The sequence below is a fragment of the Actinoallomurus sp. CA-142502 genome (genome assembly GCF_050936355.1).
In the GTDB taxonomy this organism is placed as follows: Bacteria; Actinomycetota; Actinomycetes; order Streptosporangiales; family Streptosporangiaceae; genus Actinoallomurus; species Actinoallomurus iriomotensis.
Genome location: NZ_JBNJMY010000001.1, coordinates 2,750,359 through 2,864,196, shown reverse-complemented (window position 1 = coordinate 2,864,196; position 113,838 = coordinate 2,750,359). Strand labels below are relative to the sequence as shown.

Genomic DNA, 113,838 nt, shown 5'->3' with positions numbered 1-113,838 from the left:
TCAGGTACGCGCTGCCGTCGTCGCTCCGCCCGGACACGACCGGCCCCTGGGGGGTGAGCGCGGCGCCGGTGAGCGTACGGCCGCCCGCCAGGTCGCCCACGTGCCGCCACGTCTTGGCGTCGCCGCTGGTCATGACGGCGGTCTTCCCGCCCTTGAGCGGCGTGAGGACGGTCAGGCCGTTGTCGGTGCCGCGCACCAGGCCGATCCGGGAGTACCCGGTGAACGCGAGAGTGCCGGCCGCCGCCCAGTTGGTGCCGTCCGCGGAGCTGAAGAAGGCGCCGTACGCGGTGGTCTTCCTCTTCCCTCTGCGGCCGGTCTTGCGCGAGGCCTCACGCACGGCGAAGAAACCGGTCTGGGTGGCCACGACGCCCACCGCGTCACCGGAGGAGCCCTGCCCCCGCGGGACGGCGAACCGCGCCCAGGTGCGCCCGCCGTCGGGCGACCGCCAGAACGCCTCGCTCTGCGCGGTGCTGTGGACCTTGCGCCGCTTGCCCCTGACCCGGCGGGTGACGGTCTTGGTGGTGCGCGCCCGGCCGCGCGCCACGACGACGTCGCCGTGCGCCGCGACGTCCGACAGGCTCACGACGGTGCCGCCGGACGGCGGCTGGAACCGGTCGCCGCCGAGCCGCGTCCACGTGACGCCGTCGGCGGAGGTCCAGATGACGCCCTGCGTCCCGTCCTTGACCGTGGCGGTGCCCACGGCGACGAACCCCGACGTCGTACGGGCCAGCCGCCTGACCTGGTCGCCGGGGCCGAAGGCGCCGGACGGCGGCCGGCGGGTCCAGGTGCCCGCGTCGGCGCTCGTCCACTCGACGACGCCATCATGGGTGGCGCCCAGCGCCGCCCACTTGCCGTTGCCGCCGGCGAGCAGCCCGGGGTACTCCCCCTGGGGCGGGTCGCCGCCGTCCGCCGCGCGCACCTTCGCCAGCTTCCACGTGCGTCCGGCGTCGCCCGAGGTCAGGAACTGCGCCCGCGAGTAGACACCGCCCTGCTCGGAGCCGAACGCGACGGTCGTGGTGCCGCCGGACGCCACGCCGTCGAGCGTGTGCACCCGGCCGCCCGTGGCCGCCGCGGGGTCGAGCGCGAACAGCCGGTCGGCCGCGACCGCGGGAGTGCCGGCGTCCTTCTTCTTCGCGTCGCCGCCCCGGCCGAACAGCAGGTACGCCCCGCCGCCGACGACCAGAACGGCCACGACGCCGACGGCGATCGCCCGCAGCGGAAGGCCCTCGACGGACGGAAGGCGCCGGGGCCGCTTGGAGGACGCCCACGGCTCCGCGTCGGCGGACGCGGCGTCGCCCGCACCCGGAGCGGCCGGCTCGGCCGGCGGGCGCGGCTGCGGTTGCGCCTGGGGTTGGGGCTGCGGCTGGGGCTGCGGCACCGGCGCCGGGTAGCGCGGCGGCGCGGGAGGCGCGGGAGGCGCGGCGGCGCTCGCCGCCGGGCGGGACGGCCGCGGCTTGGCCTCGACGCGGCTCCAGTCGATGCCCGCGCGGTGCCACACGGCGTTCGACCGCTGCCAGGGCGAGGTGTTCGGCATGCCGCGGAGGCGGGAGGTCTCAAGGGCGTCGGCGGCCTCGGCCAGCCGTTCGGTGAGCCGGCGGCGCTCGCTCCGGGCGCTCGGCGGCGGTCCCGCGGCCGGCCCGGATCGCTCCGAGGCGGCACCGCCGCCGAAGAAGTCCCCAGGGGAGGAAGCGCCGTTGCCGGTCGTGCTCACGCTGACCCTCTCGTTGAAACGTCTCATGCAGAGGACCATCAAACCCTGCTTCGGCACGCGATGCGGCCGGTAAGGGATCATGTCCGGCGCCCATTTCCGGCCGGTCCGTTCGGATGCGCGATCACCCGCGGAGCCGGGGCAGCACCTCCGCGCCCAGACGGCGAATGTTCTCCCTGGTCAAGGCCGGATCACCGGTGCCGTCGACCATGAGGACGAAGTGGTCGACGCCCGTACGCTCCGCGGTCGCCGTCAGCGTCGCGACACAGTCGTCGGCGGTGCCGACCGGATGGATCCGGCACAGCAGCGCGGCGTACTCCTCCGGATCGCGGGGCCGGCGCGGCCGGTCGTCGACCGGGACGTATCCGGCCAGGCCCGGCCCGAGCCAGCGCGGCATCGCCGTCCGCAGCACCCGCTGCGCCTCGGCCCGCGTGTCCGCGACATGGGCGACGCCGGCCGCCACGTGACCGGGGTTCGGCGGGCCGTACCGGGCGTAGTGCTCCACCATGGCGCGCTTGTCCTCGTCGCCGGCGTGCATGCCGAGCAGCATCGGCAACCCGCGCCGCGCGGCCACCTCCGCCGTCGCGGCGGAGGTGCAGGCCACGACGACGGGCGGCCCGGTGAGCGGGCGCGGCACGACGGGCACCTCACGGAACGGGAAGGTCGCGGTGCCCGTGACCCGCTCCTCGGTCAGCGCGGCGAGCAGCAGATCCAGGCTTTCCGCGAAGCCGGACTCGTACCGTGCCAGCCCTGTGCCGAACACCTCCAGGTCCACCCACGGACCGCCGCGCCCGACCCCGAGCCGGAACCGTCCCCGGCCCACCTGGTCGAGCAGCGCGGCCTGCTCGGCGAGCGCGACCGGGTGCTGGTTGGACAGCACGCTGACCGCGGTGCCGACCGCGATCCGGCTCGTACGGCCCAGGACGTACGCGGCGAGTGTCACCGCCGAAGGGCAGACGCCGTAGGACATGAAGTGGTGCTCGGCGAACCAGACGCCGTCGAACCCGGCCCGCTCGGCCTCGACGGCCGCCTCGACCGTACGGGCGAGCACCTCGGCGTGTGACTGGCCGGGGAACTGCGCGGCCGCCAGGAAGAGCCCGATCCGCATCGGCGGGTCAGCCGCGGACGTAGACGCGCGTGCCGATCGGCAGCAGCTTCGCCACGATCGTCGACGTGCTCATCGGCACCCGTACGCAGCCGTGGGACGCCGGCCGCAGCGGCACCGACGGCTCACCGTGGATGGCGTACCCGCCGTCGAAGTAGTCGGCCTTGTAGAGCGTGCCCAGCGGCGAGGTCTCCCAGCCGGAGGCCTTGCGGTACACCCGGAAGTTCCCGCGCGGCGTGTGCGCGTACCCGGTGTGCCCCTGCGAGGAGTAGTACTGCTCCGACCCGGACGAGATGTGGCTCGTCAGGACGAGACGGCCGTCCTTGTAGACGTAGAGGAGCTGGTGCTTGACGTCGACCTCGGCGCGGTCGGCGGCGCCGCGCGGCACGAGCGGCTTGGGCGTCCGCGGCGCCGCGAGCGCGCTCCAGAACCTCCTGCTCGTCCGCGACGTGGGCTTGATGTGGTTGACCTTCTGGAACGCCCAGACGGCGTAACTCGTCGCCGACCCCCACTCACCGTCGGCGGCGCCGGGGTCGTACCCGAGCTCCTCGAGACGCTGCTGGAGCGCCTTCACCTCGGCGCCGTGGGCGCCCGTGCGGAGCCTGGGGGCGGCTGGGGCGCTCCGCGCGGGCGTGTTCTGTACGGACGTGTTCTGCGCGGGGACGGCGGCCTTCGGGGCTGTCTCGGGGGCGGTCGAGCCGGGGGCGGCCTGACCGGTGAGCGCCGGGGCCAGCAGGAACGCCGAGCCGGCCCCGGTGAGGACGACCGCGCTCAAGCGGATGCGCATCGGCTTTCACTCCCAGGAGTCGAGAGGAATCGTCCTTTCCGGGGGTCCCCGCTCATGCGCGCTTTACTCATGCCCGCCCGTCCCTTGACGCGTGGGCGGTGTCAGCGGCGGGGCATCGTGCGGGTCTCGACGAGCCCCTTGTAGGCGACCGCGCGCACGTGCACGATCGGCGCGTCGGCGGGCAGGTCACCGGTCCAGTCCTCGTCGCGGGTGACGCCGAAGCCGTTCACCTCGACGCGGATGCCCGGCGGCACGACGATCTCGATGTCGGACTTGTAGGCGATCGCGTGAATCACCGTGACCGGCTCGGTGAGCTCGGCGGCCCGCAGGTCGATCACCCCGCTGCCCTTGTAGATGAGCGCCCGGAAGGTGCCCGGCACCCGCCACCGGCCGGCGTACCGCACGCTGTTCTTGTACGCGACCGCATGGCGGCCCGGCTTGGGCATCCGGCCGGGCACCGTCGCGGCCGGAGACGACACGGCCGGCACGGACGGCGCGGTGGCGGCCGGCAGGTCGGTGAGCAGCACGTCGAGGTCGCCGTGGGTGCGCGCGGCCAGCGCGGCACGCATGCGCTCGTCGAACTCCACGTCGGCCAGCCGGCCCTCGGCGAACGCGACCTGCAGCCGCTGCACGGTCGCGTCCCGCTCCTGGTCGGAGGCGCGCATGTTCGGCGAGCTGGCCTCGCGGTACGGCTCCATCGATGAATCCCCCTTCAGGCCGCAAAACGAGATGTATCTTAAACCACGTTTCTCTCTAAAGGCGAGACCTCGCCGGGGCGGGTGACTCTCTTGAACGGGCGACTCGCCGGGCGCGCGCGCCCGGCGAGGACCACGCGGGCGGTTAGGTTTGGCCGTGTGCTACTGCTACTCACGACGCTCGACGCCTGGCGCGCCGACCCGGATCAACCGTTCCGCGACGAGTCCGCCGCCTACTCCCCCGAGGAGGACGCGGTCGCCCTGGCCAACGACGCCTTCCCCGACGGCCAGGTGATCGCGCTGGCCGTCCCCTTCTCTCGCGTGCCGCTGCCCGGCGCGGTCAACCGGGCCACGGTCGAGGAGGTACGGTACGCCCGGCGCGACCCGAGCGGCCGGGTGACCGGCTTCCACGCCCGCCCCCCGGTGGCCGACGCGCTGGACCTGCTGCCACATCCGGAGGGCGGCTGGTTCCGTGAGACGTGGCGCACCTCGACCCGCCTCCAGGCGCACGGCGGTGAACGCAACACCGCGACCGGCATCTACTTCCTGCTCGGCGCCGGCGACGAGTCGATGTGGCACGTCGTACGCTCCGACGAGCTGTGGCTGTGGCACCGCGGCGGCCCACTGGAACTGACGACACGCGGCGACGCGCCGACCGAGGAGAACACCGTCCTGCTGGGCCCGGACCTGGAGAACGGCCAGGTACCACAGGCCCTGGTCCCGGCCGGCGTGTGGCAGTCCGCCCGCCCGGCGGCCGGCCAGGAGGTACTGGTGAGCTGCGTCGTCTCCCCCGGCTTCGACCCGGCCGACTTCAGCGTCTGAAAACCACCGTCGGAGCCGCCGACACCGCCTCGTTGAGACCTCCGTACCGCCGAGAACTTCGGGTCGTTCAGGCTGGGGCGGGTGGTTCAGCGGTTGCGGAAACGGGGTTCGCGTTTCTCCATCGTGGCGGCGAGTCCCTCGGCGAGGTCCTCGGTGAGGAAGGCCATGGTCTGGGTACGGTTCTCCACCGCGAGATGGCCGCGTAGGCCCGAGGCGTCGAGGGACAGGTTGAGCAGCTCCTTGGTGTGACGGAGCCCGAACGGCGAGCGTTTCAGCAGGTCAGTGGCGAGTTCCAGGGCGGCGTCGAGGTCCGCGCCCTCATCCGCCAGCGTGGCCAGCAGGCCGAGGTCGTGAGCCTCCGTGGCGGTGACCGCGCGGGCCCGGTAGAAGATCTCCGCGGCCCGTGAGGCCCCGATCAGCCGGGGCAGCAGCCAGGTGAGCCCGAGGTCGCCCGCGGAGAAGCCGAGTTTGAGGAACGGCGCGATGAACGTCGCCGTCGGGTCGGCGACCCGCAGGTCGCAGGCCAGGGCAACGGACATGCCCATGCCGGCGACCGGGCCGTGCAGCGCGGCGATCACCGGCTGCGGGATGTCGCGCAGCCGGAGGATGAGCTCGCCGCTGCGCGCCATGCCCCGGTAGACCCGCGCGACCCGGCCCTCCCCGCCGTCCTCGGCGGAGCCGAGACCGTCGCCCCGGACGTCCATGCCGGCGGTGAAGGCCCGTCCGGCGCCGGTGAGCACCACCACGCGCGTCTCGGCGTCGGTGGCCAGCCGGTCGAGGATCGCGAGGAGCTCCTCGACCATCGCCGGCGTGACGGCGTTGAGCCGCTCGGGGCGGGACAGGGTGATCAGCGCCAGCCCGTCCCGCCGCTCGAACGTGATCGGGCTCATTTGATCGCGTTGAAGACGGCCATGGTCTGCTCGCCGATGTCCTTGGCGAGCAGGTACGGCTCCACCTCGTTGATCTGCTGCCAGTTGTCGCGCACGTCCTCGACGCTGAGCCCGCCCTGCTTGGTGAAGCCCGGCCCCTCGGCCACGAAGACGCGGGCCACCCGGCCGCCGCCCACGCTGTACGTCTCGCCGGTCGCCTCGTTGGTCTCGTGCGCGAGCCAGGCCACGACCGGGGTGACGAGCTCGACGCTCAGCTTCTCCTTGTAGTCCGGCGGGACCAGCTCCTCGGTCATGCGGGTCCAGGCGATCGGGGCGATCGCGTTGACCTTGATGTTGTACTTGGCGCCCTCGGCCGCCAGCGTCTTGGTCAGCCCGACGAGGCCCATCTTGGCCGAGGAGTAGTTGGCCTGCCCGAAGTTGCCGAACAGCCCGGCGGGCGAGGTGGTCATGACCACGCGGCCGTACGCCTGCTCGCGCAGGTGCGGCCACGCGGCGTGCGTGACGAGGAACGACCCGCGCAGGTGCACGGCGATGACCTGGTCGAACTCCTCCGGCGCCATGTTCTTGAAGGACTTGTCCCGCAGGATGCCGGCGTTGTTGACGACGATGTCGATCTTGCCGAACGCGTCGAGCGCGGTCCGTACGATCGCCTCCGCGCCCTCGGGGGTGGCGACGTTGTCGGTGTTCGCGACCGCCTCGCCGCCGTTCTTCTTGATCTCCTCGACCACGGCGGCCGCCGGGCCGGCGGAGGAGCCGCTGCCGTGGAGCGAGCCGCCGAGGTCGTTGACGACGACCTTCGCGCCCCGCGCGGCCAGCTCGAGCGCGTGCTGCCGGCCGAGCCCCTGCCCGGCTCCGGTGACGATCGCCACCCGTCCGTCGAACCGCAGTTCCGCCATGTCCACATCCTCCTCGCGACGCGTTACCACTCCGTGTGTATCAAACCGAATCCCACTCGGGTGGTCCAGGCGGCAACCGCGCGGGTTCGCCGGTCGCGCTCGCCTCCTCACTCACTCCACGGACGGCTCGTCCCTCACCGGCCGCTCCGCTCGCTCGTCGGCTCGCCGCTCCGGGTCAGTCGTCGTGGTGGTGTTCGCGGAGGTCCTCGCGCAGGTCGGGGACGGACACCGGCTCCGGGGTGGTCTCCGTCTCCTCCGCCTCCTTCTTGTGGCGGCGGTACAGCCAGACGCCGACCGCGATCACGACGATCACCGCGACCACGACCGCGAGGACCCGGCCGGCCCACTGGGCGACCTGCTCGAACGCCGTTCCGGCCAGGTAGCCGCCGATCGTGAAGCCGATGCCCCAGGTGATGCCCCCCAGGGCGTTGAAGACCAGGAACCGGCCGTACGGCATCCGCGCGCTCCCCGCGAGCGCGGGCATGATCGCGCGCAGGAGGGCGGTGAAGCGGCCGATGAAGACGGCGAAGGCGCCGCGCCGGCGCAGGAGGTCCTGTGCGGTGCCGAGCCGGTCGCGGTGTTTTCGCAACGGGCGCGTGTCGAGCAGCCGGTCGCCGAACTTGCGCCCGATCTCGTACCCCACCGAGTCGCCCACGACGGCGGCGAGCACGATCACGACGAGCAGTATGGGCAGCGATACCCGGTGCTGGCTGGCGAGCACCCCGGCGATGACGATCGCGGTCTCCCCCGGGAAGACGAACCCGAAGAACAGGGCGGCCTCGGCGAACACGAGCGCGGCGACCACCCCGTAGATGACCGGGCCGTGCAGGTGCAGCAGAGCGTCAGTGATATGACCCACGGGCGATCAGTGTCCCGTTTCCGGCGTCTCCATGAGGATTATCGTATGAGCAGGTCGGCACCGGCGGATCGCTCTAAGGTCGCAGATCCCCGTCAACCGGAGGGATTACATGGCGAACATCATGAGCCCTGAGCTGAAGAACGGCCGGTTCGTGCGGCAGTCCAACCGGTTCACCGACCGCATCGGCAGCGATGAGTTTCCCGCCGAGACCGGCCGCTACCAACTCTACGCCTCGCTGGCCTGCCCCTGGGCGCACCGCGCCCTCATCGTCCGCAGGCTGCTCGGGCTGGAGGACGTGATCGGAGTCACCATCGTCGACCCGATCCGCGACGAACGCGGCTGGCGTTTCACGCTGTCGCCGGACGGCCGCGACCCCGTGACCGGCGCGCGGTTCCTGGCCGAGCTCTACACCGCCACCGACCCGTCGTACGACGGGCGGCACACCGTGCCGTGCGTCTGGGACACCGTGAGCGGGCGGCTCGTCACCAACGACTATCCCCAGATCACGCTGACGCTCGAGTCGGCGTTCGCGCCGTTCCACCGGCCCGGCGCGCCCGAGCTGTACCCGGAGGAGCTGCGCGCCGAGATCGACGAGGTGAACGACGACGTCTTCCACAACGTCAACAACGGCGTCTACAAGGCCGGCATGGCGCAGACCCAGGAGGCGTACGAAGAGGCGTTCGACGCGCTGTTCGCCGCTCTCGACCGCCTGGAGGCCCGCCTCGACGGCCACGACCACCTGGTCGGCGACCGGCTGACCGAGGCCGACGTGCGCCTGTACCCGACGCTGGCCCGCTTCGACGCGGTCTACCACACGCACTTCAAGTGCAACCTGCGGCGGATCGTCGACTATCCGCGCCTGTGGGCGTACGCCCGCCGGCTCCACGCCATTCCCGCGTTCGGAGAGACCACCGACTTCGACCACATCAAGCGGCACTACTACGAGACCCACCGGCACCTGAACCCGTACGGCATCGTGCCCAAGGGCCCGGCGATCTCATGGACCTGATCGTTGGACCTCGCCGGAGTACGGTCGAGGAATGGACGAGTTCGCACTCCGCCTGAACCGGCGGCTCGACTCCGCGGGCGGCCTGGTCTGGTCCCCCTACTCCGTCGCGTCGGCGCTGGCGCTCGCCGCCACCGGCGCGCACGGCCGGACCTACGACGAGCTGGCCGGCGCCCTGGGCGGGCCCCCGGACGGCCTGGGCCTCGCGGAGGCCGCGGCGCTCGGCGACGACGCCGAGATCGCGGTGGCCGACACGCTGTGGCTGCGCGAGGGCCTGCCCGTCGAGGAGGAGTACGAGCGCGCGACCGGCGCGGCACTGCACAGCGCCGACTTCGCCGGCGACCCCGAGGCCGCCCGCCGGGCCATCAACGCGGAGGTCGCCAAGACGACACGCGAGCTCATCCAGGACCTGCTGCCGGCCGGTGCCGTCGACCCCGGCACGAGCGCGGTGATCGTCAACGCGCTGTACCTCAAGGCCGTCTGGCGGATCCCGTTCTCACGCAGGGACACGGTCCCGGCGCCCTTCCACGGTCCCGGCGGACGGCGGCGGGTGCCGACGATGCGCCGCACCGGCCGCATGCCGTACGCCGAGGCCGGCGGCTGGCGGATGGTCACGCTCGCGGCCGGGGGCGGCGTGGTCGCGGACGTGCTGCTCGGGCCCGAGGACGGCCCGCCGGCGCCGGAGTCGCTCCGCTCGCTGTACGACGCGGCGCGGTCGGTCAAGGTCGAGCTGGCCCTGCCGAGGTTCCGGGTCGAGAGCCGGGCGAGCCTGAGCGAGCCGCTCGGCGCCCTGGGCGTACGGACCGCCTTCACCGACGACGCCGACTTCTCCGGCATGACACCCGCACCCGTACGGATCGACAGGATCGAGCACAAGGCCGTGCTGGAGGTGGACGAGCAGGGGCTGGAGGGCGCGGCGGCCACCGCGGCCGTGATGGTGCCGGCGGGCATGGACATCAGCCGTCCCGTGGAGTTCCGCGTCGACCGGCCGTTCCTCGTGGTCGTACGCCATCCGGCCACCGGAGCCGTCTACTTCCTCGCCCGCGTCACCGAACCCTGACCGGCCTCACCGGAACGCCCGGCGGTAGGCGTTCGGGCTGAGCCCCGCCACCCGCTTGAACCGGTCGCGGAAGGCGGTCGGCGAGCCGAACCCGACCTGCGCGGCGATGCGGTCCACCGGGTGCGTCGTGGTCTCCAGGAGGTGCTGCGCCCGCCGGATCCGGGCCCGGTGCAGCCACTGCAGCGGCGTCGTGCCGGTCTGCTCGCGGAAGCGCCGGTTGAGCGTACGGGTGCTCATCCCGGCGTGGGCGGCGATCTCGTCGAGGGTCAGGTCGCGGGCGGAGTTGTCCTCCATCCAGCGCAGCACCGGCTCCATCAGCGAGCCACGCGGCGTGGGCGGCTGCTCGTGCACGATGAACTGCGCCTGCCCGCCCTCCCGCTCCAGCGCCATCACCGACAGCCGCGCCGCGTCGGCCGCGACGGCCGAGCCGTGGTCACACCGGATCATGTACAGGCACAGGTCGAGACCTGCCGCGGCGCCCGCGGAGGTCAGGATCTGCCCGTCGTGCACGTACAGCACGTCCGGATCGACCTCCACGGCCGGGTACCGCGCGGCGAGGAACTCGGCGGCGACCCAGTGCGTGGTGGCGCGCCGCCCGTCCAGCAGCCCGGCCGCGGCGAGAACGAAGGCACCGGCACAGATCGACGCGATCCGCGTACCCGCCTCGGCCGCGCGGCGAAGCCCGGCGATCACCTCGGGAGGCGGCGGCGTACCCGGCGCGGCGACCCCCGGCACGATGATCGTGTCCGCCTCGTCCAGCGCCTCCAGACCGTACGGCGCGCGGATCGTGAACGCCCCGGCGTCGACCTCCTCGGAGAGCGCGCACACCCGCAGACGGTAGGGCGACCGCCCATCGGGCAACCGCGTACGCCCGAAGGCCTCCAGCGGCGTGGTGAGATCGAACCCGATCACCCCGTCGAGCGCGAGCACCGCGATCGTGTGCATGGCGACAACGTACGCCACCACCGGTTTCCCGCCAACCACGAGTCACCGGCGGGTATCGGCACCGTATCCACGGGCCGTGCGTTACCCGCGCCTGGTCACGAGGGGGCTCGCGCCGCACGGCGGCCGCGCCCACATGGCACCGTGGCGATACCCACACCCTCCCGCTCGGGGTCATGCCGCGGCGGCCCCGCCTGACAGCGCCCACGCCGACCAGGCGTGGCGCCCGCACCACCGCGCATCGGCGTCCGTGTGGCGAGAATCTGGTGGAGGCTGGCAATTACGCCACTGTCGATATCCGAGGCCGGTCCGTAGCGTCGTCCCCGCGCCGCCGTACGCCGGGGGCGATCGTCACCGTTTCCCCACGTGAGGGCACCTGATCCGTGAGCAAGATCCTTCTCATCGTCCATGTCCTGGCCGCCGTTCTCGCGGTCGGCCCGGTGGCCGTGGCCGCCAGCATGTTCCCCGCCGCGATCCGCCGCGCGGCCGCCGGCTCCTCTCTTGAGGCCGCCACCCAACCCGCCCTCCGGTCCGCCGCCGTCCCGGGCACCCGTGCCGAGTCCGCCCAAGGGGACGCGCGGTCCGCCGGCTACGACGGGTCGGCGATGGCCGGCGCGCGGCTCCTGCACCGGATCTGCCGCGTGTACGCGGTCGCGGGGGTGGCCGTGCCGGTGTTCGGGTTCGCCACCGCCAGCGCCATGCACGTCACGGGCGACGCCTGGGTGATCGTCTCCATCGTCCTCACGGCGCTCGCCGCCGCCGTGCTCGCGCTGCTCGTCCTGCCCCGCCAGCGGGCACTCCTCGGCGGCACGATCACCGGGAACGGCCCGGCGCGGCTCGCCATGTACACCGGGATGTTCAATCTCCTGTGGGCGGCGGTCACCATCCTGATGATCGTCAGGCCCGGGTCCAGCACCGGCACGTGATCTGCGTCACCACCGTACGGCCACGCGGGCGCCCTCCGGCGGAGGGCCCGCGGAGCCGCGGGCGGACGATCCGGGCCGCTGAACGGCGTTCGCCCAAAAGAACAGGGCCATCGAGCCCCTCAGCGAACACCTTTATCGCCGCCCGAATTAGCGCGGAATATCCCTATCCGCGGGAGCGCTGTGCATGGACGTGGCCTGTCCACATCGTGAGAACCTCGAGCCTTGCATCGCGGACGGTCACGGACGAGTAGCCTTGTCTCGATTACAGAACCACCTGCGAGCGCGGAAGAGGGCGATCTCCGCCGTGTCGACTCAGTCGTCGCGATCCTCCGCCGACCAGACCACTCCAGACTTCGGTCCCAACGAGTGGCTGGTCGACGAGCTTTATCAGAAGTACCTCGAAGACCCCAACTCGGTTGACCGAGCCTGGTGGAACTTCTTCGCCGACTACCAGCCGGACCGGCCGGCCAAGGCCACCGACGGCGCGGCCGCCTCCCCTCCGACACCCGCTCCCGCGACGCCCTCCGCCGCGACGCCCGTACCCAAGCAGAAGCCCGCCGCCGCTCCCGCCGCCAAGGCCGAGCCGAAGCCGGCCGCGAAGGCGCCTGAGAAGCCGGCCAAGAAGGCCGCCCCCGCTCCCCAGATCCCCGGTGGAGCCGAGGAGGTGCGGCTGCGCGGCGTCGCCGCCCGCACGGTCGCCAACATGGAGGCCAGCCTGGCCGTGCCGACCGCGACGAGCGTGCGCGCGGTCCCCGCCAAGCTGCTGATCGACAACCGCATCGTCATCAACAACCACCTCAAGCGCGGGCGGGGCGGCAAGGTCTCCTTCACGCACCTGATCGGGTACGCCCTGGTCAAGGCGTTGCAGACCATGCCGGCGATGAACGCCTCGTACGCCGAGGTGGACGGCAAGCCGACGCTGATCCAGCCCGAGCACGTCAACTTCGGCCTGGCGATCGACCTGAAGAAGGACGACGGCCAGCGGCAGCTCGTCGTGCCCAACATCAAGAACGCCGAGACCCTCGACTTCCGCCAGTTCTGGGCGGCGTACGAAGAGGTCGTGCGCAAGGCGCGCAACAACAAGCTGACGATCGACGACTACGCCGGCACCACGATCAGCCTCACCAACCCGGGCACGATCGGCACGGTGCACTCGGTGCCCCGCCTGATGCCCGGCCAGGGCACGATCATCGGCGTGGGCGCGATGGAGTACCCCGCCGAGTACGCCGGCACGTCCGAGGAGTCGCTGGCCCGCCTCGGCATCAGCAAGGTCATGACGCTGACCTCGACGTACGACCACCGCATCATCCAGGGCGCCCAGTCGGGCGACTTCCTGCGCGTCGTCCACCAGCTCCTGCTCGGCGAGGGCGAGTTCTACGACGAGATCTTCGAGGCCCTGCGCATCCCGTACGAGCCGGTCCGCTGGGTCCAGGACATCAGCGCCACCCACGAGGACGACGTCGCCAAGGTCGCCCGGGTGCACGAGCTGATCCACGCCTACCGCGTGCGCGGCCACCTCATGGCCGACACCGACCCGCTGGAGTACACCCAGCGCCGCCACCCCGACCTCGACGTCCTCAAGCACGGCCTCACCCTGTGGGACCTGGAGCGCGAGTTCGCCACCGGCGGGTTCGGCGGCAAGCCGACGATGAAGCTGCGCGACATCCTCGGCGTGCTGCGCAACTCCTACTGCCGTACGGTCGGCATCGAGTACATGCACATCCAGGAGCCCGACGAGCGGGCCTGGATCCAGGCGCGCGTCGAGGTCCCGCCGGAGAAGCCCGACCGCGAGGAGCAGAAGCACATCCTCGGCCGGCTCAACACCGCCGAGGCGTTCGAGACGTTCCTGCAGACCAAGTTCGTCGGCCAGAAGCGCTTCTCCCTCGAGGGCGGCGAGTCGCTCATCCCGCTGCTCGACTCGGTGATCACCGCGGCCGCGCAGGAGCACCTCGACGAGGTCGTCATCGGCATGGCCCACCGCGGCCGGCTCAACGTCCTGGCCAACATCGTGGGCAAGTCCTACGGCCAGATCTTCGGTGAGTTCGAGGGCAACCTCGACCCGCGCAGCGCGCAGGGCTCCGGCGACGTGAAGTACCACCTCGGCGCCGACGGCGACTTCGTGGCCCACGACGGCTCGAAGATCCGCACCTCGCTCGTGGCCAACCCGAGCCACCTGGAGACCGTCGACCCGGTCGCCGAGGGCGTCGTCCGCGCCAAGCAGGACGTCCTCGACCTCGGCGAGGGCAAGTTCACGGTGATGCCGATCCTCATCCACGGCGACGCGGCCTTCGCCGGCCAGGGCGTCGTGGCCGAGACGCTGAACCTCTCCCAGCTCCGCGGCTACCGCACCGGCGGCACCGTGCACATCGTCGTGAACAACCAGGTCGGCTTCACCACCGCCCCGGAGTACTCCCGGTCCAGCGTGTACGCCACGGACGTGGCGCGCATGATCCAGGCGCCGATCTTCCACGTGAACGGCGACGACCCCGAGCAGTGCGCGCGGGTCGCCCGGCTGGCGTTCGAATACCGCCAGGCGTTCAACAAGGACGTCGTGATCGACCTGATCTGCTACCGGCGGCGCGGCCACAACGAGTCCGACAACCCGTCGTTCACGCAGCCGCTCATGTACGACCTCATCGACGCCAAGCGTTCGGTGCGCAAGCTCTACACCGAGGCGCTGATCGGCCGCGGCGACATCACCGTCGAAGAGGCCGAGCAGGCGCTCCGCGACTACCAGGAGCAGCTGGAGCGGGCCTTCGCCGAGACGCGCGAGGCCATCAACCAGCCGCCGCAGGACAGCTTCACCAAGCCCGACACCGAGCGCATTCCGGTCGACCACAAGGGCGTGCCCACGGCCATCTCGGACGAGACGGTCAAGCGGATCGTCGACACGCAGCTCAACCTGCCGGAGGGCTTCACGCCGCACCCGCGGGTGCAGCCGCTGGTGCAAAAGCGCGCGCAGATGATCGAGGACAACGCGATCGACTGGGCGACCGGTGAGATGTTCGCGTTCGGCTCGCTGCTGATCGACGGCCGCCCGGTGCGCGTCGTCGGCCAGGACACCCGCCGCGGCACCTTCGGCCAGCGTCACGCGGTGCTGTTCGACCGCAAGACCGGCGAGGAGTACACCCCGCTGAAGCAGTTCGGTCAGGGCACCTCGAAGTTCTACGTGCACGACTCGCTGCTCAGCGAGTACGCCGCGATGGGTTTCGAGTACGGCTACTCGATGACCCGCCCCGACGCTCTGGTCTGCTGGGAGGCCCAGTTCGGCGACTTCGCCAACGGCGCCCAGTCGATCTTGGACGAGTACATCTCCTCCGGCGAGCAGAAGTGGGGCCAGCACTCCTCGGTCGTGCTGCTGCTGCCGCACGGCTACGAGGGCCAGGGCCCGGACCACTCCTCGGCCCGCATCGAGCGCTACCTCCAGCTGTGCGCGCAGGACAACATGACGGTGGCGCAGCCGAGCACGCCCGCCAACTACTTCCACCTGCTGCGCTGGCAGGCGCTGTCGCCGCGGGAGAAGCCGCTGATCGTGTTCACGCCGAAGCAGCTGCTGCGGCTCAAGGCGGCGACGTCGGCGACGTCGGAGTTCACCTCCGGGTCGTTCCGGCCGGTGATCGGCGAGACCGCGGAGCTCGGCCAGGTACGCCGCGTCGTGCTCACCACCGGACGTCTCTACTACGACCTGGTCGGCGCGCGGGACAAGGCCGGCGACACCTCGACCGCGATCGTCCGGGTCGAGCGGCTCTACCCGCTGCCGGTCGACGAGATCAAGGCGGAGCTGGCGAAGTACCCGGCTGACGCGGAGCTGATCTGGGTCCAGGACGAGCCCGCCAACATGGGCGCCTGGCCGTTCATGTCGCTGAAGCTGCCCGCGCACCTGGAGGGCCGCGAGCTCAAGCGGGTGTCCCGCCGGGCCAGCTCGTCGCCCGCCGTCGGATCGGCCAAGATGCACGCGGCCGAGCAGCAGGGCCTGCTCGCCGCCCTGTTCGGCGAACGCTGAGAGCACCCCTGGCCCGCCGCTCGCGGCGGGCCAGGATCGCACGCGAGCCGGCAGAGCACGGGGTACGGGCGGTCTCCAGGAGACCACCCGGCCCGCCGCGGCCGACAGGTCAGAGATGCTTCGCCGTCGGCCGCGCCGATGACCGTCCTGGTTCCGGGCCGCGACCGATGCCACCGCCGCGACGCGTTCCCTGCTCTCCGGCTTCTGTCCGAGGCGTTCACTCACCCCGTGCAGTGGGGCATCGGTCTCCCGGACCCTTGCGAGGGTGCCGTACGGTCTCGCCGCGGTACCGCGCCCGGCCGCGGCGCGTACCGGCTGCTACCTTGGGCGCCGTCCGGACCACCCACCTGACTGACGATTGCGAACTTGGACGCATGTACTTCACCGACCGAGGGATCGAGGAACTCGCCGAACGCCGCGGCGAGGAAGAGGTCTCGCTCGCGTGGATGGCCGACCGTCTCCGGGAGTTCGTCGACCTGAACCCCGAGTTCGAGACACCGGTCGAGCGCCTCGCGACCTGGCTGGCGAGACTCTCCGACGAAGACGACGACTGACCGGCGTCCGGCGGCGACATGCCTCGCCCGACGCGGGCCGGGCCGCCGCCTGAGAGTCCACCGCTTCACCTCCCCAGACGCGATACATCTTGAACTTTCCAGAAACGCGACATATCTTGTTGACGAAGCGTTCCGACGGAAGGGAAGTCGCATCATGGCGCGCTGGACGGTCGACGAGCCGACGAAGATCGACTTCGACGGAGTGGTCGCTCTCAAGGCGAACATCGTGGCGGGCACCGTCTCCGTGCTGCCGACCAGCGATCGCCCCGCCCTGCACGTGAGCGAGGTCTCCGGCCACCCGCTCGAGGTCGTGCACGAGGCGGGCATGCTGACCATCACCCACAAGCAGAGCGGCATCGAGGGCGTCTTCCGCTGGCTGCAGAACACCCGTGGGCGTGCCGCGATCACCATCACGGTGCCCGCGGACTGCCCGGTCACCCTCAACCTGGTCACCGCGAACGCCGTCGTCAACGGCATGTCGGGCCGCGTGTCGGTCAAGACCGCCTCGGGCGACGTGACCCTCGACGGTGTGACCGGCTCCATCGACGCCAACACCGCGACCGGCGCGGTGGAGGCGCACGGTGTCGGCGGCTCGCTGATGTTCAACTCCGTGGCCGGCGACCTGGCCCTCGCCCGCGGCGCGCTCGACCGGCTGAGCGCCCACTCCGTGAGCGGGCGGATCACCACCGACGTCGACCTTCGCGACGGCGCCGCCGCGCAGATCAGGACCGTCTCCGGCGAGGTGACCATGCGGCTGCCGACGTCGTCCTCGGCCAAGGTCTCGCTGCTGTCCATGAGCGGCCGGATCGACGCGGCGTTCGACGGCCTCGCCCGGCAGGATCCCCCTGTCGGCAAGAGCATCACCGGTACGCTCGGCGGCGGAGCGGCCTCCCTCAACGTCAACTCGGTCTCCGGTGCGATCACGCTGTTGAGCCGCCCCGAGCCCGACGCACTGAAGCGAGAAGGAGCGTACGACCGATGAGTCCCGTGTTCGGTCACGGCCGGCTGAGGCTGTACCTGCTGAAGCTGCTCGAAGAGAGCCCACGGCACGGCTATGAGGTCATCCGGCTGCTCCAGGATCGTTTCCTCGGTGTGTACTCCCCCTCGCCCGGCACCATCTACCCGCGGCTCGCCCGGCTGGAGGAGGAAGGGCTCGTCACCCACGAGGTCGTCAAGGGCAAGAAGGTCTACCGGCTGACCGACGCGGGCCGCGCCGAACTCGAGCGGCGCATGGATGAGCTCGCGGAGCTGGAGGAGGAGCTGACCGAGTCGGTCCGCGACATCGCCCGCGAGGTGCAGGAGGACGTCCGCGACACCGTACGCTCGCTGCGCGAGGAGCTGACGCAGGCCGCACGCGAGATGCGCAAGCAGGGCCCGGTGGGCACGACGCAGAACATCAAGGCCACCACGCAGCGCCAGAAGGACGAGTGGAAGCGCCAGAAGGAGCAGTGGAAGGACCACAAGCGCGCCCTGAAGGAGGAGTGGCGGCACACCTGGGAGGACGCCTGGACCACCGCCACCGGCACCCCGGACGACGCGGCCCGCGTGAAACTGGACCGCACGCTTCGCCGGTTCGTCGAGGACGTCCGCGCCGCCGCACGCGAGGGCGTGAGCGATGACCAGCTCGCCCGTGCCCGCGAGCTGCTCACCGAGACCTCCGAGCGCCTCCGCACCGAGATCTTCCCTCCGCAGCAGTAAGGCCCTGGTACGGCGGGCGGGGTGAGCGCACCGCACTGGGCGTAGGACGGCGTGTCATCGCGCCGGAACCGCCCGGCGGGTTTCGGACGTCGGAGTCAGCGTTGCCGCCCCGGACGGAGAGGCCGAATTGCACAATCGGCCACAAATCGTAATGTCACGTACGCGAACTGTCAGCAACTGCGACGATGCGAGTGATCTTGCGGTGTCTCCGCGCCAGGCGCGCACTCGCCACCCACCCGCAGTGTTGAGAGGCCTTCGTTCGTGATGTCACCCGAGCAGCAGCGTTCGGAAGGCGGTTCTGACGGCCGCCGGCAGTCCCCTTCGTCGCAACCCTCGCCGGGATATGAGGCGACGCAGGCCTGGAGCCCCGGTGAGGGGGCGACGGGCCGGCCGCCCGGCGGCCCTCCGCCGCAGGGCCACGGTCCCGGCGCGCCGCAGCAGCCCGGCGGATACGGTCCGGGCGGGCCCCAGAACCCGTGGGGGCCGCCCCAGGGTCCGTGGGGCGGCCCTCCGCAGGCACCGTACGGGCCCGGTCCCCAGGCGCCGTACGGCCCCGGGGCGCAGGGTCCCGGCGGACCTCCCGCGAAGAAGCGCGGGGCCGGGCGGCCCATCGGCATCGTCCTCGCCGTCGTCGTCCTGGTGGTCATCGCGGTCGCCGGTTACGCGGTCTTCAACCGGTCCTCCGATGACGGCGGCGGAACGACCGCGTCGGGCGGGCCGCTGAAGGGCAAGGTGCTCTGGCAGAGCTTCGACGCCCCGCAGAACACCCTCGGCTCCAGCTTCGTCGGCGCCTGGCACACCACCGACCTGTCCGTCACCGTCGCACCCGAGGGGCTCGTCGCGTACGACGCCCGTACCGGACAACGACGCTGGCAGCTCGCGTCACCGCCGCTCCCCGGCGGTGGAGGTCAGTCGTTGATCTGCGGCCTGAGCACCGCGACCGGCGGCAACGTCGGCGTGATCGGATTCGGCGCCGGCAGCGGCGGCACGGTCACCAGGTGCGAGGCGTTCGCGCTGATCGACCTGGCCACCGGCCGGGCACGCGCGCAGGGCACGCTCCAGTCCGGCACGACCAGCGGGAACAACACCCTGAGCGCCGAGATCATCGGCAGCACCGCCGTCATCGAGTACGGCGGGGGCCTCACCGGCTTCGACCTGTCCGGGCACCAGCGCTGGCGGCTCGACCCGAAGGCGGCCGGCAGCGACGACTGTTTCGTCAACGACCTGCTGCCCGGCGCGAACACCGCGATGGTGCTCTTCGACTGCCTCGGCTCCCGCGACACCGTGACGGTGGCGCAGGTGTCGCCCGACAACGGAACGGTCACCAAGAAGGCCCCGGTCACCGTCCCCTCGGGCATCGAGAACGCCACCTTCCGGCTGCTGTCCACCCAGCCGGTCGTACTCAACGGCGGTTCCAGCGACAACGGCGCGTTCATCTCCCTCGATGACGCGTTCCGTGTGAAGGCGACGATCCCGCAGAAGGGCGCCTGGGGCTCGCTGAACATGAACTCCTACTCCGGGCTCGCGAGCCACATGCTCATCCACGCGGCCGTCTCCGCCGACACGCTCGTGGTCGGCACCGAGCAGACGGCCGTCAACAGCCTGCGCGACACGAACAAGCTCGTGGCCTTCGACCTCGCGACCGGCCGGCAGCGCTGGGCGACCTCACTCGGCCCGAAGGTGACGGGTGTCCCGGTGGCGTTCGCGGGCGGCGCGGTCATCGCGATGAGCGACGGCACGTACGAGAATCCGCCGCAGGTGTTCAAGCTCGGCGGCGCCGACGGCAAGGCGACCGCGATGGGACCGGCGTACTCCCGGGACCTCATCGCGAGGCCCCGGGTGAGCCGCCTGTACTGGGACGGCTCGCACCTGTTCGGCATCTCGCTGACGATCGTGCCGAGCCAGCACACCCCGAGCGTGTACGCGCTGGGCTGAGCGTCCTCGCCCCGGCCACGTGCCGCACGTGGCCGGGGCGATGTGCGTCCGCCCCCGTCAGGGTGTGAAGACGATCTTTCCGAAGAGGTCGCCCTCGGCCATCGCGGCGAAGCCGTCGCGGGCCTCGGACAGCGGCAGCACGCGGTCGATCTTCGGGCGCACGCCGGTGACGTCGAGGAAACGCGCGAGCCGTACGAGCTGATCGCGGGTGCCCATGGTGGAGCCCACCACCGAGAGCTGCAGGAAGAACACGCGGTTGAGCTCGGCCGGCGGCACCTGCCCGCTGGTGGCGCCGGAGACGACGATGCGGCCGCCGGGGCGCAGGGACTTCAGCGAGTGGCTCCACGTGGCCTCGCCGACCGTCTCGATGACCGCGTCCACGCGCTCGGGCAGCCGAGCGCCGGATTCGAACGCCTGGTCCGCGCCGAGCTGGACCGCCCGCTCGCGCTTGTCGCCGCTGCGGCTCGTGGCCCACACGCGGTATCCGGCCGCCGAGCCCAGCGCGATCGCGGCCGTGGCGACGCCGCCGCCCGCACCCTGCACGAGGACGGTCGACCCGGGCTCCAGCCCCGCCTTGCCGAACAGCATGCGGTAGGCGGTCAGCCACGCGGTGGGCAGGCAGGCCGCCTCTTCGAACGACAGTGAGGCCGGCTTGGGCACGAGGTTGCGCCGGGGCACGGCGACCTTCTCGGCGAAGGTCCCGTCGTAGGACTCCGACAGCAGGGACCGCTTCGGGTCGAGCGTCTCGTCGCCGCCGCCGCGCTCCGGATCGCCGATCACCGAGTGGACGATCACTTCGTTGCCGTCCTCGTCGACCCCGGCCGCGTCACAGCCGAGAATGATCGGCAGCCGGTCCTCCCGTATCCCGACGCCACGGAGCGTCCAGACATCGTGGTGGTTGAGCGCGGTGGCCCTGACGGTCACGGTCGTCCAGCCCTCGGGCACCGTGGGCTCAGGACGCTCTCCGACCTCCAGACCGTTCAGCGGGTTGTCGGCATCGATGCGTGCTGCGGTGACGGCGAACATGATCCGCACTGTAGTTCACGAGCCCTCGGCCGCCGTGACCCCGGGCTAATCGAACGGACGCCGCCAGCGCAGGCCGGGGAACCGCGCGAAGTCGCCGTCGGTGCTGACGAACTCGCAGCCGTGTTCGATGGCCAGCGCCGCCAGGTAGGCGTCCGGCACCAGCTTTCCCCTGGCGTCGGCCTGCCGGCACAGCTCGGTGAATATCGGCCAGTGGCGACTCCCCGGATTGACGACCACGGCGTGCTCCTGGTTGCGGATCGCGTCCGCGAACAGCAGCGCCTCCTCCAACTTGGTCGGAACCCGGTAGATCCTGCGATCGGTCACGATCCGGATGAAGCCGTTGACGACGAAGTCCGACACCGCATAGGGCTCGTCTCCCTCGATCACTCCCAGGACCCACCGGCGGTAGTCCTCGTGCCGTTCGGCGTCGATCCGGTTGGCGTAGATGAGTACGTTGACGTCAAGAAGCAGCATCCCGAACCTGCCCCGTCACGTAGTCCTCTGTGGCCACCTCGTCGGCGACCTGCTTGATGTCGGCGTCCGGGCTCCAGCGGGGCTGCAGCCCGCCGCCCCCGGACACCGGAAGGTCGACGTGCCGGCGTTCGCCGGACGCGTGGGTGCGTCTGAGCAACTGGTACAAGGCATCCTCCACTACCGAGTTGAGGCTGCGGCCGTGCTTGGCCGCGAACGCCTTGGCGTCCGCGAGGAGCTCGTCGTCGATGCGCACTGTGGTCCTCCGCATGCCTTCAGTGTCGGCAGCGTGACATAAAAATGTCAATGATCACAACGCGTTTCCAAAAGAACACGGCCCGTACTCTCGAACTGGAGTACGGACCGTGTCCGGGGTCAGACGGCTAGATGCGGGCGACGCCCTCCTCGCGGGCCCTGTCGGCGACCGCCTTGGTCACCGCGGGGGCCACGCGCTCGTCGAACGGGCTCGGGATGATGAAGTCCTCCGCCAGCTCGTCGCCGACCACGTCGGCCAGGGCGGTGGCCGCCGCGAGCTTCATGCCCTCGGTGATCGAGTGGGCCCGCACGTCGAGGGCGCCGCGGAACACGCCCGGGAAGGCCAGCACGTTGTTGATCTGGTTCGGGAAGTCACTCCGCCCGGTGGCGACGACACGCGCGTGGCGGCGGGCGGCCTCCGGGTGGATCTCCGGGTCGGGGTTGGACAGGGCGAACACGATGGCGTCGTCGGCCATCGACTCCACGCAGTTCTCGCGGATGGTGCCGCCGGAGAGTCCGATGAAGACGTCGGCGCCGACCAGGGCGTCTTCGGTGGAGCCCTTGAGCTGCGCCCGGTTGGTGTCCCCGGCGAGCTTCTGCTTGATCGGGTTGAGGCCGTCGCGGCCGTCGTAGATGAGCCCCTTGCTGTCGGAGACGGCGATGTCGCCGATGCCGGCCTCCAGGAGGATCCGGGTGACGGCGACCCCCGAGGCGCCCGCGCCGGCGACGACGGCGCGCATCGACGACAGCGGCTTGCCGGTGAGCCGGGAGGCGTTGCGCAGCGCGGCGAGCGCCACGATCGCGGTGCCGTGCTGGTCGTCGTGGAAGACCGGGATGTCGAGCGCGGCCCGGAGGCGGTCCTCGATCTCGAAGCAGCGCGGCGCGCTGATGTCCTCGAGGTTGATGCCGCCGAAGCTCGGCGCGAGCCGGATCACCGTCTCGACGAGGTCGTCGGCGTCGGTGCAGTCGAGGCAGATCGGCACGGAGTCCACATCGGCGAACTCCTTGAAGAGCAGCGACTTGCCCTCCATCACGGGCATCGCCGCGGCGGGGCCGATGTCGCCCAGCCCGAGTACGGCGGTGCCGTCGGTGACCACGGCCACCACCTTGGAGACCCAGGTGTAGTCGTGCACGAGGTCGGGCTCTTCGGCGATCGCCGTGCAGACGCGGGCGACGCCGGGCGTGTAGGCGAGTGAGAGATCGTCCCGGTCGCGGACCGGAACGGTCGAGCGCACCTCGAGCTTGCCGCCTCGGTGCAGCGCGAAGGCCGGATCGGCGTCGCGTTCGGACGGTTGACCGGGCTCAGACCGGTCAGGCTTGGGTTGGTCAGGCTTAGGTTGATCGGGCTTGGCAGCCACAGCGACCCCTGCTATTTCGTGACAAATACGGGCAGACATCCTCGTCATCCCTGGGTCAACGGGCGGCGCGGACGTCTCTCGGTGTACGGGGGTCACCCGTTCACCGATTGAACCACACCATCCGGCAGACCCCAGGCGGGGGACCGTACCACCCGCGAACACGGCGGCGCGCCGCGCCATTCGGACCCAGCCGTAAAGGGTTTATGCCATTGTTGGTCCCGCTTAGAGCGTGCCCGTCCCAGCTGCCGCCTAAGCCACTTCCCTGTACGCGCATAACGTCCGTCCCCAGGAGGACGCTCTGTTCCCCCGGCCCATCGTCCGCCGCGTGGCCGCGGCGGCCTTCGTCACCCTGCTCGGAATCCCCTCGATCGCCGCCTGCCGGGACGCCTCGACCGGCCCCCTCGGCAAAGTCAAGCGAGCAGGAAGAATCCTCATCGCCACGGACGCCCTGTACCCCCCGAACGAGTTCAAGCAGGGTGACCAGATCGTCGGATTCGACGTTGATCTCGGCAATGCCCTCGCCCGCAAGCTCGGCGTCAAGGCGGAGTTCCAGGACGTGCGGTTCGACACGATCCTGCAGGCCCTCGACGAGGGCAAGTACGACATCAGCCTCTCCTCCTTCACCGACACCCGCGAACGCGAGGGCCGGTTCGACTTCGTCACCTATCTCTCGGCGGGCACGATGCTGATGGTCCCGAAGGGCAATCCCCGGCGTCTGCGACCCGACGGCCTGTCGCTGTGCGGCAAGAAGATCGCGGTGGAGAAGGGCACCACACAGGAAGAGGAGCTCTCCCGCAAGGACGCGACCCGGCCCGGCGCCGGTACGCGCATCGACGCCTGCCGCAGCGCCGGCCGGCCGGCCCCGATCCGGCTGGCCTACGACGACCAGGCGGCCGCCACCGACGCCCTCGCGAAAGGTCAGGCCGACGCCTCGCTCACCGACTCGCCCTCGGCGATCTACGGAGCGAAGGAGTCGGCCGGCCGCATCGAGTGCGCCGGCTCCCCGTACGCGACCGCCCTGTACGGCATCGCGATCCCCAAGCGCGCGAGCGACCTGCGCGACGAGATCTTCAAGGCGATGAAGGCGCTGATGTCCGACGGCACCTACCGGCGGCTCACCACGCAGTGGGGCCTCGCGACGGGCGCGGTGCCGGATACGCGGATCAATGCTGCCGAGTAGCCGTTGCGTGATTGTTTCAAGGCAGTAATCCCACTTGAGGCAGGGTTGCGCCAAGATGTCCCCCATTGATCTGGCCACCATCGGGGGCATCCCCCGACCCACTGAAGGAGGACGCCGTGCACATCGGTCCTCTGCGCCGCCGCGGCATCGCGTTGGGCATCACCGTCATGGCAGGCGCCCTCGCGCTGTCCGCGTGTAACGCCAAGACCACCACCCCGGGCAAGAAGAGCGCCCTGGACACGATCAAGAAGAACGGCAAGATCGTGATCGCCACGGACGCGTCGTACGCGCCCAACGAGTTCAAGCAGAACGGGCAGGTCGTCGGCTTCGACGTCGACCTGGGCGGCGCGATCGCCCAGAAGCTCGGGGTCAAGGCGGAGTTCCAGGACGTCAAGTTCGACAACATCCTGCCGGCGCTGCAGAGCAAGAAGTACGACATCAGCCTGTCGTCCTTCACCGACAACAAGCAGCGCGAGCAGAGCTTCGACTTCGTGACCTACTTCTCCGCCGGCACCGGCCTGATGGTGAAGGCGGGCAACCCGCTGAAGCTCTCGCCGGACGACCTGTCGCTGTGCGGCAAGAAGGTCGCGGTGGAGAAGGGCACCACGCAGGAGGACGAGCTGACGCCCAAGTCGAGCGCCAAGCCCGACGCCGGCGCACGCGTGGACAAGTGCAAGCAGGGCGGCAAGCCGGCTCCGGTGAAGGTCTCCCTCGACGACCAGAACGCCGCCAACCTGGCGCTCGGCAACGGCCGCGCCGACGCCGTACTGGCCGACTCCCCCGTCGCCGCGTACGCGGCCAAGGAGTCGAACGGCAAGTTCGTCATCGCGGGCAAGGCCTACGACACCGCGCCGTACGGCATCGCGATCCCCAAGAACGAGAACGAGCTGCGGGACGCGATCCAGAAGGCGGTCAAGGACCTGATCGGCGACGGCACGTACAAGCAGCTGACCGACAAGTGGGGCATCTCCGACGGTGGTATCACCGACCCCAAGGTCAACGGCGCCACCGGCTGAGGACGCCGTGACCGACATCGACACGACGGAACCGGTACGGCCTGAGACGATCAAGGCCGTACCGGTCCGGCATCCGGGCAGGTGGGTCAGCGCGGCGATCGTGCTGGTGCTCGCCGCGATGCTCGTCCACATGCTGTTCACCAACCCGAATCTGGACTGGTCGACGTTCGGGAAGTACTTCTTCGACGGCGGCATCCTCAAGGGCCTGGTGGCGACGCTCGAGCTGACCGTGATCGCGATGGCCATCGGCATCGTCGGCGGCGTGGTCCTGGCCCTGATGCGCCTGTCGTCCAACCCGATGCTGTCCTCGGCGGCGTGGCTGTACATCTGGTTCTTTCGCGGTACGCCGGTGCTGGTGCAGCTGATCTTCTGGTTCAACATCAAGGCGCTGTTCGGCGACATCTCGATCGGCATCCCGTTCGGGCCGACGTTCATCACCTGGGACGTCAACAGCCTGGTCACCACGTTCGTCGCGGCGATCCTCGGCCTCGGCCTGAACGAGGCGGCGTACATGTCGGAGGTCGTACGGGCCGGGATCCTGTCCGTCGACGAGGGCCAGACCGAGGCCGCGCAGGCCCTGGGCATGCGACGGCTGAAGGTCATGCGGCGGATCGTGCTGCCCCAGGCGATGCGCGTGATCATCCCGCCGACCGGCAACGAGACCATCTCGATGCTGAAGACCACCTCGCTGGCGTCGACGGTGGCCTTCACCGAGCTGCTGAAGGCCGGCGAGGACATCTTCAACGCGAACTACCGGACCATCCCCCTGCTGATCGTGGTGAGCGTCTGGTACATCATCGTGACCTCGGTGCTGTCGGTCGGGCAGTACTACCTGGAGCGGTACTACGGCCGGGGCTCCTCCCGCGAGCTGCCCCCGACCCCGCTGCAGCGGCTGCTGCGGCGTAACCTCACGAGCTTCCACGTCCGGCCGCCGATGCCGATGCGGAACCCGGAGGGGGACAGATGAGCGAGCCGATGGTCAAGGCGGAGGGCATCCACAAGTTCTTCGGGCGGCTGCACGTGCTGCGCGGCATCGACCTGGAGGTCGAGTCCGGGGAGGTCATGTGCGTCATCGGCCCCTCGGGTTCGGGCAAGTCGACCTTCCTGCGCTGCATGAACCACCTGGAGAAGATCGACTCCGGCCGGCTCTGGGTGGACGGCGACCTCGTGGGCTACCGCCAGCGCGGCGAGAAACTGCACGAGATGCGCGAGAGGGACGTCGCGGCGCAACGACGGGACATCGGGATGGTGTTCCAGCGCTTCAACCTGTTCCCGCACATGACCGCGCTGGAGAACATCATGGAGGCGCCGGTCCAGGTCAGAGGCGAGCCGAAGGCCGCCGTACGCGAGCGGGCACGGGAACTGCTCGACCGCGTCGGCCTGTCGGACAAGGTCGGCAGCTACCCGTCGCAGCTGTCCGGCGGCCAGCAGCAGCGGGTCGCGATCGCGCGGGCACTGGCGATGGAGCCGAAGCTGATGCTGTTCGACGAGCCGACGAGCGCGCTCGACCCCGAACTGGTCGGGGACGTGCTCGACGTGATGCGGCAGCTGGCGGTGGACGGCATGACGATGGTCGTGGTGACGCACGAGATGGGGTTCGCCCGGGAGGTCGGCGACTCCCTCGTGTTCATGGACGAGGGCGCGATCGTCGAACAGGGCCGCCCACGCGAGGTGCTGAGCGATCCCCAGCACCAGCGCACGCGCGACTTCCTCTCCAAGGTCCTCTGAGAAGGGGTGGCGGCGGAGTTCTCACACAGTCCGCCGCCACCACCTCCGACCGGGCGTGTCACGGCGGCCGTACGGCCTCGCGCCGCGATTACGGCAAATCTGTCATATCCGGCAAGCCGGGCTTCCTCTCCGCAGCGTCGTGGAGTGTAATAGCCGGATCAGCACCACAGCCTCTGCCTCGCGTAGGAGCGGCCCGTGGACCTCGCGTCGTACGCCGATCTGGCGGTCCGGCTGGTGAACACCCAGACGGCCGAGGGCGACCGTCTGGGGGATCTCGACGCGCTCCGGGACCTTCTCACGGCCGGGCCGCACCTGTCCGGCCGTGTCGGCAAGCCCGACCTCGAGGCGATGGTGCAGCTGCGGGCGGACCTTCGTTCGATCTTCGAGTCGGTGACCGCGGGCGATGAGGACGGCGCCGCCGAGGGCATCAACTCCCTGCTGCTCCAGCACCCGGTGCATCCCCAGATCTCCGCCCACGACGGGCAGCGCTGGCACCTGCACATCACCGAGAGCGGCTCGATCCCCGACCGGTACGCCGCCGGGGCGGCCATGGGCCTGGCGGTCTACGTCTCCGCCGAGGGGCTCGACCGGCTCGCGATCTGCCACGCGAAGCCGTGCCGCAACGTCTTCATCGACACCTCCTCGAACCGGTCCCGCCGCTACTGCTCCGACCAGTGCGCCGGACGCGCCGAGGCCGGGGTGCGCGCCGTCTCTCAGGGCGGGCCCAGCCGCAGTGACGGCTTCGGCCAGTAGCGGAGCACGACCCGCCCGACGATCAGGGCGTCGGGCACCGCGCCGAAGTCCCAGCTGTCCTGGCGGCCCGCGGCGCGCTGGTTGTCGCTCTCCAGCCACCAGCCGTCCGCCTCGTGCCGTACGGCCCGCTTGACGATCAGCAGATCCCGGTGGGGATGACGGGCGACCACGACGCTGCCGGGGACGATCCGCGCGCCGGAGCGTACGAGCAGCCAGTCTCCGGGACGCAGCGCGGGCAGCATCGACTCGCCCGTCACTTCGACCGCGCGCATGGTGATGAACCTCTCCGCTCAGGGGTAAGGGGCCCAGGAGTAGTGTCTTGTAACTGCAGCACGCTCTACGAAAGACAACGGAAGGACACGCAGGTGCTTGCACGATTTCTGCGCCCCAAGGCCACGGTGTCCGCACACTGTGACCTGCCCTGCGGCATCTACGACCCGGCTCAGGCCCGGATCGAGGCCGAGTCGGTCAAGGCGATCGTCGAGAAGTACGAGGCCAACGAGGACCCGGTCTTCCGCGCTCGCGCGCTGATCATCAAGGAGCAGCGCTCCGAGCTGGTCAAGCACCACCTCTGGGTCCTGTGGACGGACTACTTCAAGCCGCCGCACTTCGAGAAGTACCCTCAGCTCCACCAGCTGTTCAACGAGGCCACCAAGCTCGCCGGTGCCTCCGGCACCAAGGGCGGCGTCGACAAGGCGAAGGCCGACGAGCTCCTCGCGAAGATCGACGAGATCAGCAAGATCTTCTGGGAGACCAAGAACGCCTGAGGACTCCCGGCCGGGCACGAGTTCCCGAGCGTGAGTTCACCCACGGCGAGGACCGCCCGCGGGTCATCCGCGAGCACGGTCCTCGCCGTGTCCTTTTCAAGCTTGGTAACCGGAAGATTCAGCTGGTCATCGTACGATTACGAGCAAAAGGGCAGGACTCCAGCGACCCGCCGGTGGATCCGCCTCGTGCAGTGGAAAGATCCCTTGGTGATATGCAGGCGCGCCGGACGCGCGAGTAGGTACGCGCAAGCGGTAGTTTCAAGGGAGCGGGAAGCCCCAACTAGGGAGTGACGTGACCGAGGAAACCGCAGCCATGCCGGCCAGTCTTTCTGACGTCCGCGATGTGGTGACCGTGCGGCTGCCGGCTGACAGCGCCTACCTGTCCGTGCTGCGCACAGCGACGGCCGGGCTGGCGGCGCGTCTCGACTTCAACCTTGACGAGATCGAGGATCTGCGCATCGCGATCGACGAGGCGTGCGCGATGCTCCTCGCCCAGGCGGTTCCCGGCACCGACCTGACGTGTGAGTTCGAGCTGACCGACGATGCGATGAGCATCGGTGTGTCGGTCCTCACCGTCGACGGCCGGCAGCCGAGCCGTGACACCTTCGCGTGGACCGTCCTGAGCTCGCTCGCCGGCGACGTCGACGCCGAGGTCGGCGCCGACGACCGGGTGACGATCGTCCTGCAGAAACGGCGCGGGCAGACGACGTGATCAGAGTCCAAGTGGCACCGCACCGCCCGGCCCGCCCGTCGCACGAGTCCCAGCCGCGAAGCGAGGGAACCGACCGGCGCGGCACCTTGGTCATGGGGCCGACGAAGGAGGTCCCATGACCGAGAAGACGACGGTGGCGGGCAGCAACGAGCACAGCGTGCCGGACCGCGCGCGGGCGCGCATGCTGTTCGAACGCCTCTCCACGCTTCCCGAGGGCGACCCGGAGCGTCAGCGCATCCGCGACGAGCTGGTCGAGCTGCACCTCCCGCTCGTGGAGTACCTCGCCCGCCGGTTCCGCAACCGCGGCGAGTGGCTCGACGACCTGATCCAGGTGGCGACGATCGGCCTGATCAAGTCGATCGACCGCTTCGACCTCGAACGCGGAGTGGAGTTCTCCACGTACGCGACGCCGACGATCGTCGGTGAGATCAAGCGTCACTTCCGCGACAAGGGGTGGGCGGTCCGCGTCCCCCGGCGGCTCCAGGAGCTCAAGCTGTCGCTGACCAAGGCGATCAGCGACCTCGCCCAGCGTGAGGGCCGCGCGCCCACCGTCAGCGAGCTGGCCGAGCACCTGCAGATGAGCGAGGAAGAGGTGCTGGAGGGACTGGAGTCGGCGAACGCCTACTCCACGGTCTCCCTGGACGCCCCCGACTCGGGCGATGAGGACGCGCCGGCGGTCGCCGACTCGCTCGGCATCGTCGACGACGCCCTGGAGGGCGTCGAATACCGCGAGTCGCTCAAGCCGCTGCTGGAAAAGCTGCCCGCGCGCGAGAAGCGCATCCTGTTGCTCCGGTTCTTCGGCAACATGACGCAGTCGCAGATCGCGGCCGAGCTGGGCATCTCCCAGATGCACGTGTCCCGGCTCCTGGCCCGCACGCTCGCCCAGCTGCGCGACGGCCTCACCGCCGACGACTGAGAGAAGACGACGTACGCAGAGGCTGCCCGGGAAGGATCCCGGGCAGCCTCTTCGTCGGTCTTGGGCTCAGTCCTGGTCGAGGGCCCGCGTGGTCGGGGGGCTCAGCAGCGCCGCCGCGGCGGCGACGGCCACCACGATCAGGATGCCGCCGAGGATCTGCCGGCTGCTCTGGATCATCGAGATCGCGGCGATCACCGCGAAGATCTGCGTGAGCAGGGCAGGCGCACGCCCCCAGCGTCGTACCTGCCACAGCCCGCGGCCGACCGCGACGATGCCGACGCCGGCGGCGATGGCCATGACGGCGAGGACGACCGCGCTGGCCAGGTCGTTCGGGCTGCCGACGATCGCCTCGACGCCGACGTACAGGCCGACCGCGACCACGGCGGCCCCCTCGACGGCCTCGATGGCCGCCGCCGTGCTCAGGGTCATGGGACGTGTGGACACAGCCCCGAACACTATCCGGATCACCGGCACCCGGTCACCGAGGGTGCGTGATCGAGGCAATGGTGCGTGGAAGCTACCCTTTTGCACGTGCGTGCACTTCTCATCGCCAACCCCAAGGCGACGACCACGTCCCGGCGAGCCCGTGACGTGCTGATGCGCGCGTTCGCCGGCGAGGTACGCCTTGAGCTCGCCGAGACCCAGCGGCGCGGTCACGCCACCGAGCTCGCCGCGCAGGCCGCCGGCGAGGGGTACGACGTGGTGATCGCGCTGGGCGGCGACGGCACCGTGAACGAGGCGGTCAACGGCCTGCTCGCCGACGGCCCCTCCCCCGACGTGCCCGCGCTCGCGATCGTGCCGACCGGCAGCGCCAACGTGTTCGCCCGCGCGCTCGGCATGCAGAACAACCCGCTCGACGCCGCCGGCCAGGTGCTGGAGGCGCTGCGCGCCGGCCGCAGCCGTACGGTCGGGCTCGGCCAGGCCGGCAGCCGCTACTTCACCTTCTGCGCGGGCCTCGGGCTGGACGCCGAGGTGGTGCACGCGGTCGAGAAGCTGCGCGACTCCGGGTCGCGCGCCTACTCCACGCTCTACGCGCGCACCGCGCTGCGGCAGTTCTTCGTGCTGACGGACCGCCGCCGGCCGGCGCTCACGCTGGAGGCGCCGTCCAAGCCTCCGCTCGGCCACATCTTCATCGGGATCGTCTCCAACACCGCGCCCTGGACGTACGCCGGGCGGTGGCCGATCGACCCTAACCCGCGGGCGAGCTTCGCCACCGGGCTGGACCTGTTCGCGCTGCGCAGGTTCGACGTCCTGTCGACGCTGGGGGTGCTGGCGCAGATCGTGCCGCCGTTCAACCGGCTCCCCCGGGGCGGTCACATCCTCGGGTTGCATGATCTTCCCGAGTTCACGCTGCGTTCCCGGCGGCCCATCGCGTTCCAGGTCGACGGCGACTATCTGGGGCAGCGGGAGTTCGTCACGTTCCGCTCTGTCCCGAAGGCTGTGCGTGTTGTGATCTGAGGTGACCTGCCGGAAGCGTGTTTCGATTGTGTGACACATCCGACAGCCATACTTTGAGAAAACTTTCTCAAAGGCCTTGCGCCCCTCCGGACGCCCTGAGAATCTCTAAAGAGGCGCGAAGACATGGGATAACACCTCGAGCGCGCCACGACAACTTCCCCGGGCCATGCCACCGCACCCGGTTGTTCGTTACATCGTGAAACCGTTCACAAGTGGAGTCATGGCTTCACGCTCGATTGAAGGAGTGGACCGCATGGACTGGCGCCACCGCGCTGCCTGCCGTGACGAGGACCCCGAGCTGTTCTTCCCGATCGGCAACACCGGCCCCGCACTCGTGCAGATCGAAGAAGCCAAGCAGGTGTGCCGTCGCTGCCCCGTCACCGAGTCGTGTCTGCAGTGGGCCCTCAACTCCGGCCAGGACGCCGGCGTGTGGGGAGCGATGAGCGAGGACGAGCGCCGTGCGCTGAAGCGCCGCCGCGCCCGTGCCCGTGCGCGCGCCCACGCCTGAGCCTCACCAGAAGGCACGCCCCACCTGCCGTCGATCCCCTCCGGCACCGCGCCTCCGACGATGGACCCGCGGCCTGCCGTCCCAAGCGCCCGTGGCCCGACCACGGGCGCTGCGCTTTTCCGCCCTCGTACGGGCATGAGCTCCCAAACCCGCCTTCTCGTATGTAACTTCCCCCGCCGGGGTGTTCTCACGCCTCACGACCACCGGTGACCGCTCGCGCGGCAGTCTCCCATCAGCCCGTCCGGGGCGTCTGCGCGAGGGGGATGTCGAGGGTCACCTCCGTGCCGCCTCCCTCACGGCGGTGCAGCTCCAGGACCCCGCCCAGTTCGCCCACGATCAGCGTCCGGACGATCTGCAGCCCCAGGCTCGCCGCCGACTCCACGTCGAAGCCGTCCGGCAGTCCCTTGCCGTTGTCGGCCACCACCACGCCCAGGCGCTCGCCGCTGCGGGTCACCACGACCTCCAGCAGGCCCGAGTTGTCGGTCAGCCCGTGTTCGAGCGCGTTCTGCAGGAGTTCGGTCAGGACCATGGCGAGTGGCGTCGCGATCGCCGCCGGCAGGACGCCGAACCCGCCGACGCGCTTCGGCCGCACGCGGGTCTCCGGTGAGGACACCTCACCCGCCATCGCCATCACCCGGTCGGCGATGTCGTCAAAGTCGATCAGCTCCTCGGGCGTGTGCGAGAGCGTCTCGTGCACGATCGCGATCGAGCCGACGCGGCGTACCGCCTCCTCCAGGGCGTCCCGGCCCTCTGGCACCTGGAGCCGCCGGGCCTGCAGGCGCAGCAGCGCCGCGACCGTCTGCAGGTTGTTCTTCACCCGGTGGTGGATCTCCCGGATCGTCGCGTCCTTGGTCATCAGCTCCCGGTCGCGCCACCGCAGCTCGGTGACGTCGCGCAGCAGCACGAGCGCCCCCGTACGGTGACCGTCGACGATCAGGGGGATGGCCCGGAGCTGGACGATCGCGCCGTTCGCCTCGACCTCGGTCTCCCGTGCCGCGCGGCCGCCGGCCACCAGGGCCAGGGAGTCGTCGACCGGCGCGGTGCCCAGGCGCGCGGTGGTGTCCGCCAGGTGCGTGCTCGCCAGGTCGGTGGCCAGCCCCAGCCGCCGGTACGCCGACTGGGCGTTCGGGCTGGCGTACAGGACCCGCCCCTCCCGGTCGATGCGCAGCAACCCGTCACCGACGCGCGGCGAGCGGGCGAGGTTGGGCTCCTGCTCCGGGAACGGGAACCGCCCGTCGTTGATCATCTTGGCCAGGTCGCTGGCGCTCTGGAGGTAGGTCAGCTCCAGGCGGCTCGGCGTACGGGCGGAGCTGAGGTTCGTGCTGCGCTGGATGACGCCGAGGATCCGCTCGCCCCGGCGTACGGGGATGGACTCCTCGCGCACGGGGATGCCGCTCCCCCACTCGGGGTCGCCCTCACGGCAGATGCGGCCCTCGCGGTACGCGATGTCGACCAGCGCGCGCTCGCCCCGGCCGGCGACCATGCCGACGAGGTCCTCGGGATAGGCCGTCGGACCGGTCGTCGGGCGGATCTGGGCCACCGCCACCCAGCTGCCGTCCTCGCCGCGCTCGGCCGTCAGCGGCACCCAGAGGACGAGGTCGGCGAAGGACAGGTCGGCGAGCAGCTGCCAGTCCGACACCAGCGAATGGATCCAGTCCATGTCATCGGCGCCGAGGTCGGTGTGCTTTTTGATCAGGTCGCTCAACGTGGGCACGTCTGCATCATCGCAGGTGGTCCTGGCATGATTCGGCGGGTGGATCCTCTCGAACGGCTGACGGCCGCGACGCGGGAGCGCACGGCCGCCGGGCTGCGCCGTACGCTGCGGCCCCGCACGCCCGCTCAGCCCCTGCTCGACCTGGCCTCCAACGACTATCTCGGGCTGTCCCGCGACCCGCGGCTGGCGGAGGGCGCGATCGAGGCGGTTCGCACCTGGGGCACCGGCTCGACCGGTTCACGGCTGGTCACCGGCACCACGGAGCTGCACACGGCGCTCGAGGAGCGGCTGGCCGGTTTCGTCGGCACGCCGTCCGCGCTGGTGTTCTCCTCCGGCTACCTCGCCAACCTCGCCGCGGTCACCGCGCTGCGGCCGGGCCTGATCGTCTCCGACCGGGGCAACCACGCATCGCTGATCGACGGCTGCCGCCTCGCCCGCTGCCCGGTCGTGGTCACAACGCACTGCGACGTCGCCGCCGTGGACGCCGCTCTCGACGACGCGCGCGACGCCGTCGTGGTGACCGACGCGGTCTTCTCCGTGGACGGCGACCTGGCCCCGCTCCGCGAGCTGCACGCGGTCGTACGCGACCACGGCGCGCTGCTGCTGATCGACGAGGCGCACGCACTCGGAGTGGTCGGCCCGGGCGGACGCGGCGCGGCGTACGCGGCGGGCATCGCCGGCGAGCCGGACGTGATCATCACCGTCACCCTGTCGAAGTCGCTGGGCTCGCAGGGCGGCGCGGTGCTCGGCGCTCCGGAGGTGATCGAGACGCTCGTCGACACGGCGCGCTCGTTCGTGTTCGACACCGGGCTGGCCCCGGCGTCGGCGGGCGCCGCCGCGGCGGCCCTCGACGTTCTCGCCGCCGAGCCGGAACTGGCCACCCGTGCCCGCGACCGCGCCCGCCGCCTCGCCGCCGCGGCGGACGCGCTCGGCCTGGAGACGACCACTCCCGCCGCGGCGGTCGTACCGGTCGTCCTCGGCGACCCGGGACGAGCCGTACGCGCCGCGGAGATCTGCGCCGAGCACGGCGTACGGGTCGGCTGTTTCCGGCCACCGTCGGTGCCCCAGGGGCGCGCGTGCCTGCGGCTGACCGGCCGTGCGACCCTGGAGGAGGCAGAACTCACAGAGGTCACCGGAGCTCTGACTGGTGTCAGAGAGCTGATCGGCCCGTACTCTGCTCGTAACGCCGACCCGACGCGGCGGTGAACATGAGGAGAGCATGTGACGGCTGAGCGGGCACCGGAGCTGGGGGTGGAACCTCGCGTTCCCAAGTACTACCGGTTGAAGAAGCACCTGGTCGAGCTGACCGAGGCGCTCGCACCCGGCAGTCCGCTGCCGCCTGAGCGGAGCCTGGCCGAAAAGTACGGCACGTCCCGTACGACGGTGCGGCAGGCCCTGGCAGAGCTGGTGATCGAGGGGCGCCTGCAGCGCATCCAGGGCAAGGGCACGTTCGTGGCCAAGCCCAAGGTCGCCCAGGAGCTGCAGCTCGTCAGCTACACCGAGGACATGCGCCACCACGGTCTGAGCCCGGAGACGCGCATACTCGACATCGGCTACGTGACCGCCGACGAACGCTTCGCTCGCCTCCTCGGCATCCGCCCCGGCGGCCGCGCCCTGCGCATCCACCGCCTCCGCCTGGCCGACGGCGAGCCGATGTCGATCGACACGTCACTGCTTCCGGCCCGCCGCTTCCCCGGCCTGCGCAAAGAACTGCCCCGGCACAACTCCCTGTACGAGACGCTGGCCACGGCGTACGACGTGCACCTGGCCGAGGCGGAGGAGACCATCGAGACCGTCCTGGCGACCCCGGACGACGCGGGCCTGCTGGGCGTCGACGTCGGGCTGCCCCTGCTCCTGCTCTCCCGCCACGCCTTCGACACGGCCGGCGAACCGGTCGAATGGGCCCAGTCCCTGTACCGCGGCGACCGCTACAAGTTCATCACCCGCCTCCGCCGCCAACACGAGACCCCCTGAAGGCACGCCTGGCGAGCTCCACACATCACGGCTGACGGGTCGTTGGGCACGGCCCGGGGGGGTGACGCACTAGAGTCGCGCGGGTGAGTGTGCTCGTCGTCACCGGGACCGACACCGGGGTGGGAAAGACCGTGACCACGGCCGCGGTCGCGGCGCTCGCCCGGGCGCGCGGGGCGTCCGTCGCGGTGGTCAAGCCGGCGCAGACCGGTGCGCGGCCCGGCATGGCCGGTGACCTGGACGAGATTCGCCGCCTGGCCGGCATCACCGACGTGCACGAGTACGCGCGGTACGCCGCCGCTCTCGCCCCGGCCGCCGCGGCGCGGCTCGCCGGGCTGCCGCCGCCGGATCTGGTGGCCTGCGCGGAGCGGATCAGGGCGCTCGACCGTGACCTGGTGATCGTCGAAGGGGCGGGCGGACTGCTCGTGCGGTACGACGACGACGGCGCCACGCTCGCCGACCTGGCGCACTCCCTCAAGGCCGCCGTGCTCGTCACCGTACGGCCGGGGCTGGGCACGCTCAACCACACGGCGCTGACGCTGGAGGCCATGGCCGGGCGCGGGATCGACCTGGCCGGCATCGTGATCGGGGCGTGGCCGCGCCGCCCCCTCCTGGACGACCTGTGCAACGTGCGTGACCTGGAGACCATCGCGGCGCGCCCGCTGTCCGGCGTGCTGCCGGAGCGGTCCGGGCGGCTCGACGGCGCGGAGTTTCTGCTCGCCGCCCGGGCCGGTCTCGCCCCGCACCTCGGCGGCGTGTTCGACCCGGCGGCGTTCCGGGAGGACTGCCGTACCCGTGCGCAGACGTACGGGGAACTGATCCCACGAGAGGACCAACCGTGAGCGAGCGGAGCGAGCGAACCAAAGAACACGCGCGCCTGGTCACTCCCCCGACGAAGGAGGGCTCGTGAGCGAGCGGAGCGAGCGAACCAAAGAACACGCGCGCCTGGTCACTCCCCCGACGAAGGAGGGCTCGTGAGCGAGACGACCCGGCAGGCCGACATTCTCGCCGTCGCGCGTACCCAGGTGCTGGAGCGGGGTGAGGGGCTCGACGAGCGGCAGCTCCACGAGTGCCTGACCCTGCCCGACGAGCGCCTGGAGGACCTGCTCGCGCTCGCCCACGAGGTGCGCATGAAGTGGTGCGGCCCGGAGGTGGAGGTCGAGGGCATCGTCTCGGTCAAGACCGGCGGCTGCCCGGAGGACTGCCACTTCTGCTCCCAGTCGGGCCAGTTCACCTCTCCCGTACGCGCGGCGTGGCTGGACATCCCCTCGCTCGTACGGGCCGCCAAGGAGACCGCCGCCACGGGCGCCACCGAGTTCTGCATCGTCGCCGCCGTCCGCGGGCCGGACGAGCGGCTGATGAGCCAGGTGCGCGAGGGCGTCGAGGCGATCAACAAGGAGGTGGACATCAACATCGCGTGCTCGCTCGGCATGCTGACCCAGGAGCAGGTCGACGAGCTGGCCGCGATGGGCGTCCACCGCTACAACCACAACCTCGAGGCCCCGAAGTCGCACTTCTCCAAGGTCGTGACCACCCACACGTGGGAGGAGCGCTGGCGGACCTGCGAGATGGTGCGCGCCGCCGGCATGGAGCTGTGCTGCGGCGGCATCGTCGGGATGGGTGAGACGGTCGAGCAGCGGGCCGAGTTCGCCGCGCAGCTCGGCGCGCTGGAGCCCGACGAGGTGCCGCTCAACTTCCTCAACCCGCGTCCCGGCACGCCGTTCGCCGACTACCCGCTGGTCGAGGGCGCCGAGGCGCTGAAGACCATCGCGGCCTTCCGGCTGGCGCTGCCGCGCACGATCCTGCGGTACGCGGGCGGGCGTGAGCTGACGCTCGGCGACCTGGGCACCAGGTCGGGCATGCTCGGCGGCATCAACGCGATCATCGTCGGCAACTACCTCACCACGCTCGGTCGTCCGACCGGCAGCGACCTGGAGATGCTGGACGAGTTGAAAATGCCGATCAAGGCACTGTCACAAACGCTCTAGAACCAGCGGGCGCCCACTACCGTCGGAGTTCGGGGAGGTGGTCGCGATGAAGACGGCGGTCGTCACGGTGCTCGCCGGCGTCGCGTTGCTCGCTTCGGGCTGCGCCGGAGACTCTCAGGCCCAGACCGATGACTCGTCGTCCCCGAGCCTCGGCTCGGCGGACGCGCTCGTGCTGCGCACGAAGACCACGGGAGGCTTCGCCGGCCTGGGCGGGCCCGGCACCATGCCGGACTTCTCCCTGTACGGCGACGGGCGTGCGATCACCGGCGGCGCGCACCCGACCGAATACCACCTCACGCCGCAGGCGCTGCGCCGCCTGGTCGCGGACGCCTCCGCGGCCGGGCTCGCCAGGTCCCGTACGGTCGACGACCGGAACATGGCCGACGCGACCTACAAGGTGATCACCTTCGTGACCGGCGGCCGGCCGCACACCACGAAGGTCATCCAGGAGGGCCGGCACGCCGACGACCCGGCCGCGCGGTTCCTGCCCCGGCTCGTCCCGTCCTCCTGGCCGCGCGGTGACCAGAGCACCGATCCGCGGCCGTACCGGCCGTCGCGCGTCGCCGTGCTGGCGGCCACCGCGCCCGCGGGCGGGAGCGACGCGCCGAAGTGGCCGTTGAAGCCGCTGAGCACGGGCGGCCAGGTCGGCGGCCGCACCTGCACGGTCCTCACCGGGCGCGACGCCGCGTCGGCCCAGCGGCTGGCCGGCCGGCCCCAGTGGCGCGACCGCGGTCAGACGTACCGGGTGACCGTCCGCCCGCTGCTCCCCGACGAGCCGGACTGCGCCGCGCTCGTCCGGTGATCGGCCGCGGCCGTTACCGCATCGTGACCGGCCGCGTTCACAGTGGCCCACAGCGAAACGTGGTTTCGAAAGGGCCTCCGCATGTCTGATCCGCGTTCGACCAGCCCCGCCGTACGAGTCGTGGTCGCGGTCCTGCTGATCGCGCCGTTCGTCGTCTACCTCGCCGTCCCGAGCTACGCCAGGGTCGAGCCGCGACTCGCCGGATTCCCGTTCTTCTACTGGTGGCAGCTCCTCTGGGTGATCCTCACCGCGGTGTTCATCGGCGTCGCGTACCGGCTCAGCCGCCGGGCCCGGCCCGCACGCCCCGCCGACGAGGAGGACGACTAGATGGACGACGTCAACGGCGTGGAGCTGACCGTCTTCCTGATCTTCTTCGCGGCGGTCACCGTGATGGGCTTCCTCGCCGCGCGCTGGCGGCGCGGGCAGACGATCATGCACCTGGACGAGTGGGGGCTCGGCGGCCGCCGCTTCGGCACGTTCACCACCTGGTTCCTGCTCGGCGGCGACCTGTACACCGCCTACACGTTCATCGCGGTTCCCGCGGCCGTCTTCGCGAGCGGCGCGATGGGGTTCTGGGCCCTGCCGTACGCCGCGATCGCCTATCCGATCGTGTTCCTCATCGGCCCGCGCCTGTGGTCCGTCTCCCATGTCCACGGCTACGTCACGACCGCCGACTTCGTCCGCGGGCGGTTCGGCTCCCGGACGCTCGGGCTGGCCGTCGCGGTCACCGGGATCCTGGCGATGATGCCGTACATCGCGCTGCAACTCGTCGGCATCCAGGCCGTGCTCACCGTCATGGGCGTGAAGGGCTCCGGGCTCGCCAGGGACCTGCCGCTGCTCATCGCGTTCGCGCTCCTGGCGGCCTACACCTTCACCTCGGGCCTGCGCGCGCCGGCACTGATCGCGTTCGTGAAGGACACGCTGATCTACCTCGTGATCATCGTGGCGGTCATCTACATCCCCACGAAGCTGGGCGGCTGGGGGCACATCTTCGACAGCGCCCAGAGCAGCCTGGCCAAGCCCAACCCGGCGACCGGCAGACCGAGTGGTTCGCTCGTGACCGGCGACATGACCCACTGGGCGTACGGCACGCTCGCGCTGGGGTCGGCGCTGGCACTGTTCATCTATCCGCACACGGTCACCGGGGCGCTGGCGTCCGGGCGCCGTGACGTGATCAAGCGGAACGCGGCGCTCCTGCCGGCGTACTCGCTGCTGCTCGGGCTCCTGGCCCTGCTCGGCTACATGGCGCTGGCCCGGCCCGACGTCGCCGCCGCGGTCCGGGCCGCGAAGAACCCGCAGCTCGCCGTGCCGACGCTGTTCGACCACGTGTTCCCGGGCTGGTTCGCCGGAGTGGCCTTCGCCGCGATCGGCGTGGGCGCGCTCGTACCGGCGGCGATCATGTCGATCGCGGCGTCGAACCTGTTCACCCGCAACGTCTACACGGCGTTCTTCCGGCCGGGCGCGACGGCCGCCGAGGAGACCCGCGTCTCCCAGTTCGTGTCGCTCCTCGTCAAGATCGGCGCGCTGGTCTTCGTGCTGGCCTTCGACAAGACGCTGTCGATCAACCTGCAGCTGCTGGGCGGCATCTGGATCGTGCAGACGTTCCCCTCGCTGGGCCTGGGGCTCTACACCCGGTGGTTCCACCGGTGGGCGCTGCTCGCCGGCTGGGCGGTCGCGATGGTGTACGGCACGGTGACCGCCTACGAACAGCACTCGCCGACGCAGAAGCATTTCGCCCAGTCCACCGCGGACATCCCGTTCCTCGGCCACCCCGGCTACATCGCCTTGACCGCCTTCGTCATCAACCTGATCGTCGTGGTGGTGCTCACGGTGATCTTCCGGGCGGCCGGCGTACCGGACGGGACGGACGAGACCCGGCCCGGCGACTACACCGCCGACGCCGACGAGCCCGGCGTGACGGACCTTCCCGAACTCGTCACCGACTGATCCGGCAGGGGATCGGTGTTCCGTGACCGGGGCTGGGGGACGGATCCTGCTTTGTGGTGGTCTAGGCTCTGAGGGTGAGCGAGGAGACTCGGCCACCGGACCAGTCCGCGCACCCGTACCCGCCCGGGGTGGAGATCAGAGTGGCGCGGCCGGACGAGCTCGCCACGATCGGCGAGCTGACCGCCGCGATCTACGTGGCGGGGGGCTACATCAACCCGGACAACAGCTACATCCTGCGGCTGCGCGACGCGGTCGCCCGCGCCCGCGAGGCCGAACTGCTCGTCGCCACGCACAACGGCGAGCCGACGGGCACGGTGACCTACTGCCGGCACGGCAGCCCGTGGGCGCAGCTGACCGCGCCGGGCGAGGCGGAGTTCCGGATGCTCGCGGTGGTGCCGGCCGCACGCGGACTGGGTCTCGGCGAGGCGCTCGTCCGCCGTTGCATCAGCCGCGCGCGCGAGGACGGCTGCCGCGCCCTGCGGCTGTCCACCGAGCCGGTGATGCACGCCGCGCACCGGATCTACCGGCGGCTGGGCTTCACGCGAACGCCAGAGCGCGACTGGCAGCCCCATCCCGGTGTGGAGCTTCTGACCTACGCATTGCCGCTGTCAACTTGACCCGGTCGTGAAAACCGGGTTTGGAGGTAGCTCCCGGCTGGCTGCCGGGTGGGCTCCTCCGTCCAGCCACTCCTAGGGGTGGCAGGGACGCGTGACTCACGCCCCGCGGTCCACACAGCCTCGCCTTTGCGGGCGATGTTGCGGGAGGCGTTCCGGTCCGCGTGGGCAACGACCCCGCAGTTCCGGCAGAGGAAAACCGATTGGCTGACCCGGTTGTCGCTGTCGATGTGATCACACTCACAGCACTGCTGTGAGGTGTAGGCCGGATCGACGAAGACCACGGGCACACCGGCCCGCCGAGCTTTGTAGACGATGAAGTCTGCGAGCTGGGCGAAGGCCCAAGAATGCAGCGCGACCCGTTGGGGCTTGCGTAGCCGTACCCTCTGCCGGATTCCTGTGAGATCTTCCAGGGAGATCCCGGACGAGGTGCGTTCAGCCTCGGTCACGATCGTCTTGGCGATGACATGGTTCTGGTTCGCCGCGTGACGCCTTTCCCTCCGTCTGCGCTTCTTGAGCAGCCGCTTGGCGGACTCGGTGTGCTTCTTTTGAAGCTTGCGGCGCAGTTCGAGTTGCCGCCTGCGGTGCCGGTTGAGTCCCCGCCCGGCCGCCTGGTAACCGGTAGAGGTCGTGGCGATCGCGGCGATGCCCAGATCCACGCCGATGAACCGCCCTGGCTCATACCGTTCGGCCTCGGGCACCTCACACGTGGCGATCAGATAGAACACCCCATCACGCCGGACCAGATCCGATTCCCCCTGCCGGTAGGCCTGCAGTGTCTTGAGCGCACCTGGGGAGCAGACGAACGGAATGTTCTTCACCCGGCCGGCGACGGTCCACACCGACACGGTCCCCGCGTCGTACCGCCACGACAAACACCGGTCGTCATACGGCTGCGCGGCCTCAGGCCGGAACACGATCGGCTTGGTCTCGGCCTTGACGCGGCGACGAGTGCCCGGCTTGCCGAGGTTCCCGGCAGCGATGTTCGCTTTCAAGGTGGTGTAGGCGTCGCGGACCTTCTTGATGACGTGCTGGGCGGCCTGCGCCCCCAGACCCCGCGACTTCAGCTCGGCATAGGTGTGCTTGCGCAGCTCGTACAGGTGCGGGACACCGTGGTCGAACGCCACGGCCGATACCCAGTTCGCCGCCTCGTTGACCGCGTGCAGGGTGCTCCCGAGTGCCAGTGCCTGCGCGGCATCCGGCGTGAGTTTGACCTGCACCACCAGCTTCACAGAAGGTAACCATAACGTTCTTCTGTGTCACACAGGATCGGAATCCCCGATATCCGCAGGGACCGCAGCGTGGCCTACACCCCTGCGCGCGCACGTGGTCTCCCGCGCCCAAGTACCGGTCCAGGCGGCGCTAGCGCGCCGCACCACGAGGGAAGCGATCCTCCCCCGGCCCTTGATCCTCGCTAGATCACGCTGAACCCGTCACCGGCGCCCTGGCTCGCTCCTGGAGTACGCTGCTGCACCGTGACGGCGACCTACTGTGACCACTGCGGAGACCCGCTCACCGGCGGTGACCATGGAGGATGCCGGGTGGCGCGGACGATGGAGCCTCCGCGTTACTGCCCCGAATGCCGCCGCCGCATGGTCGTCCAGGTGACGCCCGGCGGCTGGACCGCCGACTGCAGCCGGCACGGCAGGCGTACGGGCTGAGAGACTGCCCGGCATTCATGCCTCCGGGCAGTCTCCGAGTCGGGGGTCCGGCGGTCCGTCCGGCTACTCGATGACGGCGATCAGGTCGCCCTCTTGGATGACATCGCCCTCGGCGACCTTGAGGCTGGCGACCGTGCCGGAGTCCTCGGCGATGACCGGGATCTCCATCTTCATGGACTCCAGGATGACGAGTGTGTCTCCGTCCTCCACGGTGTCGCCCTCGTTGACGACGACCTTCCAGACGTTCGCCACCATTTCCGCGCGCACTTCAGCCAACGCGGCTCCTTCCCTCAGACGCCGGCGCCTGCCGGACGCTCTTGCCGATCCAATTGTGCGACGAGTCCCTGGTCACGCGCGCATCCGGTCCACCAGACCGGTGTCGTAGTCGCCCGAGACGAACTCCGGGTTGTCCAGCAGCTCGGTGAAGAACGGCAGGTTGGTCTTGGGGCCCTCGACGCGGAACGCCGCGACCGCCTCCCGCGCCGTCGCGAGGGCCTGGGACCGGTCGGCGCCGTAGACGCACAGCTTGGCGAGGAGCGGGTCGTAGAACGGGGTGACCTTGTTGCCCGCCTGGTAGCCCGAGTCGACCCGGACGACGTCGCCGGACGGCTCCTCCCACACCGTGATGTCGCCGGGGCTGGGCAGGAACCGCTTGGGGTCCTCGGCGTAGACGCGGAACTCGATCGCGTGCCCGCGCGGCTCGACCTCGGTGAACGTGACCGGCTCACCCGCCGCGACGAGGAGCTGCTGCTCGACCAGGTCGATGCCGGTGACCAGCTCGGTGACCGGGTGCTCAACCTGGAGCCGGGTGTTCATCTCGAGGAAGACGAACTCCTGTGCCGCCGGGTCGACCAGGCACTCGACCGTGCCGGCGCCGCGGTAGCCGACGGCCTCACCGGCGCGTACGGCCGCGGCGAGCATGCGGGAGCGCAGCTCGGGTCCGACGCCCGTGGACGGGGTCTCCTCCACGACCTTCTGGTGCCGCCGCTGCACGGAGCAGTCGCGTTCGCCGAGGGCCACGACCGTGCCGTCGGCGAGGCCGAGGATCTGGATCTCCACGTGCCGGGCGCGCTCGATGAAGCGTTCGAGCAGGATGTCGGGGTTGCCGAAGAACCGTTCGGCGCGGGTGCGCGCCGTCTCGAAGGCCTTGCGCAGCTCGGCCTCGTCGTAGGCGACGCTCATGCCGATGCCACCGCCGCCGCCCGCCGCCTTCACCATGACGGGGTAGCCGATGCCCGCGGTGACGGCCGCGTCGGCGTCGGGCACGGGCTCGCGGGTGCCGGCCGCGACCGGCACGCCCGCCTTCTCCATGAGGTTACGGGCGCTGATCTTGTCGCCCATGGCCGCGATCGCCTCTACGGGCGGGCCGATCCAGGTGAGGCCGTCGTCCGCGACACGGCGGGCGAACGCGGCGTTCTCGGCGAGGAAGCCGTAGCCGGGGTGGACGGCGCGGGCGTTGGTGCGCCGCGCGGCCTCCATCACCGCGTCGACGTCGAGATAGCTCTTGGCGGGCTGCGCCGGGCCGATCAACACCGCTTCGTCGGCCTCCGCGACGTACGGCAGGTCGGCATCGGCCTCGGAGTACACGGCGATCGCCTTCACCCCGAGCGCACGCACGGTTCTGATCACCCGACGGGCGATCTCTCCGCGATTGGCCACCAACACCGACTCGAACACCGGTCCTCCTCAATTCGTCAGCCCAGGAAGAATAACCACGCACGCGTCGGCGGAGCGCGATGCTCGCCGACAAAAACCCGAGTGCCGCCTTGTCAGCGCATACGGTCGACAACGTGTCCGAGCGCCTCGACCACGGTCGGGTCGTACTCCGCGGCCGAATCACCCCGCAGGCGTTCGAGCACGGCCGCCGACCGGTCACGGTCGGACGACGCCCCGACAAGATCATCGTAGGCGTTCGCGACCTTGATGACGCGGCTCGCCAGTGGTGGGGCGGATCCCTCCACCGCGCGGTACGGCTCGGACTGGCGTCGGACGATCTCCGCGACCTCGTTCAGGACGCCGGTCTCGGTGATCACGTTGGCGCCCAGCCCGGCGATGCGCCGCTGCTCACTGGGCGAGGCCAGGACGGTCGCGCCGCCCGGGATCGGATCGCGCAGCGACAGCTGGCCGATGTCGTGCATGAGCGCGGCGTACTCCAACTCGAGCAGCGCCTCCTCGTTCATACCCAGCTCACGTCCCATCTGCACGGCGAGCTCGCTCACCCGGCGGGAGTGCCCGGCCTCGACGTACCCGCCGACCTCGGTCACCTGGGACAGGGCGCGGACGGTCTGCAGGTAGGTGGCCCGGATGCCGGCGAAGCGCCGGAACGCGATCTGGGTCACCAGGATCGGGGCGCTGAACACCAGCAGCGCCACCGGGCCCATGACGAACGTGCTCACCGCGATCAGGATGCCCGTGGCGCCCGAGGCTGCGCAGAGCGGCACCTTGGCCCGCACCTCGTCGCCGAGCGCGATGGCGAACCGCGTGCGCACCACCTCGGCGCGGATGGTCGCCGCGGCCACCCACTCGGCGGCGCAGGAGAGCATGACCGTGAGCACCATCACCGTGATGAGCAACGGCCAGTGATGCTGCAGCGACGAACTCCCGATCGGGCGGAAGACGAAGGCCACCAGGGCCGGGCTCAGGACGCGCCGGGCCATCGCGTCGAGCGCCGGGATCCGGCCGACCGCGATGTGCGGCAGCGCGCCGATGAGCGTGCCGCAGGCCGTCACCGTGACCGCCTGGAACGCCGAGTGCGTGGCCGGTTCGCTGCCCACGCGCAGCAGCAGGGCGTAGCCGAGGGAGCCCGCGCTCGCGATCGGGGCGACCTCGCGGCTGCCCGGCATGATCATGCGAAGCAGCTCGCCGACCGCGATGAGCGCGCCGAACAGGATCGCCGTACGGGAGTCCTCCAGGCCCACCGCACCGACCTGGGTGACGGAGGCGATGATCAGCATCCCGGCCACCGCGATCAGGAGCAGCTGGGCGGAGTCCAGCGACTGCCACGCCGGACGCGGACGTCCGGCCTGCGCGGTCACGAGCCCTCCTTCGTCGGGGGGTGTGACCACAGGACCGCGTCTCCGATTCCCACGCTCCGCTCGGTCACGAGCCCTCCTCCGCCGGAAGGAGCGACCACAGGACCGCGTCTTTACTTCCCTCGCTTCGCTCGGTCACGGACGTCCTCCGGTCACCGGACGCCCTCGCCGGCGACGCGCAGGGGCGCGCTGGGGTCGTCGTGGTCCTGCTGGGTGGTCTCGTCGCCCTCCTCCGGCGGCGGGACCGGGTCGGGCTGGGTCCATCCGTGGCGTTCGATGGCGGCGATGAACGCCTCGACCAGTTCGGGGTCGAAGTGGCTGCCGGCCGAGCGCCGCAGCTCGGCGATGCCCTCCTCGATGGAGCGGGCGGGGCGGTAGGAGCGAGTGGAGGTCATCGAGTCGAACGCGTCGGCCACCGAGATGACCCGGGCGAACTCGGGGATCTCCGCGCCGGCCAGGCCCATGGGGTATCCCTTGCCGTCCATCCGCTCGTGGTGGTGCATGATGCCGGCGAGCGCCTCGTCGAGGAAGCCGATCTCCCGCACGATCTCCAGGCCGCGCATCGGGTGCAGCTGGATCGCGGCGAACTCCTCCTCGGTCAGGTCGCCGGCCTTCTGCAGCACCTTGGTCGGCACGCCGAGCTTGCCGACGTCGTGGAGCATCCCGGCGTAGCGGATCGCGCCGACCCGCTCGGGCCGCATCCCGATCGCCTGGGCGATCATGCCCGAGCCGCGGGAGACCCGCTCGCTGTGACCGCGCGTGTAGTAGTCCTTGGTCTCCACCGCCTGGCAGAGCGCCGCGATCGTCGCGGCGTGGGCCTGCTGCTGGTCGCTGGTCTGCTGGAACGCCCACCGGGCCAGCAGCATCGGCATCAGGACGAGCACGGCGGAGAACGGCCCGATGAGCCCCCACGGCGCCGCGATGAGCAGCCCGAACATGCCGTACGACAGCTGGCCGGCGGCGAGGTTGCCGATGGGCCGCCAGCGGAACCCCCACAGGGGCGCCGTCTTGGTCAGCACGAGGACGACGCCGATCAGCGCGAGGTTGACCGCGACGTAGGTGACGACGGCGGCGAGGTAGGGCGCGATGATGTCCGGGAACGAGCCGTTGGTGGGCTTGCCGGTCGTGCCGCCGGCCGCGCTGTACACGACGCCGGCGAGGTAGCCCGACAGGGCGAACTGGGCCCCGTTGAACAACCGCTTCACGATGCCCATGTCGCGCCGCCAGGCGACGATCGCCGACGCGCCGACGATCGCGGCGCCCGCCGGCCCGAGCAGCACGACCGAGGCCAGGCCCGCCGAGTAGCTCAGCGACACCCGGGCGTTCTCGCTGTTGAGCAGCGCCGGCGCCGACTCGCAGATCACCGACAGGAGTGCGAGGACGGCGAGTGTGGTCCAGTCGATGCCGTCGAGGGACGAGAGGCCGATGGACGAGGCCGCGAGCACGACGACCGTGCAGACGTACGCCCATGCGGCGAGGGGTAGTCCACGCAATGCCGCCCCCACAGGTTACGGGCTAATTCCAGGACACGCCTTGACGCACTTTCCTCCGCCTCCCCGTCGGGCTCCGGCTCTGGGAGCCCTTCATCCCTGACTCACCGCCCGCCCTCGGATCGACGCCGGAAGAATCGGTGGTAAGCCTAACCCGACTGCCCCGGCTGACGCAGACGCGCGGGGGAAAGGTGAGCAAAGCGTGAATGAATCGTCACCTACGGTCGGCGGCGCGCCCACGAACTGCAAAGTCGGTCATTCGACGAGGTTGGCGCGAACCTCTTCAATTCGCCCAAGCACCTTCGCCCGTAGGTCCTGCGGCACCGGGTCGCAGCCACAGCTCTTGTGCACGAGCTTCTTGACCGACTCTTCCAGGCCGTACTCCCGCAGGCAGGGACCGCACTCGTCGAGGTGCTGCCGGATGTCGGAGCATCCGTGCTCGTCCAGCTCGCCGTCGAGGTAGGAGTAGATACGGGCGAGGACCTCCGTGCAGGGGGTCTCGTGAGGCTTTCCGCAGCTCATTTCGCCACCTCACCGGGGTGCGCGAGGGTCCGGCCGCTCATACGGAGTCCTCCTTGCGCCCGGACCCGTTCGCGCGGGCCAGCCCGCGCTCACGCGCGTAGTCTTCGAGCATCGACCTCAGCTGCCGCCGTCCACGGTGCAGCCGGGACATCACGGTACCGATAGGAGTGCCCATGATGTCGGCGATCTCCTTGTACGCGAAGCCTTCGACGTCCGCGAAGTAGACCGCCATCCGAAAGTCCTCGGGCAGCGCCTGCAGTGCCCGCTTCACGTCGGAGTCGGGAAGGTGCTCCAGGGCCTCCGACTCGGCGGACTTCAGGCCGGTCGAGCTGTGCGACTCGGCGCGCGCCAACTGCCAGTCCTCGATCTCCTCCGACGCCGACTGCTTCGGCTCCCGCTGCTTCTTGCGGTAGGAGTTGATAAAGGTGTTGGTGAGGATCCGGTAAAGCCAGGCCTTGAGGTTGGTGCCCTCCTGGAACTGGTGGAAGGAACCGAACGCCTTGGCGAACGTCTCCTGCACCAGGTCCTCCGCGTCCGCGGGGTTGCGCGTCATGCGCAGCGCGGCGGAATACAGCTGGTCGAGAAACGGAAGCACGTCGCGCTCGAAGCGCCGACTGCGTTGCTCCAGAGTCTCCACTGCCTCGGGTACCTGACCCACCCCCTCCGTCGCGCGGGTGCCGGCCTCTGGACCAGCACCGAAACCATACGCTCCAGACGATAGCGGGTGCACCACCGACGCATCGCGTCGGTCCGCCAGCAAGACGGCCATCATCACCTCGAACTTTCGCAGGCCAGTGTCCGTTATGACGCTGTGCAACGCGCCACGCGCCCACGGGATTCCCAGGAGCGGGGGAATGCTCCGGCACACCGGCATGAAGTGTGAGCTCGTACCGCCAACAGGGAAGGATTGGGAGAAATGCATCCCCGAGGAGCCGCCGTGCTGTCCATTCCGGCGAAGCATCCCGCGGTCGGCGAGTCCGAGTCGCTCGCGAGCTACTGGACGTTCTACTGGGCCGTGGCGGCCGCGCAGCTGTCCCGGTGGCTGCCCCGCCGGCCGTCACGGGTGCTCGACCTGTCCGGGCCCCAGACCCGCTACGCCGACCAGGTGGCGCACGCGGGTCACACCGTGGTCGAGGTCCGCGACGCTCCTCGCGGCACGCCACAGCCCCGGCTCACCCGCACGATCGTCGGAGAGGCGTCCTCGCTCGGGTTCCTCTCCCCCGGTTCGTTCGACGCCGTCGTGGCCGAGGGACGCATGCTGTCGCGCCACCTGGTCACCGAGAACGTCGTCGCGGAGATCGCCCGCGTGCTGCGCCCCGGCGGCCGGGTGCTGCTGAGCGTGGACTCCCTCGTCCTGGGCATGGCCATCCTGGCGGAGCAGAACTACTGGGCCCACCTGTCCGACGTGCCGCGCTCGGAGGTCATGCTGGTGCCCTGGCCGGACGGCACGATCACCCGGTGCTTCGGCGTCGAGCAGCTACGCGACCTGCTCACTGAGTGCGACCTGGAGGTCGAGTGGATCCGGCCGCGCACGGCCCTGTCGCCGTCGACCGTGGAGCACGTGCTGAAGACCAGCCCCGAGTCGCTCCCCCGTCTCGTACGGGCGGAGCTGACCGCGCCCCAGGCCGACGAACCGGTCGGCATCCACCTCGTCGCCAGCGCGATCAAGAAGGCCGGCCGGCGTCCATCTCCCTAGCGGCGGAGCCGGGCGTGCTTTCCCTGGCAGGCGACGCAGCGGGACGCCTCGGGACGGGCCTCCAGACGGCCTTCGGGGATCTGCAGGCCGCAGTCCACGCATTTGCCGTACGTGCCCTCGTGGGCGCGGGCGAGCGCCGCGAGCACCTCGGCACGCTGGCGGCGCAACGCCGCGAGGGCGGCGTCGACCCGGTCGGTGTCCGACAGGCTGGCGCCCGCGTCGGCCGTGTGGTGTTCGGCCTCCGGGTGCTCCCCCTGCACGGCCGTGATCGACCGTTCGAGGTCGGCGAGCATCTCATCGAGGCGCTTGCGCGCGGTGTCCAGAGCCATGCGCACCTCCGACACGTGGTCAGAAGAGAGTGAGGGGAGATACTGAAGAAGTACCCATTCGGGGCAGCGGTCTGACCAGTTCCGGGCCGTTATTTGCCACCTTGTTCACGGCGGTGGACACCGGGTACGACTCGAGTCGCCCCTCCGCGGCCGGGACGAGCAGCGACCGGACCTCGTCGGGGTCGGTCAGCGCCGGGTCCAGCCACGCGTCGAACCGGTCCGGCTCCACCAGCATCGGCATCCGGTCGTGGATGCGGCCCAGGTCGTCGGTCGCCTCGGTGGTCAGGATCGTGCAGCTGAGCAACCGCCCGCCGGGGGCGTCCGGTGACCGCCACACCGCGTACAGCCCGGCCATCACCAGGATGCCCCCGTCGGCGGGGCGGATGAAGTGCGGCTGCTTGACGCCGTCACCGGTCACCTGCCACTCGTAGTAGCCGTCGGCCGGGACGACGCAGCGGTGCAGCGCGAACGACCGCCGGAACGCGGGCTTCTCGTGCGCGGTCTCGACCCGGGCGTTGATCATCCGGGCACCGATCGAGACGTCTTTGGCCCAGAACGGCACCAGCCCCCAGCGCGCGATGTGCAACTCACGCAGGTCACGCCCGGCCGGTTCCTCACCTTCGGTCGCACCGACCGCCCGGCCACCGCCGGCGTACTCGGGACTCGTCCGCTCCCCACTCACTCCGCTCGCCGCGGCGGTGCCGCCCGCGTTCGGTGGTCGCGTCCACTCGTCGCTCACTCCGCTCGCCGCGTCGCTGCCGCTTCGGCGGGTCAGGATCACCGGCACCGGCTTGGTCGGGGCGACGTTGTAGTCCGGTTCGAGATCGTCCGCCTCGTCACCGTCGACGCCGAAGAAGTCGACGAGCTCCTGGCGCCCCCGCGTGGACGCGTACCGACCGCACATCGCCCGATGCTCTCCTCTCTCCCCGCTCCATCTCAGGAACCGCGCTTGACCGCGCCTTCGATGGGCATGACCGGTGTTATGCAGATCATCAGGACCATCGCGCGCCCGCTCGTCGCGGCGCCATTCATGGTCACCGGACTCGAGACATTGCGCAATCCGGCTCCCCGCGCGGAGAAGGTGGCCCCTGTTCTCAAGCCGCTCGCCGACCGGGTGGCCTGGCTGCCGTCCAAGGATCCGGAGACGCTCGTACGGATCCAGGGCGCGATCGGGCTCGGCGCCGGTGCGCTGTTCGCCCTCGGCAAGTTCGAGCGCCTCACGACCCTCCTGCTCGCGGCGGAGGTGGTGCCCGCGCTGCTCACCGAGCACCAGTTCTGGAAGGAGGACGACCCCGAGCGTCGCGGCGTCGAACGCGCCCTCATGCTGAAGAACGCGGGGCTGTTCGGCGTGCTGCTGTACGCCGCCGCGGCACCGAGCCGGCACCGCCCGGTCAAGGCGGCCAAGACGAACCTGCGCGAGGCACGCCTGCAGGCGGCCATCGCCAAGGCCGAGGCCGGCCGTAGGGCCGAACGCGTCCGCCGCAAGGCGGCCAAGCGCGCCGCCCACGCCCAGCGCCGTGCGGTGAAGATCGGCCGCTGAGAGACCGCCCGCGAGCCCCACGCCCACGGCGCGGGCTCCCGGGGCGGCCTCCGGCCGCGACCACCTCCATCCCGTGACGGAGTATCAGCGCGGCGCAGTGACTCACGCCCCAGCGACGCGGACTCACGCACGAACGCCGAACAGGGGGGCCTGATCCATGCGACGGACGATCACCGCCGTCCCGGCCTCCACGACCACCGCCGGCCTCACGGGCCGTGCGTGACACTCACCGACGTCACGCACGATCAGTCCTTCCCCGGGCACCACGCAGGCTCACGGGCCGACCGCGAGCATGAGGACCTCCTCTGACGGACGATCAGCGCCGCCCACCCACACCCCACGACGGGATTACGGGCGATTCGGGCAAGACGACCTCACGGAGGTCACGCGCGATCGGCGCCATCCGGCGAGCCCAGTCCAACGGCGCGGCTCACGAGCGGTACCGGAGCACGAAAACCTCACCCCTATCTCATGCACCGCATGCCCTGCGACGTGGGCTCACGAGAGGTCCCCGAGCATGACGACCTCCCCCCGTCTCATAGGCGTCCATGCCACCCTGCGCCACCGCACACCCCGCGACGTGGGCTCACGGGAGGTCGCCGAGCATGACGACCTCATCCATATGCCGGAGGATCGGCTCGGCTCCGGGGATGGCCGCCTGGTGGGTGATCAGGAGCAGGGTCCGGTCCTTCGCCGCCGTCAGCACGTCCCGCTCGGTGACCGGGTCCTCCAGGATCAGGATCGGGACGTCGGCGAGCAGGGCCCGTGCCAGCGCGAGACGTTGCCGGTCCGCGCCGGCGATGGTCTCCTCGTTCACAGCAGCGTCCGGCGGGAGCGTCAGCCCCGCGCGCCGCAGCGCGTCGGCGACCTCCTCCTCGTCCGCGTCCGGCCGGGCCGCCCGTACGTTCGCCGCGACCGTGGCCGGCGACACCCGCGTGTCGCGGGCGCACAGGCCGATGACCCGCCGGACGTCCTCCCCGGCCAGGTCGCGCAGCTCCACTCCACCCAGCGTCACCGTGCCGTCGTAGTCGATGAACCGGAGCAGGACCGCCGCCAGGGCCGAGGTGCCGACCCGCCCGGCGCCGACCAGTGCCAGCCGCCGCCCGGCCGGCAGGACCAGCTCGGTGTCGCCGAGCCCCACGATCTCCCCGTCCGGCCACTGGACGCGCAGGTCCGCGACGCGCAGGTCGTACGGCCCCGGCGGCAGCGGCAGAGTCTCCCGCGCCTCGACGTCGTGTGCTACTGGAACCTGTGTGACCACTGTCGCCTCCCGTCTCCGCTGAGAGGCCACCCGGCACCCACGCCGCACCGGAGGTCTCTGCGGTCACGCTAGAGCGAGGGTCCGACAGTTCACCCGGCGATCTACCACCTCATTCCGTGGTCACGACCGTCACGGCACCTCGGCGTTCCGCAAGATCTCACCCCTTCTCCGGCCGGTACCCTTCATTCATGCCTCAGATGTGGTCCGCACCCGCGGCGGACGGTCCGGTCGACGCGCTGGTCTCGCTGCCGGGCTCCAAGTCGATGACCAACCGCGCGCTGATCCTCGCCGCGCTCTCCGACGGTGAGTCGCTCGTACGCCGGCCGCTGCGCAGCCGCGACACGGTGCTCATGACCGGAGCGCTGCGCGCGCTCGGCGTGTCCGTGGACGACGCGGGCGCGGACTGGCGGATCGTGCCGGGTGAGCTGCGCGGGCCCGCGACCGTCGACGTCGGCCTGGCCGGCACGGTCATGCGGTTCGTGCCGCCCGTCGCGGCCCTGGCCACCGGCGAGATCCACTTCGACGGCGACCCGTACGCCCGCAAGCGGCCGATGGGCACGATCCTGGCCGCGCTGCGGACCCTCGGCGCGGACGTCGACGGCGACGCCCTGCCGTTCACCGTGCGCGGCACGGGGGCGGTGCCGGGCGGCTCGGTGACGATCGACGCGTCCGGTTCGTCGCAGATGGTCTCCGGTCTGCTGCTGGCCGCGCCTCGTTACGGCAAGGGCGCGGAGGTACGCCACGAGGGCCCGCCCGTACCCTCGGGCGCGCATCTGACGATGACCGTGCGGATGCTGCGCGACGCCGGCGCCACCGTGGAGACCGAGCCCGACGTGTGGCGGGTCCAGCCGAGCACGCTGCACGCCGGTGAGATCGACATCGAACCCGACCTGTCCAACGCCGCGCCGTTCCTCGCCGCGGCCCTGGTCTCCGGGGGCCGGGTCACCGTACGCGACTGGCCGGCCGAGACGACGCAGCCCGGTGACGAGCTACGGCACCTGCTGGCCGCGATGGGCGCCTCGGTGTCGTACGAGGACGGCGACCTGACCGTACGCGGCGGCGCCGTCCACGGCATCGACGCCGACCTCGGTGACGTCAACGAGCTGAGCTGCGTGATCGCCGCCCTCGCGGCGTTCGCCGACGGTCCCTCACGGCTGCGCGGCATCGCGCACATGCGCGGGCACGAGACGGACCGGCTGGCCGCGCTCACGGCGGAGATCAACGGCCTCGGCGGCGACGTGCGCGAGCACCCCGACGGCCTGGAGATCCGGCCCCGGCCGCTGCACGGCGGCGTCTTCCACACCTACGACGACCACCGGATGGTGATGGCGGGCGCCGTGCTCGGCCTGGGCGTGCCGGGCGTCGAGGTGGAGAACCTCGCGACGGTGGGCAAGACGCTGCCTGAATTCGGCGAGCTGTGGGCGGAGATGCTGCGTTAGGCATGGCGCGCGATTGGGCGAGGCTCGACGAGGATGACGTACGGGTACGTCCGGGCCGCGGCTCCCGGCCACGTACCCGTCGCCGTCCCGCGCACGATGACGCGGTCGGCGGCTTCGTGCTGGCGGTGGACCGCGGCCGTTACACCTGTCTCGTGGACGAACGCCCCGTGACGGCGATGCGGGCGCGGGAGCTGGGGCGCAAGAGCGTCGTCGTCGGTGACCGGGTCCGCCTCGTCGGCGACGTGTCGGGCCGTCCGGACACGCTGGCACGCGTCGTCGCCATCGAGCCGCGGACCTCGACCCTGCGCCGTACCGCCGACGACAGCGACCCCGTGGAGCGGGTCATCGTCGCCAACGCCGACAACCTGGTCATCGTCACCGCCCTGGCCGACCCGCCGCCCCGCCCCCGGATGATCGACCGTTGCCTGGTCGCCGCGTTCGACGCGGGCCTGGCGCCGGTGCTCTGCCTCACCAAGGCCGACCTGGCCGCGCCGGACGCGCTGGAGGAGATGTACGCGCCGCTCGGCGTCACCTACGTCGTCACCCGCAAGGACCGGCCGGTCGACGACCTGCGCGCTCACCTGGCCGGCCGGATGAGCGTGCTGGTCGGCCATTCGGGTGTCGGCAAGTCGACGCTGGTCAACGCCCTGGTTCCGGACGCCGAGCGGGCGGTGAGCGCGGTCAATCCGGTGACCGGGCGGGGCCGGCACACGTCCTCGTCGGCGATCGCGCTCGCCCTGCCGGACGGCGACGGCTGGATCATCGACACGCCGGGGGTGCGCAGCTTCGGCCTCGCACACGTCAAGCCGGACGACGTGCTGGCGGCGTTCCCGGACCTGATCGAGGGCGACGCGGAGTGCCCGCCGCACTGCACCCACGTGCAGGACGACTGTGCCCTGGACGCCTGGGTGGCGGCGGGCAACGCCGACCCCTCGCGCCTGGACTCGCTGCGCCGGCTGCTGCTGAGCCGCGACACCGACGAGGCCTGAGGGTCCGGCGCGCCGCAGTGACCCGTCGGCGCCGTTGACGACGGGTCACAACCGAGAGGACAGCAGAAGTCGGCCGCGACTCGCAACAGTGCACACGCGATCTGGACGATTTGCTGATCTTTGATCTATATCGCGATTAATGTCTGGTCAGATCGCCCAGTGGGCCGTACGGGCTCCGCCGAACGCCGCTCACCGGCCCGGCCGCCGAATATCTTGGCGCGTTCGCCGGGCCGGTCTGTCTGTGCACGCCTCTGTCGCGATAGCGTTGCACGCCGTGGCGGACTATTCGGATGACCTACGCCTTGCACATGTCATGGCGGACGCGGCCGACGATGTCGCCACGCGCCGGTTTCGTGCCCTCGACCTGCGCGTCGAGACGAAACCCGACCTCACCCCCGTGACCGACGCCGATCGCATGGTCGAAGAGAGCCTGCGCAACACGCTGAAGCGCGCGCGGCCCCGTGACGCGGTGCACGGCGAGGAGTACGGCCGCACCGGCTACGGCCCGCGCTGCTGGGTGATCGACCCGATCGACGCCACGAAGAACTACGTACGCGGCGTACCGGTCTGGGCGACGCTGATCGCGCTGATGGAGGGCGACGACCCGGTGGTCGGGCTCGTGTCCGCCCCGGCGCTCAACCGCCGCTGGTGGGCCGCTCGCGGCGGCGGCGCGTGGACGGGGCGCAGCCTCGCCAAGGCCACCCGCTGCCGGGTCTCCGGAGTGACCGACCTGCCGGACGCGTCGTTCTCCTTCTCCAGCCTCACGGGGTGGGAGGAGCAGCGGCGCCTGGACGGGTTCTTGGACCTCACCCGCACCGTCTGGCGCGCCCGGGCCTTCGGCGACTTCTGGTCGCACGTGATGGTCGCCGAGGGGGTCGTGGACGCGTCCGCCGAACCCGAGGTGTCGCTGTGGGACGTGGCGGCCCTCCAGGTCATCGTGGAAGAGGCCGGCGGCGTCTTCACGGACCTGGCCGGCGTGCCGACCCCCGACGGCGGCAGCGTCGTGTGCACCAACGGTCTCCTGCACGCGGCGGTGCTGGAGAAGCTCGGCGGCGGCCCGGTCATGCGCAGAGTCTGACGCTTTCCGTCGACACGATATATCTTGTGGTTGGAGGAACAGCGGCGACCTGCCCGCTCGTTCTCCTAGCGAAGTCCACGGAACGGAGAAGATCGTGGGACGCACCGGATACGTCGTCGTCGGGGTCATCGTTGCACTGATCGCCTTCATCCTGCTGCCCGGGTGGGTCAAGCTGCTCGGCGTGCTACTGCTCGTCGGCGTGCCGGCGGCGGGATACCTCATGCTCGACCCGTCACAGCGCCGCCGCCTCCGCGGGCAGGCCCGCAAGCGGATCGGCTGACCGCACCTCCCGACCGCCCCGTCGACCCTCGGGGCGGTCCTCAGATCGTCGCGTGGTTCGGCAGGGTCCGTACGTCGGGGACGGCCAGCACGGCGAGCGTCGCGGCGAGGATGACCGCGCCGTTCAGCGCGACGGCCCCGCCGAGCCCCAGGCCGGCCATCGCCGGTCCGGCCAGGGTCTGGCCGAGCGGGTTGAAGACGAACGAGCCGAGCGAGTCGTACGCGTAGACCCGCGACAGCGCCTCGGGCGGCACATTGTGCTGGACCACGGTGTCCCACTGCACGCCGAAGATCTCGAACCCCACGCCGGCGGTGAACGCCGCCGCCAGCACGACCGGCACCGGCGCCGCCACGGCCAGCGCGAAGAGCACCGGCACGCCGGCCAGCACGCCGTACGTCGCGAGCAGCAGCGGCCGGCGCGGACGGTGCCACAGCGCCGACAGCCCGCCCGCCATGAACCCGGCCGCCTCGGACGCGACGACGAGCCCCCAGGCCGTCGCGCCGCCCAGCTCACGCTTGGCGACCAGCGGCCCGAGTACGTTGAATCCGCCGGCGAACGCCGCGTTCACGAACGCGAACTGCACCACGATCGTCCACAGCCACGTACGCGACCGGAACTCCCGCCAGCCGCTCCTGAGCTCGCCCAGCACGCCCGTACGCGGCAGGGCGACGCGAGGAAGGGCGAGCCGGCCGAAGAACACCGCCGCCGCCGCGAAGGTCGCCGCGTCCACCCCGATGGCCCAGCCGGGCCCGCACGCGGCCACGACCACACCGGCCAGCCCCGCGCCCACCACCTTGGCGGCGTTCATGGCGAGGCGCAGCAGGGCGTTCGCGGGCTGGATGAGGGGCGAGGCGACGGTCTGCGGCACCACCCCGAGCGAGGCGGGCCCGAGGAACGCCGCGGCCATCCCGTTCGCGGCCTCCAGGAGCGCCAGCTGCCACACGCGCGCTCCCCCGCCGATCAGCAGGACGGCCGCGACGGTCTGGGTACCGGCCGCGACCAGGGAGAACGCCACGAGAATGACGTGCCGGGGCAGCCGGTCCGCCCACACGCCGCCCAGCAGGAGCAACCCGACGGTGGGCAGGCTACGCGCGGCCAGCACGATGCCCAGGTCGCTCGCCGAGCCCGTCAGGTCGAGCACCGCGAACGCGAGCGCCACCGGAGCCATCGCGTTGCCAAGAAAGGACACCAGCCGGCCAAAGAACAACATGCGAAAACGCCGGGCGGCGAGCGGCCTGAGAGCGGACCTCACAACCTGACGACCCTAGCCTCATGTCCGGCCTCGTACGGCTCGAGGTGCTCGGGGGTCTCGGCGCCGCGGCCGTTTCCGGCGCTGTCGTGTACGGCCGGTTTGGACCGGACTCACCCAAGGGAGCGCCACAGCCGTACGGGATGCGGTCTGACCTGGAGGATTACCCGCCGGGGGTGATTTCTCGTGGCCTCGGACCGGCCGATCTTCATTCTGGGCTGCCCGCGTTCGGGCGGGACGCTGTTGCGGCGCATGCTGCGCGCCCACCCGCGCATCGCGATCCCACCGGAGACACGCCTCCTGCTCGACGCGTACGAGCACCGGGACGCGTACGGCGACCTAAGCCAGCGTGCGAACCGGCAGGCGCTGGCGGAATGGATCGTCGCCGGCGCCGGCACCCGCTTCGACGGCCTGGGCCTGGACGCCCGCGCGGTGGCCGAGGAGATCGTGGCCGGCCCCCCGACCCTGGGATCGGCACTGGAGATCGCCTGGCGCGCGTACGCCCGGCGGCTGGGCAAGCCGCGCTGGGGCGACAAGCGACCGGGATACGTCCAGCACATCGACGCGCTGCTACGCCTGTTCCCGGACGCGCAGCTCGTGCACGTCATCCGCGACGGACGCGCCTGCGTCGCGGACCTGAAGGGCACCTCGTGGTGGCGCATGGGCGTCTACCACGCGATCGCGACCTGGACCCAGGCGATCGACGCCGGCACGTCCGCCGCCCAACGCCTGCCGTCCTCGGCCTACACGGAGGTGCAGTACGAGCGCCTGGTCACGGATCCGGAGAGCGAACTGCGAAGGCTGTGCACGTTCCTGACGGAGGACTACGCACCGGAAATGGCGACACAGCGCCCGGAGCCGCCGGCAGAGGCTCGACTGGAGCCGTGGGAACGCGAACTGTGCGAGACCGTGATGAACGAACGACTGCGTGCGTACGGGTACGAGCCGGCTGAGGCCGCACGCCCGGCCACCCGACACCTGGCCCGGTACGCGACCATCACCGCCCACCGCCGCCTGGCCGCCCGGAAACGCGCCGTCCTGGACGCCCACCTCCGCGCCGCCGAGCCCCAGCCTGTGGCCTCCTGCCTGAGCTGACGCCCCCGCCGCGGACACCGGCCCGAACGGCCACTCATGGGATGTGTGCCCGACCACCCGGCACTGGTTAAAGCCGACGAACCGCGGTCGCTGAACGAGGACGGAGCGTCCGCGTACGGCCAGGCACCGGTGGGCGATGATCGCCGCATAGGTGGTCAAGTACTGGGCGGCCAGGCGGCGGGAGGTGACCGCCGCGTAGGCCACAGCGGCGATGCCGTTCATCGATGAAACCGCCGCCACCCATCGACCTCGCCGCACCTGCTCCCCCGGCCCCAAGGGGAGGCTCTGGAAGGGACGAAACGAGGCAGTCCCAGACCGGGAGAGGGCAAGGCCCGAAGAGAGCGATACCCGCAGAGGACGAGACCCGACGAGAGCAGGACCCGGAAAGGGCAACGCTCGGACGGGGACAGTGCCCGGCCGGGGACGGGACGAGCCGCTCGTTTCGATGGGGTGGTCGGTCCGGGACAGCAGTCTGACTGAGGAGCGTGGATGCGTCCTGCGGGGTACAGGCGCCCGGCGGTCGAGGTCGAGGGTGAGTCCAAGCTCGGCGAGCCGGATGCGGGCGGGGAGCCTGGCAGGTGTGCTGTCGGCCGTCACGAGGTCATGTCGCCCCCAGAGTGAGCCGGCCCGCAAGGAGGCAAGGCCCAAGGGGCCGAAGGCTCAGGGGAAGCGGAGCCCGAAGAGCGGGAGCCAGGAAGGCAAGGCCTGAAGGGTCAAAGTCCCGGGGAAGCGGAGCCCGGCGCCAAAGGCCGAGTGGAAGCGGAGCCGAAGAGCCAAGACCGGGAGAAGGCAAGACCCGAAGAGCCCCAGCCAGAAGAGAAGGCGAGGCCCAAAAGGGCCAAAAGCCGGGAGGAAGCGGAACCCTGAGAACCGAAGAACGGGAGGAAGCAGAGCCCGAAGAGCCGAAGGCCGACTGGAAGCAGAGCCCGGAGAACCGGAGTTCGGGGAAAGCGGAACCCGGAGCCGAAGGCGGAGTGGAAGCGGAGCCCGGAGAACCGAAGCCAGGAAAACGCAGAGCCCAAAGGACCCGAACCAACGACAAGACGAGACCCGAAGTGCCGCAAGGCCGAGAGAAGGCGAGGCCCGAAGGGCCAATGCCGGGAGGCCGGAAGGCCGGGAGGCCGGAAGGCCGGGAGGCCGGAAGGCCGGGAGGCCGGAAGGCCGGGAGGCCGGAAGGCCGGGAGGCCGGAAGGCCGGAAGGCCGGAAGGCCGGAAGGCCGGAAGGCCGGAAGGCCGGAAGCCGGGAGACCGGGAGACCGGGAGACCGGAAGCCGGGAGACCGGAAGCCGGGAGACCAGGAGACCAGGAGACCGGAAGCCGGGAGACCCGGAGACCCGGAGACCGGGAAGCCGGGAGGCCCGAAGGGCCAATGCCGGAAGGCCGGGAAGCCGGAAGCCCGAGAGAAGGCGAGGCCCGAAGGGCCAATGCCGGGGGGCGTGGGGGGCATCCCCCCACACCGGGGGCTCCGGGGGTCGCCCCCCGGAAGAAATGCGAAGAGCCCGACCGGGAAGCAACCCCCCGAAGGGGGTTGCGACCAGGCCGGGCCCCAGCTCGTAGCGGGGGTAGGATTTGAACCTACGACCTCTGGGTTATGAGCCCAGCGAGCTACCGAACTGCTCCACCCCGCGTCGCGTTGTGTCTTTACTCTATGGGTACTCCGCCCCCTATGCAAATCGATACCGCTACCTGCTGGGCTTCGGCGTCGGGGCGGGTGTGGCCGGTGGGGTCGATGAGCCGCTCGACACCGACGGCGACGCGCTGGCCGACGGGGTCGGCTTGCTCTGGTCGCGTAGCTTGGCGAGCTGGTCCAGGGCGGCCTTGAGCTGCTTCTGCGCCTCCCCGTACGCCGCCCAGTCTCCCTTCGCCAAGGCGTTCTGCGCGTCGCTGTACGCCTTGTTCGCGGCTTGGATGGCGGCGCGTACGTCCTCCGACGACTGCAGCGGCGGGCCGGTCGGGGTCGTGACGCCTCCGCCCTTGAGGACCTGGTTCAGGGCGTCCTCCAGGGTCGCGCCGAAGCCGATGTCGTTCCCGTACGAGACGATCACCCGTTTCAGCAGCGGGTAGGAGCCGGCTCCCTTGTTGGCCTGGAGATAGACGGGTTCGACGTACAAGAAGCCTCCACCGAACGGCAGTGTCAGAAGGTTGCCGCTCACCGTCCTCGATCCGGGTCCGCGCAGCAGCGTGAGCTGCTGGGACACGGTCGGATTGTTCTCGAAGGTGTTCTTGACCTGTTCGGGTCCAGGGGTCACCTGGCTGCGCGGCACCTGGAGGATACGGATCTGACCGTACGTGCGGCTCGTCGGCACGCTGTCGACGGCCATGAAGGCGGTGAGATTGGTGGCCTTGCCGCGGGGCACGAACGTCGAGGTCAGGGCGAAGCCCGGGGTGGTCTGGTCGGGCATCTTGACGCTCAGGTAGTACGGAGGTGCGAGGACGCCCTCGCCGGAGGGGTCGTTCGGGACCGCCCAGAAGTCCTGTCCGCTGTAGTACGCCTGCGGGTTCTCGACGTGGTAGGTGGCGAGGATCTGCCGCTGCACCTTGAACAGGTCCTCGGGGTAGCGCAGGTGCGCCATCAGGTCGGCGGGGATGGCCGTGCGCGGCTTGACGGTGCCCGGGAACGCCTTCATCCACGTCTTGAGGATCGGGTCGGAGTCGTCCCAGGCGTACAGGGTGACGGTGCCGTCGTACGCGTCGACCGTCGCCTTCACGGAGTTGCGGATGTAGTTGATGCGGTCGCCGGCCTGTGCGGCGACGGACACGCGTGTTTCGGTGTTGGTGTCTCTCGTGGCGTCGGCGAGGCTGGTTCGCTCGGAGTAGGGATAGTCGCTCGCCGTGGTGTAGCCGTCGACGATCCACTTGATCCGGCCGTCGACGACGGCGGGGTACGGGTTGCCGTCGACCTTGAGCCACGGCGCGGCCTTCTGCACCCGCTCGCGCGGGGAGCGGTCGTACAGGATCCGTGAGTGGGAGTTGATCGCCCCGGACAGCAGGAGGTTCTTCTCCTTGAAGCGGATGGCGTAGAGCGTCCGGTCGAACAGGGAGCCGATGGGCACGCCGCCCTTGCCGGCGTAGGAGTTGTTGTGCTGGCCGCTGGCGCTCTTGTCGTCGGGGTAGTCGAGTTCGCGGTCGCCGGTTCCGCCGACGATGGAGTACGAGGGGGAGCGCTCGCCGAAGTACACGCGCGGCTGGGTGATGCCGAGCGCGCCCGACGGCGGGATGTCCTTCTCGGTGAAGGCGGGGGCGCCCTGGGCGTCGACCTGGTTGCCGGGGGCCGCCACGAAGCCGTAGCCGTGCGTGTAGACGAGGTGGCTGTTGATCCAGTTGGCCTGGCCGGCGGGCGGCCCGTCCACCTCGCGGACGGCGACGACGGTGTCGCGCAGCGCGTTGCCGTCGGTGGGGTCGGGGTACCGGTCGATGTCGAGCGGGTCGGGGAACTTGTAGAAGCCCTTGATCTGCTGGAGCTGCTGGTACGTCGGCGAGACCACGGCCGGGTCGAGCAGGCGCACGTTGGGCAGGGTCGAGGTCTCCTGCTTGGCCTGGTCCGCGGAGAGCTTGGCGTTCGGGGTGTAGTCGGTGACCGTGGTGTCGTCGACGTCGTACGCCGCGCGGGTGGCGGTGATGTTGCGCCCGATGTACTTGGCCTCTTTGTCGGCCTCGCTCGGTTTGACGTGGAAGGTCTGGATCAGCAGCGGGAACACCCCGCCGATGAGGATGGCCGAGAGCACCAGCAGGCCGAAGGCCATGCCCGGCAGCATGGCGCCCCGGCGGACGAAGGTGGCGAAGAACATCAGCGCGCAGATCAGGGCGATCACGGCGAGGATGGTCTTGGCGGGCAGCACCACGTTGACGTCGGTGTAGGACGGGCCGGTGACCACACCGCGTTCGGAGTGGGCCAGGCCCCACCGGTCGAACCAGTACGCCACGGCCTTGAGTAGCACGAACACGCCGAACAGCACCGACAGGTGCACGCGGGCGGCCGTGCTGACCCGCTCCCCCTCCCCCTGCACGCGCACGCCGCCGTACAGGTAGTGCACGATCAGCGAGGCGATGAAGGTCAGGATCACCGCGGTGAACAGGTAGTCGAGGACGATCCGCAGCAGCGGATACGTGAACACGAAGAACGAGATGTCCTTGTGGAACTGCGGATCCTTGATGCCGAACGGCTGGCGGTTGAGGAACGCCAGCCAGGTGCGCCACTGGCCGGCGGCGGCCGACGCGGTGAGCAGGCCGATCAGGCCGAGGATCGCGATGAGGATGATCCGCCGGTGGGGGTCCACGACGCCGCGGTAGCGGTCGAGGCCCTGCTGTTCGACGGACGAGGGCCGGTACGCGGGCCGGAGCCGGTAGGCCGTCACGATGTTGGCGCCGAGCAGCACGACCATGATCAGGCCGCCGGAGAAGAACAGGAGGACCCGGGTGATGATCTGCTTGGTGTAGACCGAGGAGAAGCCGACGGAGCGATACCAGAGCACGTCCGTCCAGATCGCGGTGAACGCGAGGAAGGCCGCGACGAGGATCACGAGGGTCAGGATCACGGGCAGCATGAGCCGTGATCGGCTCATGCTGACTCGGCCGCTGAAGTTCGGGCTCCGGAAGCTCACGACCGTCCCCCTTCGCCGGGTGTCTGTGAAGGCAACTTACCGAGGCATCCCCGGGTTCCCGTACACGACCGGCCACCTCCGGCGAAAACACCCGTGCGGACGGTGAAAAAATAGACCGGTGCGCCCATTGGAAGAGCTCGTAGTCGAACTCGAACGCCATGTCGCCGGAGCCGGCTGGGATGCCGCGCCGCGTCTCTACGCTCTGGTCGAAGCCCCCGAACTGCACGCGAACGAGCCGGATCTCGCCCGGCGGCTCGGCGTTCCCGATGTCCCCGGCCGGCTGGCCGCGCTGGAGCAGCCCGCTCTGCCCGTCGACAAGCCGGTCGACGACGTCCTCGCGGGCATCGAGTGGCCGGGCGGCGTCGCCGGCTGCGCCCTCGCGGTCGAGCGGATCCTGCTGCCCGAGGGCGCGGAGGACGACATGCCCGACGAGGACCCGACCGGCTGGGCGGCCCGGCATCCGGGCCGGGAGGACGTACGCCTCGTCGTGGGCGTGCTGCGCGACGGCTCCCGGCACTCGGCGATGCGGCTGCGCGGCCACGACAGCGACGATCAGGTGATGTCGGGCCCCGAACTCGTCCCCGCCCTCGCCGAGGCGCTGGCCGCGACGCTCAGCTGATCACTTCGACGGGCAGGCGGGCACGGCTCCCTGCCCGGTGCGCAGCGCGCCCAGGGCCTGCAGCGCCCCGTGCATGGTGTCGACCCGTACGAGCCGGAGCCCCTTGGGCGCGGAGGCGACGGCGTCGGAGCAGTTCTGCGTGGGCGTGAGGAAGACCGTGGCGCCGGCGTGGCGCGCGGCGACCATCTTCTGCTGGATGCCGCCGATCGGCCCGACCTGACCCTCCGGGGTGATCGTGCCGGTGCCGGCGATGAACTTGCCGCCCGTGAGCTCCTGCGGGGTCAGCTTGTCGTAGATCCCCAGCGAGAACATCAGGCCGGCGCTCGGCCCGCCGACGTCGCCGACGCTGATCTTCACCTGGACGGGGAACTGGAACTTCTCGCGCAGCACCACGCCCACGACGGGCTTGCCGGGAGTGCTCTTGTCCGGGGAGGCGGCCGTGGTCACGTCGACGGAGGAGTCCTTGCCCGCGCGCCGGACGGTGAACTTCACCGTCTGTCCCGGCTTGTGCTTGCCGATCACCGCGCTGACCTCGGGGGTCTGCTTGATCTGCGTGCCGTCGACGGCGACGATCTGGTCGCCGGGCCGCAGCTTGCCCGCCGCGGGCAGGCCCTGCTGGACCGAGTCGACGACGACCGTGGTGGTCGTCGGCAGGTGCAGCTCGTGCAGGGCCGCGGCGGTGGCGGCCTCCTGGGAGGTGGCCATCTCCTCGGTGTTCTCCTGCTCGACCTTCTTGGTCGAGACGTTCTTGGGGAAGATGGCCTCTTCCGGCACGATCGCCACGTCGGGGTCGAGCCAGCCGCGCAGGGCGGTGAACAGGTCGATGCGGTTGCCCGGCCCGCCCTGGTACGCGACGGTCACGAAGTTGAGGTGCCCGCTCTTGGGATAGGTCCGGGCGCCGCTGATCTGGATGAGCGGCGTCTTGCCGAGTTGCCCGAGCGTGTTGGTGGTGGGCCCGGGTCGCAGCGCGACGTACGGCACGGGAATGAACGCCCCCACCATGCCCAGTACGAGAATGAGCACGCTCGCGAAGATGAGGGTGGCAGCACGACGGGACATGGCGGAAGCCTACGCGGTCGATCGACCGCCCCGTCGCCCACTGTCGGTGCTGTTCCGCTTCAACGCGTCGAGGAAGCGTTTGAAGTATTCGACCTCTTCGAAACTGCGCCGGAAACGGGGCCGGCGACCCCACATGCGGATGATCGCGCCGACGACCAGCGCGACGGTCACCGGGACGACCCACCACGCCAGAACGGACAAGGGGTGCCACCTCCCGAAAACCGGTCACCACTTACGTAACCGGTATCACGGGCGACAAATCACCCAACGCCCACCCATTCGTCCCCGCCATCGGCAAAGACTTGGTGTTTCCAGATCGGGACCTCGGCCTTGAGATCGTCGATGAGAGTACGGCAGGCCTCGAACGCCTCGGCGCGGTGCGGGCAGGCGGCCGCCACGACCACCGCCAGATCGCCGACGTCGAGGTCGCCCACCCGGTGTACGGCGGCGATGGCGCGCACGTCGTAGTCGGCGGCGACCTTCTCCATCACGACGCGCAGCCGGTCGGCGGCCTGGGGGTGCGCCGTGTAGCCCAGTCCGGACACCGCGCGACGATGGTCCTCGTCGCGCACGGTGCCGACGAAGATCGCCGTGCCGCCCGCGCCCGAGTCGGCGACGGCGGCGAGCACCTCGTCGGCGGACAGCGGCGTGTCACGGAGTTCCGCGAGCCGGATCACGTTCACCTGAGGAACGCTACCCCGCCGCTCCCGGCGCTCGGACCGCGCCCGGCATGGCCGCTGCGAGCCACGACCTGCCGCACGGCCCGCAGCTGCGACGGCCGTGCGGCGACCGAGACCGCAACGGCGAGGACGCGGAACTATCCGCGACGTTTCCGGCGCGCCCGGCGGACGATCGCGGCCGTGCCGATGACGGCGACGGTCGCGCCCGCCGCGGTGGCCATGGTCGCCTCCTTGCGCGCCAGCCGGCGCCCGACCACCGCGTGGCGTCCCGCGACCTCCTCGAGCAGCGCGTTCAGCGCCTCGGCGTTGTCGCGCGAGGGTTTCCAGCCGGCGGTGCGCAGGGTGGCGCAGTCGGCCACCCACGGGTAGACGACGTAGTGCAGGTCGGTGGCGGGCGCCGGAGTGACCCCGATGCGGTGCAGGCGCTGCGCGGTGCCGAACGTGATCGCCGCGGGCAGTTCGAACCGCCGCCGCCCGGTGATCTCCTCGACCTCCTCCGGCTCCAGCCAGCCCTCGCAGCCGACCGCGAACCGGCCGGAGACCTCACCGGAGACGGCGAGTTCGAGGGCGGTGACCAGGTCGTCGACGTGGCAGAACTGCCAGCGCTGCGCGGTGCCCTTGACGGTGAGCAGGCGCGGGGCCTCGAAGTGGCGGGTCACGACCGTGTCGACGCCCGGCCCGACGAGGGCCGCCGGACGCAGGACCGTGACGGTCATGCCGGGATGCGCCACGGGCGCCATGCCCGCGAGCTCCTCGATCTCCAGGAAGTCGCCCACGATGCCGTCGTCGAACTCGGCCGCCGTCGGTGAGTCCTCCGGCAGGGGCACGGGGTTGCCCTCCTGGGCCCCGTAGACCATGGCACTCGTCACCAGGATCACCCGCCGGACCCGTACCGCCGCGGCCGCGGTGATCACGGTCTGCGCGCCGCGGACGTTGTACGCCCGGCGCTCGCGGTGATCGGTCTCCGGCGACTGGTCGACGTCGAGATGGACGATCACGTCGACGTCGGAGATGCGGCTGGTGAGCTGTGGATCGCGGATGTCGACGACCCGCCACGTGACCCCCGGCACGTCTCCCCGGTGGTCGTCCAGGGCGACGACCTTCCTTACTTCAGCGGAAGCGGCGAGCCGGGCGACCAGCGCGCGCCCGATGCCGTCCGCCGCCCCCGTGACGGCGACGACGGGGCCCGCGCTACGCCGTGGGCGAACCTGTCGTGTACTCAACTCGAGCGAGTCCTCCTATCGCACGCCCCCGGGCTGCGACCGGATAACGTGAAGGTTGTGACCTATTCATCCTGCACGAGGTAGAGCCCGTGAGCGAGTCACTGGCTAGAGGAGTGTGGGGTCGGTGAAGGAGTTCTCGTGAGTGACATCCCCTTCGGGTTCAACCGCCCGAGCGAGCCCGGAGACGAGAACGAGCCCGGAAAGCAGGATCCGTTCGGCGCGGGCAACATGCAGGACTTCGCCGCCATGTTGCACCAGTTCGCCGACATGCTGTCCAACCAGTCCTCCGGGGGCGGGCCGCTGAACTGGGATCTGGCCAAGGACATCGCCCGTCACCAGGTGGCCGAGAAGGGCGACCCGTCCGTGCTCGACGCCCAGCGCCGCGCGGTCGTGGAGGCGTTGCGCCTGGCCGACCTGTGGCTGGACGAGGCGACGACGCACCCCGCCGGCATCCGTACCCCGCAGGCGTGGAGCCGGTCCGAGTGGATCGAGCACACCCTGCCGGTGTGGTCGAAGATCTGCGACCCGATGGCCGCCCGCATGGTCGACTCGATGGGCTCGGCGATGCCCGAGGAGATGCAGGCCGTGGCCGGCCCGCTCGTCGGCATGGTGAAGCAGATGGCGGGCGCGATGGTCGGCGGCCAGGCGGGGCAGGCCCTCGGGGGCCTGGCCCTGGAGGTCGTCGGCTCCACCGACATCGGCCTGCCGCTGGCGCCTCCCGGCGTCGGCGCGCTGCTGCCCTCGGGCATCCGCGCGTTCGGTGAGGGCCTGGAGATCGAAGAGGACGAGGTGCGCGTCTACCTGGCGCTGCGCGAGGCCGCGCACCAGCGGCTGTTCGAGCACGTGCCGTGGCTGCGCCCGCACCTGCTGCGTGCCGTCGAGGACTACGCGAGCGGCATCACCGTCGACCTGTCCAAGATCGAGGACGCCGTGTCGGGGGTGGATCTGACCAACCCGGAGGCGCTCCAGCAGGCGCTCGGCGGCGAGCTGTCCCTCACCCCGGAGGAGACGCCGCAGCAGAAGGCGGCGCTGGCCCGGCTGGAGACGATGCTCGCGCTGGTCGAGGGCTGGGTGGACACCGTGGTGAACGCCGCGGCCAAGGACCGGCTGCCGTCCTCCGTACGCCTGGCCGAGGCGGTGCGCCGGCGGCGTGCCACGGGCGGGCCGGCGGAGCGCACGTTCGCGACGCTGGTCGGCCTGGAGCTGCGGCCGCGGCGGCTGCGCGAGGCCGCGGCGCTGTGGGCCGCCCTCGGCGAGGCCCGGGGCAACGACGGCCGCGACGCCGTGTGGGCGCACCCGGACCTGATGCCGACCGCCGAGGACCTCGACGACCCGACGGCGTTCGTCGAGGGCAAGAGCGCCGACATCGACATCACGGACTTCACCGACCCCAAAGGCGAGACCGACGAGCCCGGCGGCTCAGGCGAGGAGGCGTGACCGCCGGACTGCACGGTGACGCGGTGCGGGTGCTGTCGAACTGGCGCCCGTCCGACGCCGGACAGGACGCGCTGCGGCGCGAGTTCCTCGCGCACCTGGCCGAGTACCCGGACGGGATGTGGCGTGAGTGCGTGGCCGGCCACCTGACCGCGAGCACGGCGGTGCTCGACGCGACCGGTGAGCGCGTGCTGCTGACCCTTCATCCCAAGGCGAAGCGGTGGCTGCAGCTAGGCGGTCACTGCGAGCGGGCGGACACGTCGCTGGCGGAGGCCGCGCTGCGGGAGGCCGCGGAGGAGTCCGGCATCGAGGGCCTGCGCCTGCTGACGGGCCCGGTCCGCGTCGACCGTCACCGCGTCTGGTGCCACGGCGGGTCGTACCACCTGGACGTGCAGTACACCGCGGTCGCCCCGCCGGGCGCCCGCGCGCGGATCAGCGAGGAGTCCGACGACCTGCGCTGGTTCCCGCTGGAGTCCGTCCCGGACCCCGCCGACGACGTGCTGCGCCGCCTGGTCGCCGCGTCGGGGAGGCTGTTCGCCGCGCAGTCGGCCTGATCAGGGGACGCGGGCGATGCCGCTCCACATCGTGGAGGTCATCGTGCCGACGTCGAAGCGCGGGTCCGGACGCCACTCCGAGGCCCGTACGATGCCCGGCTCGATCAGTTCCAGGCCGGCGAAGAAGCGGGAGACGTCCTCGAACGAACGCGGCGTGACCTTCTGGGCCATCACGCGGTTGAGGCTCTTGGCCATGGCGCCCATCTGGTCCGCCCGCAGGTCGCTGGCCGGGTGGGAGACGACCAGGTGGCTGCCCGGCGGCATGGCCTCCACCAGGCGGGCCACGATGCCGTACGGGTCGTCCTGGTCCGGGATGCAGTGGAGGACGGCGACCAGCATGAGGGCCACCGGGCGGGAGAAGTCGAGCGTCTCGGCCGCCTCCGCCAAGATCTTCTCCGGGTCGCGCAGGTCGGCGTCCAGGTAGGCGGTGGCGCCCTCGGGCCGGCTGGTCAGCAGGGCCCGGGCGTGGGCGAGCACGGCCGGATCGTGGTCGGTGTAGACGATGCGGCTCTCGGGCGCGATCGACTGGGCGACCTCGTGCGTGTTGTCGGCCGCCGGGATGCCGGTGCCGATGTCGAGGAACTGGCGGATGCCCGCCTCACCGGCCAGGTGACTCACCGCACGGGCGAGGAAGGCGCGGGTGTTGCGCACGGAGGCGACCAGGCCGGGGAAGGCCTTGACGGCCTCGTCACCGGCCTCGCGATCGGCCCGGAAATGGTCCTTCCCGCCCAGCCAGTAGTCCTGGACCCGGGCGATGTGCGCCACCTCCGTGTCGAACGCGGGCGGTGCGCTGGGGCGTTCGGCCCCGGTGGTTCGGAACCATGGGTCGTCCGTCACGTCGTCCCTCTCGGCGCTTTGGCGAATGCGCCCAAGTAGACCATTCGAACAACCGCTTATGTGGCGATATTTGCAATTTGCGACATAAGGCCGGATATTACGCGCCGTCGACCAGGCCGCGCCCGGTGACCAGGGGAAGGTCCAGGGCGGTGAGCAGGCCCGGAGGGGCGGCGACGACGGCCGGTACGGCGTTGACCAGGCGCATCGCGGTCGCCTTCAGGCCCGCCGTGTTGTGGTCGCCGTTCGTGCCCAGCAGGCGCAGGTCGACGGTGTAGTTCGGCTCACCGGTGACCTCCACCCGGTAGCAGCCGTGTCCGGCGGGCTGCGGCCAGTCCGGAGCCAGGTCGTCCCGGAGCCGCGTCACGTGTTCCAGCACGATCACCGGCCGGCCGGCGCGCATGCCGCGCAGTTCGAAGCGCAGCGCCGCCGCCGTGCCCTTCTCCACCGTCCCCGCGTCGATCCGGAACGTCTCCGGCGCGGGCAGGCGCGTGTGCCACTCCTCGACATCGTCCAGCTCGACGTCCAGCCCGGCGGCGAGCTGGCGGACCACGCTGCCCCACGCCAGGGACAGCACGCCCGGGGACAGCAGCAGCGGCGTCTCGTCCATCGGGCGGCCGAACCCCATGACGTCGAACAGCACCGTCGGCTGGGCGTACGTGGAGTAGTTCAGGATCTCCATGCAGCGGACCTGGGTGATCCGCTCGCTGATGCCGGTGATCGCCAGCGGCAGCCAGTCGTTGGCGAAGCCGGGGTCGATGCCGTTCACCCAGATGGAGGCGCCGCCGTCCAGCGCCGCGCGGTGGATCGGCGCGCCCATCGCCTCGTCGGGGAACTGCAGGAAGACCGGGCTGCTGGAGACGACGTTCACCCCGGCGCGCAGGATCCGGGTCAGGTCCTCCATCGCCTCGTCCAGCCGTACGTCGGCCATCGAGGTGTGCACGACACAGTCGGGGCGCGTCGCCAGCACCGCGTCGGCGTCACCGGTCGCGGTCACGCCGAGGCGCCCGAGGCCGGCGAGCTCGCCCGCGTCGCGGCCCACCTTGTCCGGGTTGGACACCCAGACGCCGGCCAGCTCCAGGTCGGGCCGGGCGTCGATGCCGATGAGGGCGTTCCGCCCCACGTTCCCGGTCCCCCACAGCACCACGCGATACGTCATGCGAAGCCCCTCACAGGTCGGGCAGGCCCAGGTCCAGCGCGGGCCGGTCGGTGCCGCCGTCCACCTCGAGGACCCGCCCGGTGACGAACGAGCCGGCCGGGGAGGCCAGGAACAGCACCGCCGCCGCGATCTCCGCGGGGTCGCCGATGCGGCCCAGCGGGGTCTCGTCCTCGATCTGCCGGCGCAGGCCCTCGTCACCGGTGACGATCTCCAGCGCGGAGGTCGCCACCGCCCCGGCGGCGACGGCGTTGACGCGGACGCGCGGGGCGAGGTCGCTGGCGGCCAGCCGCGTGTAGTGCGCGAACGCCGCCTTGGTCGTGCCGTACGCCAGGTAGCCGCGGCCGGCGACGCGGCCCATCACCGAGGAGATGTTGACGACCGCGCCCTCACCCCCGTCCGCGAGCATCGGCGGGACGGCCGCCCGGGTCACCGCGTGCGCGATGCCGACGTTGAACCGGAACGCCTCGTCCAGGTACTCCACCGTCGTGTCGAGGTAGGCCTGCGGGATCGTGCCGCCCACGTTGTTCACCACGATGTCGAGCCGCCCGAACGCGTCCACCGCCGCCCGCGGCAGTGCGGCGGCGGCGTCCAGGTCGGTCAGGTCGGCCGGGACGACGACGGCCCGCCGCCCGGCGGCCTCCACTTCGGCGGCGACCCGCCTGAGCTGGTCCTCGCTGCGGGCGGCCACGACCACGTCCGCGCCGGCCTCGGCGAGGGCGACCGCCGTGGCGGCCCCGATCCCTCGCCCGGCGCCGGTCACGATCGCGGCCCGGCCGTCGAGCCGGAAGCGGTCCAGGATCACCTGCGCAGCGTAAGTCGATCAAGCGGCCGGTTCAATGGGGCCGTTCAGAGCAGGCCGCCCAGGTGCTCGACCAGCAGGTCGCGGAAGACCTTCGACTCGCGCAGGTCCGGGCCGAACACATCGTTGATCGACAGCAGCCCGTCCACCACCTGCCCCGGCGTGTCCGCTCGCGCGACGGTCATCCGCAGCAGGTCGGCCATCGGGTCGTCCAGCTCGCCTGCCGTCTTGACGTGCCGCATCCACGCGGCCACCGCGAGCGCCGCCCAACGCGGCTCGGCTCCCGCCGCGAGCCGGTCCCGTACGACCCCGAGCAACCGCTGCGGCAGCTTCTGCGAACCGTCCATGGCGATCTGCGCGGTGCGGTGCCGCAGCGCCGGGTTGGCGAAGCGTTCGAGGAGAGAGGACTTGTAGGCCGCCAGGTCGAAGCCGGGCGGCACGTCGAGCGTCGGGCCCGCGTCCTCGTCCATGTAGCGGCGTACGGCGTCGCCGAGCTCGGCGACCGCGTCGGCGACGTAGGTGTGGTGCGAGCCGAGGTAGGCCAGCATGGAGTGCGAGCCGTTGAGCAGCCGCAGCTTCATCTTCTCGTACGGCGCGACGTCACCGGTGAAGATCGCGCCGGCGGCGTCCCACGCGGGGCGTCCGGCGGCGAAGGTGTCCTCGATCACCCACTGGGTGAACGGCTCGGTCACCACGACGCCCTCGTCGCGCACGCCCAGCAGGCGTTCGGCCTCGTCGAGGTCCTCGGGCGTGGTCGAGGGCACGATCCGGTCGACCATCGTCGAGGGGAAGGCCACCTCGCAGCCGATGCGCGTGCCGCTCCGCTCGCAGAACTCCTCCACCAGCGCGCGCAGGGCCTCGCCGTTGGCGGTGAGGTTGTCGCAGCACAGCACGGTCACCGGCGCGTCGCGCCGGGCCAGGCCGCGGACCAGGCGGCCGATCACCGTGCGCGGCGAGCGGCCGGTCAGGTCCAGGCTGATCTCCGGGTCCTCGCGGCGCAGCCGCCCGGTCGCCGGGTCGTGCCGGTACCCCTTCTCCGTCACGGTCAGCGAGATCACCTTCACGGCCGGGTCGGCGATGCGCTCGACCGTCGCGTCGCCCGTGAGGACCTCGCGGACGGCGCCGATGATCCGCGCCGACGGCTCGCCGGGCCCGCGTTCGAGCACGCTGTAGAGGCCGTCCTGCGGCCCCAGTTGCTCGGCCACGGTCGCGCTGCGCTGGGTGATGCCGCAGATGCCCCAGCCGTCGCCGGCGTCCTCGGTGTACACCGCCTGGTGGGCCCGGTGAAAGGCGCCGATCCCCAGGTGGACGATGCCGACCGAGGACGGCACCTCACGGGGCCGGGTCCTCAGCGAGAGCCGCATGTTCTCCCCCACTCACATCACCGCGCCGAGTTGCCAGGGCGCGAACTCCTCGTCGCCGAAGCCGAGTTCCTCGCTCGCCGTCTGTCGCCCCGACGCGACGTCCAGGACGAGCCGGAAGATCCGCTCGCCCAGTTCGGCGACGGTGACCTCGCCGTCGAGGATGGCGCCGCAGTCGACGTCCATGTCCTCCTCCATCGCCCGGTACGTCTCGCGGTTGCTGGCGAGCTTCAGGCTCGGCGCCGGCCGGCAGCCGTACACCGAACCGCGGCCCGTCGTGAAGCAGATCAGGTTGGCGCCGCCCGCGACCTGGCCGGTCGCCGACACCGGGTCGTACCCGGGGGTGTCCATGAACACGAAGCCGCGCCCGGTGACCGGCTCGGCGTACTCGTAGACCGCGGTCAGCGGGGTCGTGCCGCCCTTGGCGACCGCGCCGAGCGACTTCTCCAGGATCGTCGTCAGGCCGCCCGCCTTGTTGCCGGGCGAGGGGTTGTTGTCCATCGACTCGGCGTAGGACTCCCACCAGTGGATCCGCTCGATCAGCCGCTCGCCGACCGCGCGGGAGACCGCGCGCCGCGTCAGCAGGTGCTCGGCGCCGTACACCTCGGGCGTCTCGGACAGGATCGCCGTGCCGCCGTGCCGTACGAGCAGGTCGGCGGCGGCGCCCAGGGCCGGGTTGGCGGTGATGCCGGAGTAGCCGTCCGACCCGCCGCACTGCAGGCCGAGCACCAGGTTGGAGGCGGGCACCGGCTCGCGGGTGACGGCGTTCGCGGCGGGCAGCAGCTCGCGGATCACCTCGAGCCCGCGGCGCACGGTGGCCGAGGTACCGCCGAGCTCCTGGATCGTCATCGTCGGCGTGCCCTCCGGCAGGTCGAAGCCGGTGAGCTGGTTGACCTCGCAGCCGAGGCCGACGACGAGGATCGCGGCGAAGTTGGGGTGCCGGGCGTAGCCGGTGAGGGTGCGGCGCAGCAGCCGGATGCCGTCGCCGTCGGCGGCCATGCCGCAGCCGGTGCCGTGCGTCAGGGCGACGATGCCGTCGACGTTCGGGAACTCCTCGCACAGCGCCGACGCGCGGCTCGCGATCCGCTTGGCCACCGTGGCCGAACAGTTCACCGAGGTCAGAATGCCGATGTAGTTGCGCGTGGCGACCCGCCCGTCCGGCCGTACGATGCCCCGGAAGGACGCGGGCGCGGGCGGCGGCTCGACCGGGCGCACCTCGGTGCCGAAGTCGTACGCGCGGTCGTGCGGCCCCATGCCGAGGTTGTGCGTGTGCACGTGGTCGCCCGCCGCGATCGGCGCGGTCACGACGCCGATCGCCTGGCCGTACTTGCGGACCGGCGCGCCGACGGCGAGGTCGTGCACGGCGACCTTGTGCCCGCGCGGCACGCCGGGCAGCTCGCGCAGCGCCACCGCCACGTCGTCCTCGGGGTGCAGCAGCAGCGTCTCACCAGTCATGCAAGCTTCCGTCCTCCAGGCGGTTGACCGGCAGGTATGCCTGCCGGTACGGATACTCCGCGGCGGCTTCCTCGTCGATGTCGACGCCGAGGCCGGGCTCCTCCGAGGGGTACAACAGGCCGTCCGCGAACCGGTACGAATGCGGGAAGACCGCGTTCGTCGTCTCCGTGTGCGGCATGTACTCCTGGATGCCGAAGTTGGGCACCGCGATGTCGACGTGCAGCGCGGCGGCCAGGCACACCGGCGACAGGTCGGTCGCGCCGTGCGATCCGGTGCGCACGTGGTACAGGTCGGCCAGGTCGAAGACCCGCCGCAGGTGCGTGATGCCACCGCCGTGCACCACGTCCATCCGGATGTAGTCGATGAGCTGCTCGGTGATGAGCTGGTGGCAGTCCCAGATCGAGTTGTAGACCTCGCCGACCGCGATCGGCGTCGTCGTGTGCCGCCGGATCAGCCGGAACCCCTCCTGCAGCTCCTCGGAGATCGGGTCCTCCAGCCAGAACAGCCCGTACGGCTCGACCGCCTTGCCGAGCCGCGCGGCCTCGATCGGCGTGAGCCGGTGGTGCGCGTCGTGCAGCAGGTGGAAGTCGTGGCCGAACCGTTCGCGCACGGCGGCGAACAGGCCGGGGACGAAGTTCAGGTACTTCGCCGTCGACCAGGTCGCCTCCTCCGGACGGTCCCCGGCGACCGCCGGCTCGTACGGCGCGCGGTCCGTGGGCACGCCGTACACCTTCTCCAGGCCCGGCACGCCGGCCTGGACCCGCACCGCGCGGTAGCCCTGGTCGAGCAGGCTCCCGACCTGCTCCAGGGCCTCGGGCACGGTCGCGCCGTTCGCGTGCCCGTACACCGTGACGGCGTCACGGGAGCGGCCGCCGATCAGCTGGTAGACCGGCATCCCGGCGGCCTTGCCCTTGATGTCCCACAGCGCGGTGTCCACCGCCGCGACCGCGGTCATCGTCACCGGCCCACGCCGCCAGTACGCCCCCTTGTGGAGGTACTGCCAGGTGTCCTCGATGCGGCTCGCGTCGCGGCCGATCAGCAGCGGGCACACGTGATCCTTCAGGTACGACGCGACCGCCAGCTCCCGGCCGTTCAGGGTGGCGTCGCCCACCCCGGTCAGCCCGTCGTCGGTGGTCAGCTTCAGGGTCACGAAGTTGCGGTCCGGGCAGGTGACGATGACCTTGGCCTCGACGATGTTCATGTCGCGGTCAGCCGGTCTGGACCCAGGCGTGCTCGGGGTCGAGGTAGGGGATCATCTTCCGGCCCTCGCCCGCCATCACCCACAGGTAGTAGAGCTTGTAGCCGGGCGCGGCGACGACCGGGTGGTAGCCGTCCGGGATCGCGGCGACGTCGCCGTCGCGCACGGTGAAGACCTCCTCGCCCTTGCCGTCGTAGCGCAGCTGGATGCCGAAGCCGTTCTCCGGGTCCAGCTTGAACAGGTAGACCTCCTCCAGCTTCACCTCGCGCGGCGGCTCGTGGGTGTCGTGCTTGTGCGGCGGGTAGCTGGACCAGTTGCCGGGCGGGTTGATCGTCTCACCGAGCAGCAGCCGTCCCGCGTCGTCGTCCGGGCCGAGGACCGTGCGGACCGTACGGGCCCAGTTGCCCTCGCCCCGCTCGGCCACGTCCTGGTCGTCCGGTCCGATGATCCGCGCCGTGCCGGGCCGTCCGTCGCCGAGCGGCGCCGTGCAGACCACGATCTGCGCGGGGCCGCCGGTCGCCTGGAACCGCAGCGGCGTTCCGGGCGGGGCGTACACGGTGTGGCCCGCCCCCTCGAAGACGCCGCCGCGACCGCCCGCGGTGCCGAGCCCCTCGACGTCGACGACGCCGGAGAGGACGACGGCCGCGAGCTCGGTGTCGCGGGTGAGCTCAAGGGTCTCGCCATCGGCCAGGTCGGCCAGTTCGAGCCCGATCAGCTCGGTCTCCTTGCCCGGGGTCAGCAGGGTCTTCAATCTCTCTCCTTGATCTGGGTGACCAGCTGGGTTGGGTTGACGAAGCGCAGTGCCACGACGAGCAGCACCAGCATGAACAGGGTGTAGATCACCGCCATCGCGTCGATCTCCTGCTGCGCGCGGATGCCCGCCGCGGAGACCGAGTAGTACAGGGCGACGACCAGGGTCTGGCTGTCGGATCCGGCGGTGAGGAACGTCAGCTCGAACATGCCCACCGTGCGGACGAGGATGAGGACCGCGGCGGCCAGCATTCCGGGGATCAGCAGCGGCCCGAGGATGCGGGTGAAGATCACCCTGGTGCGGGCGCCGCACATCCGCGCGGCCGACTCGATCTTCGGGTCGATCTGCTCGATGAACGGCGTCATGACGAGGATCACGAACGGCACGGCCGGCACCAGGTTGGCCAGGATGACGCCGCTGAGCTTGCCGGCCAGGTGGAACTTGTAGAGCACCGTCGCGAGCGGCACGCCGTACGTGATCGGCGGAATGAGGATGGGCAGCATGAAGGCCACCATCAGCACCCGCTTGCCGGGGAAGGTGCGCCGGGCCAGCGCGTACGCGGCGGGCACGCCGACGACCAGCGAGACCACCACCACGGCCACCGCGACCTCCAGGGTCACGACCAGCACGTTCCCGAGATCGAACTCGTGCCACGTCTTGCCGTACCAGCGTGAGGTCCACCCGGACGGCAACCAGCCGGAGAACCACCTCGTGCCGAAGGAGTCCACGACGACCGCGCCGACGACACCGGCGAGGATCAGCAGGAAGAAGACGACCGCGCCCCAGACCAGCCAGGCCCCGGGCCGCAGAGCGAGCCCCTTGCGTTCGGTCGCGATGGCTGCGCTCATGGTCGCGCTCCCCTCCTCACTCGCTCCGCGGACGGCTCGTTCCTCACCGGCCGCTCCGCTCCCTCGTCGGCTCGCCGCTCCGTCATCCCTTGCCTCCACTCGCACCGCGGTACAGGCTGGCCCGCCAGCCGAGGACCAGTCCGACGACGATCAGCTCGACCGCGCCCATGATCATCGCGATCGCCGAGGCCATCGAGTAGTCGTACTGCTCGAAGGCCGCGTGGAACGCCGCGATCGAGATCACCCGGGTCGTCCCCGACGGATCACCGACCATGACCGCCGACGGGAACACCGAGAAGGCCAGCACGAACGTCAGGCAGAACGTGATGGCCAGCCCCGGCGCCAGCAGCGGCAGGGTGATGAACCGGAACCGCTGCCACCACCCCGCGCCCAGCGTCGCCGCGGCCCGCTCCAGCGTCGGGTCGATGCCGCTGAGGTAGGACAGCGTCAGCAGGAACGCGAACGGGAACCCCGAGATGATCAGCGAGAACAGCACACCCCAGTAGTTGTGCGTGAACCGCACCGGGTGGTCCACGATCCCCACGTCGATCAGCAGCCGGTTGAGCCAGCCGGTGGGGCCCATGAAGGCCAGCAGGCCCTCCGCGGTCAGCACGGTGCCCAGGGTGATCGGCACGACGAGGATCGTGGTGATCGTCCGTTTGCCGCGGAACTTCCCGCGCATCCGGTACGCGATCGGCACCGACGCGATGACGTTGAACAGTCCCGCGGGCAGGCTGAGCTTCAGCGTGGTCCAGATGGTGTTCCGCAGATACGAGTCGGCGAAGAACGCGTGGTAGTCCGCGAACGGCCCCGAGCCGTACCGCTGCACCGTCTCCGAACCGGGCTGCGGCTGGAACGACAGCTGCAGCCCGTACACGAACGGGTAGATGAACAGCGCCACGATGAACACGACCGCCGGCACCAGCAGCAGCAGCGTGCGGTCCATGCCCCGGTCGGCGAGGCGGTGCCGCAGCGCGATGCGCCCCGCGGTCGCCGGGGCCGCCGGGGCCGCCACCTAGGCCACCTCCTCGGGCGCGGCCGGGCTGTCGGCCGCGAACACCAGCACCCGCTCCGGCGGCACCGACACCGTCACCCGGTCGCCGGGAGCGAGACGGGCCTGGACGCGCAGGTGGAGCTCGTCGCCGCCGGCCGTACGCGCCTGGACCGCCTGCTCGCGGCCCTGGAACTCCACGACCTCGACGTCGACCTCCATGGCGTTCGGGCCGTCGCCGACGGTGAAGTCCTCGGGCCGGATGGCGGCGACCGCCGTCTCCCCGAGGTCCTCACGGCGGGTGCCGGTCAGGTCGCCGAGCACCACCGTCTTGTCACCCGCGGCGGTTCCCGATCCAGGGGAGACCGGCAGCTCCAGTTCGTTCCGGTATCCCATGAACCCGGCCACGAACCGGTTCGCGGGCTCGGTGTAGACCGTCTCCGGCGGGCCGACCTGCTGGACCTTCCCCTCACGCAGCAGGACGAGCCGGTCGGCGAGCGACAGCGCCTCCTCCTGGTCGTGCGTGACGTAGACGGTCGTCAGGCCGAGCGTCTGGTGGATGCGCCGGATCTCGGTGCGCATCTCCAGGCGCAGCTTCGCGTCGAGGTTGGACAGCGGCTCGTCCATCAGCACCAGCGCGGGCTCCAGGACGATCGCGCGGGCGATCGCGACGCGCTGCTGCTGCCCGCCCGACAGCTGGCCGGGAAACTTGGCGGCGTGGTCACCGAGCTGGACCAGTCTCACCGCCTCGTCGACCCGCCGCTGCGCCTCGGCCTTGCCGACCTTGGCCATCTTCAGGCCGAAGCCGATGTTGGCGCGCACCGACATGTGCGGGAACAGCGCGTAGTTCTGGAAGACCATGCCGAAGCCACGCTGCTCCGGCGGCAGGGTGTCGATCCGCCGCCCGTCGAGCGTGATGGAGCCGCCGGTCAGCGGCAGGAGGCCGGCCAGGCAGTTCAGCGCGGTCGACTTGCCGCACCCGCTCGGTCCGAGCAGCGCGACGAACTCCCCGCCCTCGATGGTGAGGTCGAGCCCGTCGAGCGCGAGCACCTCCCCGAAGCCGCGGCTCACGTGATCGAGCCGCAGCTCCGAGATCTTCGATCCGCTCACGGGCCCTCCTTCGTCGGGGGGATGACCAGGCGCGCGTGCTCTTTGATTCGCTCGCTCCGCTCGCTCACTGGCCCTCCTTCGTCGGGGGGATGACCAGGCGCGCGTGTTCTCTGGTGCGCTCGCTCCGCTCGTTCACTTCTTGACCTTGCCGCTGCCGACGGTCCGGTCCCACTGGTCGAACGCGGCGACCTGCTGCTGGGCCGGCAGGGAGGTCTCCGTGGGGAACTTCGGGATCCACTGGTCGTACTCCGGCCGGCCGAACTGCTGGATGACCTGCTGCGACTTCTGCGGCGCCATCTGCACGGTGACACCGTTCACCGCCGGGCCCGGGTAGAAGTAGCCGTCGTCGTAGGCCTTCGCCTGCTGCTGCGGGGTGAGCATCCACTTGATCAGCTGGAGGTCCGCGGACAGCACGTCGGCGGAGACCCCGCGCGGCACGACGGCGTACTGCGCGTCGGTCACCCAGTGCATGCCCTTGAGGTACGCGACCTTGTCACCGGCCGGGACCTGGCCGAGCGCCCGCGGGTTGATGTCCCAGCCCGTCGTGGTGGCGATGATGTCGGCCGAGCCGTTGGCCAGGTTGGACATCGTCTCCGACGTCTTGGAGGGGTAGTAGTCGACGTACTTGGTGAGTTCCTGCAGGTACGACCAGGTCTTGGACCAGCCGGCCTTGGGGTCCTTCGGGTTGGAGTCGCCGAGGATGTAGGGCAGGCCCATGAGGAACGTACGGCCGGGGCCGGAGTTGGCGGGGCGGGCGTACTGGAACTTCTTCGGGTGCGCCTTGGCCCAGGCGAGGAGCTCGTCCGCGGTCGCCGGCGGCTTGCTCACCGTCTTGGGGTTGTACTCGATCAGCGGCCCTGAGGGGTAGTAGACGACCTCGACGCCGTGGCCCTGGGCGAGTTCCTGCATCTTCTGCGCGGGAGCCTGGTAGTTCGCGTTGCCCAGGCGGCTCGCGTAGTCGTCGGTCTTGACCCACAGGTTCTGGTCGATGCCGGCGGACAGGGCGTCGGTGCCGGTCAGGACCAGGCCGATCTGCACCTGGCCGGCGCTCTGCTGAGCCTTGATCTTGCCGGGCAGCTCGGGCGCCGTGGCGTTGGTGTAGGTGACCTTCTTGATCACCTTGGGGTGGGTCTTGACGAACTCGTCGATCATTCCCTTGGTGAGCTGGAGGTTGCCCGCCACATCGATGATGTTGAGGGTCACCGGGTTCTTCGGGTTGTCCGGCACATTGCCCGGGGTGAGGTCCTTGGCCCCGCCCCCCGCATTCGGCGAGCCGCACGCGCCCGCCAGGACCAGCACCGCCGCGAGACACAACGTCTTCACACGCATCAGGGGATTACCTTCCCGTCGGATCGCGCGGCACGGCGGTCGACGCCCGCACGATCAGCTGGCATTCGAGTCCCCGGCGGAGATCCCCCGCCTCGGCGCCGGTGACGTTCAGGAGGCTCACGAGCAGGTCGACGGCCGCGCGGCCTGCCCGTTCGTTCTGCATGGACACGGTGGTCAGCGGCGGGGTGGCCATGCCCGCCATCGGAATGTCGTCGAACCCGACGACGCTCATCTCCTTGGGTACGGACACGCCCCGATCGGCCAGCCGGGACATCACCCCGAGGGCCATCAGGTCGTTGTAGGCGATGATCGCCGTCACGCCCTCGGCGAGCGCCAGGTCGGCGGCGTGCGACCCACCCTCGAACCGCGGCGCGAACGGCCCCAGCTCCACCACCTCGATGTCCTGCCGGGCGGCGCGGCGCAGCCCGCGCCGGCGCTCCCGGTTCGACCACGAGGCGCGTGGCCCGCTCAGGTAGGCGACCCTGCGGTGCCCGAGAGCGGCGAGATGCTCGGCCGCCTGGCGCATGCCGCCCGCCGTGTCCATGAGGACGGCGGGCTGGTTTCGCACCTGCCGGTTGATGAGCACCAGGGACGTCGTGCCGACGACGCGTTCGAGCTGCGCCTCCGACATGCGTGAGGAGCAGAGGATGACGCCGTCGACCTGTTTGGCCATCGCCTGGACGAGGGCGATCTCCTCGGTGGCGTTCTCGTCGCAGTCCGCGAGGAAGACGGCATAGTCCGCCTCACGAGCCCGCGCCTGCACCCCCTTCAGAACGTTGGGAAAGAAGGGGTTGGACAGGTCGGGAACGATCACGCCCAGATTGCCGGTCTTGCCGGTGATCAGGCCTCGGGCGGCGCGGTTCGGCCGGTAACCCAGCCGCTCCGCGGTCGCCAGGACGTGGTGCCGGGTCTCGTCTCGCACCATCTCCGGCACGGTGAACGCCCGGGAGACGGTGGAGACCGAAACCCCCGCCTCACGGGCCACGTCCTGGATGGTCACCGGCACCGGATTCTCCTCCTGTGTTTCGGATGAGTGAAACTCTGCAATCCTTTGCAGAGCGCGTCAATGTGACCTTTCGGCCATAAGACCCTTACCTTCGCCACCCGGGCTAAAGCGTTCGGGCGGCACCCGCCGCGCGGCGGGCAGCGGCAGCTCGCGGGCCGAGGCCGACGGCCGCAGGACGGACGGCCTGCGGGCCCGTTCCGCCGATCACCGTGACCGCGGCCCAGCGTCTCAGCACGTGCCTGTGGCCAGTGCGGGCAGCACTCCCCCAGGCACCCGCTCAAGCCAGGCGGTCAAGGCGTCGCCGCGGTTCCTCTTCCTTCCGAGAACGACCGTCCACTGGCCTCGTTCCGGCGCTCGCGGGTCGGCAATCCCACACGGCATTCCCCCGGGCCTCTGCCGATGCCGGCCGGTGAAAGCCGTCCGGCGCACTCGCCCTCCCCGCCGAGAACGACCCGTCGCCACACCCGCGGACGGACGATCCCGCGGGCGCTCACCCACGTCACCGGACAGATCCGGCAGGACGGCGCTCCCCCGCTCGCCGTCGGGTCGCGCCTTCCCAGCACGCTCGTCGCCGCCCGTAAGGCTCGGGAGGCGGTGGAGCGCAGGCGCAGCTGGACCACCTCGCCGAACGCGGGATCTGACGGCCCGATGGAGACCTTGAAGGACGCCGCCGTGGCCAGTGGTTCGGTCGGGCGGCGCTGTCGCGGCTCGCGCAGCGGGGCGTCGAGGCCAGGCCATCGGCCACCACCGGGGCTCCTCGCACGGACAGACCCGGATGTCGGCGTCGGAGCATCCCGCCTGCCGCCGATCGACGACGAGCCGCGTCCCGGGCCGGCCGTCCGGCGCGCCGATACTCGGGCCGCCGTGGCCGGGGTCACACGCCGCCCGAGGGGCGGACGGATGTCGCCCAGGACTCCAGACCCGGAACCAGGCAGCCCGGCTCAGCGGGAATCAGGAGATCACCTGTCAGGCCACGCGCGCCGCCGTCGCGGAGTTCGGCGGACCCGAGCGGGTCACCGAGGGATTCCGCGCCGTACTGGCCGCCGCCCAGGCCCGCCGGGTCGTGCTTCCCCTGGTGACGGCCGGCCCGCTGGTCGGCGGCCTGTGGACGGTCGCCGCCCGGGAATATCCCAGCCCGCGATCGGCGGAGCCGCATACCGGCCGGCCGTCCGACGCGCCGATACTCGGGCCACCGAAGCCCGATCCGAGGAGAACGCGAGGAAACCAGCAAAAATACCGAGCTCGCGTCCAAGAGCATCCCGCCCCTACGCAGCCGACGCGCGAGCCGCATGCCGGCCGGCTGCCCGGCGTGCCGGTGCTGAGGCCGACGGGTCCCTCAGGCTCCGCCGAGGAGGATCCGGGTGTTGTCCCAGCCTTCCAGGCCCGGGTCCAGGCGAGCCAAGTCGGCGGGGGTGCGGAGGCGGTGCCAGCCGGGGCCGGAGCGTACGGCTCCCGGGCGAGCGGCCGCGGCGCGCAGGCGGCTCGGGGCGTCGTCCGTGTTCAGGTCGACGTCCTCCAGCCACGGCGGCGCGGGCAGGCGGGCGGCCAGGGCGACCAGGCCGCCGCCCTTCGCCGGGCAGAGGGCGACCTCTCCCCCGCCCAGGGAGCGGAACAGCTTGCCGAGCAGCAGCGACGGCAGGTCGGGGGCGTCGTGGGCGACCACGGCCGCCTGGTCGGCGCCGAGGTCCGCCAGCGCGTCGAGCAGCGGGCGCAGGCCGGTGGTCCGGACGATCTCGGTGCCCGGCCAGGTGATCGCCTCGGCCTCGGGATCGGGACCGGTCAGGGCCAGGACCGGTGTGACGAACTCCAGTCCGGCGACGACCTCGTAGGTGTCCTCCAGCACGGCGAGCCGGAACTCCGCCGGGTCGGCGCCGGGCGGGGTCGCGACCTCGTCTCCGGCCAGGACGGCGACGAAGCGGGAGGTCACGTGACGGGCTCTCCGTCCGCCAGCGGCAGGCTCGCGGTGGCGGCGACGCCTTCGAGGTAACCGCGCGCACGCTCGGTGCGGGGGTAGCGGTTGACCAGCTTCCAGAACGCCGGGCCGTGGCCGGGCTCGATGAGGTGGGTCAGCTCGTGCAGGAGGACGTAGTCGACCACCCAGCCGGGCATCCCGCGCAGCTGGGCGGAGAGCCGGATGGTGCCGTCTTCGGGCGTGCAGGAACCCCAGCGGCTGCGCTGGTTGCCGACCCAGCGTACGCTCGCCGGCGCGGCGCGGCCGTCGAGGTAGCGTGACGCGAGTTCGCGGGCACGGTCGAACAGCGCCGCGTCGCTCGGCCGCCGGCGCGCCTCGCGCCGCGCCAGCCGTTCGAGCACGGTCGCGATCCATTCCTGCTCTTCGGCGTCGCTCAGCCCGGCCGGCATCATCACGACCGTCTTGTCGCCGTCGCGGCGCGCGGTGACCGTGCGACGGCGCCGGGAACTGCGACGAACCTCTATCTCGCCTGTGGGGGGCACCGTAGCACCGTACCGAAAACTTTGTTTTCTCCACAGGGGGTGGATCGCATCGATGCAGGTAGATCAGGGGTAATTGAATCATCCCCAGGGCTATCCACACCCATGTGCGCAGGTTGTCCACAGGGACGCTCCGGCCTGTCCCCACCGGGTCCCCAGGGCCGTCCACAGGCTCTCGTTGACTCCCGTCCGACCCTCCTCCTAGCGTCACGCGCACCGGGGGTCCCCGCGGCGCACGGGACGGCCGCCCACTGGGAAGGGGGGTGGCCGAACCGGCGCACGGGGGCTTTCCGGGCCGGCCCCACCCCCTGGGCGGGGCCTCAGCGGCCCGTGAACCTCGGTGCGCGCCTCTCGCGCTGCGCGGCGATGCCCTCGGCGAGATCCGCCGAGGCCATGGTCACCGGCTGGGCCAGCGACTCCCACCGCAGGGCCGCCTCCAGGCTCGGCTGCCCGCCGTCGGCCAGGGCGGCCTTGGTCAGGCGGGTGGCGACCGGCGCCTGCTCGGCGATCCGCGCGGCGACCTCGAGCGCCACGTCGAGCACCTTCTCGCGCGGCACCGCGCGGTTGACCATCCCGTGCGCCGCCGCCTCCTCTCCGGTCACCACGCGGCCGGTGAAGAGCATCTCCCGGGCCAGCGGCAGGCCGCCCGTCTCGGGCAGCAGGTACGTCGCGGCCATGCCCGGATGGATGCCCAGCCGGGTGAACGGCGCGACCAGCTTGGCGTCGGAGGCGGCGTACCGCAGGTCACAGGCCAGGGCGAGGCACAGGCCGGCGCCGACGGCGGCGCCGTTGACCGCGGCGACCGTGGGCACCTCCAGGTCGCGCACCGACAGCCAGGTGCGGTAGAAGCCGAGCATGTGATCGCGGAGCGGGGGCACGTCGACCTGGCCGCGATCGGCGATCCAGCCCAGGTCGCCGCCGGAGGAGAAGGCACTGCCGGCGCCGGTGACGACGACGCAGCGCACCCCGGCGTCCTCCCGGAGACCGGCGATGGCCTCGCGCCAGGCGGAGGTCATCGTCTCGGACATCGCGTTGCGCCGGGCGGGGTCATCGAGGGTGAGCACGACGATCCCGTCTGAACGCCGATCCACCCGCAACCGTTCGCTCATGCGTCCTCCTTCGTCGGAGGAGAGACCAGGCGCACTGTGCTCGTCGATTCGCTCACTCCGTTCGCTCATGGCCGGAGGGTATTGGGCTCGGGCCGTCCCGGCGAGCGCCCTAGTGAGAAAGCACACACTTACGCGATTTGGCAGGTCACCTATGCTCACGGGTGCACGCGCCGAACATCTGGCGGATATCGGTATGGACGCGTGACGTCTCTCACGCAGAATGAAAGACGTGCCACCCCCACACGGATGCGCGAACAAGCAGGTAGGCGAATGAGCGATCTTCCCCGTCGCGCCGTGACGCGGACCGCCAAACTGGCGTCTCTCCCGATCGGCTTCGCTGGGCGTACGGCCCTCGGCGTCGGCAAGCGCACCTTCGGCAAGTCCGCCGAGCTGGTCGCGCTGGAGATCCAGCAGCGTACGGCCGATCAGCTGTTCAAGGTGCTCGGCGAACTCAAGGGCGGAGCGATGAAGCTCGGCCAGATGCTGTCGATCTTCGAGGCGGCCCTTCCACCGGAGCTCGCGGGGCCGTACCGCGCGACGCTCACCCGGCTGCAGGAGGCGGCTCCCCCGCTGCCCGCCCGTACGGTGCACCGGGTCCTGACCGAAGGCCTCGGCGAGGACTGGCAGTCGCTGTTCGCCGAGTTCGACGACCGGCCGGCCGCGGCGGCCTCCATCGGCCAGGTCCACAAGGCGGTCTGGCACGACGGCCGTACGGTCGCGGTCAAGGTGCAGTACCCCGGCGCGGGCAAGGCGCTGCTGAGCGACTTCAACCAGCTCGCCCGGCTGGGCCGGCTGTTCGCGGTGCTGATGCCGGGGCTGGACATGAAGGCGATGCTCGCCGAGGTCAAGGAGCGCGTCAGCGAGGAGCTCGACTACACGGTCGAGGCCGAGTCCCAGCAGATCTTCGCCGAGGCGTACGCGGACGACCCCGACATCTACGTTCCCGAGGTCGTCGCGCAGTCGGGCCACGTGCTCGTCACCGAGTGGATGGACGGCACTCCGCTGTCGGCGATCATCGCGGACGGCACTCAGGAGCAGCGCGACCACGCGGGCCTGTTGTACTGCCGTTTCCTGTTCTCGGGCCCGGCGCGCTGCGGTCTGCTGCACGCCGACCCGCACCCGGGCAACTTCCGGCTGCTCGACGACGGGCGCCTGGGCGTGATCGACTTCGGCGCCGTCGACCGGCTGCCGGGCGGGTTCCACCGGCGCATCGGCGTGCTCATGCGGATCGGCACGCTCCTCGACATCGACCAGATCATGAAGGCGCTGCGCGAAGAGGACTTCATCCGCGAGGGCGTCGAGGTCGACCCGGAGTCGCTGCAGGCGTTCATCGTCCCGATCGCCGAGCCGCTGATCGAGGACACGTTCAAGTTCAGCCGCGAGTGGCTACGGCAGGAGTTCGCGCGGGTGACGGACCTGCGGCCGACGAACGTCGTGCGTCAGCTGAACCTGCCGCCCTCGTACGTGCTGATCCACCGCGTGGTCGCGGCCGGCACGGGCGTGCTGTGCCAGCTCGAGGCCGAGGGCCCGTTCCGCGGCGAGGCACTGCACTGGGTGCCGGGCTTCGCCGACGACGACCCGGACGGGTCGGAAGAGGGCTCCGAAGAGATCGCCAGCTGAGCGTTACCAGTAGACCTGGTCGAGCCGGCCCTCGATCGAACGGATGTTGTCGCGGCTGCACCGGTCGCACAGGTGCCGCAGGCCCCGCTCGGTGACGTCGGTGGTCCAGCCGAGCGGTGACTCGGCGGTGGTTCCGCAGGACGTGCAGCTGACCATGCCGGTCGCTCCCCCTTGTTCGTCGGCCTTGTTCCAAGCATCACCGATCGACCGCTTCGGCGGAAGCGAAACGCGGTGACGTTGGCCAACGCGTTGCCTCCACCAGGAGTTTCGGGTCCTCGGAGGCGGCGAGCGCACGATTCCGCAGTCCGTGCCGTCTCCGGGCCGCGCTCTGAGCCGCCGAAAGGACTCCTCGAAACGCCGCGGGACCCCCGGCCGTGGTGCCGGGGGTCCCGTCTTCCTTCAGGAGGCGCTCTCGGGCGAACCCGTCAGCGCGCGGTCAGCAGGCGCCGGACGCGGGCGGCGGTCAGCTCGGCGTCGCGGCGGGCCCGGCGTGCGGCCCGGGCCTGGGCGATGCCGCGCCGACGCGCTACCTCGCGCTCGGCGTCACGTATTCGTTCCTGGGACAGTTCAATGCTGAGCAAGCTCATCTTCTGCTCTTTCTCGGTACGTGCGGTCTCGGTCGGTCGGCGGGTCATGCCGCCACCTCGGCGTTCTTGCGGGGACGTCCGCGCGGACGCTTCCGGGGGACGACGACGCCGCGGATGAACAGCTCTCCACCCCAGACACCCCAGGGCTCCCGGCGCTCGAGGGCGCCGGCGAGGCAGGCACGCCGGATCGGGCACTCGGCGCACAGCGCCTTGGCCAGTTCGACGTCCTGGGGCGACTCGGCGAAGAAGAGCTCGGGCTCCTGCCGGCAGGGAAGATCGAGGTTCTCGCTGATCGCGGTGAGCGCGAGGCCCAAGGTCTCCACCCCTTTCTTGATCTGATCTCTCGTTGGTTCGGTGTGGCCGAAACAAAAAGGCCGCGGTTCCCGGGGTCGGGATCCGCGGCCTGGAGGCCTGCTCAGAGCTTTCACTCTGGCGGTCTCCAGGGGGGCGGACCCAGCGGCATACGGATGGCCGCATCCTTGGCCTGGGCGGTCAGCTGGCCGGCGCCGAGCGTCGTGAAGACGTGCTTCTCCACTCGCTTCTTCGCCACGCCCTCAGGCCGCGCGTGCCCGGCTTCGGGGGACACGTAGACGGCCGGAAGCGAGGCGCTACCGCGCGAGAACAGCACGGACGGACGCGGGCATGCGGCGGCCCAAGCTTGAGTGCCGATGTTGTTACTCACGCGACTGCCACCGCCCTTCTACGTCCGCGGGCCCTCCGGTGGGAGGGAGCCCGTCATGTGCTCGCGAGAAGCGTACGATCGCCGCCCCGATGGGGGCAACGTATTTTCCACCTGCGATTTCTTATTTTTCTTTTCGTTGCCTCGCGGCCTCGTACAGGACCACGGTCGCGGCGGACGCGGCGTTCAGCGAGCTGGCCGCTCCGCCGATCGGGATCCGCACGACCTCGTCGCAGGCCGCGAGCCATGCCGCGCTCATCCCGCGGGTCTCGTTTCCGATCACGATGAGGACCGGTCCGCCGAGATCATGGCGCGCGACGTCGTGGGTTCCGGTCTCGTCGGTGCCGACGATGCGGACGTCCGCGGCGTGGGCCCACTCGGCGACCGCGGCCGGCGAGGGCACGCGTACGACGGGCACGGCGAACAGCGACCCCGTGCTGGCGCGCACCGCCTTGGGGTCGTAGACGTCGGCGGCGTGCCCGGTCACGATCACCCCGGAGGCGCCGAACGCGTCGGCGGAGCGTACGACGGTGCCGATGTTGCCCGGGTCGCTGGGCCGGTCGAAGACGACGACCGGGCCGCCGGGAGTGATCCGGTCCAGGTCGTCGGGCGGCAGGGCGACGACCGCGACGAGTTCGGCGTCGTCCTTGCCGGCCAGCTCGGCCAGCAGGGCGGGCTCCATCTCGACGCGTTCGGCCCCGGTGTCGCGCAGCACGCCCTCGGCCCAGGAGGACAGCCGCCGGCCGCCGGCGTGGATGAGGCAGCGGATCGGCCAGCCGCGCTCGGCGGCGATGGTGATCGGCCGGACCCCCTGCACGATGAACTCTCCCGCCCGGTTCCGCTTGGTCCGGTTGGTGAGCAGCGCCTGCCACTGCTGGAACCGCGCGTTGCGGGTACCGACCCGAGTGACGCTCGTCTGTCCTTTGACCTGCCGGTACGCCGGGCGTGCGCGCGCTGACCCCATGATCTGCACACCCTACGCACACGAGCGGCGCGGTGCGAGCCGGCGTACCTCGCGATCCGTCGCGAAGTCGATTGCCCGGCCGCCGACGCCCAGCGGAACAACGAGGCGGCGGCCGCGGCCGGTCAGGACTCCGTCGTCCGGACCAGGCCCTCCTGGACGACCGAGACGACCAGCTCACCGTCCTGGGTGAACACCTGGCCCCGGGCCAGGCCGCGGCCGCCGGCGGCGTTCGGGGTGTCCTGGGCGTACAGCAGCCAGCGGTCGGCGCGGAACGGGCGGTGGAACCACATCGCGTGGTCCAGGCTCGCGCCCATGGTCTTCTTGTCGCCCCAGGCACGCCCGTGGTTGAGCAGCACCGTGTCGAGCAGCGTCATGTCCGAGGCGTACGTCATGAGGCAGACGTGCAGCAGCGGGTCCTCGGGGAGTTCGCCGTCGAAGCGCAGCCAGACCTTCGACTCCGGGCCGGTCAGCGACGGGTCGCGAGCGGCCTCCCAGGTGAGCGGCGTGATGTGCCGCAGGTCGACGGGGCGGCGGCGGAAGAAGTCGTTCTCCTGCGGGCCGAAGATGGCCTCCATCCGCTCGCGGAACGTCGGCAGCGTCTCCGGGGCGGGCACCTCGGGCATCGGCGCCTGGTGGGACAGACCCTCCTCCCGCACCTGGAACGACGCCGACAGGGTGAAGATCACCTTGCCGTGCTGGACGGCGGAGACCCGGCGGGTGGTGAACGAACGGCCGTCGCGGACGCGGTCGACCGTGTAGACGAGCGGCACGCTCGGGTCGCCCGGCCGGATGAAGTAGGCGTGCAGCGAGTGGACATGCCGGTCGGCGGGCACCGTACGGCCGGCGGCGACCAGCGCCTGACCGGCCACCTGGCCGCCGAAGACCCGCTGCTGGCGCTCTTCGGGGCTGCGGCCACGGAAGATGTTCATCTCGATCTGCTCCAGGTCGAGCAGATCGAGCAGCTCCTTCAGTGCGGCGTTCATGGTGATCCCTACTCAGTTGACCGGATCATCAGTCAACCAGGTCGGCGGCGGGCTCCTCACCTCGGCACAGTGCCAGGACGTCGGAGCCGTAGCGTTCGAGCTTGACCGCGCCGACACCGGGGATGGCGGCCAGGTCCGCCTCCGACAGCGGGGCACGCTCGGCGATCGCCTGCAGGGTGGCGTCGGTGAACACGACGTACGCGGGGACCTTCTGGCGTTTGGAGACCCCGACGCGCCAGTGCTTCATGCGTTCGAGGAGGTCTTCGTCATAGTCGATGGGGCAGCTCTCGCAGCGGCCGAGCTTGCGCTCGATCGCGGCGGTCAGCGGGCGCCCGCAGACCCGGCACGGCTGAGGGCCGGAGGACACCGGACGGCGCGCCGAGCGGTCGACCCGCGGCGGCCCGGCGCTCTGCGGCGCCAGGCCGTCGAGGAAGCGGGAACGGCGCCGTCCCTTGCGTCCGCCCGGCGACCGCGCCAGCGCCCACGACAGCGTCAGGAACTCGCGTGCCCGCGTCACCCCGACGTAGAGCAGCCTGCGCTCCTCCTCGATCTGGTCGGGGCTCTTCTCCGCGTAGATGATCGGCAGTGTGCCCTCGACCAGGCCGGTGAGGAAGACCGCGTCCCACTCCAGGCCCTTGGCGGTGTGGAGCGTGGCGAGCGTCACGCCTTCGAGCGTGGGCGCGTGCTGGGAGCCGGCCCGCTCCTCCAGCTCCGTCACGAACTCCCGCAGGCCCGCGGACGGGCGGTCGATGGCGACGTCCTCGGCGAGCTGGGCCAGCGCGGCCAGCGACTCCCAGCGCTCGCGTGCCGCGCCGCGGCCCTCGGGCGGCTGGTCGGTCAGCCCGGCGGCGGCCAGGACGTCGCGCACCGCGCGTACGAGCGGCTCGCCGGTGTCCGACCGCGCCGCTCCCCGCAGTAGGACCACGGCCTGGCGGACCTCGGCACGCTCGAAGAACCGCTCGGCGCCCTTCACGACGTACGGCACGCCGTGGTCGGCGAAGGCCTGTTCGTACGGCTCGGACTGGGCGTTGATGCGGAACAGCACCGCGATCTCCCGGGCCGGGACGCCCTCGTCGAGCAGCTCGCGGATGCGCTTGGCCACCGCTTCCGCCTCGGCCACCTCGTCGTCGTGCTCGGTGAAGACCGGCGTGGGGCCGTCGGACCGCTGCGCGACCAGTTCCAGGCGGTGCGCGCGCGCCTCGCCCCGCGCCTGCGCGAGCACGCCGTTGGCGAGGCGTACGACCTGCGGCGTCGAGCGGTAGTCGCGGACGAGCTTGATGACCTTGGCGTCCGGATGCTCGACCGTGAAGCCCAGGAGGTAGGAGGGGCTGGCGCCGGTGAAGGAGTAGATCGTCTGGTTGGGGTCGCCGACCACGCACAGGTCCTCGCGCTCGCCGAGCCACGTGTCGAGCAGGAGCTTCTGCAGCGGGTTGACGTCCTGGTACTCGTCGACCACGAAGTGGCGGTATTGGTCGCGGAACTGGTTCGCGACCTCCTGGTGCTCGGTGAAGATCGCGGCGGTGAGCTCCAGCATGCCCTCGAAGTCGATGAGGTTGCGGTCGCGGCGGAGCCGCTCGTAGGCGTCATGGACGCGCGCCATGTCGACGGCCTCGATGGGCGGGGTGCGCCCGGCCTTGGCCGCGGCGGCGGCGTAGTCGCCGGGGCGGGTCTGGGTGACCTTGGCCCACTCGATCTCGGCGGCCGCGTCACGCAGCTCGGTACGGCCGAACGACAGGCGGCACAGGCGCGCCGCCTCCGCCACCAGCGCGAGCTTGGACTCGACCAGCCGGGGCGGCTCTCCCCCGACGACCTTGGGCCAGAAGTAGTGCAGCTGCTTGTAGGCGGCGGCGTGGAAGGTGCGCGCCTGCACGCCCGGGGCGCCCAGCTGCCGTAGCCGCCCGCGCAGCTCGCCGGCGGCGCGCGTGGTGAACGTCACGGCGAGCACCCGCTGCGGGGCGACGACGCCGGTGTGCACCGCGTACGCGATGCGGTGGGTGATGGCGCGGGTCTTGCCCGTGCCGGCGCCGGCCAGCACGCATACCGGACCGCGGGTGGCCTCGGCCACCTCGCGCTGTTCCGGGTCGAGCCCGGCGAGGACCTCATCCGCCTCCATCGCCCCTCCTTTCACCGCGCGTTCATCCTCTCAGGCCCATCCGACGCTCGTGTCCCATCCCTCGTGTCGGTTCCGGGCGCTCGGGGTGGGAATGCGGTGGCCTGACCCGGCGTTGGACAGGTGTTCGCAACCGACGGACCGCGGGGAGAGTCATGACCACGCCCACAACGGGTGAGCTCACGATGTACACCACTTCGTGGTGTGGCTTCTGCAAACGGCTGAAGGCGCAGCTGGCCCGTGACGGGATCGCGATGGTCGAGATCGACATCGAGCGTGACCCGGCGGCCGCGGCGTTCGTGGAGAACGTCAACGGCGGCAACCAGACCGTGCCGGTCGTGGTGTTCCCCGACGGCACCGCGGTGACCAACCCGACCGCCAAGGACGTGAAGGCCCGCCTGGCCGCCCTTCCCGGCTGAGAGGCCCGGCGTCAGGGGAGCGGTCAAAAACGGATCGATCGCCGGTAAGGCGGCCTGACCTGCACTGACCCGAGCCGTCGACATCGCCGGTTCGGGTTAGTGTGGGTTATGCGTCCCTCCCTGCTGGCGACGCTGGAGCGCCGGCCGCGGCCGCGACTGTGGCTGGGTTTCCTGGTGATGGCGATGTGCCTCACCGTGGAGACCCTCCTGGGCGTGGCGCTGGCGAAGGTCGTGCCGGTCGAGTCCCTCGGCGTGCTCTACCTCGTCGGCCTGCTGCTGGTCACGTCTCTGTGGGGCCTGGCCATGGGGCTGGTGATGGCGGTGGCCAGCACCGTCGTCTTCGACTACTTCCTCATCCCGCCCGCGTGGACCCTGTGGCTCACCAAGAGCGAGGATCTGGCGATCCTCGGGATCTTCATCTCCCTGTCCCTGCTGGCGTGCGCGCTCGCCCGTGCGGCCCGGCTCCTGTCGGGCGAGATGGAGGCCCGCCAGGAGGCCGACCTGTCCGCCGAACTGGCCCGGCTGCTGCTGCGGGCACCCGACCTGAACGCGGCGCTCCCGGCCACCGCGCGGCGCCTGGCGGACGCCCTGACGCTGCCCTCGGCCTCGATCGACCTCGGCGACGTCCCCGCCGAGAACGGGGGACTGGCCTTCCCGCTGCGCGGTGAGGGCATCCGTGCCACGCTCCGCGTCCCCGGCGGCCTGCCCCGCCCCGTCACCCGGCGGCTGCAGGACCGGGTCGTCCCTTCCTTGGAGGTGCTGCTCGAAGCCGCGTGCGAACGCGAGCAGGTCGCCGGCGCCCTGCGGGCCAGCCGCGACGAACTCGCCCGGATCGCCGAGGAGCAGGCCGCGCTGCGGCGCCTGGCCACACTGGTGGCGCACGTGGCTCCGGAGAACGAGGTCTTCTCCGCCGTGGCACGTGAGATGGGGCAGATCCTCGGTGCGCGTCACACGCTGGTGGTCCGCTACGAGCCGGCCTGCGCCGCACTCAACGTCGGCGCCTGGTCCCCCTCCCCCGGCGACGACGTCAATCCGCCGCTGGGTTCGCGGTGGACGCTGGAAGAGGGAACCGTCACCGAGCTGGTGGCGCGTACCGGCGCGCCGGGCCGGATCAACGGGTACACCGGCCGGGGCCCGCTCTCCACCCAGCTGCGTGCGCGCGGCGTCGTCTCCGCCGTCGGCTGCCCGATCATCGTCGGCCGGTCGCTGTGGGGCGTGGTCGTCGTGTCCACCCGTTCGGCGGACCCGCTGCCGGAGGACACCGAGGTGCGCATGATGGAGTTCACCGAGCTCGCCGCCGCCGCCATCGCCAACGCCCAGAGCAACGCCGACCTCAAGGCCTCCCGCGCCCGCGTCGTCGCCGCCGCCGACGAGGCGCGCCGCCGCATCGAACGCGACCTGCACGACGGCACGCAGCAGCGGCTGGTCGCGCTCGGGCTTGAGCTGCGCGGGATCGAGGCCGCGGTCCCGCCGGAGTTCGCCGACGTCCGGCTCCAGGTGGCGCACACCGCCAAGGCTCTGGAAGAGGCCGTCGTCGAACTCCAGGAACTCTCCCGCGGCCTGCACCCCGCCATCCTCGCCAAGGGCGGCCTCGAACCGGCACTCATGGTCCTCGCCCGCCGCTCCCCCGTGGCCGTGGAACTGGACGTCTCCCTCGACGAGCGGCTCCCCGAGCCGTGCGAGATGACCGTCTACTACGTGGTCTCCGAGGCGCTCACCAACGCCACGAAGCACGCGTTCGCCTCAGTGGTCCGCGTCGCCGTCAGCGTCGGGAACGAGACGGTCCACCTGACCATCCGCGACGACGGCGTCGGCGGAGCCGACCCCTCACGCGGCTCCGGCCTCATCGGCCTCACCGACCGCGTCGAGGCCGTCGGTGGCACCATCTCCATCCTCAGCCCCAAAGGCGCCGGCACCACCCTGCTGGTGGAGATCCCCTGCGAATAACCGCCAGACGAGCACCATCCTCACCAGCGCGAACGCACACCGTCGGCGTTTGGCCGGCGGCGTTAAATGGTGTTATGCGGGCATCATTGCTGGCGGCGCTGGAGCGCCGGCCGCGGCCGCGACTGTGGCTGGGTTTCCTGGTGATGGCGCTGTGCCTCACCGTGGAGACTCTCGCCGGTGTCGGGCTGGCGAGAGTGGCGCCCGTGGACTCGCTCAGTCTGCTCTACCTCATCGGCCTGTTGTTGATCACGTCTCTGTGGGGCCTGGCCATGGGGCTCGTGATGGCCGTGGCCAGCGCCCTCGTCTTCGACTACTTCCTCCTCCCTCCGACATGGGAGCTGACGCTCGCCAAGGGCGAGGACCTGGTGGTCCTCGGGATCTTCCTGGTTCTCGCCCTGACGGTCTGCGCGCTCGCCCGTGCGGCCCGGCTTCTCCCGGGCGAGATGGAGGCCCGCCAGGAGGCCGACCTGTCCGCCGAGCTGGCCCGGCTGCTGCTGCGGGCACCCGACCTGAGCGTGGCCCTCCCGGCCACCGCTCGGCGCCTGGCGAGCGGCCTGAAGCTGCCCTCGGCCTCGATCGACCCAGGCGACCTCCCCGCCGAAGACGGAGGGCTGTCCTTCCCGCTGCGCGGTGACGGCATCCACGCCGCACTCCGCGTCCCCGGCGGCCTGCCCCGCCCCGTCACCCGGCGGCTGCGCGATCGGATCGTCCCCTCCCTGGGGATACTTCTCGAAGCCGCCTGCGAACGCGAACACGCCGCCGGCGCCCTGCGCGCCAGCCGCGACGAACTCGCCCGCAGCGTCGAGGAGCAGGCCGCGCTGCGGCGCCTGGCCACGCTGGTGGCGCATCACCCCCCGGCGACGGAGGTGTTCGACTCCGTCGCCGGCGAACTGGGCCGGCTCCTCGGCGTGCGCCACACGCTGGTGGTCCGTTACGAGCCGGACGGCACGGCGACCACCGTCGGCGACTGGCACGCCCGCGAGGATATTCGCCCCACCTTCCCGACCGGTTCACGCTGGACGCTGGAAGAGGGGAGCGTGACCGAGATGGTCGCGCGTACCGGCGCGCCGGCCCGGCTCAATGACTACGACGGCGAGGGCGCCCTCATCCGCCAGGTAGGGGCGCGGGGCGTCAGGTCCGCCGTCGGCTGCCCCATCGTCGTCGGCCGGTCCCTGTGGGGCATGCTCGCGGTCGCCTCCAGCACGCCGGAGCCGCTGCCGGAGGACACCGAGGTGCGCATGATGGAGTTCACCGAGCTCGCCGCCGCCGCCATCGCCAACGCCCAGAGCAACGCCGACCTCAAGGCCTCCCGCGCCCGCGTCGTCGCCGCCGCCGACGAGGCGCGCCGCCGCATCGAACGCGACCTGCACGACGGCACACAACAGCGCCTGGTCGCCCTGGGCCTCGAGATGCGCGGAGTCGAAGCCGCCATCCCACCCGAACTGCACGACGCCAGGCTCCGGATCGCCCACGCCGCCAAGGACCTGGACGAGGCCGTCGTCGAGCTCCAGGAGATGTCCCGCGGCCTGTACCCCGCCATCCTCGCCAAGGGCGGCCTCGAACCGGCACTCATGGTCCTCGCCCGCCGCTCCCCCGTGGCCGTCGAACTCGACGTCTCCCTCGACGAACGGCTCCCCCGGCAGTGCGAGATGACCGTCTACTACGTCGTCTCCGAAGCACTCACCAACACGGCCAAACACGCGTTCGCCTCGGCGGTCTGCGTCAGCCTCGCCGGCAGGAACAACACGATCCATCTGACCGTCCGCGACGACGGCGTCGGCGGAGCCGACCCCTCACGCGGCTCCGGCCTCATCGGCCTCACCGACCGCGTCGAGGCGATCGGCGGCACCATCTCCATCGTCAGCCCCAAAGGCGCCGGCACCACCGTCGTGGTCGAGATCCCCCTGGGGTGACTACCGGGTACGGGACATGCCGATGATCACGACCTTGCCGATCGGGCGGTCCTCGATCAGGTGGCGCAGCGCCTCGGCCGCCGCTTCCACCGGGTAGATCGAGTCGATGACGGGGTGGATCCGGCCCGCCGCCAGCAGGCCGGTGATGGTCGCCCAGGCGCGGCGCGACTGTGCCGCGGTGGCGTCCGGCAGCGAGAACCCGTGCAGGCTCGCGTGGCGCCGTACGACGTCGCCGACGGGCACGTGCGCGGCCGCACCGCCCGCCTCACCGACCAGGACGATCCGCCCGCCGGTCGCCAGCGCCGCCGCGATCTGCCCGGTCACGCCGCCGCCGACGCCGTCCACCGCCACGTCGATGCCGGCGGCGAACCCGTCGCCCAGCCCGTCGGGAAGCCGGTCGCGTTCGAGGTCGACCACGTCGATCCCGTGCGCCCACGGCGCCGCTCGTACGGCCTCGGCCTTCGCCGTGCTGCCGGTGCCGCCGGCCACGGCGGACGCGCCGAGCGCCCGCGCGAGCTGCACGGTCGCGTTGCCCACCCCGCCTCCGACGGCGGGAGCGAAGACGCGCTTGCCCGGACCGAACCGGCCCAGCCGCAGTGCGAGCACCGCCGTCAGGTACGCGACGGGGACCGTGGCCGCGACCTCGTCGGCGACGTTGACCGGGACCTCGGCGAGGTTCTGTTCGGGCACCACGGTGAGCTCGGCCATCGTGCCGGCCGGTCCGGCGAAGAACATCACCCGGGTGCCGGGTGTCCAGTGGCCGCCGGGGTCGGCGACGACGATGCCGGCGCCTTCCGCGCCGAGGGTGAGCGGGCCCGTGCCGGCGCCGGTCGCGGCCGTGTGGTCCCATCGCGTGACGCCCGCGGCGGTGACCTGGACGAGTACCTCACCGGCACCGGGTGTCGGATCCTCGATCCACTCCACCCGCAGGTCCGTCGTGTGCTCGGTGATCGGATACGCCCGCGCCGCCCTCACTGTCGCCCCCGGTCGGTCTCGCCCCCCATGCCGCTTTCGTCCCTATCCGTCACTCGACATACCCCTTGCGTGGATGCCGCACGCCTGGTCAGGGCCGGTACCCACCGGTATGACGGGTACCGGCCCTGATGTCGACGGTCAGGACGGGAGCGTCCACTGCTGGTTGGCGCTCCCGGCGCAGTCCCAGATCTGCAGCCGGGTGCCGTTGGCCGAGCTCGGCCCGGTGGCGTCCAGGCAGCGTCCGGACGCCGGGTTCACCAGCGAGCCGTTCGATCCCTTGGTCCACTGCTGGGCGCCGGTGCCGTTGCAGTCGTACAGCTGGATCTGCGTGCCGTTCGCGGTGCCGGCCGAGGTCACGTCCATGCACTTGCCCAGCGCCCGGATCGTGCCGTCCGAACCGACCGTCCACTGCTGCGCGGTCGTGCCGTTGCAGTCATACAGCTGCACCGCCGTACCGTTCGCGCTGCTCGCCGACGCGACGTCCACGCACTTGCCGCCGTATCCCTTGATCGGGCCGGTCGCGCCGCCGCCTCCGGTCGAGGACGTGGTGACGTGCACGTAGTCCACGACGAGCTGCGCCGGGAAGGGTGTCGAGCCGTCGGGGTCGCCGGGCCAGTAGCCGCCGACCGCGAGGTTCATGATGATGTAGAACGGGTGGTCGAACACCCACTTGTCACCGCCCAGGTCCGCCGGCGTACGGGTCTCGTACGGGGTGCCGTCCACCGACCAGGTGATGGTGTTCGGCGACCAGTCGATGGCGAAGGTGTGGAAGCCGTCGGCGAAGGCCTGCCCGCCGGGAAGGGTGTACCCGGCGCCGATGCCGCCGCTGCCGGAGTACCCCGGGCCGTGGATCGTGCCGTGGACGGTTCCCGGCTCGAACCCGACGTTCTCCATGACGTCGATCTCGCCGTTGCCCGGCCAGCCCTGGTTCCCGGTGCCGAGCAGCCAGAACGCGGGCCACATGCCCTGACCGCGCGGGATCTTCATCCGGGTCTCGAAGTGGCCGTACGCCTGGGTGAACGTCGAGGCCGTGTTCATCCTGGCCGAGGTGTACTGGCACGTGCCGTACCAGCACTGGTAGCCGGCCGGGTTCTCCTTCTTGGCGGTGATGACCAGGTGACCCTGGCCGTCGAGGGCGGCGTTGTTCGTGCCGCTCGTGTAGTACTCGCGCTCGTGGTTGTTGACGTTGTCGCCGGTCTCCAGGCGCCACTTGCCCTGGTCGACGCCGGAGCCGGCGGCGCCGTTGAAGTCGTCGGTGAACGTCGCCGCGGCCGGCGCGACGGCCCGCGGGGCACGGGCGGCCCCGGGGGTCGTCGCCGCCGTCGCGGCGCCACCGGACCCGGCGATCAGCGCGGCGGCGAGAGCGACCAGGCCGGCACGCCGACGGGTTGCGGTGCGCATGTTCGTTCCCTTCTCGTCGGTCCGGAGGCCGTCAGGACGGCAGGGTCCACTGCTGGTTGGCGGCGCCGGTGCAGGTCCAGATCTGCAGCCGGGTGCCGTTGGCCGAGCTGGGGCCGGTGGCGTCCAGGCACTTGCCGGACGCGGAGTTGACGAGGGAGCCGTTCGCACCCTTGCTCCACTGCTGGGCGCCGGTGCCGTTGCAGTCGTACAGCTGGATCTGCGTGCCGTTCGCCGTACCGGCCGCGGTCACGTCCATGCACTTCCCCAGCGCCCGGACCGTGCCGTCCGAACCGACCGTCCAGCTCTGCGCGTTCGTCCCGTTGCAGTCATACAGCTGCACCGCCGTACCGTTCGCACTGCTCGCCGACGCGACGTCCACGCACTTGCCGCCGTACCCGGTGATCTGGCCGGTCGCGCCGGAGCCGCCGCCACTGGAGCCGCCGGTGAGGGCGTTGAACGTACGGGCGAACTGGTACGCGCTCTGCGGTGTGCCGCTGCACGAGTCGGACAGCTGGCCGTTGGTCGCGCACGCCTTGTCGCGGCCGAGGGCCCAGTACGCCAGCAGCTGGATGCCGTGGCTCGCCGCGAAGCTCTCCAGCGTCGAGGCGTTGCCGGTGGTGAAGACCTCGCTGGTCGTGTCGTTCACCCCGATCATCGGGGTGTTGCCCTCCATCGCCCAGAGCTGGTCGGAGGACTTGCCGGTCCAGATCTGCCCGAGTTGGGTGTGCAGGCCGGTGGCGGCGTTGACCGCGGCCTGGCCCATGTCCATGGCCGAGCCGTAGTCCATCGTCATGATGTTCACGACGCTGACGTCGACGCCGCGGCTCTTGGCGTTGTTCAGCAGGCTGATGGCGTTGGACTCCAGGCCGCTCGGGTCGACCGGCAGCGTGTAGTCCACGGCCAGGTGGCGGCCGGCCGAGGCGTACTGCTGCTGGAGCGCGGCGAGCGCCTGGTTCCGCCGGTCGTTGGCGGTGGTGTCGTTCAGCGCCGACCCCTCGATGTCCAGGTCGATACGGGTCAGGTTGAGAGTGTCGATCACCCGCTTGTACTGGGCCTGGAGCGTCGACACCGAGGTGCAGGCCTGGCCCAGCTCGGTGCCGGACGCGCCGCCGAAGGAGACGATGACGTCGCCGCCGGAGGCCCGCAGGTTGTTGATCGCGGTCTGCCAGCCGCTGCTGTCGATGGAGGTGTCACCGTTCCAGGTGGCGGTGCAGCCGCCTCCGCCGATGACGAAGGCGAGCGTGTAGTACTTCAGGCCGGTGGCGGCCTGCGCGTTGGCCATCGCCGAGGTCGAGCCCCACGTCTCGACGTACGGGGCGGCGTAGTGGGCGGGGAAGCCCGGCCCGGGGTTGACGGCGGCGTGCGCCGCCTGGCCGGTGCCGAACAGGACGCTCGCGGCGGCGAGCGGGACCGTGGCGAGTGCCGTAAGGCGTCGCCGGAGCAGGCTGAACCGAGGTCGTGGCATGACTTCTCCTGGCGGGGTCGTACGGGCGGGGGTTACGGAGTGGTCCACTGCTGGTTGGCGGCGCCGGTGCAGTCCCAGATCTGCAGGCGCGTGCCGTTGGCCGAGCTCGGCCCGGTGGCGTCCAGGCACCGGCCCGACGCGGAGTTGACGAGCGAGCCGTTCGATCCCTTGGTCCACTGCTGGGCGCCGGTGCCGTTGCAGTCGTACAGCTGGATCTGCGTGCCGTTCGCGGTGCCGGCCGAGGTCACGTCCATGCACTTGCCCAGCGCCCGGATCGTGCCGTCCGAACCGACCGTCCACTGCTGCGCGATCGTGCCGTTGCAGTCATACAGCTGCACCGCCGTACCGTTCGCGCTGCTGCCCGAGGCGACGTCGACGCACTTGCCGCCGTAGCCGGTGATCTGACCGGTGCCGCCGCTGCCACCGCTCTGCGTGCCGCTCCAGGTGAACGTCGCGGTGGTCTTGGCCGGCAGGGAGTAGGTGAACGACTCGCCGCCCCAGTTGACCTTGAGCGACTGCGCGGAGCCGCCGTCGTTGTAGGCGATCAGGGCCTTCGAGCCGTCCGGGTTGCGCCACGCGACGTTCGGCACGGTGGAGTTGGCGGTGGAGTCGATGCGGTACGCGCCGGGCTTGACGAACTTCGTCAGGTGGCCCATGTCGTAGTACTCGATCGTGTAGTCGACCTGGCCGCTGCGGCTGTCGCCGTTGTGCACGGTGATCAGCCCGGTGCACGTGCCGCAGCCGCCGTTGTGCGGGCCCATGTTCTGATCCACCGCGAGCGACCACTTCACGACGCTCTTCCCCCAGCCGCGGGTGTAGTCGACGATGTTGTGCATGTCCTCCTGCTGCTGGTTGGAGATCCAGGTGCCGCCGGAGTGCTCGGTGTCGTAGGCGTCCACGTTCGGGTACTGGTCGTGCACCGTGGTCTGCTCGCCGACGTCGCCGCCGTAGCCGTGCCAGGCGATGCCGCCGAAGTTCGGGTCGTTCCGGATCGTGGAGTCGTCGACCTGCGGCGCGCCGTAGTTCGCGTAGGTGTCCCAGTTCCAGTCCAGGGCGAGGACCTTGGTGGACAGGCCGGCGGCGTGGAAGGCCGGCAGCAGGTTCGTCTTGGTGAAGTAGTCCAGGCCGGAGCCGTTCCAGCTCATCGACGGGTAGCCGGCGCAGCACGTCGGCTCGTTCTGCGCGGAGACGAAGTCGATCGGCACGCCCTGCGCCTGGTAGGCCTGGATGTACTTGACGAAGTACTGGGCGTACGCGCCGTAGTACTGGCTCTCCAGCCAGCCGGGCTGGTTGAAGGTGTCGTTGTCCTTCATCCAGGCCGGGGCGCTCCACGGCGTCCCCATGACCTTGAGCGACGGGTTGAGCTGTTTCGCCTGCTTGGTGAGCGGCAGGACGTCGGCCAGGTCGTGGGAGATCGAGAAGTGGCTCAGGCTCGGGTCGGTCTGGCCGGCCGGCATGTCGTCGTAGGAGTAGTTCCCGCGCGCCAGGTCGGACGCCCCCATGGGGTTGCGGAGGAAGTCCAGGCCGATGCCGCTGTTCGGGTCGAACAGCTTCTGCATCACCTGGGTGCGCGTGGTCGAGCTCAGTGCCCCGCTGCTGTTCATGAGCCAGGCGGCCGTGTCGGTGAACGACGCGCCGGCGCCGGTGAACTGCTGGTAGCGGGTGTTCTCGTTGACGGTGATGTTCTGCGCGCCGCTGCCACCGGTCCCGAACGCGATCGGCGTCTGCTGCTGCAGACCGCGCGTGACGTGGCGGCCGGCGGAGTCGTCGGTGGTGGTCAGCCAGATGTTGACGGCCTCGCCCGCGGCGTGCGCGGGGGACAGACCGCCGGTGAGGAGCGCGGCCACGAGGGCGAGGAGAGCGGAGGACGCGAGCAGCCGTACGGGCCGGCGGCCGGCGTGGCGGAGGTCTCTGGTCATGAATCCTCCTACGTGGGAGGGAACGACCACCGGGCTGGGCCTTTGATGCCTCGCTTCGCTGGGGCACGGCGGGGCTCGGCTTCCCGGTGGTGATGGCGGAGGTGGCGCTGTGCCCGTGGCGGCGGGCAGGCGCTCTCGCAGAAGGCGGCACGGTGCCTGTGGCGGCAGGCGCGGGGCCGTCGTGGAAGGCGTCGGACGGGGACGCTCGCGGCGGGCCGCGCGCGTGCCGGGCGGTCGCGGCGGCGCGACCGAGCGGCCTTCGGTGCGACATGGCAGGCGTCCCTTCGGCGGACAGGATCGACGCGGCGTCCCCCGAAGCCGTATTAATTAAGAAACCTTCTTTTCAGTGGATCTGACGGTAACGGCGCGGTCAAACCGTGTCAACACTTCGTCAGGAGAACCGGCCGCGGGATGGCGCGGCCTGCGGGATCACGGCCGCCCTTGACCACCACAGAGCAGAGAGATAAACACAGACGAAACCAACTCCGAAACGGGGATCGGGCACCATGTACGCCGAGGAGAGGCAGCAGGAGATCCTGCAGCGCACGCGTGACGCCGGGCGGGTCGACGTCGTCACCCTCGCCGAGGACTTCGGCGTCACGATGGAGACGATCCGGCGTGACCTGACGGTGCTGGAGCGCGCGGGTACGCTGCGCCGCGTCCACGGCGGCGCCATCCCGGTGGAGCGGCTCGGCTTCGAGCCGGCCCTCGCGGCGCGCGACGCCGTGATGACCTCGGAGAAGGAGCGCATCGCCAAGGCGGCGCTGGCCGAGCTGCCCGCCGACGGGTCGATCATCATCGACGCCGGGTCGACGACCGGCCGGCTGGTGCAGGTCCTGCCGAGCGACCGGGAGCTGACGGTGATCGTCAACTCGCCGCCGCTCGCCACCATCCTGGCCACCCGCTCCAACCTCAGCGTGATCATGCTGGGCGGGCGGGTGCGCGGGCGTACTCTCGCGACCGTCGACGACTGGGCCATGCGGCCGCTGTCGCGCCTGCGGGTCGACGTCGCGTTCATGGCCACCAACGGAATCTCCGCCGAGGTCGGGCTGACCACCCCCGACCCGGCCGAGGCCGCCATCAAGCAGTCGATGATCGAGGCCGCGCAGCGCACCGTCCTGCTCGTCGACCACACCAAGGTGGGCAACGACTATCTCGCCAAGTTCGCGTCGCTGTCCGACATCAGCGTTTTGATCACCGACACCGGTCTGGACAGCGGCCTGGCCGCCGAGCTGGCCGCCGCCGGTCCCGAGGTCGTCCGCGTCTGAACGCCGGATGAGTGGCCCCCGCCGCGCGCGGGAGGCCACTCACGGCCGGAGCCGTCAGGTCGTCGTGAGGACGGCGGCGCGGGCCTCGGCGGCGTCGTCGGTCTCCAGCGCGCGGGCGGCGAGGCGCTCGCAGTCGGCGAGGGTGTGCTCGGCCAGGCTCGCGCGTACGGCCGGCAGGGCACGCGGGCTCATGGACAGCTTGGTGATGCCGAGCCCGGCCAGCACCGGCGCGAGCAGCGGGTCGGCGGCCGCCTCCCCGCACACCCCGACGGACCGGCCCGACGCCTTCCCGGCCGCCGCGCACCGTCCGATCAGGTCGAGCAGCGCGGGCTGCCACGGGTCGAGCAGGTCCGCCAGCCCGCCGGCCTGCCGGTCCGCCGCGAGCGTGTACTGGCTCAGGTCGTTCGTGCCGATGCTGAGGAAGTCCACGACGTCGAGGAACCGCGCCGCGCGCAGGGCCGCCGCCGGTACCTCGATCATCACGCCCGCCGTGGCCAGGCCGTGGTCGCGGGCCCGCGCGGCGAACTCCCCGGCCTCCGCCCGGGTCGAGACCATCGGCGCCATCACCCAGACGTCGGCCGCGGTCCGCTCCGCGGCGATCGCGATCGCCTCCAGCTGGGTGGCGAGGATCTCCGGGCGGTCCCGCGCCACGCGCAGGCCGCGTACGCCGAGCGCGGGGTTGGGCTCATCGGGCAGGCCGAGGAACGGCAGCGGCTTGTCCGCACCCGCGTCCAGGGTCCGTACGACGATCGTGCCGCGCTCGAAGAGGGCGAACGCCTCGGTGTAGGCGGCCACCTGTTCTTCGAGGTCGGGCGCGTCGTGGCGGTCCAGGAACAGGAACTCGGTGCGGAACAGCCCGACGCCCGCGACGTCGGTCAGGTCCACGCCCGCGAGGTCGGCGGCCGAGCCGATGTTGAGCATCAGGTCGACCGGATGCCCGTCCGCGGTCCGTCCCGGGCCCTTGCCGCCCGCGAGCCGGGCGCGCTCCGCCTCGGCTCGCTCGCGTACGCGGGCCGCCTCTTCCTCGGTGACGCCGGCGCACACCTGGCCGGTGGTGCCGTCCACCGTCACCGTCTCCCCGTCGGCGACGTCGAGCGCGCCGGCGCAGCCGACCACGGCGGGCAGGCCGAGCGAGCGCGCCAGGATCGCGGTGTGGCTGGTCGGGCCGCCGCGCTCGGTCACCAGCGCGAGCACGCTCCGGGGGTCGAGCGTCGCCGTGTCGGCGGGCGCGAGATCGTCGGCGACCAGCACGAACGGGTGCCCGGGCGACGGCACGCCGGGCATGGGTACGCCCAGCGCCGCGGCGATCGCGCGGTGGGCGATGTCGTCCAGGTCGGCGGCGCGCTCGGCGAGGTAGCCGCCGAGCCCTTCGAGGGTGCGGCGGTGCTCGTCGAAGGTCTCGCGCAGGGCATGCGGCGCGTCCGCGCCGTCCTTGACCCGGGCGGTCACGCCGTCCAGGAGGGTGGGATCGGCGGCGATCATCGCCTGGGCGTCGAGGACGTCGCGGGCCGCGCCGGTCGCCGCCGCGGCCCGCTCGCGCAGCCGGCTCTCGGCGGCTCGCAGCGCGCCGGCCGCGACGGCGACCTCCCGCTCGGGGTCGGCGACGGCGCGCCGCTCCGGCAGCGACGGCGGCGGGCTCATCCGGGCGACCGGCCCGGCCGCGAGGCCCGGACTGACGCCGATGCCCCGCAGCGTGTCAGGCATCGCTCGTTTCCTCCGCGTCCAGGTCGCGGGCGAGCAGGGCCGCCAGGGCGTCGAGCGCGTCGTCGGCGCCCGGCCCGTCGGCCTCCAGGGTGACCTCCGTGCCGTGCCCGGCGCCCAGTGACAGGACGGCGAGCATGCTGGCGGCCGGTACGGCCTTGCCCTCCCCGACCCGGATCCGCACCGGGACGCCCTGCTCGGAGGCGGCCTTGACGAACAGCGCCGCGGGCCGGGCGTGCAGGCCCGTACGGGACGCGATGACCACGGTTCGCATCGACATGTGTCAGCTCCCGTCAGGGTTCGATGGTGACCTTGATGGCGGTACCGCGGGCCACGATGTCGATGCCCTCGAGCACGTCCGCGAGCGGCAGGCGGTGGGTGATGAGATCGGCCACGGGGACCGCGCCGGAGGCGATCAGCTCCAGGGCGCGGGCGTTGTGCGCCGGGCTGGAACCGTTCGCGCCGACGATGGTCAGCTCCCGGTAGTGGACGAGGTTGGAGTCGCAGGCGATGACCGGGTTGTCCTTGGGCAGCCCGCCGAAGAAGCTGATCCGGCCCTGCCGTGCGGCCATCTGCAGCGCCTGCTCCTGCGCGGCGCCGGAGGCGGCGGCGGTGATGATGGCGTCGGCGCCCCGCCCGTCCGTCAGCTTCATGACCTGGTCGACCAGGTCGGTGCCGTGGAGCGCGGCGTCCGGCTTCACCCGGTCGGCGGACATGGCGAGCCGGTCGGGGTTGATGTCGGCGAGGAACACGCGGGCGGCGCCACGGGCGCGCGCCAGGCGTACGTGCAGGCAGCCGATCGGCCCGGCGCCCATGATCACGACGTCGTCGCCCTCGCCGATGCGCGCGAGCTCCTGGCCGTTGAGCACGCAGGCGAGCGGCTCGGCCACCGACGCCTCGTCGAACCCGATGCCCTCGGGCAGCCGGTTGAGCCCGTCGACGGCGAGCACCTTGGCCGGCACGATGGTGTACTCGGCGAACCCGCCGTCGTAGTGGTACCCCATCGACTCCTGGTTCGGGCACACGGTCATCCGGCCGCGGCGGCACTCCTCACAGGTGCCGTCCGGGATCGCCGCGATGACCTGCACCCGGTCGCCGGGCTGCCAGCCGGTCACGCCCTCGCCCAGCTCGACCACCTCGCCGGCGATCTCGTGGCCCATGACCCGCGGCGGCCGGATGTGGTGGTGGCCGAACTTGGAGATCTTCACGTCGGTGCCGCAGGTCGAGCAGTTGCGCACCCGGATCTTGACGTCTCCGGGTCCGGGTGACGGCTCTGGCGCGTCCTCGACGCGGATGTCTCCGGGTGAGTAGAAGCGGGCGACCTTCACGCTGGTTCCTCTTCTCCGGCCGGCTGCAGCAGCCGGACCACTTCGTCGATGTCGTCGGTCTCGCGGAGGGCGCGCGCCCGGTCCGGGTCGAGCAGGATCTGGGCCAGCTCGGACAGCAGGCGTACGTGGCCGTCGCCGCGCGCGGCGATGCCGATGCACAGCACCACCCGCTCGTCGCCCCAGGCGACGCCGTCGGGGAAGCGGACGAAGGAGACCGCGTCGTGCCGTACGGAGTCCTTGCCGTTCAGGGTGCCGTGCGGGATCGCGACGCCCTCGCCGACGTACGTCGACACGGACCGCTCGCGCTCGAGCATCGTGTCGACGTACGACGGCTCGACGGCGCCGGCCACGACGAGCGCCTCCCCGCACTGGCGGATGGCGTCGTCACGACCGGTCGCCGCCGCGTCGAGCCGCACGGCACGGCGGTCGAGCAGTTCAGGCACTGATCTCTCCGCCGTTCTTGATCGCGCTCACGAGCTTGGTCACCGCGGGGTCGCCGAGGAAGACCTGGAACTTCACGATCGGCTTGTCGCCGGCGCCCGCCGCCGCGCGGTCGGCGAGACCCTGGTGGCAGACGACGACGTCGGCGTCGTCGGGGATCGAGTTGACCGGCGTGTGCTCGACCGTGACCGAGTACTTCCTCAGCTCCTTGCGCAGCTGGCTGGCGAGCATGACGCTGCTGCCCATACCGGCGTCGCAGGCGACAATGATCTTGTGGACGTCTTTGCCGTTCATCGTTGGATCACGCTCCGTGGGGTGCGGTCTCGGGGGCCGGGGCCTCGTCGGTCTTCGTCTCGTCGGTCGTGGTCTCCGCCGCGGGCGTCTCGCCCGCCGCGGCGTCGGGCTCCGGTTCGGACTCATCGTCCCCGTTGAGACGGCCGAAGCCGAGCAGGACCGAGCCGACCGCGAAGGAGACCGCCGCGGCGATCAGGACGCCGAGGAAGACCCCGAAGTAACCGCCTCGAGGGGTCTCGGCGGCGTAGGCGAAGATGCTGCCCGGGGACGGGGTGGCGACCAGACCGGCGTTAGTGATCATGAATGTACCGATGCCCGCCGCGCCGCCGGCCATGGAGGCGAGGATCAGACGCGGCTTCATCAGGATGTACGGGAAGTAGATCTCGTGGATGCCGCCCAGGAACTGGATGACCATCGCGGCCGGCACGCTCGGGCGCAGGTTGCGGGGGCCGAACAGCAGGTAGGCGGCCAGCACACCCAGGCCGGGGCCGGGGTTGGACTCGATCATGAACATGATCGACTTGCCGTGCTTGGCCGCCTCGGCGACACCCAGCGGGCCGAGGACGCCGTGGTTGACGGCGTTGTTGAGGAACAGCACCTTAGCCGGCTCGACCAGCACCGAGGCGAGCGGCAGCAGGTGGTGGTGGATCAGCCATTCGACGCCGTTGCCCGCGACGTCGGTCACGTGCGTGACGATCGGCTTGATCCCCCAGTTGCCGAACACCGCCGCCGCACCGCCGATGATGCCGGCGGTGAAGTTGTCCACCAGCATCTCGAACCCGGGCTTGGTGCGATCCTGGATGTAGCCGTCGACGAGCTTGAGCACGTACGCGGTGAGCGGCCCCATGACCATCGCGCCGAGGAACATCGGAATGCCCGCGCCCACCACGACCCCGATGGTGGCGACCGCGCCGACCACGGCACCGCGCTGGCCGTGCACCATCCGGCCGCCGGTGTAGCCGATCAGCACGGGCAACAGCACGTTGATGGTCGGGTCGACCAGGGCGCCGAACTCCTTGTTGGGCAGCCAGCCCGTCGGGATGAACAACGCGGTGATCAGACCCCAGGCGATGAAGGCCCCGATGTTCGGCATCACCATGCCGGCGAGATGCCCGCCGAGTCTCTGGATCTGGGCCTTGGGCCCTTGCCCGGTGATCTGTGGTGTGTACGGAGTGGCCATGAAGGGCCTCCCTTAGGGGGTGGGGGAATCTAGGCGATGAGTGATCGGCCGAGGTCCGGCCGCGCATGGATACGAACGATGTCGCGCCGGATGTCCTCCGGCCGCGGCATGCGGCTGGCGGGCAGGCGCACCGCGGCGGCCCCCCACGCCAGCCCTTCGGCGAGTGCCGCGCTCCCCCGAGCGCCCGCGGCCAGGAACCCGGCGAGCAGGGCGTCTCCGGCCCCGACCGTGCTCCTCGCCGCGGCGACCGGCGCCTCGCCGATGGTGACTCCGTCGTCCTCGACCAGTACGGCGCCGTCCGCACCGAGGCTGGCGAGCACGCTGCCCGCCCCGCGTTCGCGCAGGGCCTGGGCCGCCTCGACCGCATCGCCGACGCTGTCGACCGGATGGCCGACGGCCTCGGCGAGCTCCTCCCGGTTGGGCTTGATCAGCACCGGGGAGGCCTCGACCGCGGCCAGCAGCGCCGGGCCGCTCGCGTCGACGGCGACCTGCACGCCCGCCTGCGTGAAGAACTCACACATCTGGGCGTAGATCCCCGCGGGTACACCCGGGGGCAGACTGCCGCACGTCACGACCCAGCTCGCCGACTCGGTGGCGGCGAGCACCGCGTCGGCGACCGCCCCGAGCTCGGAACCGGACAACGGCTCTCCGGGCTCGTTCAGCTTGGTGACCATGCCGTCGGGCTCGGCGATCGTCACGTTGGACCGGGTGCGCCCCGCGACGGGGACCGCCCGCAGCGGGATCCCGTCGGCCTCCAGGAGCCGTACGAGCTGCTCACCGTCGGCGCCGCCCACGGGCAACACCGCGACGGAGGGCACCTGGTTGGCGAGCAGGGCGCGCGAGACGTTCACCCCCTTGCCGCCGGGGTCGAGCCGGGCCGAGGTCGCCCGCGTCATCGTGCCGCGAACGAGCCGCTCCACCTCGATGGTCCGGTCCAGGCTGGGGTTGAGCGTCAACGTGACGATCATGCGGCGCTCACGCCGCGCCGCGTCGCCCGATGTCTTGCCGGGGCGCACATCGTGTTGCTTCACCGCCGTTTCTTTTTGGTTTCCCTTTGTTTACGCCCATATGAGCCCGTACGTCAATAGGAAACGCCCGTGACCACACAATCGGACATGACTCTCGGGCTTCCGGGGCGAAGCGGAAGCCGACCGGACGCCCCGACGGCCCCGGGGCGGGCGTGCCCAGCGGGCCAATGGTGGGGCGAGCCCACCGGACGACGGGGAGGGGACCAGGCCTGATGGACGCCCCGACCAGGCCAGGCGGATGGCCGGCCGAGCCGGGAGGAGCCCACCGGACGAGGTAGGCGAACCGACCAGACGAGGTGGACGAGCCGACCGAGACGGACCGACCACCGAACCAGGTAGGCGAACCGGCCAGACGAGGTGGACGAGCCCACCGAGACGGACCGACCACCGAACCAGGTAGGCGAACCGGCCAGGCCAGGTGGACGAGCCCACCGAGACACACCAGCCCACCGAACCAGGCGGGCGAACCGGCCCCGGCCGGGATCGGGGGCGGCTCGCCGGGATCGGGGCGGCCGGTCGCCGGGCGTGGCGAGGGCGTTCAGGGGAGGATCGGGACCACGACGAGAGTGGTACCGCCCAGACGAAGCCTGTCTCCCTTCGCCAGCGGGGCGGCCGTGCACAGCCGGCCGTTGACGCGCACCCCGCGCAGGGAGCCCATGTCCTCGACCTGCCAGCCGTCCCCCTCCGGGATGAGCAGGGCATGCAGCGGGCTGGCATCCGGGTCGTGCAGCACCAGGTCGCAGTCACGGCGGGTGCCGATGACGAAGCGGTCGTGGAAGACCGACGTCACCCCGGCCAGCTGTACGGCAATCGCGGGCATCGGCTCATCTTGCGGACCCCGCCGGACACCGTCAACACCGAACGACCGTCTCGTGCCGACCACGCCTCCGGAGCGCAGGGCCACCGGACGGAGATCAGCGGCAGAGCAGCACGTCACCGAACCGCACGGCCCCCTGACGCCAGGAGACGAACCCGTCCGAACCAAGAGACCCCTCCGACCCGGCTACGGCTGCGCAGATCAGCGGCGGAGCAGGCCACACAGCACGTCACCGGGCGACGCACCGGACCGTTCTCACCACGCCAGACGACGAAACCGTCCAGCCGAAGGCGAAGAGCACCTTTCGCCCGAATACATAGCCGGGTCATCACCGAGGCCCAGCCCCACCCGGACAACAGCACCCACCGCAGGCCCAGGCCGCCCACCTCACCGGTGGGGCCGCCGCCACGCTGTAGAAACGCCACGCCACAGACTCAACCCTGCTGAAAGACCGTGATTTGATCGCTCTTTTATCGCGATTTCATCGGTCGTCGTTAGAGTCTTCCATCAATTGCCAGCGTTACATCTTTTGACTCGGAGGCGTCATTGTTCGGTAAGATCGTCATCGCGGCCGCGATTTCCCTTCCCGCCGCCATCGGCCTCGGGTCCGCGTCCGCCGGGAGCGCGGCGGCTTCGACGGCCGACCCGTGCGGATACGTGCCCGGCGCGCCCGCGATCCACAACTGCTTCTCCTATAACAGCTGGCTGTATATTTACTATGCCAACGGCGACGCCACGAAGGTATGCATCCCGGCCAACACCGATTATCCCGTACCAGGCGATGCCCGAAGCCTGTCACTCGGAGAGCCCTGTTAGTCAAGGAGAACCCGAGTGCCCGCCAACAAGCAATTGCTGCAGCCGTTCTGCATCGCCGATCCCATATTTTTCGACAGCCCGGAGCGGATACCGGACGAGGCGGAGCGTTTTCCGGCCGCGCGGAGAGCCGCCCCACCGGGCTGGCACCGGCACGAGCGTGGAGCGTGGGTGTTCCTCCGCCCCGGCGACTCGACACTTCCCGCGCAGGGTTGGAAGATTCACGTCTCGGCCGTGCCGTCCGACGCGGCGAAGGTGTGCGAGATCGTCTGGGACTACTGCGTCGGCCGGCGGATCGCCGTCAAGTTCCTGCGCAGCGAAAAGGCCGTCCTGGCCGTGAACGACAAGTACGCGGACCGGAGCAGCAGTGGGAAGGCGGTCACGCTGTACCCGGCCGACGACACCGAACTGGCCGCGGTGCTCACCGAACTCTCCGAGCTGCTGGCGGGCTTCCCGGGCCCCTACATCCTGAGTGACCTGCGGTACGGGAACGGGCCGCTCTACGTCCGCTACGGCGGCTTCATCGAACGGACATGTCCCGGAGACGACGGCGAGCCGGTGCCCGCCCTGGAAGGACCTGACGGCCGGCTGGTTCCGGATGAGCGCGCGTCGGTCTTCACCGTGCCTGACTGGGTAGCGGTCCCCGAGGTGCTACGACCCCATGTGGCGGCCTGGCAGTCGGACGGTGACGAGGACTTCCCCTTCCACGTCGAAGCCGCGCTACACCACTCCAACGGCGGCGGGGTGTATCTGGCGCGCGACACGCGCAGCGGTGAGCAGGTGGTGCTGCGCGAAGCCCGACCGCACGCCGGCCTCGACCGGGACAGGGTGGACGCGGTGACCCGGCTCGCCGCGGAACGCGGGGCTCTGGAGCGGCTGGCCGGGCTGGACTGCGTGCCGCGCCTCCTGGAGCACCGGGTCGCCTGGGAGCACCACTTCCTGGTGGAGGAGTACATCGAGGGCACGACGCTCCTCGACGCCATCCTCGTCCGCTACCCCGTGACGAACCGAGAGCCGACCGCCCAGGCTCTGGCCGGCTACACGGATTGGGCGCTGGACGTCGCCGACCGGCTCGAGCGCGCGGTGGAGGCCGTGCACGGACGCGGAATCCGCATCGGCGACCTGCATCCGGGCAACGTGATGGTGCGTCCGGACGGGCGCGTCGCGTTGATCGACTTCGAGCTCGCCACGGAGCTCGAGGACGACCGGGCGCCTGCGCTCGCCGCGCCCGGGTTCACGGCGCCCGCCCACCTGTCGGGCGCCGCCGCGGACCGGTACCTCGTCGAGTGCATCCGGCTGTTCCTGTTCCTGCCCGTGTACCTGCGAGGGGAGCGGGCGCCCGGCAGGCCGGCCGTTCTCGTCGACGCCGTACAGCGGCACTTCCCCGTACCGCCGGACTTCGGCGGGCACCTGCTCCGCACACTCCAGCCGACCACGATCCAGGCCGATCCGGTCGTCTCCCTGCTCACGGCCGAAGAGCCGGACTGGCCGGCCCTCCGTGACTCGCTGGTGGCGGGCATCCACGCCAGCGCCACCCCGCACCGGGAGGACCGGCTGTTCCCCGGCAGCCCGGTGCAGTTCGAACACGGGGGCTACGCCTTCGCGTACGGCGCGGCGGGGGTCCTCTACGCCCTGGACCGAGTGGGCGCCGAGGTTCCCGACGAGTACGTGGACTGGCTGATCCAGGCGACCCGGCGGGCCCGGACACCGCAGCCCGGCCTGTTCGACGGGCTGCACGGTGTCGCCGCGACCCTCCACCTGCTCGGTCGCCGGGAGGCGGCACTCGACGTCCTCGACCGCGCCCGGGAGCTGAGCCGTGACATGCCCGCACCGGGCTTGCTCGGCGGCTGGGCCGGTATCGGCCTGAACCTGCTGCACTTCGCCCGGGTCACCGGCGACTCGGAGTTGCGCGCCGCCGCGGTGCGGATCGCCGACGAGCTGGCCGGGCCGGTGGCCGCCGACGCGAACGGCGGCCGGACTCGACGGCCGGGGAAGGCCGGGCTGCTGACCGGGATGACGGGTGCCGCGCTGCTCTTCCTGCATCTGCACGAAGACACCGCCGATCCCACCTACCTGGATCTGGCCCGGTCCGTCCTGCTCCAGGAGATGAGCCGTGGCGAGCACCTGGACGACGGCACCTTCCAGCTGGGCGAAGGCGGAGGCCGCTATCGCCTCTATCTCGGCAGTGGCAGCGGAGGACTCGCGCTGGTGCTCCAGGAGTACCTCAAGCGCCGCGACGATCCCGAGATGGCGGCCGTCATCACCCGGGTGCGCCGGGGATGCTGGGCGCCCTTCGTGGTCCAACCTGGCCTGTTCGACGGCCGGGCGGGACTTCTGGCGGTGCTCGCCCAGCTCGGCGCGCCGGAGGACCGGCCGGCCGTCGACGCGCACATCCGGCGGCTGGCCTGGCACGCGGAGCCCTACGAGGGTCACCTGGCCTTTCCCGGCGACAAGCTGCTGCGCCTCTCGATGGACCTGGCCACCGGTTCCGCGGGCATCCTGCTCGCCCTCAACGCTGCGCTCGAGGGGACCTCAACGGTTCTGCCCTACCTCGATCCGCAGTCGGCCATCGCCCACACGTCATGAAAAGGAGGTGAAGGAGATGTCTAAGATCCTCAAGATGCAGGGCATGACCAGCGAGAAGGCCGCAGCGGACTTCTGCGTGTGCGTTTGGACGATCGTGT

110 protein-coding genes and 1 tRNA gene (1 of these 111 only partly in view) are annotated in these 113,838 nt (G+C 71.0%); 45 read left to right on the top strand and 66 right to left on the bottom strand.

Annotation, left to right across the window (positions count from 1 at the left end; genetic code table 11):
• The 4 genes from ACQEV1_RS13955 to ACQEV1_RS13940 form a co-directional block, all read right to left on the bottom strand.
• Positions 1-1,738: the 5' portion of a hypothetical protein gene (locus ACQEV1_RS13955; RefSeq protein WP_433394166.1), read on the bottom strand. Its footprint begins 1,046 nt before the window's first position; the window shows 1,738 of its 2,784 coding nt (coding positions 1-1,738); it begins with the start codon at positions 1,736-1,738; the stop codon falls past the left edge of the window.
• Between the two features lie 94 nt (positions 1,739-1,832).
• Positions 1,833-2,816, bottom strand: coding sequence for an LLM class flavin-dependent oxidoreductase (locus ACQEV1_RS13950; RefSeq protein ID WP_285618283.1), 984 nt, complete (start codon positions 2,814-2,816; stop codon positions 1,833-1,835).
• A gap of 7 nt (positions 2,817-2,823) precedes the next feature.
• The gene (locus tag ACQEV1_RS13945) at positions 2,824-3,600 is read right to left on the bottom strand and encodes a L,D-transpeptidase family protein (RefSeq protein WP_433394164.1); all 777 of its coding nucleotides are present in this window, start codon (positions 3,598-3,600) and stop codon (positions 2,824-2,826) included.
• Positions 3,601-3,701: 101 nt separating this feature from the next.
• On the bottom strand, positions 3,702-4,298 hold the full coding sequence (locus ACQEV1_RS13940) for a DUF1707 SHOCT-like domain-containing protein (RefSeq protein ID WP_433394162.1): 597 nt from the start codon (positions 4,296-4,298) through the stop codon (positions 3,702-3,704).
• A 156-nt stretch (positions 4,299-4,454) separates the two neighbouring features.
• Between ACQEV1_RS13940 and ACQEV1_RS13935 the strand changes: the two genes are divergently transcribed.
• Positions 4,455-5,117: a cupin domain-containing protein gene (locus tag ACQEV1_RS13935; RefSeq protein ID WP_285618286.1), complete on the top strand. Its 663-nt coding sequence runs from the start codon at positions 4,455-4,457 to the stop codon at positions 5,115-5,117.
• Positions 5,118-5,203: 86 nt separating this feature from the next.
• Here the strand turns inward: ACQEV1_RS13935 and ACQEV1_RS13930 are convergent, their stop codons facing one another.
• From ACQEV1_RS13930 to ACQEV1_RS13920, 3 genes are all read right to left on the bottom strand, one after another.
• On the bottom strand, positions 5,204-6,007 hold the full coding sequence (locus ACQEV1_RS13930; protein WP_433394160.1) for an enoyl-CoA hydratase/isomerase family protein: 804 nt from the start codon (positions 6,005-6,007) through the stop codon (positions 5,204-5,206).
• Positions 6,004-6,903, bottom strand: a complete 900-nt coding sequence (locus ACQEV1_RS13925; RefSeq protein WP_433394158.1) for an SDR family oxidoreductase — start codon at positions 6,901-6,903, stop codon at positions 6,004-6,006. The genes ACQEV1_RS13930 and ACQEV1_RS13925 overlap by 4 nt, the downstream gene beginning before the upstream one ends.
• A 175-nt stretch (positions 6,904-7,078) precedes the next feature.
• A complete protein-coding gene (locus ACQEV1_RS13920; RefSeq protein WP_285618291.1) occupies positions 7,079-7,762 on the bottom strand; it encodes a DedA family protein in 684 nt (227 codons plus the stop codon).
• 121 nt (positions 7,763-7,883) lie between these two features.
• Here ACQEV1_RS13920 and ACQEV1_RS13915 point away from each other — a divergent pair, with 121 nt between their 5' ends.
• Both ACQEV1_RS13915 and ACQEV1_RS13910 read left to right on the top strand, forming a co-directional pair.
• Positions 7,884-8,771, top strand: coding sequence for a glutathione S-transferase family protein (locus ACQEV1_RS13915; RefSeq protein ID WP_433394155.1), 888 nt, complete (start codon positions 7,884-7,886; stop codon positions 8,769-8,771).
• 31 nt (positions 8,772-8,802) lie between these two features.
• Positions 8,803-9,828 (top strand): serpin family protein, encoded by a 1,026-nt coding sequence (locus tag ACQEV1_RS13910; protein ID WP_433394153.1) that lies wholly within the window; start codon positions 8,803-8,805, stop codon positions 9,826-9,828.
• A 6-nt stretch (positions 9,829-9,834) separates the two neighbouring features.
• Here ACQEV1_RS13910 and ACQEV1_RS13905 read toward each other — a convergent pair whose 3' ends face one another.
• On the bottom strand, positions 9,835-10,773 hold the full coding sequence (locus tag ACQEV1_RS13905; protein ID WP_433394151.1) for a GlxA family transcriptional regulator: 939 nt from the start codon (positions 10,771-10,773) through the stop codon (positions 9,835-9,837).
• Positions 10,774-11,153: 380 nt separating this feature from the next.
• Between ACQEV1_RS13905 and ACQEV1_RS13900 the strand changes: the two genes are divergently transcribed.
• From ACQEV1_RS13900 to ACQEV1_RS13875, 6 genes are all read left to right on the top strand, one after another.
• Positions 11,154-11,696: a hypothetical protein gene (locus ACQEV1_RS13900; RefSeq protein ID WP_433394149.1), complete on the top strand. Its 543-nt coding sequence runs from the start codon at positions 11,154-11,156 to the stop codon at positions 11,694-11,696.
• A gap of 304 nt (positions 11,697-12,000) precedes the next feature.
• Entirely contained in the window at positions 12,001-15,699 is a 3,699-nt protein-coding gene (locus ACQEV1_RS13895; RefSeq protein ID WP_433394147.1) for a multifunctional oxoglutarate decarboxylase/oxoglutarate dehydrogenase thiamine pyrophosphate-binding subunit/dihydrolipoyllysine-residue succinyltransferase subunit, read from the top strand.
• A 374-nt stretch (positions 15,700-16,073) separates the two neighbouring features.
• On the top strand, positions 16,074-16,253 hold the full coding sequence (locus ACQEV1_RS13890) for a DUF6104 family protein (protein ID WP_285570241.1): 180 nt from the start codon (positions 16,074-16,076) through the stop codon (positions 16,251-16,253).
• Between the two features lie 154 nt (positions 16,254-16,407).
• Entirely contained in the window at positions 16,408-17,235 is an 828-nt protein-coding gene (locus ACQEV1_RS13885; protein WP_285618299.1) for a DUF4097 family beta strand repeat-containing protein, read from the top strand.
• A complete protein-coding gene (locus ACQEV1_RS13880; RefSeq protein ID WP_433394145.1) occupies positions 17,232-17,951 on the top strand; it encodes a helix-turn-helix transcriptional regulator in 720 nt (239 codons plus the stop codon). The genes ACQEV1_RS13885 and ACQEV1_RS13880 overlap by 4 nt, the downstream gene beginning before the upstream one ends.
• A 264-nt stretch (positions 17,952-18,215) precedes the next feature.
• Positions 18,216-19,886, top strand: coding sequence for a PQQ-binding-like beta-propeller repeat protein (locus tag ACQEV1_RS13875; protein ID WP_433405894.1), 1,671 nt, complete (start codon positions 18,216-18,218; stop codon positions 19,884-19,886).
• Between the two features lie 57 nt (positions 19,887-19,943).
• On the opposite strand, the gene ACQEV1_RS13870 is transcribed toward ACQEV1_RS13875, so the two are convergent.
• From ACQEV1_RS13870 to ACQEV1_RS13855, 4 genes are all read right to left on the bottom strand, one after another.
• Positions 19,944-20,912: a zinc-binding dehydrogenase gene (locus tag ACQEV1_RS13870; RefSeq protein ID WP_285618302.1), complete on the bottom strand. Its 969-nt coding sequence runs from the start codon at positions 20,910-20,912 to the stop codon at positions 19,944-19,946.
• A gap of 45 nt (positions 20,913-20,957) precedes the next feature.
• Positions 20,958-21,386, bottom strand: coding sequence for a type II toxin-antitoxin system VapC family toxin (locus tag ACQEV1_RS13865; RefSeq protein ID WP_285618306.1), 429 nt, complete (start codon positions 21,384-21,386; stop codon positions 20,958-20,960).
• Positions 21,373-21,654 carry a hypothetical protein gene (locus tag ACQEV1_RS13860; protein WP_285618307.1) on the bottom strand — a complete coding sequence of 94 codons (282 nt, stop codon included), beginning with the start codon at positions 21,652-21,654 and terminating at the stop codon, positions 21,373-21,375. The genes ACQEV1_RS13865 and ACQEV1_RS13860 overlap by 14 nt, the downstream gene beginning before the upstream one ends.
• A gap of 112 nt (positions 21,655-21,766) precedes the next feature.
• Positions 21,767-22,873, bottom strand: a complete 1,107-nt coding sequence (locus tag ACQEV1_RS13855; protein WP_433394142.1) for an NAD(P)-dependent malic enzyme — start codon at positions 22,871-22,873, stop codon at positions 21,767-21,769.
• A gap of 448 nt (positions 22,874-23,321) precedes the next feature.
• Between ACQEV1_RS13855 and ACQEV1_RS13850 the strand changes: the two genes are divergently transcribed.
• The 5 genes from ACQEV1_RS13850 to ACQEV1_RS13830 all read left to right on the top strand — a co-directional run bounded on the left by ACQEV1_RS13850 (position 23,322) and on the right by ACQEV1_RS13830 (position 27,673).
• Positions 23,322-24,176, top strand: a complete 855-nt coding sequence (locus ACQEV1_RS13850) for an ABC transporter substrate-binding protein (protein ID WP_285618308.1) — start codon at positions 23,322-23,324, stop codon at positions 24,174-24,176.
• 116 nt (positions 24,177-24,292) lie between these two features.
• Positions 24,293-25,192, top strand: coding sequence for an ABC transporter substrate-binding protein (locus ACQEV1_RS13845; protein ID WP_285570260.1), 900 nt, complete (start codon positions 24,293-24,295; stop codon positions 25,190-25,192).
• Between the two features lie 7 nt (positions 25,193-25,199).
• A complete protein-coding gene (locus ACQEV1_RS13840; protein WP_285618309.1) occupies positions 25,200-26,159 on the top strand; it encodes an amino acid ABC transporter permease in 960 nt (319 codons plus the stop codon).
• The gene (locus ACQEV1_RS13835) at positions 26,156-26,920 is read left to right on the top strand and encodes an amino acid ABC transporter ATP-binding protein (protein ID WP_285618310.1); all 765 of its coding nucleotides are present in this window, start codon (positions 26,156-26,158) and stop codon (positions 26,918-26,920) included. The genes ACQEV1_RS13840 and ACQEV1_RS13835 overlap by 4 nt, the downstream gene beginning before the upstream one ends.
• 195 nt (positions 26,921-27,115) lie before the next feature.
• On the top strand, positions 27,116-27,673 hold the full coding sequence (locus ACQEV1_RS13830; RefSeq protein ID WP_433394138.1) for a CGNR zinc finger domain-containing protein: 558 nt from the start codon (positions 27,116-27,118) through the stop codon (positions 27,671-27,673).
• On the opposite strand, the gene sodX is transcribed toward ACQEV1_RS13830, so the two are convergent.
• The gene (gene sodX / locus ACQEV1_RS13825; RefSeq protein WP_285618313.1) at positions 27,634-27,945 is read right to left on the bottom strand and encodes a nickel-type superoxide dismutase maturation protease; all 312 of its coding nucleotides are present in this window, start codon (positions 27,943-27,945) and stop codon (positions 27,634-27,636) included. The genes ACQEV1_RS13830 and sodX overlap by 40 nt on opposite strands.
• A gap of 93 nt (positions 27,946-28,038) precedes the next feature.
• On the opposite strand from sodX, the gene sodN reads away from it, so the two are divergent.
• The 3 genes from sodN (at position 28,039) to ACQEV1_RS13810 (ending at position 30,068) form a co-directional block, all read left to right on the top strand.
• A complete protein-coding gene (sodN, locus tag ACQEV1_RS13820) occupies positions 28,039-28,440 on the top strand; it encodes a superoxide dismutase, Ni (RefSeq protein WP_285570274.1) in 402 nt (133 codons plus the stop codon).
• 292 nt (positions 28,441-28,732) lie between these two features.
• Positions 28,733-29,152: an anti-sigma factor gene (locus tag ACQEV1_RS13815; protein WP_285618314.1), complete on the top strand. Its 420-nt coding sequence runs from the start codon at positions 28,733-28,735 to the stop codon at positions 29,150-29,152.
• A 115-nt stretch (positions 29,153-29,267) separates the two neighbouring features.
• A complete protein-coding gene (locus tag ACQEV1_RS13810; RefSeq protein ID WP_285618315.1) occupies positions 29,268-30,068 on the top strand; it encodes an RNA polymerase sigma factor SigF in 801 nt (266 codons plus the stop codon).
• Positions 30,069-30,134: 66 nt separating this feature from the next.
• Here the strand turns inward: ACQEV1_RS13810 and ACQEV1_RS13805 are convergent, their stop codons facing one another.
• Entirely contained in the window at positions 30,135-30,497 is a 363-nt protein-coding gene (locus tag ACQEV1_RS13805) for a hypothetical protein (RefSeq protein WP_433394135.1), read from the bottom strand.
• Between the two features lie 102 nt (positions 30,498-30,599).
• Between ACQEV1_RS13805 and ACQEV1_RS13800 the strand changes: the two genes are divergently transcribed.
• The gene (locus ACQEV1_RS13800) at positions 30,600-31,526 is read left to right on the top strand and encodes a diacylglycerol/lipid kinase family protein (RefSeq protein ID WP_285570285.1); all 927 of its coding nucleotides are present in this window, start codon (positions 30,600-30,602) and stop codon (positions 31,524-31,526) included.
• 253 nt (positions 31,527-31,779) lie between these two features.
• Positions 31,780-32,034: a WhiB family transcriptional regulator gene (locus ACQEV1_RS13795; RefSeq protein WP_285570288.1), complete on the top strand. Its 255-nt coding sequence runs from the start codon at positions 31,780-31,782 to the stop codon at positions 32,032-32,034.
• A 232-nt stretch (positions 32,035-32,266) separates the two neighbouring features.
• Here the strand turns inward: ACQEV1_RS13795 and ACQEV1_RS13790 are convergent, their stop codons facing one another.
• A complete protein-coding gene (locus ACQEV1_RS13790) occupies positions 32,267-33,748 on the bottom strand; it encodes a sensor histidine kinase (RefSeq protein ID WP_285618318.1) in 1,482 nt (493 codons plus the stop codon).
• 39 nt (positions 33,749-33,787) lie between these two features.
• On the opposite strand from ACQEV1_RS13790, the gene ACQEV1_RS13785 reads away from it, so the two are divergent.
• The 8 genes from ACQEV1_RS13785 (at position 33,788) to ACQEV1_RS13750 (ending at position 41,073) form a co-directional block, all read left to right on the top strand.
• The gene (locus tag ACQEV1_RS13785; protein WP_433394132.1) at positions 33,788-34,954 is read left to right on the top strand and encodes an 8-amino-7-oxononanoate synthase; all 1,167 of its coding nucleotides are present in this window, start codon (positions 33,788-33,790) and stop codon (positions 34,952-34,954) included.
• Between the two features lie 15 nt (positions 34,955-34,969).
• On the top strand, positions 34,970-35,722 hold the full coding sequence (locus ACQEV1_RS13780) for a GntR family transcriptional regulator (protein ID WP_285618320.1): 753 nt from the start codon (positions 34,970-34,972) through the stop codon (positions 35,720-35,722).
• A gap of 83 nt (positions 35,723-35,805) precedes the next feature.
• Positions 35,806-36,561 carry a dethiobiotin synthase gene (gene bioD / locus ACQEV1_RS13775; protein ID WP_285618321.1) on the top strand — a complete coding sequence of 252 codons (756 nt, stop codon included), beginning with the start codon at positions 35,806-35,808 and terminating at the stop codon, positions 36,559-36,561.
• Positions 36,562-36,693: 132 nt separating this feature from the next.
• Positions 36,694-37,707 (top strand): biotin synthase BioB, encoded by a 1,014-nt coding sequence (bioB, locus tag ACQEV1_RS13770; RefSeq protein WP_433394129.1) that lies wholly within the window; start codon positions 36,694-36,696, stop codon positions 37,705-37,707.
• Between the two features lie 46 nt (positions 37,708-37,753).
• Positions 37,754-38,509 carry a hypothetical protein gene (locus tag ACQEV1_RS13765; RefSeq protein WP_285618325.1) on the top strand — a complete coding sequence of 252 codons (756 nt, stop codon included), beginning with the start codon at positions 37,754-37,756 and terminating at the stop codon, positions 38,507-38,509.
• 81 nt (positions 38,510-38,590) lie between these two features.
• The gene (locus ACQEV1_RS13760) at positions 38,591-38,836 is read left to right on the top strand and encodes a DUF3311 domain-containing protein (protein ID WP_285570307.1); all 246 of its coding nucleotides are present in this window, start codon (positions 38,591-38,593) and stop codon (positions 38,834-38,836) included.
• Complete coding sequence (mctP, locus tag ACQEV1_RS13755) at positions 38,837-40,456, top strand: monocarboxylate uptake permease MctP (protein WP_433394126.1); 1,620 nt, start codon at positions 38,837-38,839, stop codon at positions 40,454-40,456.
• A 74-nt stretch (positions 40,457-40,530) separates the two neighbouring features.
• The gene (locus ACQEV1_RS13750; protein WP_433394124.1) at positions 40,531-41,073 is read left to right on the top strand and encodes a GNAT family N-acetyltransferase; all 543 of its coding nucleotides are present in this window, start codon (positions 40,531-40,533) and stop codon (positions 41,071-41,073) included.
• Here the strand turns inward: ACQEV1_RS13750 and ACQEV1_RS13745 are convergent.
• On the bottom strand, positions 41,049-42,302 hold the full coding sequence (locus tag ACQEV1_RS13745; RefSeq protein WP_433394122.1) for an RNA-guided endonuclease InsQ/TnpB family protein: 1,254 nt from the start codon (positions 42,300-42,302) through the stop codon (positions 41,049-41,051). The genes ACQEV1_RS13750 and ACQEV1_RS13745 overlap by 25 nt on opposite strands.
• A gap of 243 nt (positions 42,303-42,545) precedes the next feature.
• Between ACQEV1_RS13745 and ACQEV1_RS13740 the strand changes: the two genes are divergently transcribed.
• Positions 42,546-42,731, top strand: a complete 186-nt coding sequence (locus tag ACQEV1_RS13740) for a hypothetical protein (protein ID WP_433394120.1) — start codon at positions 42,546-42,548, stop codon at positions 42,729-42,731.
• A gap of 63 nt (positions 42,732-42,794) precedes the next feature.
• Here the strand turns inward: ACQEV1_RS13740 and ACQEV1_RS13735 are convergent, their stop codons facing one another.
• From ACQEV1_RS13735 to ACQEV1_RS13710, 6 genes are all read right to left on the bottom strand, one after another.
• Entirely contained in the window at positions 42,795-43,007 is a 213-nt protein-coding gene (locus ACQEV1_RS13735; RefSeq protein WP_285570319.1) for a biotin/lipoyl-binding carrier protein, read from the bottom strand.
• Between the two features lie 72 nt (positions 43,008-43,079).
• Positions 43,080-44,396 carry an acetyl-CoA carboxylase biotin carboxylase subunit gene (locus ACQEV1_RS13730; protein ID WP_433405892.1) on the bottom strand — a complete coding sequence of 439 codons (1,317 nt, stop codon included), beginning with the start codon at positions 44,394-44,396 and terminating at the stop codon, positions 43,080-43,082.
• A gap of 104 nt (positions 44,397-44,500) precedes the next feature.
• Entirely contained in the window at positions 44,501-45,766 is a 1,266-nt protein-coding gene (locus tag ACQEV1_RS13725; RefSeq protein ID WP_285618335.1) for an HD-GYP domain-containing protein, read from the bottom strand.
• A gap of 149 nt (positions 45,767-45,915) precedes the next feature.
• Complete coding sequence (locus ACQEV1_RS13720; RefSeq protein ID WP_285570329.1) at positions 45,916-47,256, bottom strand: HD-GYP domain-containing protein; 1,341 nt, start codon at positions 47,254-47,256, stop codon at positions 45,916-45,918.
• Between the two features lie 252 nt (positions 47,257-47,508).
• Positions 47,509-47,775 (bottom strand): mycothiol system anti-sigma-R factor, encoded by a 267-nt coding sequence (rsrA, locus tag ACQEV1_RS13715; protein WP_285570332.1) that lies wholly within the window; start codon positions 47,773-47,775, stop codon positions 47,509-47,511.
• A 37-nt stretch (positions 47,776-47,812) separates the two neighbouring features.
• A complete protein-coding gene (locus ACQEV1_RS13710) occupies positions 47,813-48,433 on the bottom strand; it encodes a sigma-70 family RNA polymerase sigma factor (RefSeq protein WP_285570335.1) in 621 nt (206 codons plus the stop codon).
• A gap of 258 nt (positions 48,434-48,691) precedes the next feature.
• On the opposite strand from ACQEV1_RS13710, the gene ACQEV1_RS13705 reads away from it, so the two are divergent.
• Complete coding sequence (locus ACQEV1_RS13705) at positions 48,692-49,471, top strand: methyltransferase domain-containing protein (RefSeq protein WP_285570338.1); 780 nt, start codon at positions 48,692-48,694, stop codon at positions 49,469-49,471.
• On the opposite strand, the gene ACQEV1_RS13700 is transcribed toward ACQEV1_RS13705, so the two are convergent.
• Both ACQEV1_RS13700 and ACQEV1_RS13695 read right to left on the bottom strand, forming a co-directional pair.
• Positions 49,468-49,800, bottom strand: coding sequence for a TraR/DksA family transcriptional regulator (locus ACQEV1_RS13700; protein ID WP_285570340.1), 333 nt, complete (start codon positions 49,798-49,800; stop codon positions 49,468-49,470). The two genes, ACQEV1_RS13705 and ACQEV1_RS13700, sit on opposite strands and share 4 nt — an antisense overlap.
• A 19-nt stretch (positions 49,801-49,819) precedes the next feature.
• A complete protein-coding gene (locus ACQEV1_RS13695; RefSeq protein WP_433394115.1) occupies positions 49,820-50,704 on the bottom strand; it encodes an SOS response-associated peptidase in 885 nt (294 codons plus the stop codon).
• A gap of 78 nt (positions 50,705-50,782) precedes the next feature.
• Between ACQEV1_RS13695 and ACQEV1_RS13690 the strand changes: the two genes are divergently transcribed.
• A complete protein-coding gene (locus ACQEV1_RS13690; protein WP_433394113.1) occupies positions 50,783-51,340 on the top strand; it encodes a DoxX family protein in 558 nt (185 codons plus the stop codon).
• 586 nt (positions 51,341-51,926) lie between these two features.
• Here the strand turns inward: ACQEV1_RS13690 and ACQEV1_RS13685 are convergent.
• The gene (locus ACQEV1_RS13685; RefSeq protein ID WP_433394111.1) at positions 51,927-52,601 is read right to left on the bottom strand and encodes an ATP-binding cassette domain-containing protein; all 675 of its coding nucleotides are present in this window, start codon (positions 52,599-52,601) and stop codon (positions 51,927-51,929) included.
• Positions 52,602-52,789: 188 nt separating this feature from the next.
• On the opposite strand from ACQEV1_RS13685, the gene aroA reads away from it, so the two are divergent.
• From aroA to ACQEV1_RS13665, 4 genes are all read left to right on the top strand, one after another.
• Positions 52,790-54,040, top strand: a complete 1,251-nt coding sequence (gene aroA / locus ACQEV1_RS13680) for a 3-phosphoshikimate 1-carboxyvinyltransferase (protein ID WP_433394109.1) — start codon at positions 52,790-52,792, stop codon at positions 54,038-54,040.
• Between the two features lie 2 nt (positions 54,041-54,042).
• Complete coding sequence (gene rsgA / locus ACQEV1_RS13675) at positions 54,043-55,029, top strand: ribosome small subunit-dependent GTPase A (RefSeq protein WP_285618346.1); 987 nt, start codon at positions 54,043-54,045, stop codon at positions 55,027-55,029.
• A gap of 274 nt (positions 55,030-55,303) precedes the next feature.
• Positions 55,304-56,107 (top strand): histidinol-phosphatase, encoded by an 804-nt coding sequence (gene hisN / locus ACQEV1_RS13670; protein ID WP_285618347.1) that lies wholly within the window; start codon positions 55,304-55,306, stop codon positions 56,105-56,107.
• Positions 56,108-56,201: 94 nt separating this feature from the next.
• Complete coding sequence (locus ACQEV1_RS13665; protein WP_285570360.1) at positions 56,202-56,387, top strand: hypothetical protein; 186 nt, start codon at positions 56,202-56,204, stop codon at positions 56,385-56,387.
• A gap of 40 nt (positions 56,388-56,427) precedes the next feature.
• On the opposite strand, the gene ACQEV1_RS13660 is transcribed toward ACQEV1_RS13665, so the two are convergent.
• Complete coding sequence (locus tag ACQEV1_RS13660; protein ID WP_433394105.1) at positions 56,428-57,639, bottom strand: MFS transporter; 1,212 nt, start codon at positions 57,637-57,639, stop codon at positions 56,428-56,430.
• Between the two features lie 183 nt (positions 57,640-57,822).
• Between ACQEV1_RS13660 and ACQEV1_RS13655 the strand changes: the two genes are divergently transcribed.
• On the top strand, positions 57,823-58,731 hold the full coding sequence (locus ACQEV1_RS13655; RefSeq protein WP_433394103.1) for a sulfotransferase family protein: 909 nt from the start codon (positions 57,823-57,825) through the stop codon (positions 58,729-58,731).
• Positions 58,732-60,285: 1,554 nt separating this feature from the next.
• Here ACQEV1_RS13655 and ACQEV1_RS13650 read toward each other — a convergent pair.
• Positions 60,286-60,359: transfer RNA gene (locus ACQEV1_RS13650), tRNA-Met, on the bottom strand.
• 54 nt (positions 60,360-60,413) lie between these two features.
• Entirely contained in the window at positions 60,414-63,293 is a 2,880-nt protein-coding gene (locus tag ACQEV1_RS13645; protein WP_433394101.1) for a UPF0182 family membrane protein, read from the bottom strand.
• Positions 63,294-63,450: 157 nt separating this feature from the next.
• Between ACQEV1_RS13645 and ACQEV1_RS13640 the strand changes: the two genes are divergently transcribed.
• On the top strand, positions 63,451-63,951 hold the full coding sequence (locus ACQEV1_RS13640; protein WP_285570372.1) for a PPA1309 family protein: 501 nt from the start codon (positions 63,451-63,453) through the stop codon (positions 63,949-63,951).
• Here the strand turns inward: ACQEV1_RS13640 and ACQEV1_RS13635 are convergent, their stop codons facing one another.
• The 4 genes from ACQEV1_RS13635 to ACQEV1_RS13620 form a co-directional block, all read right to left on the bottom strand.
• On the bottom strand, positions 63,952-65,010 hold the full coding sequence (locus ACQEV1_RS13635) for a YlbL family protein (protein WP_433394099.1): 1,059 nt from the start codon (positions 65,008-65,010) through the stop codon (positions 63,952-63,954).
• Positions 65,011-65,019: 9 nt separating this feature from the next.
• Entirely contained in the window at positions 65,020-65,211 is a 192-nt protein-coding gene (locus ACQEV1_RS13630) for a hypothetical protein (RefSeq protein WP_433394096.1), read from the bottom strand.
• 59 nt (positions 65,212-65,270) lie between these two features.
• The gene (locus tag ACQEV1_RS13625) at positions 65,271-65,693 is read right to left on the bottom strand and encodes a molybdenum cofactor biosynthesis protein MoaE (RefSeq protein WP_285618355.1); all 423 of its coding nucleotides are present in this window, start codon (positions 65,691-65,693) and stop codon (positions 65,271-65,273) included.
• A gap of 134 nt (positions 65,694-65,827) precedes the next feature.
• Positions 65,828-66,913, bottom strand: coding sequence for an NAD-dependent epimerase/dehydratase family protein (locus tag ACQEV1_RS13620; RefSeq protein WP_285570384.1), 1,086 nt, complete (start codon positions 66,911-66,913; stop codon positions 65,828-65,830).
• A gap of 138 nt (positions 66,914-67,051) precedes the next feature.
• Between ACQEV1_RS13620 and ACQEV1_RS13615 the strand changes: the two genes are divergently transcribed.
• Together ACQEV1_RS13615 and ACQEV1_RS13610 are read left to right on the top strand one after the other, a co-directional pair.
• Positions 67,052-68,350 (top strand): zinc-dependent metalloprotease, encoded by a 1,299-nt coding sequence (locus ACQEV1_RS13615; RefSeq protein ID WP_285570387.1) that lies wholly within the window; start codon positions 67,052-67,054, stop codon positions 68,348-68,350.
• A complete protein-coding gene (locus ACQEV1_RS13610; RefSeq protein WP_285618356.1) occupies positions 68,347-68,901 on the top strand; it encodes an NUDIX hydrolase in 555 nt (184 codons plus the stop codon). The genes ACQEV1_RS13615 and ACQEV1_RS13610 overlap by 4 nt, the downstream gene beginning before the upstream one ends.
• Here ACQEV1_RS13610 and ACQEV1_RS13605 read toward each other — a convergent pair whose 3' ends face one another.
• From ACQEV1_RS13605 to ACQEV1_RS13530, 16 genes are all read right to left on the bottom strand, one after another.
• The gene (locus ACQEV1_RS13605) at positions 68,902-69,738 is read right to left on the bottom strand and encodes an SAM-dependent methyltransferase (RefSeq protein WP_285618358.1); all 837 of its coding nucleotides are present in this window, start codon (positions 69,736-69,738) and stop codon (positions 68,902-68,904) included. It abuts the gene before it with no gap.
• Positions 69,739-69,835: 97 nt separating this feature from the next.
• A complete protein-coding gene (locus ACQEV1_RS13600) occupies positions 69,836-70,894 on the bottom strand; it encodes an NAD(P)H-dependent amine dehydrogenase family protein (protein ID WP_285618360.1) in 1,059 nt (352 codons plus the stop codon).
• A gap of 10 nt (positions 70,895-70,904) precedes the next feature.
• Complete coding sequence (locus tag ACQEV1_RS13595) at positions 70,905-71,696, bottom strand: SDR family oxidoreductase (protein WP_433394092.1); 792 nt, start codon at positions 71,694-71,696, stop codon at positions 70,905-70,907.
• A gap of 44 nt (positions 71,697-71,740) precedes the next feature.
• On the bottom strand, positions 71,741-73,057 hold the full coding sequence (locus ACQEV1_RS13590; RefSeq protein WP_433394090.1) for a mannitol dehydrogenase family protein: 1,317 nt from the start codon (positions 73,055-73,057) through the stop codon (positions 71,741-71,743).
• A 12-nt stretch (positions 73,058-73,069) separates the two neighbouring features.
• On the bottom strand, positions 73,070-74,509 hold the full coding sequence (locus ACQEV1_RS13585) for a UxaA family hydrolase (protein WP_433394088.1): 1,440 nt from the start codon (positions 74,507-74,509) through the stop codon (positions 73,070-73,072).
• Positions 74,499-75,710 (bottom strand): D-mannonate dehydratase ManD, encoded by a 1,212-nt coding sequence (gene manD, locus ACQEV1_RS13580; protein WP_285618365.1) that lies wholly within the window; start codon positions 75,708-75,710, stop codon positions 74,499-74,501. The genes ACQEV1_RS13585 and manD overlap by 11 nt, the downstream gene beginning before the upstream one ends.
• A gap of 7 nt (positions 75,711-75,717) precedes the next feature.
• On the bottom strand, positions 75,718-76,458 hold the full coding sequence (gene iolB / locus ACQEV1_RS13575) for a 5-deoxy-glucuronate isomerase (protein WP_285570410.1): 741 nt from the start codon (positions 76,456-76,458) through the stop codon (positions 75,718-75,720).
• Entirely contained in the window at positions 76,455-77,306 is an 852-nt protein-coding gene (locus ACQEV1_RS13570) for an ABC transporter permease (RefSeq protein ID WP_285618366.1), read from the bottom strand. Before ACQEV1_RS13570 ends, iolB begins: the two co-directional genes overlap by 4 nt.
• A gap of 82 nt (positions 77,307-77,388) precedes the next feature.
• Positions 77,389-78,321, bottom strand: a complete 933-nt coding sequence (locus ACQEV1_RS13565; RefSeq protein ID WP_285570416.1) for an ABC transporter permease — start codon at positions 78,319-78,321, stop codon at positions 77,389-77,391.
• The gene (locus ACQEV1_RS13560) at positions 78,322-79,407 is read right to left on the bottom strand and encodes an ABC transporter ATP-binding protein (protein ID WP_433394085.1); all 1,086 of its coding nucleotides are present in this window, start codon (positions 79,405-79,407) and stop codon (positions 78,322-78,324) included. It lies immediately after the preceding gene.
• Between the two features lie 132 nt (positions 79,408-79,539).
• Positions 79,540-80,736, bottom strand: a complete 1,197-nt coding sequence (locus tag ACQEV1_RS13555) for an extracellular solute-binding protein (RefSeq protein ID WP_285618368.1) — start codon at positions 80,734-80,736, stop codon at positions 79,540-79,542.
• Between the two features lie 7 nt (positions 80,737-80,743).
• Positions 80,744-81,742, bottom strand: coding sequence for a LacI family DNA-binding transcriptional regulator (locus ACQEV1_RS13550; protein ID WP_285618369.1), 999 nt, complete (start codon positions 81,740-81,742; stop codon positions 80,744-80,746).
• Between the two features lie 874 nt (positions 81,743-82,616).
• The gene (locus ACQEV1_RS13545; protein WP_433394082.1) at positions 82,617-82,898 is read right to left on the bottom strand and encodes a hypothetical protein; all 282 of its coding nucleotides are present in this window, start codon (positions 82,896-82,898) and stop codon (positions 82,617-82,619) included.
• 180 nt (positions 82,899-83,078) lie between these two features.
• Complete coding sequence (locus tag ACQEV1_RS13540) at positions 83,079-83,669, bottom strand: DUF2064 domain-containing protein (RefSeq protein ID WP_285618370.1); 591 nt, start codon at positions 83,667-83,669, stop codon at positions 83,079-83,081.
• Complete coding sequence (locus ACQEV1_RS13535; RefSeq protein WP_285570430.1) at positions 83,666-84,196, bottom strand: M48 metallopeptidase family protein; 531 nt, start codon at positions 84,194-84,196, stop codon at positions 83,666-83,668. The genes ACQEV1_RS13540 and ACQEV1_RS13535 overlap by 4 nt, the downstream gene beginning before the upstream one ends.
• A 317-nt stretch (positions 84,197-84,513) precedes the next feature.
• A complete protein-coding gene (locus tag ACQEV1_RS13530; RefSeq protein ID WP_285618371.1) occupies positions 84,514-85,302 on the bottom strand; it encodes an enoyl-CoA hydratase/isomerase family protein in 789 nt (262 codons plus the stop codon).
• Positions 85,303-85,572: 270 nt separating this feature from the next.
• On the opposite strand from ACQEV1_RS13530, the gene ACQEV1_RS13525 reads away from it, so the two are divergent.
• The gene (locus ACQEV1_RS13525) at positions 85,573-86,922 is read left to right on the top strand and encodes an ABC1 kinase family protein (RefSeq protein WP_285618372.1); all 1,350 of its coding nucleotides are present in this window, start codon (positions 85,573-85,575) and stop codon (positions 86,920-86,922) included.
• Positions 86,923-86,925: 3 nt separating this feature from the next.
• Here the strand turns inward: ACQEV1_RS13525 and ACQEV1_RS13520 are convergent, their stop codons facing one another.
• The 6 genes from ACQEV1_RS13520 to ACQEV1_RS13495 all read right to left on the bottom strand — a co-directional run bounded on the left by ACQEV1_RS13520 (position 86,926) and on the right by ACQEV1_RS13495 (position 92,248).
• A complete protein-coding gene (locus ACQEV1_RS13520) occupies positions 86,926-87,078 on the bottom strand; it encodes a hypothetical protein (RefSeq protein WP_285570439.1) in 153 nt (50 codons plus the stop codon).
• Between the two features lie 269 nt (positions 87,079-87,347).
• Positions 87,348-87,557: a hypothetical protein gene (locus tag ACQEV1_RS13515; RefSeq protein WP_285570442.1), complete on the bottom strand. Its 210-nt coding sequence runs from the start codon at positions 87,555-87,557 to the stop codon at positions 87,348-87,350.
• A complete protein-coding gene (locus ACQEV1_RS13510; protein ID WP_285571363.1) occupies positions 87,554-87,823 on the bottom strand; it encodes a WhiB family transcriptional regulator in 270 nt (89 codons plus the stop codon). Before ACQEV1_RS13510 ends, ACQEV1_RS13515 begins: the two co-directional genes overlap by 4 nt.
• Positions 87,824-88,312: 489 nt before the next feature.
• Positions 88,313-89,152: a TrmH family RNA methyltransferase gene (locus tag ACQEV1_RS13505; RefSeq protein WP_433394078.1), complete on the bottom strand. Its 840-nt coding sequence runs from the start codon at positions 89,150-89,152 to the stop codon at positions 88,313-88,315.
• A gap of 122 nt (positions 89,153-89,274) precedes the next feature.
• A complete protein-coding gene (gene tesB, locus ACQEV1_RS13500; RefSeq protein WP_433394076.1) occupies positions 89,275-90,135 on the bottom strand; it encodes an acyl-CoA thioesterase II in 861 nt (286 codons plus the stop codon).
• 28 nt (positions 90,136-90,163) lie between these two features.
• On the bottom strand, positions 90,164-92,248 hold the full coding sequence (locus ACQEV1_RS13495) for an ATP-dependent DNA helicase UvrD2 (protein ID WP_433394074.1): 2,085 nt from the start codon (positions 92,246-92,248) through the stop codon (positions 90,164-90,166).
• A gap of 152 nt (positions 92,249-92,400) precedes the next feature.
• On the opposite strand from ACQEV1_RS13495, the gene ACQEV1_RS13490 reads away from it, so the two are divergent.
• From ACQEV1_RS13490 to ACQEV1_RS13480, 3 genes are all read left to right on the top strand, one after another.
• On the top strand, positions 92,401-92,664 hold the full coding sequence (locus ACQEV1_RS13490; RefSeq protein WP_285570459.1) for a mycoredoxin: 264 nt from the start codon (positions 92,401-92,403) through the stop codon (positions 92,662-92,664).
• A gap of 108 nt (positions 92,665-92,772) precedes the next feature.
• Positions 92,773-94,611 (top strand): DUF4118 domain-containing protein, encoded by a 1,839-nt coding sequence (locus ACQEV1_RS13485; protein WP_433394072.1) that lies wholly within the window; start codon positions 92,773-92,775, stop codon positions 94,609-94,611.
• 74 nt (positions 94,612-94,685) lie between these two features.
• Positions 94,686-96,524, top strand: a complete 1,839-nt coding sequence (locus ACQEV1_RS13480) for a sensor histidine kinase (protein ID WP_433394070.1) — start codon at positions 94,686-94,688, stop codon at positions 96,522-96,524.
• Here ACQEV1_RS13480 and ACQEV1_RS13475 read toward each other — a convergent pair whose 3' ends face one another.
• From ACQEV1_RS13475 to ACQEV1_RS13460, 4 genes are all read right to left on the bottom strand, one after another.
• Positions 96,525-97,499 carry a quinone oxidoreductase family protein gene (locus ACQEV1_RS13475; RefSeq protein WP_433394068.1) on the bottom strand — a complete coding sequence of 325 codons (975 nt, stop codon included), beginning with the start codon at positions 97,497-97,499 and terminating at the stop codon, positions 96,525-96,527.
• A gap of 138 nt (positions 97,500-97,637) precedes the next feature.
• Positions 97,638-98,900 carry an RICIN domain-containing protein gene (locus ACQEV1_RS13470; protein ID WP_433394066.1) on the bottom strand — a complete coding sequence of 421 codons (1,263 nt, stop codon included), beginning with the start codon at positions 98,898-98,900 and terminating at the stop codon, positions 97,638-97,640.
• A gap of 31 nt (positions 98,901-98,931) precedes the next feature.
• On the bottom strand, positions 98,932-100,365 hold the full coding sequence (locus ACQEV1_RS13465) for a ricin-type beta-trefoil lectin domain protein (RefSeq protein WP_433394064.1): 1,434 nt from the start codon (positions 100,363-100,365) through the stop codon (positions 98,932-98,934).
• 32 nt (positions 100,366-100,397) lie between these two features.
• Positions 100,398-102,284 (bottom strand): ricin-type beta-trefoil lectin domain protein, encoded by a 1,887-nt coding sequence (locus ACQEV1_RS13460; protein ID WP_433394062.1) that lies wholly within the window; start codon positions 102,282-102,284, stop codon positions 100,398-100,400.
• Between the two features lie 506 nt (positions 102,285-102,790).
• Here ACQEV1_RS13460 and ACQEV1_RS13455 point away from each other — a divergent pair.
• Complete coding sequence (locus ACQEV1_RS13455) at positions 102,791-103,552, top strand: DeoR/GlpR family DNA-binding transcription regulator (protein ID WP_285570478.1); 762 nt, start codon at positions 102,791-102,793, stop codon at positions 103,550-103,552.
• A gap of 54 nt (positions 103,553-103,606) precedes the next feature.
• Here the strand turns inward: ACQEV1_RS13455 and ptsP are convergent, their stop codons facing one another.
• From ptsP to ACQEV1_RS13415, 8 genes are all read right to left on the bottom strand, one after another.
• On the bottom strand, positions 103,607-105,256 hold the full coding sequence (gene ptsP, locus ACQEV1_RS13450) for a phosphoenolpyruvate--protein phosphotransferase (protein WP_433394060.1): 1,650 nt from the start codon (positions 105,254-105,256) through the stop codon (positions 103,607-103,609).
• Positions 105,249-105,533, bottom strand: coding sequence for an HPr family phosphocarrier protein (locus tag ACQEV1_RS13445; protein ID WP_285570487.1), 285 nt, complete (start codon positions 105,531-105,533; stop codon positions 105,249-105,251). Before ACQEV1_RS13445 ends, ptsP begins: the two co-directional genes overlap by 8 nt.
• Before the next feature lie 13 nt (positions 105,534-105,546).
• A complete protein-coding gene (locus ACQEV1_RS13440) occupies positions 105,547-106,581 on the bottom strand; it encodes a zinc-dependent dehydrogenase (RefSeq protein ID WP_285570489.1) in 1,035 nt (344 codons plus the stop codon).
• Complete coding sequence (locus ACQEV1_RS13435; RefSeq protein WP_285570491.1) at positions 106,578-107,024, bottom strand: PTS sugar transporter subunit IIA; 447 nt, start codon at positions 107,022-107,024, stop codon at positions 106,578-106,580. The genes ACQEV1_RS13440 and ACQEV1_RS13435 overlap by 4 nt, the downstream gene beginning before the upstream one ends.
• Positions 107,017-107,316, bottom strand: coding sequence for a PTS lactose transporter subunit IIB (locus ACQEV1_RS13430; RefSeq protein WP_285618385.1), 300 nt, complete (start codon positions 107,314-107,316; stop codon positions 107,017-107,019). The genes ACQEV1_RS13435 and ACQEV1_RS13430 overlap by 8 nt, the downstream gene beginning before the upstream one ends.
• Before the next feature lie 7 nt (positions 107,317-107,323).
• Positions 107,324-108,496 (bottom strand): mannitol-specific PTS transporter subunit IIC, encoded by a 1,173-nt coding sequence (gene mtlA / locus ACQEV1_RS13425; RefSeq protein WP_433394056.1) that lies wholly within the window; start codon positions 108,494-108,496, stop codon positions 107,324-107,326.
• Positions 108,497-108,525: 29 nt separating this feature from the next.
• Positions 108,526-109,527, bottom strand: a complete 1,002-nt coding sequence (pfkB, locus tag ACQEV1_RS13420; RefSeq protein WP_285618389.1) for a 1-phosphofructokinase — start codon at positions 109,525-109,527, stop codon at positions 108,526-108,528.
• 535 nt (positions 109,528-110,062) lie between these two features.
• The gene (locus ACQEV1_RS13415; protein ID WP_285570498.1) at positions 110,063-110,344 is read right to left on the bottom strand and encodes an FHA domain-containing protein; all 282 of its coding nucleotides are present in this window, start codon (positions 110,342-110,344) and stop codon (positions 110,063-110,065) included.
• A 543-nt stretch (positions 110,345-110,887) separates the two neighbouring features.
• Here ACQEV1_RS13415 and ACQEV1_RS13410 point away from each other — a divergent pair.
• Positions 110,888-111,157 (top strand): hypothetical protein, encoded by a 270-nt coding sequence (locus ACQEV1_RS13410; RefSeq protein ID WP_433394054.1) that lies wholly within the window; start codon positions 110,888-110,890, stop codon positions 111,155-111,157.
• A 15-nt stretch (positions 111,158-111,172) separates the two neighbouring features.
• On the top strand, positions 111,173-113,740 hold the full coding sequence (gene lanKC / locus ACQEV1_RS13405) for a class III lanthionine synthetase LanKC (protein ID WP_433394052.1): 2,568 nt from the start codon (positions 111,173-111,175) through the stop codon (positions 113,738-113,740).
• Positions 113,741-113,838: the final 98 nt, after the last annotated feature.

Bases quoted from the DNA above. Each gene is read 5' to 3' on its own strand.
- ACQEV1_RS13525 (WP_285618372.1), top strand. From the start codon at position 85,573: ATGAGCGATCTTCCCCGTCGCGCCGTGACGCGGACCGCCAAACTGGCG.
- ACQEV1_RS13950 (WP_285618283.1), bottom strand. From the start codon at position 2,816: ATGCGGATCGGGCTCTTCCTGGCGGCCGCGCAGTTCCCCGGCCAGTCA.
- ACQEV1_RS13570 (WP_285618366.1), bottom strand. From the start codon at position 77,306: ATGAGCGCAGCCATCGCGACCGAACGCAAGGGGCTCGCTCTGCGGCCC.
- ACQEV1_RS13760 (WP_285570307.1), top strand. From the start codon at position 38,591: ATGTCTGATCCGCGTTCGACCAGCCCCGCCGTACGAGTCGTGGTCGCG.
- rsgA (WP_285618346.1), top strand. From the start codon at position 54,043: ATGGCGCGCGATTGGGCGAGGCTCGACGAGGATGACGTACGGGTACGT.
- mctP (WP_433394126.1), top strand. From the start codon at position 38,837: ATGGACGACGTCAACGGCGTGGAGCTGACCGTCTTCCTGATCTTCTTC.
- ACQEV1_RS13645 (WP_433394101.1), bottom strand. From the start codon at position 63,293: ATGAGCCGATCACGGCTCATGCTGCCCGTGATCCTGACCCTCGTGATC.
- ACQEV1_RS13705 (WP_285570338.1), top strand. From the start codon at position 48,692: ATGCATCCCCGAGGAGCCGCCGTGCTGTCCATTCCGGCGAAGCATCCC.
- mtlA (WP_433394056.1), bottom strand. From the start codon at position 108,496: ATGGCCACTCCGTACACACCACAGATCACCGGGCAAGGGCCCAAGGCC.
- ACQEV1_RS13700 (WP_285570340.1), bottom strand. From the start codon at position 49,800: ATGGCTCTGGACACCGCGCGCAAGCGCCTCGATGAGATGCTCGCCGAC.
- ACQEV1_RS13695 (WP_433394115.1), bottom strand. From the start codon at position 50,704: ATGTGCGGTCGGTACGCGTCCACGCGGGGGCGCCAGGAGCTCGTCGAC.
- ACQEV1_RS13865 (WP_285618306.1), bottom strand. From the start codon at position 21,386: ATGCTGCTTCTTGACGTCAACGTACTCATCTACGCCAACCGGATCGAC.
- manD (WP_285618365.1), bottom strand. From the start codon at position 75,710: ATGAACATCGTCGAGGCCAAGGTCATCGTCACCTGCCCGGACCGCAAC.
- ACQEV1_RS13465 (WP_433394064.1), bottom strand. From the start codon at position 100,365: ATGCCACGACCTCGGTTCAGCCTGCTCCGGCGACGCCTTACGGCACTC.
- ACQEV1_RS13940 (WP_433394162.1), bottom strand. From the start codon at position 4,298: ATGGAGCCGTACCGCGAGGCCAGCTCGCCGAACATGCGCGCCTCCGAC.
- ACQEV1_RS13635 (WP_433394099.1), bottom strand. From the start codon at position 65,010: ATGTCCCGTCGTGCTGCCACCCTCATCTTCGCGAGCGTGCTCATTCTC.
- ACQEV1_RS13835 (WP_285618310.1), top strand. From the start codon at position 26,156: ATGAGCGAGCCGATGGTCAAGGCGGAGGGCATCCACAAGTTCTTCGGG.
- ACQEV1_RS13415 (WP_285570498.1), bottom strand. From the start codon at position 110,344: ATGCCCGCGATTGCCGTACAGCTGGCCGGGGTGACGTCGGTCTTCCAC.
- ACQEV1_RS13495 (WP_433394074.1), bottom strand. From the start codon at position 92,248: ATGGAGGCGGATGAGGTCCTCGCCGGGCTCGACCCGGAACAGCGCGAG.
- ACQEV1_RS13430 (WP_285618385.1), bottom strand. From the start codon at position 107,316: ATGAACGGCAAAGACGTCCACAAGATCATTGTCGCCTGCGACGCCGGT.
- ACQEV1_RS13520 (WP_285570439.1), bottom strand. From the start codon at position 87,078: ATGGTCAGCTGCACGTCCTGCGGAACCACCGCCGAGTCACCGCTCGGC.
- ACQEV1_RS13470 (WP_433394066.1), bottom strand. From the start codon at position 98,900: ATGCGCACCGCAACCCGTCGGCGTGCCGGCCTGGTCGCTCTCGCCGCC.
- ACQEV1_RS13515 (WP_285570442.1), bottom strand. From the start codon at position 87,557: ATGACCCGCCGACCGACCGAGACCGCACGTACCGAGAAAGAGCAGAAG.
- ACQEV1_RS13805 (WP_433394135.1), bottom strand. From the start codon at position 30,497: ATGACCCTGAGCACGGCGGCGGCCATCGAGGCCGTCGAGGGGGCCGCC.
- ACQEV1_RS13890 (WP_285570241.1), top strand. From the start codon at position 16,074: ATGTACTTCACCGACCGAGGGATCGAGGAACTCGCCGAACGCCGCGGC.
- ACQEV1_RS13910 (WP_433394153.1), top strand. From the start codon at position 8,803: ATGGACGAGTTCGCACTCCGCCTGAACCGGCGGCTCGACTCCGCGGGC.
- ACQEV1_RS13585 (WP_433394088.1), bottom strand. From the start codon at position 74,509: ATGACTGGTGAGACGCTGCTGCTGCACCCCGAGGACGACGTGGCGGTG.
- ACQEV1_RS13545 (WP_433394082.1), bottom strand. From the start codon at position 82,898: ATGCGGCTCCGCCGATCGCGGGCTGGGATATTCCCGGGCGGCGACCGT.
- ACQEV1_RS13885 (WP_285618299.1), top strand. From the start codon at position 16,408: ATGGCGCGCTGGACGGTCGACGAGCCGACGAAGATCGACTTCGACGGA.
- ACQEV1_RS13905 (WP_433394151.1), bottom strand. From the start codon at position 10,773: ATGCACACGATCGCGGTGCTCGCGCTCGACGGGGTGATCGGGTTCGAT.
- ACQEV1_RS13875 (WP_433405894.1), top strand. From the start codon at position 18,216: ATGTCACCCGAGCAGCAGCGTTCGGAAGGCGGTTCTGACGGCCGCCGG.
- ACQEV1_RS13455 (WP_285570478.1), top strand. From the start codon at position 102,791: ATGTACGCCGAGGAGAGGCAGCAGGAGATCCTGCAGCGCACGCGTGAC.
- aroA (WP_433394109.1), top strand. From the start codon at position 52,790: ATGCCTCAGATGTGGTCCGCACCCGCGGCGGACGGTCCGGTCGACGCG.
- ACQEV1_RS13555 (WP_285618368.1), bottom strand. From the start codon at position 80,736: ATGCGTGTGAAGACGTTGTGTCTCGCGGCGGTGCTGGTCCTGGCGGGC.
- ACQEV1_RS13530 (WP_285618371.1), bottom strand. From the start codon at position 85,302: ATGAGCGAACGGTTGCGGGTGGATCGGCGTTCAGACGGGATCGTCGTG.
- ACQEV1_RS13505 (WP_433394078.1), bottom strand. From the start codon at position 89,152: ATGGGGTCAGCGCGCGCACGCCCGGCGTACCGGCAGGTCAAAGGACAG.
- ACQEV1_RS13490 (WP_285570459.1), top strand. From the start codon at position 92,401: ATGACCACGCCCACAACGGGTGAGCTCACGATGTACACCACTTCGTGG.
- ACQEV1_RS13690 (WP_433394113.1), top strand. From the start codon at position 50,783: ATGCAGATCATCAGGACCATCGCGCGCCCGCTCGTCGCGGCGCCATTC.
- ACQEV1_RS13930 (WP_433394160.1), bottom strand. From the start codon at position 6,007: ATGAGCCCGATCACGTTCGAGCGGCGGGACGGGCTGGCGCTGATCACC.
- ACQEV1_RS13480 (WP_433394070.1), top strand. From the start codon at position 94,686: ATGCGGGCATCATTGCTGGCGGCGCTGGAGCGCCGGCCGCGGCCGCGA.
- ACQEV1_RS13945 (WP_433394164.1), bottom strand. From the start codon at position 3,600: ATGCGCATCCGCTTGAGCGCGGTCGTCCTCACCGGGGCCGGCTCGGCG.
- ACQEV1_RS13600 (WP_285618360.1), bottom strand. From the start codon at position 70,894: ATGACGTATCGCGTGGTGCTGTGGGGGACCGGGAACGTGGGGCGGAAC.
- ACQEV1_RS13880 (WP_433394145.1), top strand. From the start codon at position 17,232: ATGAGTCCCGTGTTCGGTCACGGCCGGCTGAGGCTGTACCTGCTGAAG.
- ACQEV1_RS13795 (WP_285570288.1), top strand. From the start codon at position 31,780: ATGGACTGGCGCCACCGCGCTGCCTGCCGTGACGAGGACCCCGAGCTG.
- ACQEV1_RS13765 (WP_285618325.1), top strand. From the start codon at position 37,754: ATGAAGACGGCGGTCGTCACGGTGCTCGCCGGCGTCGCGTTGCTCGCT.
- sodX (WP_285618313.1), bottom strand. From the start codon at position 27,945: ATGCGCGCGGTCGAAGTGACGGGCGAGTCGATGCTGCCCGCGCTGCGT.
- ACQEV1_RS13925 (WP_433394158.1), bottom strand. From the start codon at position 6,903: ATGGCGGAACTGCGGTTCGACGGACGGGTGGCGATCGTCACCGGAGCC.
- ACQEV1_RS13460 (WP_433394062.1), bottom strand. From the start codon at position 102,284: ATGACCAGAGACCTCCGCCACGCCGGCCGCCGGCCCGTACGGCTGCTC.
- ACQEV1_RS13870 (WP_285618302.1), bottom strand. From the start codon at position 20,912: ATGTTCGCCGTCACCGCAGCACGCATCGATGCCGACAACCCGCTGAAC.
- ptsP (WP_433394060.1), bottom strand. From the start codon at position 105,256: ATGCCTGACACGCTGCGGGGCATCGGCGTCAGTCCGGGCCTCGCGGCC.
- ACQEV1_RS13590 (WP_433394090.1), bottom strand. From the start codon at position 73,057: ATGCGGCTCTCGCTGAGGACCCGGCCCCGTGAGGTGCCGTCCTCGGTC.
- rsrA (WP_285570332.1), bottom strand. From the start codon at position 47,775: ATGAGCTGCGGAAAGCCTCACGAGACCCCCTGCACGGAGGTCCTCGCC.
- ACQEV1_RS13810 (WP_285618315.1), top strand. From the start codon at position 29,268: ATGACCGAGAAGACGACGGTGGCGGGCAGCAACGAGCACAGCGTGCCG.
- ACQEV1_RS13445 (WP_285570487.1), bottom strand. From the start codon at position 105,533: ATGTCGATGCGAACCGTGGTCATCGCGTCCCGTACGGGCCTGCACGCC.
- ACQEV1_RS13915 (WP_433394155.1), top strand. From the start codon at position 7,884: ATGAGCCCTGAGCTGAAGAACGGCCGGTTCGTGCGGCAGTCCAACCGG.
- ACQEV1_RS13485 (WP_433394072.1), top strand. From the start codon at position 92,773: ATGCGTCCCTCCCTGCTGGCGACGCTGGAGCGCCGGCCGCGGCCGCGA.
- ACQEV1_RS13860 (WP_285618307.1), bottom strand. From the start codon at position 21,654: ATGCGGAGGACCACAGTGCGCATCGACGACGAGCTCCTCGCGGACGCC.
- tesB (WP_433394076.1), bottom strand. From the start codon at position 90,135: ATGAACGCCGCACTGAAGGAGCTGCTCGATCTGCTCGACCTGGAGCAG.